The 115,343-nt window shown below is 40.7% G+C and carries 114 protein-coding genes and 6 pseudogenes (1 of these 120 cut by a window edge); 53 read left to right on the top strand and 67 right to left on the bottom strand.

Translation table 11 applies throughout. The features are described 5' to 3' along the window. The 7 genes from trpCF to gspS2 form a co-directional block, all read left to right on the top strand. A protein-coding gene (gene trpCF, locus QQJ93_RS07070) for a bifunctional indole-3-glycerol-phosphate synthase TrpC/phosphoribosylanthranilate isomerase TrpF (RefSeq protein ID WP_089122817.1) crosses the window boundary here: on the top strand, positions 1-54 show its end. It extends 1,332 nt beyond the left edge of the window; the window shows 54 of its 1,386 coding nt (coding positions 1,333-1,386); its start codon lies off the left edge, out of view; its stop codon occupies positions 52-54. A gap of 57 nt (positions 55-111) precedes the next feature. Beyond that, on the top strand, positions 112-1,302 hold the full coding sequence (gene trpB, locus QQJ93_RS07065) for a tryptophan synthase subunit beta (protein WP_089122816.1): 1,191 nt from the start codon (positions 112-114) through the stop codon (positions 1,300-1,302). Beyond that, positions 1,302-2,108, top strand: a complete 807-nt coding sequence (gene trpA / locus QQJ93_RS07060) for a tryptophan synthase subunit alpha (RefSeq protein ID WP_089122815.1) — start codon at positions 1,302-1,304, stop codon at positions 2,106-2,108. Before trpB ends, trpA begins: the two co-directional genes overlap by 1 nt. Before the next feature lie 192 nt (positions 2,109-2,300). Continuing rightward, on the top strand, positions 2,301-2,843 hold the full coding sequence (locus tag QQJ93_RS07055) for a septation protein A (RefSeq protein WP_089122814.1): 543 nt from the start codon (positions 2,301-2,303) through the stop codon (positions 2,841-2,843). A 117-nt stretch (positions 2,844-2,960) separates the two neighbouring features. Further along, a complete protein-coding gene (gene yciA / locus QQJ93_RS07050; RefSeq protein WP_089122813.1) occupies positions 2,961-3,359 on the top strand; it encodes an acyl-CoA thioester hydrolase YciA in 399 nt (132 codons plus the stop codon). A gap of 148 nt (positions 3,360-3,507) precedes the next feature. Beyond that, complete coding sequence (locus QQJ93_RS07045) at positions 3,508-3,810, top strand: YciI family protein (RefSeq protein WP_089122812.1); 303 nt, start codon at positions 3,508-3,510, stop codon at positions 3,808-3,810. Further along, the gene (gspS2, locus tag QQJ93_RS07040; RefSeq protein WP_089122811.1) at positions 3,807-4,205 is read left to right on the top strand and encodes a type II secretion system pilot lipoprotein GspS-beta; all 399 of its coding nucleotides are present in this window, start codon (positions 3,807-3,809) and stop codon (positions 4,203-4,205) included. The genes QQJ93_RS07045 and gspS2 overlap by 4 nt, the downstream gene beginning before the upstream one ends. A 66-nt stretch (positions 4,206-4,271) precedes the next feature. On the opposite strand, the gene QQJ93_RS07035 is transcribed toward gspS2, so the two are convergent. The 4 genes from QQJ93_RS07035 to QQJ93_RS07020 all read right to left on the bottom strand — a co-directional run bounded on the left by QQJ93_RS07035 (position 4,272) and on the right by QQJ93_RS07020 (position 7,731). After that, positions 4,272-4,481: a hypothetical protein gene (locus QQJ93_RS07035; RefSeq protein WP_089122810.1), complete on the bottom strand. Its 210-nt coding sequence runs from the start codon at positions 4,479-4,481 to the stop codon at positions 4,272-4,274. A gap of 90 nt (positions 4,482-4,571) precedes the next feature. Next, positions 4,572-5,519: a class I SAM-dependent methyltransferase gene (locus QQJ93_RS07030; RefSeq protein WP_089122809.1), complete on the bottom strand. Its 948-nt coding sequence runs from the start codon at positions 5,517-5,519 to the stop codon at positions 4,572-4,574. Between the two features lie 18 nt (positions 5,520-5,537). Further along, positions 5,538-6,245 carry a TIGR01621 family pseudouridine synthase gene (locus tag QQJ93_RS07025; RefSeq protein WP_089122808.1) on the bottom strand — a complete coding sequence of 236 codons (708 nt, stop codon included), beginning with the start codon at positions 6,243-6,245 and terminating at the stop codon, positions 5,538-5,540. A 145-nt stretch (positions 6,246-6,390) separates the two neighbouring features. Beyond that, positions 6,391-7,731: a sodium-dependent transporter gene (locus tag QQJ93_RS07020; protein ID WP_089122807.1), complete on the bottom strand. Its 1,341-nt coding sequence runs from the start codon at positions 7,729-7,731 to the stop codon at positions 6,391-6,393. Between the two features lie 496 nt (positions 7,732-8,227). Here QQJ93_RS07020 and cls point away from each other — a divergent pair, with 496 nt between their 5' ends. Continuing rightward, on the top strand, positions 8,228-9,682 hold the full coding sequence (cls, locus tag QQJ93_RS07015; RefSeq protein WP_089122806.1) for a cardiolipin synthase: 1,455 nt from the start codon (positions 8,228-8,230) through the stop codon (positions 9,680-9,682). Positions 9,683-9,709: 27 nt separating this feature from the next. Continuing rightward, positions 9,710-10,900 (top strand): cystathionine beta-lyase, encoded by a 1,191-nt coding sequence (locus QQJ93_RS07010; RefSeq protein ID WP_089122805.1) that lies wholly within the window; start codon positions 9,710-9,712, stop codon positions 10,898-10,900. 90 nt (positions 10,901-10,990) lie between these two features. Here the strand turns inward: QQJ93_RS07010 and QQJ93_RS07005 are convergent, their stop codons facing one another. The 7 genes from QQJ93_RS07005 to pspA all read right to left on the bottom strand — a co-directional run bounded on the left by QQJ93_RS07005 (position 10,991) and on the right by pspA (position 17,047). After that, positions 10,991-11,791 (bottom strand): siderophore-interacting protein, encoded by an 801-nt coding sequence (locus QQJ93_RS07005; RefSeq protein ID WP_089122804.1) that lies wholly within the window; start codon positions 11,789-11,791, stop codon positions 10,991-10,993. A 25-nt stretch (positions 11,792-11,816) separates the two neighbouring features. Next, positions 11,817-12,419, bottom strand: a complete 603-nt coding sequence (locus QQJ93_RS07000) for a recombinase family protein (RefSeq protein ID WP_160117474.1) — start codon at positions 12,417-12,419, stop codon at positions 11,817-11,819. 191 nt (positions 12,420-12,610) lie between these two features. After that, on the bottom strand, positions 12,611-14,668 hold the full coding sequence (locus QQJ93_RS06995; RefSeq protein WP_089122802.1) for a BCCT family transporter: 2,058 nt from the start codon (positions 14,666-14,668) through the stop codon (positions 12,611-12,613). A 283-nt stretch (positions 14,669-14,951) separates the two neighbouring features. Further along, on the bottom strand, positions 14,952-15,530 hold the full coding sequence (locus tag QQJ93_RS06990) for a DNA-3-methyladenine glycosylase I (RefSeq protein ID WP_089122801.1): 579 nt from the start codon (positions 15,528-15,530) through the stop codon (positions 14,952-14,954). 189 nt (positions 15,531-15,719) lie between these two features. Then, positions 15,720-16,109, bottom strand: a complete 390-nt coding sequence (gene pspC, locus QQJ93_RS06985; protein WP_089123580.1) for an envelope stress response membrane protein PspC — start codon at positions 16,107-16,109, stop codon at positions 15,720-15,722. Positions 16,110-16,113: 4 nt separating this feature from the next. After that, positions 16,114-16,344, bottom strand: coding sequence for an envelope stress response membrane protein PspB (pspB, locus tag QQJ93_RS06980; RefSeq protein WP_027696089.1), 231 nt, complete (start codon positions 16,342-16,344; stop codon positions 16,114-16,116). Between the two features lie 37 nt (positions 16,345-16,381). After that, complete coding sequence (gene pspA / locus QQJ93_RS06975) at positions 16,382-17,047, bottom strand: phage shock protein PspA (RefSeq protein WP_089122800.1); 666 nt, start codon at positions 17,045-17,047, stop codon at positions 16,382-16,384. Positions 17,048-17,233: 186 nt separating this feature from the next. Here pspA and pspF point away from each other — a divergent pair, with 186 nt between their 5' ends. From pspF to QQJ93_RS06945, 6 genes are read left to right on the top strand one after another with little or no spacing between them, the layout of a single operon-like run. Then, complete coding sequence (gene pspF / locus QQJ93_RS06970; RefSeq protein ID WP_089122799.1) at positions 17,234-18,301, top strand: phage shock protein operon transcriptional activator; 1,068 nt, start codon at positions 17,234-17,236, stop codon at positions 18,299-18,301. A gap of 45 nt (positions 18,302-18,346) precedes the next feature. Next, complete coding sequence (locus tag QQJ93_RS06965) at positions 18,347-19,969, top strand: ABC transporter substrate-binding protein (protein ID WP_089122798.1); 1,623 nt, start codon at positions 18,347-18,349, stop codon at positions 19,967-19,969. Further along, positions 19,969-20,931: an ABC transporter permease gene (locus QQJ93_RS06960; protein ID WP_089122797.1), complete on the top strand. Its 963-nt coding sequence runs from the start codon at positions 19,969-19,971 to the stop codon at positions 20,929-20,931. Before QQJ93_RS06965 ends, QQJ93_RS06960 begins: the two co-directional genes overlap by 1 nt. Beyond that, complete coding sequence (locus tag QQJ93_RS06955) at positions 20,918-21,805, top strand: ABC transporter permease subunit (RefSeq protein ID WP_089122796.1); 888 nt, start codon at positions 20,918-20,920, stop codon at positions 21,803-21,805. The genes QQJ93_RS06960 and QQJ93_RS06955 overlap by 14 nt, the downstream gene beginning before the upstream one ends. Continuing rightward, entirely contained in the window at positions 21,805-22,836 is a 1,032-nt protein-coding gene (locus QQJ93_RS06950; protein ID WP_089122795.1) for a peptide ABC transporter ATP-binding protein, read from the top strand. The genes QQJ93_RS06955 and QQJ93_RS06950 overlap by 1 nt, the downstream gene beginning before the upstream one ends. Beyond that, positions 22,833-23,621 (top strand): peptide ABC transporter ATP-binding protein, encoded by a 789-nt coding sequence (locus QQJ93_RS06945; RefSeq protein ID WP_089122794.1) that lies wholly within the window; start codon positions 22,833-22,835, stop codon positions 23,619-23,621. The genes QQJ93_RS06950 and QQJ93_RS06945 overlap by 4 nt, the downstream gene beginning before the upstream one ends. 93 nt (positions 23,622-23,714) lie before the next feature. On the opposite strand, the gene QQJ93_RS06940 is transcribed toward QQJ93_RS06945, so the two are convergent. The 4 genes from QQJ93_RS06940 to QQJ93_RS06925 form a co-directional block, all read right to left on the bottom strand. Then, positions 23,715-24,191 (bottom strand): response regulator, encoded by a 477-nt coding sequence (locus QQJ93_RS06940; protein ID WP_089122793.1) that lies wholly within the window; start codon positions 24,189-24,191, stop codon positions 23,715-23,717. Between the two features lie 10 nt (positions 24,192-24,201). Continuing rightward, the gene (locus QQJ93_RS06935) at positions 24,202-25,611 is read right to left on the bottom strand and encodes an SLC13 family permease (protein WP_089122792.1); all 1,410 of its coding nucleotides are present in this window, start codon (positions 25,609-25,611) and stop codon (positions 24,202-24,204) included. 186 nt (positions 25,612-25,797) lie between these two features. After that, positions 25,798-26,187: a DUF2750 domain-containing protein gene (locus QQJ93_RS06930; protein ID WP_089122791.1), complete on the bottom strand. Its 390-nt coding sequence runs from the start codon at positions 26,185-26,187 to the stop codon at positions 25,798-25,800. 101 nt (positions 26,188-26,288) lie between these two features. Then, on the bottom strand, positions 26,289-27,197 hold the full coding sequence (locus tag QQJ93_RS06925) for a manganese-dependent inorganic pyrophosphatase (RefSeq protein WP_089122790.1): 909 nt from the start codon (positions 27,195-27,197) through the stop codon (positions 26,289-26,291). Positions 27,198-27,492: 295 nt separating this feature from the next. Between QQJ93_RS06925 and QQJ93_RS06920 the strand changes: the two genes are divergently transcribed. After that, a complete protein-coding gene (locus QQJ93_RS06920) occupies positions 27,493-27,732 on the top strand; it encodes a TIGR02647 family protein (protein WP_089122789.1) in 240 nt (79 codons plus the stop codon). Between the two features lie 386 nt (positions 27,733-28,118). On the opposite strand, the gene QQJ93_RS06910 is transcribed toward QQJ93_RS06920, so the two are convergent. From QQJ93_RS06910 to cmoM, 6 genes are all read right to left on the bottom strand, one after another. Beyond that, positions 28,119-28,430: a hypothetical protein gene (locus QQJ93_RS06910; RefSeq protein ID WP_145981752.1), complete on the bottom strand. Its 312-nt coding sequence runs from the start codon at positions 28,428-28,430 to the stop codon at positions 28,119-28,121. Positions 28,431-28,657: 227 nt separating this feature from the next. Further along, positions 28,658-28,870, bottom strand: coding sequence for a hypothetical protein (locus QQJ93_RS06905; protein ID WP_284186060.1), 213 nt, complete (start codon positions 28,868-28,870; stop codon positions 28,658-28,660). A 620-nt stretch (positions 28,871-29,490) separates the two neighbouring features. Then, a complete protein-coding gene (gene mukB, locus QQJ93_RS06900; protein ID WP_089123579.1) occupies positions 29,491-33,951 on the bottom strand; it encodes a chromosome partition protein MukB in 4,461 nt (1,486 codons plus the stop codon). A gap of 14 nt (positions 33,952-33,965) precedes the next feature. Next, entirely contained in the window at positions 33,966-34,700 is a 735-nt protein-coding gene (gene mukE / locus QQJ93_RS06895; RefSeq protein WP_284186071.1) for a chromosome partition protein MukE, read from the bottom strand. 76 nt (positions 34,701-34,776) lie between these two features. Further along, entirely contained in the window at positions 34,777-36,159 is a 1,383-nt protein-coding gene (mukF, locus tag QQJ93_RS06890; protein WP_089122785.1) for a chromosome partition protein MukF, read from the bottom strand. Positions 36,160-36,191: 32 nt separating this feature from the next. After that, complete coding sequence (gene cmoM / locus QQJ93_RS06885; RefSeq protein ID WP_089122784.1) at positions 36,192-36,983, bottom strand: tRNA uridine 5-oxyacetic acid(34) methyltransferase CmoM; 792 nt, start codon at positions 36,981-36,983, stop codon at positions 36,192-36,194. A gap of 112 nt (positions 36,984-37,095) precedes the next feature. On the opposite strand from cmoM, the gene elyC reads away from it, so the two are divergent. The 7 genes from elyC (at position 37,096) to QQJ93_RS06850 (ending at position 43,756) form a co-directional block, all read left to right on the top strand. Beyond that, positions 37,096-37,893, top strand: coding sequence for an envelope biogenesis factor ElyC (gene elyC / locus QQJ93_RS06880; protein WP_089122783.1), 798 nt, complete (start codon positions 37,096-37,098; stop codon positions 37,891-37,893). A 214-nt stretch (positions 37,894-38,107) separates the two neighbouring features. Then, on the top strand, positions 38,108-39,112 hold the full coding sequence (gene purR, locus QQJ93_RS06875) for an HTH-type transcriptional repressor PurR (RefSeq protein ID WP_089122782.1): 1,005 nt from the start codon (positions 38,108-38,110) through the stop codon (positions 39,110-39,112). Positions 39,113-39,234: 122 nt separating this feature from the next. Next, positions 39,235-40,395, top strand: coding sequence for an ABC transporter substrate-binding protein (locus QQJ93_RS06870; RefSeq protein ID WP_089122781.1), 1,161 nt, complete (start codon positions 39,235-39,237; stop codon positions 40,393-40,395). A gap of 19 nt (positions 40,396-40,414) precedes the next feature. Further along, positions 40,415-42,121, top strand: coding sequence for an ABC transporter permease (locus QQJ93_RS06865; RefSeq protein ID WP_284186059.1), 1,707 nt, complete (start codon positions 40,415-40,417; stop codon positions 42,119-42,121). Further along, a complete protein-coding gene (locus tag QQJ93_RS06860; RefSeq protein WP_089122780.1) occupies positions 42,118-42,795 on the top strand; it encodes an ATP-binding cassette domain-containing protein in 678 nt (225 codons plus the stop codon). The genes QQJ93_RS06865 and QQJ93_RS06860 overlap by 4 nt, the downstream gene beginning before the upstream one ends. After that, positions 42,788-43,408 (top strand): CDP-alcohol phosphatidyltransferase family protein, encoded by a 621-nt coding sequence (locus QQJ93_RS06855; RefSeq protein WP_089122779.1) that lies wholly within the window; start codon positions 42,788-42,790, stop codon positions 43,406-43,408. Before QQJ93_RS06860 ends, QQJ93_RS06855 begins: the two co-directional genes overlap by 8 nt. Before the next feature lie 24 nt (positions 43,409-43,432). After that, positions 43,433-43,756 carry a putative signal transducing protein gene (locus tag QQJ93_RS06850; RefSeq protein ID WP_089122778.1) on the top strand — a complete coding sequence of 108 codons (324 nt, stop codon included), beginning with the start codon at positions 43,433-43,435 and terminating at the stop codon, positions 43,754-43,756. A 41-nt stretch (positions 43,757-43,797) separates the two neighbouring features. Here the strand turns inward: QQJ93_RS06850 and QQJ93_RS06845 are convergent, their stop codons facing one another. Further along, a complete protein-coding gene (locus tag QQJ93_RS06845; protein WP_089122777.1) occupies positions 43,798-44,598 on the bottom strand; it encodes an alpha/beta fold hydrolase in 801 nt (266 codons plus the stop codon). Positions 44,599-44,785: 187 nt separating this feature from the next. Here QQJ93_RS06845 and QQJ93_RS06840 point away from each other — a divergent pair, with 187 nt between their 5' ends. Beyond that, on the top strand, positions 44,786-45,202 hold the full coding sequence (locus QQJ93_RS06840) for a VOC family protein (RefSeq protein ID WP_089122776.1): 417 nt from the start codon (positions 44,786-44,788) through the stop codon (positions 45,200-45,202). A gap of 89 nt (positions 45,203-45,291) precedes the next feature. Here QQJ93_RS06840 and pyrF read toward each other — a convergent pair whose 3' ends face one another. The 7 genes from pyrF to aroA all read right to left on the bottom strand — a co-directional run bounded on the left by pyrF (position 45,292) and on the right by aroA (position 52,140). Further along, positions 45,292-45,990, bottom strand: coding sequence for an orotidine-5'-phosphate decarboxylase (gene pyrF, locus QQJ93_RS06835; protein ID WP_089122775.1), 699 nt, complete (start codon positions 45,988-45,990; stop codon positions 45,292-45,294). Positions 45,991-46,063: 73 nt separating this feature from the next. After that, complete coding sequence (lapB, locus tag QQJ93_RS06830) at positions 46,064-47,233, bottom strand: lipopolysaccharide assembly protein LapB (RefSeq protein ID WP_089122774.1); 1,170 nt, start codon at positions 47,231-47,233, stop codon at positions 46,064-46,066. Between the two features lie 12 nt (positions 47,234-47,245). Continuing rightward, positions 47,246-47,536 (bottom strand): LapA family protein, encoded by a 291-nt coding sequence (locus tag QQJ93_RS06825; protein ID WP_089122773.1) that lies wholly within the window; start codon positions 47,534-47,536, stop codon positions 47,246-47,248. A 201-nt stretch (positions 47,537-47,737) separates the two neighbouring features. Further along, positions 47,738-48,040 carry an integration host factor subunit beta gene (ihfB, locus tag QQJ93_RS06820; RefSeq protein ID WP_284186058.1) on the bottom strand — a complete coding sequence of 101 codons (303 nt, stop codon included), beginning with the start codon at positions 48,038-48,040 and terminating at the stop codon, positions 47,738-47,740. 59 nt (positions 48,041-48,099) lie between these two features. Continuing rightward, on the bottom strand, positions 48,100-49,770 hold the full coding sequence (gene rpsA, locus QQJ93_RS06815) for a 30S ribosomal protein S1 (protein WP_089122771.1): 1,671 nt from the start codon (positions 49,768-49,770) through the stop codon (positions 48,100-48,102). A gap of 129 nt (positions 49,771-49,899) precedes the next feature. Continuing rightward, positions 49,900-50,580 (bottom strand): (d)CMP kinase, encoded by a 681-nt coding sequence (cmk, locus tag QQJ93_RS06810; RefSeq protein ID WP_089122770.1) that lies wholly within the window; start codon positions 50,578-50,580, stop codon positions 49,900-49,902. A 273-nt stretch (positions 50,581-50,853) separates the two neighbouring features. Continuing rightward, positions 50,854-52,140, bottom strand: coding sequence for a 3-phosphoshikimate 1-carboxyvinyltransferase (aroA, locus tag QQJ93_RS06805; RefSeq protein ID WP_089122769.1), 1,287 nt, complete (start codon positions 52,138-52,140; stop codon positions 50,854-50,856). Between the two features lie 294 nt (positions 52,141-52,434). Between aroA and aat the strand changes: the two genes are divergently transcribed. The 3 genes from aat to infA all read left to right on the top strand — a co-directional run bounded on the left by aat (position 52,435) and on the right by infA (position 54,180). Further along, positions 52,435-53,145: a leucyl/phenylalanyl-tRNA--protein transferase gene (aat, locus tag QQJ93_RS06800; protein ID WP_089123577.1), complete on the top strand. Its 711-nt coding sequence runs from the start codon at positions 52,435-52,437 to the stop codon at positions 53,143-53,145. 5 nt (positions 53,146-53,150) lie between these two features. Beyond that, positions 53,151-53,843, top strand: coding sequence for an arginyltransferase (locus QQJ93_RS06795; protein WP_089122768.1), 693 nt, complete (start codon positions 53,151-53,153; stop codon positions 53,841-53,843). A gap of 118 nt (positions 53,844-53,961) precedes the next feature. Further along, positions 53,962-54,180, top strand: a complete 219-nt coding sequence (gene infA / locus QQJ93_RS06790; RefSeq protein WP_001040192.1) for a translation initiation factor IF-1 — start codon at positions 53,962-53,964, stop codon at positions 54,178-54,180. 389 nt (positions 54,181-54,569) lie between these two features. Here the strand turns inward: infA and clpA are convergent, their stop codons facing one another. Together clpA and clpS are read right to left on the bottom strand one after the other, a co-directional pair. Beyond that, a complete protein-coding gene (gene clpA / locus QQJ93_RS06785) occupies positions 54,570-56,837 on the bottom strand; it encodes an ATP-dependent Clp protease ATP-binding subunit ClpA (protein ID WP_089122767.1) in 2,268 nt (755 codons plus the stop codon). Positions 56,838-56,922: 85 nt separating this feature from the next. Beyond that, the gene (clpS, locus tag QQJ93_RS06780) at positions 56,923-57,243 is read right to left on the bottom strand and encodes an ATP-dependent Clp protease adapter ClpS (RefSeq protein ID WP_027696127.1); all 321 of its coding nucleotides are present in this window, start codon (positions 57,241-57,243) and stop codon (positions 56,923-56,925) included. A 352-nt stretch (positions 57,244-57,595) separates the two neighbouring features. On the opposite strand from clpS, the gene cspD reads away from it, so the two are divergent. Beyond that, entirely contained in the window at positions 57,596-57,817 is a 222-nt protein-coding gene (cspD, locus tag QQJ93_RS06775; RefSeq protein ID WP_089122766.1) for a cold shock domain-containing protein CspD, read from the top strand. Between the two features lie 78 nt (positions 57,818-57,895). Here cspD and QQJ93_RS06770 read toward each other — a convergent pair whose 3' ends face one another. Together QQJ93_RS06770 and QQJ93_RS06765 are read right to left on the bottom strand one after the other, a co-directional pair. Then, entirely contained in the window at positions 57,896-58,312 is a 417-nt protein-coding gene (locus tag QQJ93_RS06770) for a hypothetical protein (RefSeq protein WP_089122765.1), read from the bottom strand. Between the two features lie 432 nt (positions 58,313-58,744). Beyond that, positions 58,745-60,976 (bottom strand): NADP-dependent isocitrate dehydrogenase, encoded by a 2,232-nt coding sequence (locus QQJ93_RS06765; protein WP_089123576.1) that lies wholly within the window; start codon positions 60,974-60,976, stop codon positions 58,745-58,747. A gap of 400 nt (positions 60,977-61,376) precedes the next feature. Here QQJ93_RS06765 and QQJ93_RS06760 point away from each other — a divergent pair, with 400 nt between their 5' ends. The 6 genes from QQJ93_RS06760 (at position 61,377) to xthA (ending at position 67,939) form a co-directional block, all read left to right on the top strand. Beyond that, entirely contained in the window at positions 61,377-62,075 is a 699-nt protein-coding gene (locus QQJ93_RS06760) for an rRNA large subunit pseudouridine synthase E (protein WP_089122764.1), read from the top strand. Positions 62,076-62,177: 102 nt separating this feature from the next. Then, positions 62,178-63,320, top strand: a complete 1,143-nt coding sequence (gene mnmA, locus QQJ93_RS06755; protein ID WP_089122763.1) for a tRNA 2-thiouridine(34) synthase MnmA — start codon at positions 62,178-62,180, stop codon at positions 63,318-63,320. A gap of 92 nt (positions 63,321-63,412) precedes the next feature. Continuing rightward, a complete protein-coding gene (gene hflD / locus QQJ93_RS06750; RefSeq protein ID WP_089122762.1) occupies positions 63,413-64,030 on the top strand; it encodes a high frequency lysogenization protein HflD in 618 nt (205 codons plus the stop codon). A gap of 81 nt (positions 64,031-64,111) precedes the next feature. Continuing rightward, the gene (purB, locus tag QQJ93_RS06745) at positions 64,112-65,485 is read left to right on the top strand and encodes an adenylosuccinate lyase (protein WP_089122761.1); all 1,374 of its coding nucleotides are present in this window, start codon (positions 64,112-64,114) and stop codon (positions 65,483-65,485) included. Positions 65,486-65,765: 280 nt separating this feature from the next. Further along, positions 65,766-66,926, top strand: a complete 1,161-nt coding sequence (locus tag QQJ93_RS06740) for a ribosomal protein uL16 3-hydroxylase (RefSeq protein WP_089122760.1) — start codon at positions 65,766-65,768, stop codon at positions 66,924-66,926. 206 nt (positions 66,927-67,132) lie between these two features. After that, entirely contained in the window at positions 67,133-67,939 is an 807-nt protein-coding gene (gene xthA, locus QQJ93_RS06735) for an exodeoxyribonuclease III (RefSeq protein WP_089122759.1), read from the top strand. Between the two features lie 83 nt (positions 67,940-68,022). Here xthA and QQJ93_RS06730 read toward each other — a convergent pair whose 3' ends face one another. From QQJ93_RS06730 to QQJ93_RS06715, 4 genes are all read right to left on the bottom strand, one after another. Beyond that, positions 68,023-68,700 carry an ABC transporter permease gene (locus QQJ93_RS06730; protein WP_089122758.1) on the bottom strand — a complete coding sequence of 226 codons (678 nt, stop codon included), beginning with the start codon at positions 68,698-68,700 and terminating at the stop codon, positions 68,023-68,025. Between the two features lie 2 nt (positions 68,701-68,702). Further along, entirely contained in the window at positions 68,703-69,446 is a 744-nt protein-coding gene (locus QQJ93_RS06725; RefSeq protein ID WP_089123575.1) for an ABC transporter permease, read from the bottom strand. Positions 69,447-69,517: 71 nt separating this feature from the next. After that, positions 69,518-70,288, bottom strand: a complete 771-nt coding sequence (locus QQJ93_RS06720; protein ID WP_089122757.1) for an ABC transporter substrate-binding protein — start codon at positions 70,286-70,288, stop codon at positions 69,518-69,520. A 166-nt stretch (positions 70,289-70,454) separates the two neighbouring features. After that, positions 70,455-71,225, bottom strand: coding sequence for an ABC transporter ATP-binding protein (locus tag QQJ93_RS06715; protein ID WP_089122756.1), 771 nt, complete (start codon positions 71,223-71,225; stop codon positions 70,455-70,457). A 676-nt stretch (positions 71,226-71,901) separates the two neighbouring features. On the opposite strand from QQJ93_RS06715, the gene pflB reads away from it, so the two are divergent. The 7 genes from pflB (at position 71,902) to cueO (ending at position 82,680) form a co-directional block, all read left to right on the top strand. Then, positions 71,902-74,178, top strand: coding sequence for a formate C-acetyltransferase (pflB, locus tag QQJ93_RS06710; RefSeq protein ID WP_089122755.1), 2,277 nt, complete (start codon positions 71,902-71,904; stop codon positions 74,176-74,178). A gap of 171 nt (positions 74,179-74,349) precedes the next feature. Then, the gene (gene pflA, locus QQJ93_RS06705; RefSeq protein ID WP_089122754.1) at positions 74,350-75,090 is read left to right on the top strand and encodes a pyruvate formate lyase 1-activating protein; all 741 of its coding nucleotides are present in this window, start codon (positions 74,350-74,352) and stop codon (positions 75,088-75,090) included. An 80-nt stretch (positions 75,091-75,170) separates the two neighbouring features. Beyond that, on the top strand, positions 75,171-75,671 hold the full coding sequence (locus tag QQJ93_RS06700; RefSeq protein ID WP_089122753.1) for a YfbU family protein: 501 nt from the start codon (positions 75,171-75,173) through the stop codon (positions 75,669-75,671). A gap of 277 nt (positions 75,672-75,948) precedes the next feature. Continuing rightward, the gene (locus tag QQJ93_RS06695; protein ID WP_089122752.1) at positions 75,949-77,883 is read left to right on the top strand and encodes a PrkA family serine protein kinase; all 1,935 of its coding nucleotides are present in this window, start codon (positions 75,949-75,951) and stop codon (positions 77,881-77,883) included. 226 nt (positions 77,884-78,109) lie between these two features. Continuing rightward, positions 78,110-79,381 carry a YeaH/YhbH family protein gene (locus QQJ93_RS06690; protein WP_089122751.1) on the top strand — a complete coding sequence of 424 codons (1,272 nt, stop codon included), beginning with the start codon at positions 78,110-78,112 and terminating at the stop codon, positions 79,379-79,381. Positions 79,382-79,392: 11 nt separating this feature from the next. After that, on the top strand, positions 79,393-80,958 hold the full coding sequence (locus tag QQJ93_RS06685) for a SpoVR family protein (protein ID WP_089122750.1): 1,566 nt from the start codon (positions 79,393-79,395) through the stop codon (positions 80,956-80,958). 90 nt (positions 80,959-81,048) lie between these two features. Further along, positions 81,049-82,680 carry a multicopper oxidase CueO gene (gene cueO / locus QQJ93_RS06680; protein WP_089122749.1) on the top strand — a complete coding sequence of 544 codons (1,632 nt, stop codon included), beginning with the start codon at positions 81,049-81,051 and terminating at the stop codon, positions 82,678-82,680. A gap of 67 nt (positions 82,681-82,747) precedes the next feature. On the opposite strand, the gene QQJ93_RS06675 is transcribed toward cueO, so the two are convergent. The 7 genes from QQJ93_RS06675 to QQJ93_RS06640 form a co-directional block, all read right to left on the bottom strand. Further along, positions 82,748-83,323 (bottom strand): NAD(P)H-dependent oxidoreductase, encoded by a 576-nt coding sequence (locus QQJ93_RS06675; RefSeq protein ID WP_089122748.1) that lies wholly within the window; start codon positions 83,321-83,323, stop codon positions 82,748-82,750. A gap of 47 nt (positions 83,324-83,370) precedes the next feature. Then, positions 83,371-83,730, bottom strand: coding sequence for a MerR family transcriptional regulator (locus tag QQJ93_RS06670; protein WP_089122747.1), 360 nt, complete (start codon positions 83,728-83,730; stop codon positions 83,371-83,373). Positions 83,731-83,864: 134 nt separating this feature from the next. Beyond that, positions 83,865-84,254 (bottom strand): hypothetical protein, encoded by a 390-nt coding sequence (locus QQJ93_RS06665; RefSeq protein ID WP_089122746.1) that lies wholly within the window; start codon positions 84,252-84,254, stop codon positions 83,865-83,867. Beyond that, positions 84,254-84,460, bottom strand: coding sequence for a membrane protein insertion efficiency factor YidD (gene yidD / locus QQJ93_RS06660; protein WP_284186057.1), 207 nt, complete (start codon positions 84,458-84,460; stop codon positions 84,254-84,256). The genes QQJ93_RS06665 and yidD overlap by 1 nt, the downstream gene beginning before the upstream one ends. A 20-nt stretch (positions 84,461-84,480) precedes the next feature. Further along, entirely contained in the window at positions 84,481-84,696 is a 216-nt protein-coding gene (locus tag QQJ93_RS06655; RefSeq protein ID WP_089122744.1) for a DUF4177 domain-containing protein, read from the bottom strand. A gap of 216 nt (positions 84,697-84,912) precedes the next feature. Continuing rightward, positions 84,913-85,530, bottom strand: a complete 618-nt coding sequence (locus tag QQJ93_RS06645) for an HAD family hydrolase (protein ID WP_089122743.1) — start codon at positions 85,528-85,530, stop codon at positions 84,913-84,915. Between the two features lie 135 nt (positions 85,531-85,665). Then, complete coding sequence (locus tag QQJ93_RS06640) at positions 85,666-86,385, bottom strand: class I SAM-dependent methyltransferase (RefSeq protein WP_089122742.1); 720 nt, start codon at positions 86,383-86,385, stop codon at positions 85,666-85,668. 79 nt (positions 86,386-86,464) lie between these two features. Here QQJ93_RS06640 and QQJ93_RS06635 point away from each other — a divergent pair. Continuing rightward, positions 86,465-86,649, top strand: a pseudogene (locus tag QQJ93_RS06635) (IS110 family transposase); the annotation flags it as partial. A gap of 43 nt (positions 86,650-86,692) precedes the next feature. On the opposite strand, the gene QQJ93_RS06630 reads toward QQJ93_RS06635, so the two are convergent. Both QQJ93_RS06630 and QQJ93_RS06625 read right to left on the bottom strand, forming a co-directional pair. Further along, positions 86,693-86,995, bottom strand: a complete 303-nt coding sequence (locus tag QQJ93_RS06630) for a type II toxin-antitoxin system RelE/ParE family toxin (RefSeq protein ID WP_025548916.1) — start codon at positions 86,993-86,995, stop codon at positions 86,693-86,695. Further along, positions 86,983-87,240 (bottom strand): type II toxin-antitoxin system Phd/YefM family antitoxin, encoded by a 258-nt coding sequence (locus tag QQJ93_RS06625; RefSeq protein WP_089122741.1) that lies wholly within the window; start codon positions 87,238-87,240, stop codon positions 86,983-86,985. Before QQJ93_RS06625 ends, QQJ93_RS06630 begins: the two co-directional genes overlap by 13 nt. A gap of 95 nt (positions 87,241-87,335) precedes the next feature. Between QQJ93_RS06625 and QQJ93_RS06620 the strand changes: the two are divergent. From QQJ93_RS06620 to QQJ93_RS06595, 7 genes and pseudogenes are all read left to right on the top strand, one after another. Continuing rightward, a pseudogene (locus QQJ93_RS06620) lies at positions 87,336-87,522 on the top strand (hypothetical protein); the annotation flags it as partial. Positions 87,523-87,628: 106 nt separating this feature from the next. After that, a pseudogene (locus QQJ93_RS16450) lies at positions 87,629-87,748 on the top strand (IS91 family transposase); the annotation flags it as partial. A gap of 348 nt (positions 87,749-88,096) precedes the next feature. After that, the gene (locus tag QQJ93_RS06615; protein ID WP_089122740.1) at positions 88,097-88,339 is read left to right on the top strand and encodes a type II toxin-antitoxin system Phd/YefM family antitoxin; all 243 of its coding nucleotides are present in this window, start codon (positions 88,097-88,099) and stop codon (positions 88,337-88,339) included. Between the two features lie 6 nt (positions 88,340-88,345). Further along, a complete protein-coding gene (locus tag QQJ93_RS06610; protein WP_089122739.1) occupies positions 88,346-88,642 on the top strand; it encodes a type II toxin-antitoxin system RelE/ParE family toxin in 297 nt (98 codons plus the stop codon). A 282-nt stretch (positions 88,643-88,924) separates the two neighbouring features. Next, positions 88,925-89,647 (top strand): annotated as a pseudogene (locus QQJ93_RS06605) (IS91 family transposase); the annotation flags it as partial. Positions 89,648-89,963: 316 nt separating this feature from the next. Then, a complete protein-coding gene (locus QQJ93_RS06600) occupies positions 89,964-90,248 on the top strand; it encodes a type II toxin-antitoxin system TacA family antitoxin (RefSeq protein WP_005398409.1) in 285 nt (94 codons plus the stop codon). Further along, positions 90,245-90,523, top strand: coding sequence for a type II toxin-antitoxin system RelE/ParE family toxin (locus tag QQJ93_RS06595; protein WP_089122737.1), 279 nt, complete (start codon positions 90,245-90,247; stop codon positions 90,521-90,523). The genes QQJ93_RS06600 and QQJ93_RS06595 overlap by 4 nt, the downstream gene beginning before the upstream one ends. Before the next feature lie 150 nt (positions 90,524-90,673). Here the strand turns inward: QQJ93_RS06595 and QQJ93_RS06590 are convergent, their stop codons facing one another. Beyond that, positions 90,674-91,570: a helix-turn-helix domain-containing protein gene (locus tag QQJ93_RS06590; protein ID WP_089122736.1), complete on the bottom strand. Its 897-nt coding sequence runs from the start codon at positions 91,568-91,570 to the stop codon at positions 90,674-90,676. A gap of 408 nt (positions 91,571-91,978) precedes the next feature. Here QQJ93_RS06590 and QQJ93_RS06585 point away from each other — a divergent pair. After that, a pseudogene (locus tag QQJ93_RS06585) lies at positions 91,979-92,935 on the top strand (IS110 family RNA-guided transposase). 45 nt (positions 92,936-92,980) lie between these two features. On the opposite strand, the gene QQJ93_RS06580 reads toward QQJ93_RS06585, so the two are convergent. After that, positions 92,981-93,283: a hypothetical protein gene (locus QQJ93_RS06580; RefSeq protein ID WP_089122735.1), complete on the bottom strand. Its 303-nt coding sequence runs from the start codon at positions 93,281-93,283 to the stop codon at positions 92,981-92,983. A gap of 133 nt (positions 93,284-93,416) precedes the next feature. Between QQJ93_RS06580 and QQJ93_RS16445 the strand changes: the two are divergent. Next, positions 93,417-94,946 (top strand): annotated as a pseudogene (locus QQJ93_RS16445) (transposase). Positions 94,947-95,246: 300 nt separating this feature from the next. On the opposite strand, the gene QQJ93_RS06560 reads toward QQJ93_RS16445, so the two are convergent. From QQJ93_RS06560 to QQJ93_RS06465, 14 genes are all read right to left on the bottom strand, one after another. Continuing rightward, complete coding sequence (locus tag QQJ93_RS06560) at positions 95,247-95,750, bottom strand: hypothetical protein (RefSeq protein ID WP_000734953.1); 504 nt, start codon at positions 95,748-95,750, stop codon at positions 95,247-95,249. Between the two features lie 211 nt (positions 95,751-95,961). After that, a complete protein-coding gene (locus QQJ93_RS06555) occupies positions 95,962-97,038 on the bottom strand; it encodes an endonuclease domain-containing protein (RefSeq protein WP_284186053.1) in 1,077 nt (358 codons plus the stop codon). After that, complete coding sequence (locus QQJ93_RS06550) at positions 97,028-98,098, bottom strand: hypothetical protein (protein WP_089122734.1); 1,071 nt, start codon at positions 98,096-98,098, stop codon at positions 97,028-97,030. Before QQJ93_RS06550 ends, QQJ93_RS06555 begins: the two co-directional genes overlap by 11 nt. A gap of 169 nt (positions 98,099-98,267) precedes the next feature. Further along, on the bottom strand, positions 98,268-98,582 hold the full coding sequence (locus QQJ93_RS06545) for a hypothetical protein (protein WP_089122733.1): 315 nt from the start codon (positions 98,580-98,582) through the stop codon (positions 98,268-98,270). Between the two features lie 475 nt (positions 98,583-99,057). Beyond that, positions 99,058-100,080, bottom strand: coding sequence for an ATP-binding protein (locus tag QQJ93_RS06535; RefSeq protein WP_089122732.1), 1,023 nt, complete (start codon positions 100,078-100,080; stop codon positions 99,058-99,060). A 121-nt stretch (positions 100,081-100,201) separates the two neighbouring features. Beyond that, positions 100,202-100,738, bottom strand: coding sequence for a hypothetical protein (locus QQJ93_RS06530; RefSeq protein WP_089122731.1), 537 nt, complete (start codon positions 100,736-100,738; stop codon positions 100,202-100,204). A gap of 145 nt (positions 100,739-100,883) precedes the next feature. Continuing rightward, positions 100,884-101,996, bottom strand: a complete 1,113-nt coding sequence (locus tag QQJ93_RS06520; protein ID WP_089122729.1) for an HNH endonuclease signature motif containing protein — start codon at positions 101,994-101,996, stop codon at positions 100,884-100,886. Between the two features lie 606 nt (positions 101,997-102,602). Further along, positions 102,603-103,238 (bottom strand): DUF4145 domain-containing protein, encoded by a 636-nt coding sequence (locus tag QQJ93_RS06510; protein WP_089122728.1) that lies wholly within the window; start codon positions 103,236-103,238, stop codon positions 102,603-102,605. A 141-nt stretch (positions 103,239-103,379) separates the two neighbouring features. After that, the gene (locus tag QQJ93_RS06500; RefSeq protein ID WP_075989702.1) at positions 103,380-104,147 is read right to left on the bottom strand and encodes a hypothetical protein; all 768 of its coding nucleotides are present in this window, start codon (positions 104,145-104,147) and stop codon (positions 103,380-103,382) included. Positions 104,148-104,285: 138 nt separating this feature from the next. Next, positions 104,286-104,753, bottom strand: a complete 468-nt coding sequence (locus QQJ93_RS06495) for a hypothetical protein (protein ID WP_089122726.1) — start codon at positions 104,751-104,753, stop codon at positions 104,286-104,288. Positions 104,754-104,930: 177 nt separating this feature from the next. Then, positions 104,931-105,257, bottom strand: coding sequence for a hypothetical protein (locus QQJ93_RS06485; protein ID WP_089122724.1), 327 nt, complete (start codon positions 105,255-105,257; stop codon positions 104,931-104,933). A gap of 220 nt (positions 105,258-105,477) precedes the next feature. After that, the gene (locus QQJ93_RS06475; RefSeq protein WP_025573042.1) at positions 105,478-105,828 is read right to left on the bottom strand and encodes a hypothetical protein; all 351 of its coding nucleotides are present in this window, start codon (positions 105,826-105,828) and stop codon (positions 105,478-105,480) included. Continuing rightward, positions 105,821-106,252 (bottom strand): hypothetical protein, encoded by a 432-nt coding sequence (locus QQJ93_RS06470; protein ID WP_025555171.1) that lies wholly within the window; start codon positions 106,250-106,252, stop codon positions 105,821-105,823. Before QQJ93_RS06470 ends, QQJ93_RS06475 begins: the two co-directional genes overlap by 8 nt. Positions 106,253-106,396: 144 nt before the next feature. Continuing rightward, entirely contained in the window at positions 106,397-106,843 is a 447-nt protein-coding gene (locus tag QQJ93_RS06465; protein ID WP_089122723.1) for a GNAT family N-acetyltransferase, read from the bottom strand. Positions 106,844-107,510: 667 nt separating this feature from the next. On the opposite strand from QQJ93_RS06465, the gene QQJ93_RS06455 reads away from it, so the two are divergent. Then, positions 107,511-108,476, top strand: a complete 966-nt coding sequence (locus QQJ93_RS06455) for an integron integrase (protein WP_089122721.1) — start codon at positions 107,511-107,513, stop codon at positions 108,474-108,476. Between the two features lie 116 nt (positions 108,477-108,592). On the opposite strand, the gene kdsB is transcribed toward QQJ93_RS06455, so the two are convergent. The 5 genes from kdsB to QQJ93_RS06430 all read right to left on the bottom strand — a co-directional run bounded on the left by kdsB (position 108,593) and on the right by QQJ93_RS06430 (position 114,743). Then, positions 108,593-109,342, bottom strand: coding sequence for a 3-deoxy-manno-octulosonate cytidylyltransferase (kdsB, locus tag QQJ93_RS06450; RefSeq protein WP_089122720.1), 750 nt, complete (start codon positions 109,340-109,342; stop codon positions 108,593-108,595). Continuing rightward, on the bottom strand, positions 109,342-109,521 hold the full coding sequence (locus QQJ93_RS06445) for a Trm112 family protein (protein WP_089122719.1): 180 nt from the start codon (positions 109,519-109,521) through the stop codon (positions 109,342-109,344). The genes kdsB and QQJ93_RS06445 overlap by 1 nt, the downstream gene beginning before the upstream one ends. After that, the gene (gene lpxK / locus QQJ93_RS06440; RefSeq protein ID WP_089122718.1) at positions 109,502-110,509 is read right to left on the bottom strand and encodes a tetraacyldisaccharide 4'-kinase; all 1,008 of its coding nucleotides are present in this window, start codon (positions 110,507-110,509) and stop codon (positions 109,502-109,504) included. Before lpxK ends, QQJ93_RS06445 begins: the two co-directional genes overlap by 20 nt. A gap of 48 nt (positions 110,510-110,557) precedes the next feature. Next, entirely contained in the window at positions 110,558-112,306 is a 1,749-nt protein-coding gene (gene msbA, locus QQJ93_RS06435; protein ID WP_089123572.1) for a lipid A ABC transporter ATP-binding protein/permease MsbA, read from the bottom strand. A gap of 67 nt (positions 112,307-112,373) precedes the next feature. Beyond that, entirely contained in the window at positions 112,374-114,743 is a 2,370-nt protein-coding gene (locus QQJ93_RS06430) for a DNA internalization-related competence protein ComEC/Rec2 (protein ID WP_284186050.1), read from the bottom strand. A 5-nt stretch (positions 114,744-114,748) separates the two neighbouring features. Between QQJ93_RS06430 and QQJ93_RS06425 the strand changes: the two genes are divergently transcribed. Beyond that, on the top strand, positions 114,749-115,258 hold the full coding sequence (locus tag QQJ93_RS06425) for a DUF2062 domain-containing protein (protein WP_089122716.1): 510 nt from the start codon (positions 114,749-114,751) through the stop codon (positions 115,256-115,258). Positions 115,259-115,343 lie beyond the last annotated feature (85 nt).

Genomic DNA, 115,343 nt, shown 5'->3' with positions numbered 1-115,343 from the left:
AAAAAAGATCCACAGAAACTGCAAGCCGCTTTTCAGGCATTAAGAAATTATTAAATCAATGACACGACTCTTGATAACCCGTCACTGATAATTAACAAGGATTATATTTTTATGGCTAAGTTAGATGCCTATTTTGGTGAGTACGGTGGGCAATATGTACCACAAATTTTAGTTCCAGCTCTGGACCAACTTGAACAAGCGTTTATTGATGCTCAACAAGATCCTGAATTTCAAGCTGAGTTTATGGGATTACTGCAAGAATATGCAGGCCGCCCTACTGCATTAACTTTATGTCGCAACATGACAAAAGGCACCAAAACCAAACTGTACCTAAAGCGCGAAGACCTACTACACGGTGGTGCACATAAAACCAACCAAGTACTTGGCCAAGCTCTATTGGCTAAGCGCATGGGTAAAAAAGAAATCATTGCAGAAACCGGTGCAGGTCAACACGGTGTTGCCACTGCTCTGGCTTGTGCTTTGCTAGATTTAAAATGCAAAGTCTATATGGGTGCAAAAGATGTTGAGCGTCAAAGCCCGAACGTTTTCCGCATGCGCATGATGGGCGCTGAAGTGATCCCTGTACATTCAGGTTCTGCAACCTTAAAAGATGCGTGTAATGAAGCATTACGTGATTGGTCTGCCAGCTATGATAAAGCGCACTACCTACTTGGTACTGCTGCTGGTCCACACCCTTTCCCAACCATAGTGCGTGAATTCCAACGCATGATTGGTGAAGAAACCAAAAATCAAATTCTTGCTCGTGAAGGTCGATTACCAGATGCAGTAATTGCTTGTGTCGGTGGTGGCTCAAATGCGATTGGTATGTTTGCCGATTTCATTGAAGAAGCCGATGTTCGCCTAATTGGTGTAGAGCCTGCCGGTAAAGGTATTGATACCGACCAACATGGCGCACCACTTAAACATGGTACTACCGGAATTTTCTTTGGGATGAAATCACCATTGATGCAAGATGAAAATGGCCAAATTGAAGAGTCTTACTCTGTATCAGCCGGGTTAGACTTTCCATCAGTCGGCCCACAACACGCTCATTTGAACTCAATTGGCCGTGCTCAGTATGAATCAATCACCGATGATGAAGCTCTTGATTGCTTCCAAAGCTTGGCGCGTAATGAAGGTATTATCCCTGCTCTAGAATCGGCCCATGCTCTTGCTTACGCGGTAAAAATGGCGCAAAACGAACCAGAAAAAGAACAATTGTTAGTCGTAAACCTATCAGGTCGTGGTGATAAAGATATCTTCACAGTACAAGCGATTTTAGATGAGAAAGGAGCGGAATAATGGACCGTTATCAGCAATTATTTACTCAGCTCAATAAAAAGAATCAAGGTGCATTTGTTCCTTTCGTCACCATTGGCGATCCTAACCCTGAGCAATCATTGGCGATTATTCAGACCTTAGTCGATGCGGGTGCCGATGCGTTAGAGTTAGGCTTTCCTTTTTCTGATCCTTCCGCTGATGGTCCAACAATTCAAGGTGCCAATATTCGTGCATTAGAATCGAATACAACGCCAAGTATCTGTTTTGATTTAATCAGTAAAATTCGTGCACAACATCCAGACACACCAATTGGTTTACTCGTTTATGCCAATCTCGTGTACGTACGCGGCCTAGATGATTTCTATGCTCGCTGCCAACAAGCTGGTGTTGATTCCGTGTTGGTTGCCGATGTTCCAACCGGTGAAAGTGAACCATTTGTAAAAGCAGCCAAAGCACATGGTATTCATCCCATCTTTATTGCGCCGCCAAATGGTAGCCCTGAAACACTAGAGCAAGTTGCAAACCTCGGCGGAGGTTATACCTACCTACTATCTCGCGCAGGTGTAACGGGTACGGAAACCAAAGCTGGAATGCCTGTTCATGAGTTGCTTGAACGTTTAAATCAATTTGATGCGCCACCGGCTATTCTAGGATTTGGCATATCAGAACCAACTCAAGTTTCAGAAGCGATCCAAGCAGGAGCAGCAGGCGCGATTTCAGGTTCAGCGGTAGTGAAAATTATTGAACGTAACCTAGAACAGTCAGATACGATGCTCAGCGAGCTTGGGGATTTTGTAAAAGCGATGAAAGCCGCCACTCAAAAGTAATCATTATTAATGATTTGAATGTATATAACTTTAAAAGGGCCTGATGGCTCTTTTTTGTAGCAAAACATCTCTAAACGGTTTTCATTCTGCGGCGATTGGGTAGACTGGACTACATCTGTATTTACTGTTGCAGATACTTTAATTTTATCGCAGCAGTAATTTTAAACGCTATTACTTAATATATGGTCAAGCATGAAACAACTTATTGATTTTATCCCTCTTATCATCTTTTTCTTTCTCTACAAAAGCTATGATATCTATGTCGCAACAGGTGCCTTAATTGTCGCAACCGCGATCCAAATTGGCGTTATCTATTTCTTATATAAAAAAGTAGAAAAAATGCAGCTCATTACTTTTGCAATGGTGGCTATTTTTGGTGGCATGACATTGTTTTTCCATAACGACAACTTCATCAAATGGAAAGTCACTGTCATTTATGCCTTATTCGCGATTGGTTTATTTGTAATGGATTACCTAGGTAAACCTGTGATTAAAGGCATGCTAAGCAAAGAAATCACCGTCCCAAATAGCGTATGGAAACGAGTGAACCTTGCTTGGATTGGCTTCTTTGCAGTATGTGCAGCGTTAAATATCTACGTTGCTTACGAATTACCACTTGATGTATGGGTAAACTTTAAAGTCTTTGGCCTGTTAATCGCCACTTTCGCTTTCACCATTCTTTCAGGTATTTATGTTTACAAGCATATGCCTAAAGAAAATAAAGAAGAAAGCTGAGTAAACTATAGGCATATAGCCTGATGATTAGTTGATTGTAATTCCATTACTGTCATAATTTATACTCCCAAGTGAATTGGGTATAACAGTAATGGAATTTTTTATTTAGGACATATTATGAGCTCTCAACCTCAGCCCCCTCGTGGTTCTATGGTACTTCGTACTCTTGCAATGCCTGCCGATACCAATGCCAATGGTGATATTTTTGGTGGCTGGATCATGTCTCAACTCGATTTAGCCGGCGCTATTTTAGCCAAAGAACTTTCCAACAGCCGCGTCGTGACAGTTTCTGTTTCTAGTATCACTTTCAAGCAACCAGTAAAAGTCGGGGATGTAGTTTGCTGTTATGGTGAATGCATCAAGGTTGGTCGTACTTCAATGTCTATCGCACTAGAAGTATGGGTTAAATCTGTTGGCCTAGATGGTGTAGGTGAAAAGAATAAAGTTTGTGAAGCCACCTTTAACTACGTTGCTATTGATGCAGATGGTAAGCCTCGCGCAGTAAAACCGGAATAACATTAACCTGTTTATCCCTGACGCTACTTGGGTATACAACACAAAATAAGGCTATCAAGCGCAGTTTTACTGCCAAATGGTAGCCTTATTTTTTTGAGCCGCGTATATTAACCCCTTACCTTGAATTTCAACATAAAGGACTCTTCCCATGTGGTATGTTATTTTTTCTCAGGATGTTGAGAACTCATTAGAAAAGAGAATGAGTGTTCGTGATCGTCACTTAGCTCGCCTAGTTCAATTACAAGAAGAAGGTCGCTTATTAGTGGCTGGTCCAATGCCTGCGATTGACTCAGATAATCCAGGTGAAGCAGGCTTTACCGGTTCAACTGTGATTGCAGAATTTAATTCTCTTGATGATGCTAAATCATGGGCAGACGCTGACCCTTATATCGAAGCTGGCGTTTATAACAAAGTTATCGTCAAACCATTTAAGAAAGTATTACCATCATGAAGATGTCTTTGAAAACACCCCTACTCGCTCTACTCAGTGCCACTCTATTGCTTGGTTGTTCGTCAACGCCAAGTGAAGTAGAAATGATGGCTGACCATCGAGCTAGCGTAATTGAAGCTGGCCTACCATACAAAATCGGCCCACTGAATGTAATGAGTGCAAAATCAAATAAAAATGTTGTTGAACTACTGATGATTTACAACAGTTCAGGGACTGTTTCACCAACTGCTTTAGTCGACGCAAGTATAAAAACTTACTGTAAAAGTAATGAAGTCCGTTCTGTTTTGAAAAAAGGTGTGATTTATAAGGTCACCATTCGTAGCGAACGAGGACAAATGCTCGTTGAGGAAAGTATTAGCGAACAAACTTGTCAGCAAGTAGAAAATAAAAGTTAATCGAAACTCGAGTGAATAACCAAGTATAATTAACCCCCTAACGATTTTTTCATTAGGGGATTAATTTTATAACTTATGAGCCAAATCAATCAGCATAGGTAGGCCGTAGACCCAAAACAGGTATAGCCCGCCGACAATTGCTGCAATCCACAATACTGTCGACAATGCCTTAAATTTAACTCGGCGATGAAATGGATCAGGCTCACCACAACCAGGGCAAGCATACGCTCGTTTTGATATCGATTTCTCACATATAGGGCATTGAGCTAATGGCATAGGTTATCTTCCTTGATTCATATTGTTTTCTTTTAATCATGCCTCATTTTAAAAATATTACCAGTAAGAATTCACCCAAAATTCAGCCGGTTAACTTTCAGGTTTTGATGAAAATATCATTACCTTCAAACTGGCTTGCTCATCAACATCTGCAAATTCTTCTGGATTTGCTAATCGCTCAACAAACCTCAATTCTGGTGCTTCTTCTGCCATTGAATCAATCAAAAAATCTTCACTCACTACCGGAGAGTTCACACACGCAAACACTTCACCACCTTCATTCAATAACGTAGGTAGTTTACGTAAGATTCGTTTGTAATCTTTGGTTAAAGCAAAGCTTCCCTTTTGAAAAGATGGTGGATCGATAATCACTAAATCATAAGGGCCATATTTGGTAATTTTCCCCCAAGAACGAAATATATCGTAGCCCATGAAAGTCACATCCGACATATCATGTTCATTTAGTCTATGATTATCTCGACCTCGAGATAACGCACCTTTTGCCATATCTACATTGACCACTTGATCGGCACCACCGGCTTTCGCTGCAACTGAAAAGCCACAGGTATAAGCAAACAGATTCAATACGCGCTTACCTTGCGAGCGTTCTTGCACCCACTGACGACCTAAACGCATATCTAGAAAAATACCCATATTCTGGTTTTTACCGAGTACAAGCTGATATTTAAGACCATTCTCAATACCAATAGTGTTTTCTTTAATCTCGCCAGCAATCGTTTCAAATGGCGCACCATATTGATATCGGTGTTGTAATCCGATCCCTATACCACCAGCCGATTGCCAGACATCACTAGCAAATAGCTCCGTTAATCCTAATTTCAACACTTGATTAAAGTCATCTTCAACTGGCTTAAATAACGTCACGATCAGCTGCTTGCCAACCCAGTCTGCGGTGATCTGTTCTAAGCCTTGAAAAGTTTGACCACGACCGTGAAATAAACGACGCATCTCTCCTTCGCAAACTGGTAATTGCTCTTTAATGCGTTTAAAAAAAATGTCTAACTGTGTGATTTCCATTATCGATTCACTTATAAATTATTTAATTGTTGGCCAATTGAGGCTAGATGGTGTTCTCCATTTCTCAATGGCTTTCTTGGCGGCTTCGGTTTTCCACTCCTGACCCAAATGTTCATATTGGCTTGGATCGCAAATAAACTCATACCGTTGCCCTTGATATTCAAATGACAAACCGTAGGCGTGCAAATATCCACGGTCAGCCTTGCTGCTTGAGGTATAGATATCATCGCCAACTATAGAGGAACCAATGGAATTAAGCGCCACTCGAATTTGATGGGTTTTACCGGTATGTGGTTTACATAAAAACAAACGTTGCCCACTCTCTCCAGCCAATGAAAAAAACTGCGTTTTAGCAGGATTATTTTGGCTTTTTAATAGTTTCCAACTAGCACGTCTAGAACGCTCCATATCACCAGAAACCAACCCTTGTTTTTTCTTTGGTTTTTTCACCCCAATCGCAAGGTAAAATTTACTCACCATACGATTAGCAAAACATTGTGATAACTCACTGGCTGCTTGTTGATGTTTGGCCAGTAGTAGAATTCCTGATGTCATTTTATCTAAGCGATGGACTAGATACAGTTTTTGATCCGTGACTAACTCAACCATTTCGGATTTAGCCACTTCAATTAATAAAGAAGTCTCACCATCATCTTTATGCACACTGACATTCGGGTGCTTATTAATGACTAAAAAATCGGCATTTTGATACAGAATATCGAACATAAAAACCCTACCGGATAAAGAGAGGCTGAAGTATACCTTGCCTTGTCTCAATACTAAATGACAGCCCTATCCGGCAGACAAAAAATTCCCCATAAAAAATGCCCCGTAAAAACGAGGCACTTAACTCAATAAGAAGGAGAGTAAGTTAGATTGTCACCCAAAATACCAAACCCATTAGAATTGGACACACATAGCGCAAGTAGTTTGGCCACACTTTCCAGAAAAGACTATTCGCAACCTCTGGATTACCCTGGCGAATTTCTTCAAGTAAACCAGCACGATGCCATACCCAACCTGCACAGATTGCCCAAACAAGCCCCAATAAAGGCTGTAAATAAACCGTTGAAATGGTAATGACAAGACCAAATAAAGTACCGAAGTTAAAAACAATTGCCGCCGCAAGTGCTATAGCAACACCACCAATCCACCAAACCGCTTTTTTACGAGAATGACCAAGCTCTTCAATAGCGCACGAAACCGGTACTTCTAGCATTGAAATCGATGACGTTAGTGCTGCAATCAGCATTAATGCGAAGAATAAAATACCGACAATAACACCGACACTTCCCATCGTATCGAACATGGCAGGAAGAACGGTGAACACCAAGGTATCTGAATTCAATAAATGTCCTGCTTGATCATAAATTTGTACGCCATGTTTTTGCGCGACAAACATCGCCGGTAGAATGAGCAAACCCGCACCAAACGCAATCCCTGTATCAATTGCTGCCACTTGTGCCGCCGTTTTGGGAATATTAATGTCTTTTGGTAAATATGAGCCATAGACCATCATTACGGTCACACCAAGTGATAACGAAAAGAAAGCTTGCCCCATTGCACCAACCACTAAATCAGCACTGAAGTGGGACATATCAGGAACAAGGTACATTTTTAACCCATCCATTGCGCCATCTTGAGTCAAAATATAGATGATCATGACAACGAATAAACCAACCAAAACTGGCATTAGACGAGATGACCAACGCTCAATACCATCGGTTACACCACTCATCACAACCTTCATGGTTAAACCAATAAACACCAAGGCAAGCACTAAGTTTCTTTCAAGGCTAAATGATTCTAACCAATTTGCAGCAGTATGTAGGCCAATTAAATCTAGTATCGGACTCACTAAGTAACCAGCTAACCAACCAGCAATAATAGAATAAAAGCTCAAGATCATTAAAGCAGTTAACAAGCCAAGCAAACCAAAGCCGACAGGTACTTTACTGCGCTTAGGCCAAATACTCGCAATCGAACGTAACGGGCTGGCTTGTCCATGACGGCCAATCGTTAATTCCGCAATCAACATCGGCAAAGCAAGAACCACTACCATCAACAAGTAAACAATCAAAAAGACTGCCCCACCGTTACTTGCTGCCTGTGTTGGAAAGCCCCAAACATTTCCTAATCCAACAGCCGATCCCGCTGCGGCCATAATAAAACCCAATTTAGAACTAAACTGAGCACGTGAACCTGACGCCATAATACTTTCCGTTGTATGTACGAGAAAAACCCATACTTATTTATAATTTACAGCCGTGTAAAGTTTAATATACAGACGGCCAAAATGAATTTTATCAATAGGGTTGCAAGTAAAGCAGTTTATGTGGTGGATTTGAAGTTAAAACAGCATTAAAAATGAAAATAAGGCTACATCTGAGCATAAAAGCATCAAAAATTCATAACATCTCAGAATTTAAACCAATGGTTAGTTTTCTTTCTTTGGAGAAATCTATCCGTCCATTCATTTTCAGATCTCCTACGCATCTGACTGATACTATTTAGCCTCAGGTTTGATTAAGAAAGCCTATATCCAAGTAACTTCATTGACATTGATGATTTTGACTCTCCAAATTATTTTATTCTTCAATCAATACTGAGATTATTTCTTCTTTTCATTCGATAAGAATATGATTCAAATATCAGGCTAAAGGATGGTAGTATCGAGGTCTATGAAGTCGGTGATATCAAAGGAATAAATGGAAAAGTTCTATCAAATTGTTGCGTTAGCAGGTGTGATTAGCTACTGGCTTCTCGTGGCAGGGGTTACCATTCGTGTTGTGATTAAGCGTCGTGCTGTGAGTGTCTCGCTTGCTTGGCTAATGATCATTTACATCATTCCTTTTGTTGGTGTTCTATTTTATTTCCTTTTTGGCGAACTCAACCTCGGGCGCAAGCGCGCAGAACGATCGCAAAGTATGTTTGCCCCTTATGGTGAATGGTTTACTCAATTGCATGAATGCCAAGCTCACCAACCGACTTTACTCAATTTACAACTGGCGCAAATTCATGACCTTTGTACCAATCGCACCGCTATTCCTGCATTGTGTGGAAATACCCTATCACTACAGGACACACCGGATAAAATCCTGCATTCAATTATTGTTGATATAGAGCAAGCACAAACCAACATTCGAATGGAATTTTATATCTGGCAGAGTGGTGGATTAATCGATTCAGTCAATGCTGCGCTGATTCAAGCGGCCAAACGAGGCGTCAATATTCAGATTCTAATCGACTCAGCAGGTAGCCCTAAATTCTTTCGTAGCCACTGGCATAAGTTAATGCTGGAAGCTGGCATTGATATTCGTCAGGCATTAGAAGTGAATGCCTTCCGTGTATTCTTCCGCCGATTAGATCTACGACTACACCGTAAAATTATCACCATTGATGATGAAATTGCGTATACCGGCTCAATGAATATGGTTGACCCTGAGTTCTTCAAAAAAGATGCGGGTGTAGGCGAATGGATTGACATAATGGTTCGAGTTACCGGTCCTACGGTTAACGTACTTGCCGCCATTCATGCTTGGGACTGGGAAGTTGAAACTGGAGAACGTCATCTACCTACCTTCCCTGTTTGTACGATAGAAAACACAGGAGCATTACACCCAATTCAAGTGGTCCCATCTGGCCCAGGTATGCCTGAAAATCTCATTCAACAAGTTTTGACACTTGCGATAAACCAAGCAAAACAATCGGTTCGTATTACTACGCCTTATTTCGTCCCTAGTGACAACTTAATGCAAGTGATAAAAATGACCGCTCAACGTGGCGTTACCGTTGAATTATTGATACCGAAAAAGAATGATTCTCTATTAGTAAACTGGGCTTCCAAGTCTTTCTTTAGCGAATTACTCGAAGCGGGTGTACACATTTATCAATTTGATGCTGGCCTATTACACACAAAATCAGTCGTCATTGATCAACAATACTGCCTAGTAGGTAGCGTTAACCTAGATATGAGAAGCTTGTGGCTTAACTTTGAATTAACCCTAGCTGTCGATGATTATGAATTCACAAAAGAATTATATTGGGTCCAAGAAAATTACTTAAAACAATCTACCTTAGTTTCAAAAGAAAGGTGGAAACAACGTAATTTTGGCCATCGAATGCTAGAAAGGGTCTTCTACCTATTTAACCCTTTGCTATAAGAAAAACACCGAATATAAGGATATAAAATGTCAGAGAAGTATGAAACCAAACTGGTCAATGCAGGACGCAATAAAAAATGGACTCACGGCGTAGTAAACCCACCAGTACAACGCGCTTCGACGGTAGTATTTAATACGGTTGCTGAGAAAAATGAAGCGACCATAAAACGCCAAGGTCATACCTTATTTTATGGTCGTCGCGGTACCGAAACTCATTTCGCCTTTCAAGAAGCTATGACCCAAATCGAAGGTGGTGCAGGTTGTGCCCTCTACCCTTGCGGTGCTGCAGCTATTACTAACTCAATCTTGTCTTTCGTCGAGCATGGCGATCACGTTTTAATGGTTGATAGTTGTTATGAGCCAACCCGTGACTTCTGCAATATCATTCTCAAAAAAATGGGTATAGAAACCACTTACTATGAGCCAAGTATTGGCGAAGGCATCCGTGATTTAATTCGCCCAAATACCAAAATCCTATTTACCGAATCTCCGGGCTCTTACACGATGGAAGTACAAGATGTACCAACCCTTTCTCGCATTGCTCATGAGCACGACATCATCGTAATGCTCGACAATACTTGGGGGGCTGGTGTTAACTTTTCACCGTTTGAGCATGGTGTTGATGTGTCGATTCAAGCCGCAACAAAATACATTGTCGGTCACTCGGATGTCATGTTAGGTACTGCGGTAGCCAATGAAAAATACTGGCCACAATTACGCGAACAGAGTTACCTACTTGGTCAGTGCGTATCACCTGATGATGCTTATACTGGTTTACGTGGCTTGCGTACTTTAAGCGTTCGTTTAAAACAGCATGAACAAAATAGTATTGCGATTGCGAAATGGTTAGAAACTCGCCCTGAAGTTGATCATGTCCGTCATCCAGCCCTACCATCTTGTCCGGGTCATGAGTACTTCATCCGTGATTTTACGGGGTCTAATGGCCTATTTTCATTTGTACTAAAAACCAGCAATAAGAAAGCAACCACAGCCCTACTTGATACCGTAGAACACTTCAGCATGGGCTACTCTTGGGGCGGCTATGAAAGCTTAATTCTCGCCAATGAACCAAGTAGTTTCGATAACATGCGTACCGTGTCTAATCCACACTTTGAAGGTACACTTGTTCGATTACACATCGGCTTAGAAAATGTAGAAGATCTGATTGAAGATTTAGAGCGTGGTTTTGCAGCTTATAATGCAGTGTTAAATGGCTAACTAACTTATTTAATCAATTAGCTTTTTAATAAAAAGTGCGTTAGGTCTATAAACTTAACGCACTTTATTCAAATTAACAGCACTAAAAACTTACCCCAAACTCTCTGCATCTTCACGTTTAATCACTTTGTGACCATCTTCTGTTACGCCTTGTTTCCAGTAACTACTAAAGTAACTCTTTTCACGTTGTATCGCGTCATGTTGATTAAAGTGAGTGCGAATTGCTTTCATTGCAGTAAATTCACAAGCACACCAAATGGCGACATCTGCATTCTCAATAGATAACTGAGTAACCGCATCACTTAATTGGCTTGGTTGATGGCCAACAACGGTGTGTAGTTGCATACCGGTTGGTAGATTCCAATTAGGATTATCTTGTGCTGAACTTAGTTGCACAACCGCATGACCAGTGGTGCTCTGGTTAAGAGTGTTCAATTTTTCGGTTATGGCAGGAATCGCAGTCATATCTGCCACCATAAATACTTGCTCAGCATTAAGATCAATTATTGGGCTATTACCTGGACCACCAATGGAAATAGTATCACCGACTTTTGCTTTCATCGCCCAATAAATCGCGTAGCCACCTTGTTCTTGAGTGATGATATTCTGTTTCCCACCCACTTGGTGCTTTACAAAATCAACCGCAAACTGACCATTATCAAGATCTAGTTCACTAATAGTATAAGTGCGCATTACTGGACGTTCACCTTCCCCAAGAGTCGAAATATCCGTATGTCCTTCAGGATGAAACATTAACTTGATATAACCGCCTAGGTCTGTAGTTTGTAACGATTTAAAATCTTCGCCCTGTAACACTACGCGCTGCATATTTTCTGATAGTTCAAAAGTGTTCACAACAGTAGCAAGTTTAAGTTTTCTGTTTGGTTTCATGTCTATTCCTTTTTTCTATCAGCAACTAATGATTAGCTTTATTCTGCAACTTAGCTTTAACGCGTTTTACTGTCGAGATACTGGCTCCGGTTTCATCAGCGATCGCTTGCATGGTTTTATCACTAGTAAGTAACTGAGCAATCTTCTGGTGTAGCTTATGGTTAGCACGACGACCTTTGAATTTAGCTTGCCACTCGCTCGGGTTACCTTTTAGCTTTCTCCGACCTAACTCTGCCGCCATTAAACGCTGATAGGTTTCAATTTCCTCATATCCCTTAATCAAACGTAACATCGCCTCGGTTGACGGATCGTTCGGCTTAAAAATAAGGTTTTGATGATAGGTTCTTACGCAAATACCGTTACTTAATAAATCGGTTATTGCATCATAAGCCAATTTGAACCCAAGACTGATATCTGTCATCCACCAGATAAGCAAAGTATCGCCTGCTTTTAACTGCGCATAGGCTTTTTGAAATTCCGGCCTATCCTCTAAAGTAACATTACCTCGAACACCTCGCTCTATATACAAAGCGGCTTGTGTTTCGTTCGTCATAACATCAATGCGATTATCAATATCTTCCACTTTTGGCGATACACGTAAATAACCAATTATTTTTGTTTGAGTCATGTTTTTTTCCGTCATTGGGTTCAAAATAACCAACGCCAAAAAGCTCATTTGGTGTTAGGGAAAGATCATAATGAACCCAAAAAGCTCACAAGTCAAATCCAACACCAAATGAACCATTATTTTATTCACTACTAAGATCAAAAAAGCCTTACCAACGAATTGATAAGGCTTTAATAGTTACTTTTTAAAGATTATGACTTAGATGGCTCTGGTTGTTCAGGTGGCACATCGTCATCATGCTCTTCCATATTCCAAGGTAGAATTCCAGGTGAAATATGAATGAAGTGTAGATAACGTTCGAACTGGTTCAAGATGTCGTTAATAATATCTTGTTGCTCGTAGTTATACACATCATAAGCTTGACCACCACGGCGTAAGAAAACTTCTGCACGGTAGTAGTACTTGTCTTCCGGCTCTTCACCTTCATCATAAGCAAATTCTGGTAAGTCATAGCCACGTAGACGGATTTCATAAATGAACTCAACTTGGCCTTCTTTGAAGACTTCAAAGTGCGCGCGACATAGTTCTTCATCGAAGGTGACTTCCGCTTCCCAGTCTTGCTCTTCTAATTCTTGTTCAACGCGCTTCATGCTATTTAGCGCAGTCACACTAATGAACTTTTCAACATCAGAGCGAACAGGAAAATCTACTAAGTTTGCTAAGCGTTTTTTCCACAAACCTTTGCCTACAGGGCTAGTGTTTGATTGCTGAGTCTGCATATATTGTTGTTGGCTATCTTCATGGTGCCCTTCAATACGCAGAGCTTTAATCATCCCCACCATCGCAATCAACATGATTATGGCAAATGGTAACGCACTCACCACACTCGCAGTTTGTAACGCACCTAAGCCACCAGCGAGTAGTAGAACTGACGCGACAATCCCTTCGGTTGCAACCCAGAAGGTACGTTGCCATGCTGGCGTCTCTTGCACGCCACCAGAAGCTAATGAATCAATAACTAATGAGCCTGAATCCGATGAAGTTACGAAGAAAGTAATAATCAAAATAACGGTAATAAACGAAATGATCGATGTCATTGGCAGGCGTTCAAACAATTTGAATAAAGCAATGGCATTATTATCTTGTACTTCTTGAATGATGTGATGATAACCATCCGTCATGATCATATGCAGTGCAGTATCGCCAAACACTGAGAACCATAAGAACGTAAAAATTGTAGGAACAACCATTACGCCCACAACGAATTGGCGAATGGTACGACCACGGCTGATTTTCGCGATGAACAAACCAACAAATGGCGCCCATGCAATCGTCCAACCGAAGATAAACAAGGTCCAGTTACCAATCCAATCACTTGATACATAAGCTTGGAGGTTGAAAGTGCGCTCAACAATGTTACTTAAATAGTTACCTGTATTTTGCATAAAGGTATTTAAGATAAATAGAGTTGGGCCTGCAACAAACACAAACAACATCAATAGAACTGCAAGGCCAATATTCAATAGAGATAAGTTTTTCACCCCTTTATCCATGCCCGCCAGTACCGAAGCCAATGCACATAAAGTGATTAAAGTAATAGCAATGATTTGTACGGTGCTATTAATTGGAATCTCAGGCCATAGGTAGTGCAAACCTGTGTTGATCTGAGTGACTGACAAACCTAGCGTCGTCGCAATACCAAACAAAGTCCCTAAGATTGCAAATACATCTACCGTGTGGCCAATTGGGCCGTGGATTTTATCACCGATCAATGGGTAAAGCGTAGAACGCATAGAAAGAGGAAGACCATGACGGAAAGCAAAATATGCCAGAGATAAACCGACTAAGCCATAAATAGCCCAAATGTGGAAACCCCAATGGAAGAAAGCAATTTGCATCGCTTCACGTGCTGCATCAATCGTTTCTGGTGCAGCGGTTGGCGGAGCAGCGTAGTGTAGAACCGGTTCCGCAACACCAAAGAATAATAAGGCAATACCGTAACCAGCAGAAAAAAGCATCGCAAACCATTCGGTAAAACTATATTCAGGTTCCGCATGATCAGGGCCAAGTTTTATTTCGCCCCATTTACTGATTGCAACAGTCACAATGAAGACTAAAAATATCGCCACCGCCAACATGTAAAACCAACCAAAGTTAGTCGTGACATCCGACAATAATTCAGAAAAAAAAGCACCAGCTCTCTCTGGGTTTGATATCGTTCCAATTACCACTAAAGCAATAACGATAACGGCGGGTATAAAAACGGGAATTAACACTGTTGATTTCCGTTTAGTCGCTGAAACATCCATGTGTTTCTCCTATTCAATTTCAATTTTATTTATCTGTTTGGTAAACGGGCTCAACTGCTCCTACAGCCATCACAACATACCAAAAACAAGCCTTTAACATTTATTGCAGAATACAAACAGAAAAAGCAAATATCCATAGTTTTACAATGGATTTATATAAATTCTACCCAAACGCACAAAATTTAAGTTTATTGTTTAAATAACGAACTAAAAATTACATGTTTTTATTTTTAAGACAAATGGTTATAAAAGATCCATAAACACAGTGATTGTTTTATTTCCTCTACTTTTGGCATTGACTATAACGTGGGCAATCGACAACATGATCGTTAACCATTCCAACCGCCTGCATAAAAGCATAGCAAATTGTCTCACCCATAAATTTAAAGCCGTTTTTCTTTAAAAATTTACTCATCGCCTTTGATTGTTCAGTCACTGCAGGAACTTGAGACATATCTGTCCAACCATTTTGAACAGGCTCACCACCCACAAACTGCCACAGCGCTTTACTTAACGAACCATATTCTTTTTGCAGTGCTTTGGCCGCTCGAGCATTAGAATACACAGAGGCGATTTTTCCTTTATGTTTAACTACATCAAAGTTATCAATAATGTATGACACTCGTGTTTCGTCATACTGGCTCAGTTTGTCAATATCAAAGCCTTCGAATGCCGCAGTATATCCAGCACGTTTATTTAAAATGGTTCGCCAACTCAACCCAGCTTGCGCACCCTCTAAACAAATAAATTCAAATAACTTAGTGTCATCGAACACCGGAACGCCCCACTCTTGATCGTGATATTCGCGTTCATTATCATGCTTCATTGCCCAACCACATGTTGTATCCACTTGTTGTGTCATAAAACTTCCTAATTTCTCTAATATGGATAAATAACGAAAAAACCTCTGACACAGCATAGCTGAATCAGAGGTAATGATTTCAATATTGATCGATTTCAAGTATACCCTTCATACTTGAAGCAGCAACTTTGTGACAGCATTCATTCGCCCAATGGCTTAGGTATAAATTAAAACACGCGCATTAAAATACTATAACTTGCTAAATGCCTTATTAACCTTATATGCATCAGAAGTCACATAGGCTTCCATATCACGAATTTTATTTTCTAATAGCGCATACTCTTTATCGAGGTCGGCCAATAGTTCCGCTGGTAACTGACCAGTCTGCCAAGGCTTACTCTTAATAGTATGATCGAAATCGAACTCATCCGCGGCGGTTAAGCTATCTGGACGCTTTTCTAACATCAACCATAAACCAAAGTAGGCAAACAATACTAAAATTCCACCGCCGAGCAAAAAGGCCGATACCGCAATAATTCGTACCCACCACGCTTCCATGCCAAAGTAACGACCTAACCCGGCACACACTCCGGCTAACTTACCATTCTTAGGGTCCCGATATAACGCTTCTTTATCCATTCCTTTAGCCATGGTCACGCCTCCAATTTGGCGCCTCAGCGTCTAAGATTTTTTCTAACGTTTTTACTCGTTGCTGCACGCTTTCCGCTCGCTCTGCTAGCGACTTTAGCTGTTCAAGCTCATCGCTCGACAAACCGTGCGCCACTTTACGCTTACTACGGTAATGGAGCAGCAGCCACAACGGCGCAACAAAAATTAAAAATACAATCAGCGGTGCCACGAAAAAACTACTCATGAACGGCTCCTAATTATTGTTATTAAAATAGTGAACATTACTTATCTTGCAGACTTTTCTTAAGCTTTTCTAGCTCTTGTTCAATTTCATCATCTGCCTGTAACTCAGCAAACTCTTGATTCAGATCTTTGCCTTTTCCGCCTAAATCATAACTATCGGCTTCAGCTTCTAGTTCATCAATTTTACGTTCATATTGCTCAAACTTAGACATTGCTTCTTCAGTTTTACCTGTGTGCAATTGCTTTTTGATATCACGACGATGCCCTGCTGCTTGACGACGCATCACAATCGACTTCTGCTTAGCACGAGTTTCAATAATCTTAGTTTCTAGCTTACTAATTTCACCAGCTAGCTTTTCAATAGACTCAGTAAGCAGTGTTTTTTCATTGCGTAAGTTTTTAAGCTGTTCTTCGGCTTTCTGTTTTTCAATTAACGCGCCACGTGCCAAGTCTTCACGCTGTTTTTGAATCGCTAAAGACGCTTTGTTTTTCCAGTCTTCAACTTGCTCTTCAAGAAACTCAATACGACGAGTTAGCTCTTTATTATCGGCTAACGCTTTGGCTGAGTGTGTTCTCACCTCTACCAATGTATCTTCCATTTCTTGAATAATAAGGCGGATCATTTTTTCAGGATCTTCCGCTTTATCTAATAAAGAGCTGATATTTGAATTAACGATGTCGGCAAAACGAGAAAAAATACCCATATTCGATTCCTTCTTAAGGTGTCGTGTAATAAATACTATACTTACTCCACACTAATACATGAAGCGTGCCAACTTTTAACTCACTGATATTAAATAAAAATAATTCACAGCACTGAAAACACCTTGCATAAAATGACTATTTTAGCTAATTATTGGTAAATTAAGCCAACACCGTACAGGATGAGTATGAAAGCACAAAATATCATCGGGCAATCTGCGGCTTTTCTTGCAGCGTTAGACAAAACATCGCAACTCGCCGCTATTGAGCGCCCGATTCTAATTGTTGGCGAAAGAGGGACCGGTAAAGAGTTAATTGCTCAGCGACTGCATTATTTATCTAAACGCTGGCAACACCCTTTAATCAGCTTAAACTGCTCGACACTCAGTGAAGGATTAATCGATTCAGAATTATTTGGCCATGAATCTGGCTCTTTTACTGGCTCTAAAGGTCAACACAAAGGACGATTTGAACGCGCTGAAAATGGCACTTTGTTTTTAGATGAACTGGCGACCGCACCATTCTCGGTACAAGAAAAGTTATTGAGAGTGATTGAATATGGCGAATATGAACGCGTAGGCGGCCATAAAACTTTACAAGCTAATGTTCGTCTGGTGTGTGCAACTAATGCCGATTTACCACAAATGGCACAACAAGGTTTATTTCGAGCCGATTTATTAGATCGCCTAGCCTTTGATGTGATTCACCTTCCACCACTAAGACAACGCCAAGAAGACATTCCACTGCTTGCTGAGCACTACGCAATTCAAATGTGCCAAGAACTCAGCTTACCATTCTTTACCGGTTTTAGTACTAGAGCCTTAAATGAGCTGTGTGATTATGCTTGGCCGGGTAATGTTCGAGAGTTAAAGAATGTCGTTGAACGCGCGGTATATCGTCATGGTACTCAACAAGGTAAAATCGATGAGATTGAGTTTAATCCTTTTCAATCTCCCATTATTAATTCAAACCCAGAAGTTTCACCTACTGCTTCGCCACTTGCCTCATCAAACGAAGTGAAAAGTGACATTGTCACCGATATTAATACAAACACTGCACCAGTCACTCATTCAGAAAACACTTTAGCGTTACCGCTAGACTATAAACAATGGCAACAAGAGCAAGATATTCAGCTATTAAAGCAGAGTTTAAAGCAAGCTAAGTACCACCAAAGAAATGCGGCTAAACTTTTAGGCTTGAGCTACCATCAATTTAGGGGAATGCTCAGAAAATACGACATGATAGGAAAAAATTAACAAGGTTAGCCAACATCGCTCGTTTAGAATTTAGGGAAAAATTCAATGCCAAAATCATTACGCTATTTGTTGCTTTCATTATGTGCGGTGTTAACGCTCGCAGGGTGTAATGATCCAGAAAAAAGCCCACAAACTCGAATGAATGGTTTTGTCTATTGCGGCACTACTCACCCGCAGTTTTTGAACCCGCAGCTTTCCGATGGTGGCGATAACATTAAATCAATTGGGCCTCAATTGTTCGACTCTCTGCTAACACTCGATCCATTGAGTTTTAAACCTAAACCGAATCTCGCAATCAAATGGCAAGTAAATGAGGATAAAACTCAATATACCTTTACTTTACGAACCAATGTTCAATTTCATCAGACTTCGTGGTTTCAACCTTCTCGACCAATGAATGCTGACGATGTTGTATTCAGCTTTAAACGTATTATTGATTCATCTAATCCTTATCATTATGTCAACGGAGGCCACTATCCTTGGTTTCAGAGCATCGGTTTTTCTCGCCTAGTAAAAGATGTTAAAGCCATTGATGAACAACACGTTCAATTTACTCTTTCTTATCCTGACAACACATTTCTCGATAACATCTCAACGGTTTTTGCTGCAATTCACTCTCAGGAGTATGCGCATCAACTTGCTTCCAAAGATGAAAAATCACAACTTGATGAACTTCCAATTGGTACTGGACCATTTCGATTAGAAAAATCTCAACACAATGAATTGGTTCGTTTAACTAAACACTCTAACTACTGGCATCACCCCGCTAACATGCAACAAGTCGTGTTTGATTTTAGTCATCGTGGAACGGGATCTCTCGCCAAATTATTAACTCAAGAATGTGATGTGATGACCGACCCTATTTCTAGCCAGCTGACTCTTATCAATGACAACACCGACATTCATTCCAACATTAGTAAAGCAATGAATGTTGCATTTCTTTCGCTTAACACGCAGCACTTTGCACTTAATGATGTTCGCGTTCGCCAGGCATTAAGTTTTGCGATTAACCGGAAAAACATCATTGATGCGGTCTATTTTGGTCAAGGTTACATCGCTACTTCATTATTACCCTCAGATTCATGGGCATATCAAGACAACAGCGTTCAAATTCGTTATGATCGTCAATACGCAAAAGCCTTATTGAAACAAGCTGGTTTTGAGGATGGATTGACGCTTACTATGTGGGTTCCACTGGCGGCACAATCTTATAACCCAAATCCGCACAAAACCGCGGAACTACTTCAGGCTAATTTTGCTGATATAGGAGTAACGCTTTCGATCTTAACGGAAAAGTTTGGTCGACGGAATACACTCACTCAGCAACCGAATACTGATTTAGTCCTCACTGGTTGGGCAGCTAATACTGGTGAACCAGATAGCTTATTAAGGCCTCAATTATCTTGTGAGGCACAACGAGCCAGCTTAAATATTTCAATGTGGTGTGACACTGATTTTGATTTTTTATTGACGTTAGCACGTGAAAGCGAGCAAACTCGTCACCGGTTAAACTTATATCATCAAGCACAAACTATGCTCACTCAAGAATTACCAATAATTCCAATCGCTCATGGCGTACAATATCAAGTACATCACAGCTCATTAAGTGGCTTTGCATTAAACCCTTTTAATTCGGGTAGCTTTGAACACGTTGTAAGGGAAAAATAATGCTGGTTTACACCCTGCGCCGCATAAACTTATTCATCATTACCTTGTTAATTTTAACGCTCATTGGCTATAGCATTTTACGTTTAGAGCCTCTTTCGCCATGGGCTATTCAAGATTTCTTTCAAGGTTGGTTCACTTACTTAGGCCAATTGAGCCAATTCAACCTTGGTATTAATTTGCATGGCGATCCAATTATTGACGAGATCAAATTGGTATTCCCTGCGACTTTAGAGCTGTGCTTTTTTGCCATGATCATCTCATTGATCATCGGTATTCCGATAGGTACGATTGCCGGAATGCGTCAGGGTAAGTGGGTTGATACCTTTATCTCATTTACTTCAATGGTCGGTTATTCCATTCCAATTTTTTGGATTGCACTAATGATGATTATGTTCTTTTCTTTGAATCTAGGTTATACGCCAGTTTCTGGAAGACATGATTTATTACTCGAAGTACCTTATATCACCGGCTTTGCCACGATTGATGCTTTCATAACTGATGAAGCGAATCGCTTAGAATTGATTCATAGCGTGATGATGCATCTACTTTTACCATGTATAGTTTTAGCATTAGCACCGACCACCGAAGTGATTCGCATGATGCGTTCATCGGTAGCTGAAGTACGTAAACAAAACTACATTCGTGCGGCCCGTATCCGTGGCTTATCTACCTATGAAATCATCTTCCAGCATGTATTGCGTAATGCCATTCCGCCGATTATTCCCAAGGTAGGTGTTCAACTTTCTACTATGCTGACCTATGCGATTATTACTGAATCCATCTTTAACTGGCCGGGAATTGGCCGTTGGTTACTCGATGCTTTAGCCGATAAAGATTATGTCTCAATTCAAGCAGGCGTTATTACCGTCGCGACCTTCGTTTTAATCGTCAACATTCTGTCTGATCTAATTGGCGCAATGGTTAACCCTTTGGTAAGGAAGCAGTGGTATGCTGTCAAATAATATCTATCAAGAAGACCGTATTCCAGGTCAATTTGAACGCTTTTGGCGCAGCTACCGAGCAAACAGTCTTGCGATGTTTGGTTTATGGTGCTTCGCTATTTTATTGCTTGTGACTCTCAGTGCTCAATGGCTAGCGCCGCATGATCCTTTAATGCAAAGCGTACATCGTCTACAGCCGCCATCTTGGCACCCAGAAGGGAGTGTCGAATACTTCCTAGGCACCGATGATATTGGCCGCGATATTCTTTCTCGCCTAATTATTGGTACGCAATTGACCTTTGGTTCTGGCCTATTAGTTATGCTGATCGCTACTCTTATTGGTTGTACGATTGGTATTTTTGCGGGCATGACCAAAGGCTTGCTATCTAGTACCTTAAACCACCTGCTTGATACCGTAATGTCTATTCCATCGATCTTACTGGCAATTATTTTTGTGGCGTTTCTTGGTACTGGCGAGTTTAATATTTTACTGGCGATTTGTTTGGCACTGATTCCCCGCTTTATTCGCTCAGTCTATATTGCAGTAAATGCAGAGATGGAAAAAGATTACAACATAGCTGCTCGTTTAGATGGCGCAAATAATTTTCACTTATTGTGGAGCTCCATCTTGCCTAACTTATCTACCGTGATTGCCGCTGAAATGACACTCGCAGCTTCAATGGCAATTTTAGACATTAGTGCACTAGGTTTTTTAGAATTGGGCGCTCAAGCCCCTACTCCTGAATGGGGAACCATGCTTGGTGATTCAGTGGATTTGATTTATCTAGCCCCTTGGACTGTCACGCTACCGGGATTATTCATTATGTTTTCGGTCATCATTATCAATTTAGTAGGTGAAGGCGTGCGTCATTCTCTCAGTGCGGGGACCGAATAATGCCATTACTCGATATTCGCAATTTAACCATTGAAATCGAAACACCACACGGCACCGTCAAAGCGGTTGAGCGTATGAGTCTGACTTTAAATGAAGGCGAAATTCGTGGTTTAGTAGGTGAATCTGGCTCAGGTAAAAGCTTAGTCGCTAAGGCCATTGTAGGATTAACCAAAGATACTTGGAAAATCTCAGCCGACCGAATGCGCCTTGGTAGTATTGATCTTCTACAACTCACACCGAAAGAACGTCGCCGCGTAATTGCTCGTGATATTGCGGTGATTTTCCAAGAGCCGAGTAGTTGCCTCGATCCATCAGAACAAATTGGCCATCAATTACGTGAGTCGATTCCTTCATCATCATTTGAAGGGAAATGGTGGCAACGCTGGCACTGGCGCCACAAACTGGCAAAAGCGCTCCTTCATAAGGTCGGGATTAAAGATCACCGCCAAATCATGAGTTGTTACCCATATGAATTAACCGACGGTCAGTGTCAAAAAATCATGATTGCAATGGCGATTGCCTCCAAGCCTAAGTTACTAATCGCTGATGAGCCAACCAATGACCTTGACCCAATTACCCAGTCACAAATATTGAGATTGTTAAGTCGTTTAAATCAAGTCAACAACACTACCATTATGTTGATTGGGCACGACCTCACAACCATTACCCAATGGGCAACCCGCATTACGGTGATGTATTGTGGTCAATCTGTCGAATCGGCTAATACCAAACATATTCTGGCTGAACCAAAGCACCCTTATACCGTAGCGTTATTGCATGCAATGCCTGACTTTAATGAGTGGATCCCGCATAAGAGCCGCTTACCTTCTCTACCAGGTTCTATCCCACCGTTGCAACACTTACCAATTGGTTGTCGCCTTGGGCCTCGTTGTCCTTATGCGCAAACTAAATGTGTTCACGTACCAGTTAGAAAGAAAATTAAAAACCATAAATTCAGCTGCCATTTCCCTCTTAATATGGAAAAACGTTCAACGTTAGAGAAAAAAGCAAAAACGGAGAAACACGTATGAGTGCGTTATTAGAAGTCATCGATTTATCGAAAAACTTTGTCACGCGCTCAGGTTTTTTTCGTAAGCGTGTTCATCAAGCCGTTAAGCCCATTTCATTTACCCTAGAGCCAGGACAAACCTTAGGTATTATCGGACAAAATGGTTCAGGTAAATCGACACTTGCTAAAATGCTAGCTGGCGTGACCGAGCCAAGCCACGGCAAAATATTCGTCAATGGCGAGCAGATGTTTGATAAAGACTACTCGACTCGCTGTAAATTAATTCGAATGATTTTCCAAGATCCTAATACCTCGTTAAATCCTCGTATTCAGATTGGTCGTATCTTGGAAGAACCACTCAAGCGTAATACTCAAATGTCACCAGAAGCGCGAACGCATCGAGTTAAAGAAACGCTCATCCGTGTTGGTTTATTGCCAGAGCATGCTTACTTCTACCCTCAAATGCTTGCCACAGGTCAAAAGCAGCGTGTTTGCCTTGCAAGAGCCTTAGTACTTCAACCTTCGGTCATTGTCGCAGATGAGGCGCTTAACGGGCTTGATATGGCGATGCGCTCACAGATCATTAACCTATTCTTAGAGCTACAAGAAGAAATGGGCTTATCGTTTGTCTATGTTTCTCAACATATTGGTGTCGTTAAGCACATCACAGACAAATTAATCGTGATGCACGAAGGTAAAGTAGTGGAATCGGGAGACACTCAGCAAGTGATTGCCCACCCCCAACATAGCATCAGTCAGAAGTTGATTGAAAACCATTTCCATAAAACACCTAGCCATTTGAAATGAGTCACTTGAAATAATAACGCTTCCCTCTTGTTTATACTCAAGTCTCTTCAAGGTGCGAGTTTCAGCAAGAGGGCGACGACCTACACTTGAATATTACCCACGTAAACGTTTCAGTACAGTATCTTGGTCAAGGCGCTGCTGCAAAGGCGCATAATCAATTCCTTTATCAAAGATATATTCTGTTAGCAAAACTCGCACTTCATTGACTAACTCTTGTTCATCCCAAGGTTTGATAAAGAAACGGTCTACCTGAGCAAGATTAATCGCATCAATAAACACTTGTTGAGTTGGCCGCTGAGACAACATGACTTTTTTGGTATGGTGAAAACGTCGGTCTTTCGCTAAGTTTTGTAGCCAATCAACGCCATTTTGAGTCGGCATATTTTGATCGGATAAAATCACACAGGCATAGCGGCCATCTTGATCTAACTTTTCTAAGTACTCTTGGGCACTCTCAGCATCTGAACAAATTTTAATTTTTACCCAATCGGTGAATTCAGCCAAGTCATGTGCTAATTGAAATAACACTTCCGGCTGATCATCCACGCAAATAATATGAAACTTTTCCATGTTAATCTCACTAATAAATTACATTTAAAACCGCGACTAATACAAAGCTCAGCACAACACCGACCAAGCCAACGATCACCCCAACCTTAGCCATGTGCTGAGTTTTAATATGCCCCGTTGCATGAGCTAACGCATTAGGTGGCGTACTAATCGGCAGTGCCATACCAAGCGAGGCTGCAAAAGTAACAACTAAAATCAACATCGCTTGGCCACCTAATACCTCTAAGCTTGCCATCGTGGCTCCTAACGCTGCCATAATTGGCATTAATAAATTCGCAGTTGCCGTATTCGACATAAAGTTAGCCATCAATAAGCTCAATAATGCCGCGCCCCCTAATACCGCATAAGGTGAGAATTCACCAAACGGAATGCTATATACCACCAAAGCAGCTAGACCACTTTTATCTAAGGCAAGGCCGAGAGCGATACCGCCAGAAACCAACCAAAGCACATCCCATGAAATCTTCTTTAAGTCTTCTTTGGTGATAATACCTGTGACTAAAAAAACCGTTACAGGAATCATGGCAACCGTATAAGAATTCATACCGTGACTACTGCCCATCAGCCATAGCACAATCGTTACAATGAATGTGACATACACAATAATTGCTTGAGGTGTTTTGAGGAACTTGCCTTTGATATCTAATGTAATGCTGCGCTGCTTAGCTGGAAATAATACCAGAATCAACATCCATGCAATCGCCATTAACACAATCACAAACGGCACTGCAAACGCCATCCATTCACCAAAAGAAATTGTGGTCGTCGATTGTAAATACTTCAATGCAATTGCATTCGGTGGAGTACCAATTGGAGTACCTATTCCGCCAATATTCGCCGCAAGCGGTATACATAACGCAAATGCAGTACGACTCGGATCATCTGGTTTCAATAGCACCATTACAGGCGCCAAAATAGATAGCATCATTGCCGTTGTCGCTGTATTGGACATAAACATTGAAAACATGGCTGTAATGAGCATTAACCCTAAGATCATAAAGCGTGGCTGTTCACCAAAAGGCTTTAACAACACTCGGGCTAAGTTGATATCTAAACGGTATTTAGTCGCTGCAATCGCTAAAAAGAACCCTCCCAAGAACAGCATAATAATAGGGTTCGCGAAGGTCGCCATAATATCGGTGTGATTAAGAATAACACCGTAATTATCTGATGTTTGTTGACCGGTAAACCACACAATGGATTTATCGGAAATCAACAATAGCTCAAAACAAATAATAGCCACTGAAGTAGCATAGATTGGAATCGGTTCTAATATCCAACTGAGTGCCGCAAATAAAAAAATCGCCGCCACGCGTTGCTGAATAATCGTCATGCCTTCAAATGGAAAAGCTGAAAGTGGTAGGAACAAGATGATCAAAGGGATCACAATTGGTAATAAATAGCGAAGATTCAAACGCATAATCTTTACTCTACTGCTAAGGTCTCCCTCCATAATCTACCGACTATGCATTCTTAATATAGAACTAGATCAATGATTTGTGCGTTATTGCCTTTGCGTTATTGATTATGTGACTATACCCAAGTAACTTCAAGATGCAAAAAGGCAGCTTCTCGGCTGCCTTTCACTTTTACATAGCGTGTTATTTTAGCGCTTTTGAGCTTGTTTCTTTAGCTCAAAATCAAACTCATCAGGGAAGACAATTACGCCCTCTTGCTCAGCATTAGGGAATATCACTACAGATAACTCGTCATCTTCTAAACCGCTAGTCCAACGGCTGTGCCACTTGTTCAATGAAATCGCTTCTGGCTTACAGTTTTCCCAATCACCATTCGCCCATGCTTGAGCAAACTCTTCATTTGGCCAAACGGGTACACAATCTTCATCTTCGGTGTTCAACATCACACAGCCATCTTCATCCACTAGAATCCAGATCTGACGATTGGCAACCACTTCTTTAATGCAGTATGTAAATCGCTTTTCGCTATCAAAACTTAAAATTTCTTGAACGCGTTCATCACTCAGTACTTGTGTCATATTTTGCCCTTAAAATAAAAAAGGCGAGTTATCCACCCGCCCTCTTAATTAATCTTCGTCGAACATCACTATACCCAAGTGACTTGGGTATAGTATATAAATTACTTAGCCAGTTCGGTTTGCAACCACGGCCAACCTTGCTTCTTACGGCTTAAGGTGTTTTCCATGGTTAGAGAGCCATCTTTAACATGTTTCTCAAGCTTAGCAGACCATTCGCCTTTGAATAGCAGCTCAGTCGTGCTGGTTGTGATGTCAGTAAGCATAAGCGCTGCAAAAGCTAAACCGTCTTCTTGACAACGACGCTCAAGGTCCGAGTTCAAGTCATCAATCATGCCGTCAATTTGCTCCATTGTCGCAAGCTCTACTTGGCCTACGACTACATCACGGCCATTGAATGGATAAGCTTTTAAATCTTTCTCAACTAGTTGAGCTGCGCTTAGACCTTGAATATCTGTTTTCGCAATCAACAAGTTCTTGATAAATTCGTCTAGATTTTCGATACCAGCGATTTCCGCTAACTCTTTCACTGCCGCCTCATCTTTTGGCGTACAAGTTGGAGAAGCAAAGCCAACGGTGTCAGATAAGATTGCTGACATCATAAGAATCGCATAAGGCTTCTCGATTTTTGTTTCTTCCATTTTGAATAAGTTGAACAAAATCGTACAAGTACAGCCTACCGGCCAGATCCAAGCTTCTAGTGGATTGACTGTCATCACATCACCTAGACGGTGGTGATCGACAATACCAACAATTTCAGCTTCAGCGATATCATCTGGTGCTTGAGAAATATCAGTATAATCCACTAACCAGATTTTTTGCCCTGCAACACCGGTACACATTTCAGGTTGCTCAACCCCCGCTTGCTCAAGAATATACTGAGTTTCACGGTTTAGTTCACCTTGACGAACTGGTTTTGCTTCAAGACCACGGGCTTTTAAAAGCTCAGTGGCAACCAATGCACTACAAATGCTATCACTATCTGGGTTTTTGTGACCGACTACTTGGATCATGTGTTTTCCTATTACGACTATTTATACTTAGGATATTCCCGTGATTCTAGCGGAAATATTTTGCCCGATACTTTACCTGATTTTCAAAATTTGTCATTGCTCAAGTGACAATTTAATAATCAAATATCCACTACAAATTTATGTTTAAAAAATTAAAACCTTTTTTTGCTGCAATTAGCAGCAGTTATCGACAGTAATAGTGAACAAGGCATCAAAACTGTCGTTTATTGCTTGTCAGATCTGACAAATGCAACCTATTGTGTTTCTAAGATTATTTTAAAGGTAAGGAATCACAATGAAATTTACTGTAGATCATATTGCTGAGTTAAACCTGTTACTTCAATTCGACCCAACTAGCCTACAAACTGGTATTAAAGTGCATAACGACGCTGCGCCAGAACTGCAAGCAGCAGCAAAGAGTTTGTTTGATAAGAATCTATGCACCCTACCAGACGGCGGTTACCTGACAAGCGAAGGGATTGAACTTGCCGAGCACGCATTGAAAGTATTGAATGTGTTGTCTTCTAAGGCGTAAAGATTCCGCTAATTTTTAATGCTAAGCTTCTATAAAAGCAGAGCTTCTTCGTTTGAGGCTCTGTTTTTTTGTTTAAATAAGCTACTACAATGTATCCGCCCCATGAACTAGCTCCTTGTTCTCAAATGTCAGTTTCCGATAAAAATAAAAGGAGCTGTCCGAGGTAATAGAAATAATCTAGGATGGTTACAATAGCTAAAGCTGAAACACTTACCTCCATCATAAGAGAAAAAGTGATGAAGCCAGATAGCATTGTTTATACCGATACATGGTGTAACAAAAGAGCATTTATATCTGTATTTAAAAGAATGTGAATGGAGGTTTAATAACAGCAATCCAAAGAGTCGATTAAATAAATTAAGTCAATGAGTTAAAAAATATATGGGTTAGTTATCTAGGGCAACCCCAAATAAAAATAAAATACACACTGACAACTGTTTATAGGGCTTATTTGAAGTAGAACGATTTTCAGTACGTACTCTTTCCTGAGAAAGCATTGTTTGCTGAGGATGTTGTATCGCACTAGCATGGATTTGAGTTGCTTTCTTTTTCTCGAACGCAAAATTCATTTGTCGAACTTGATGATCAAATACCGCATTATAAATGTCAAACAAGACCGCTTGTTTCGAGTTCATAGAGGTTGTATTTTCTAATTCTCCTAGCAACATCGAGACTTCATCTAGATGAAGAAATTTCACAATATTGAACGTACATACAGAACAAGTACACAATGTGGTAGAGTTTTGCTTGGTGACAGTCTTGCATTCAGGGCATCTAAAATAGAGATCTGCATATCTATACTCTAAATTATTTTTATCACTATTTCGATTAACGCAATCCTTAATTACTTGTGCCGTAATATCCGAGACTTTGTTATCTCGAAATTCCCTCTTAGAGCCCCCAACTTGACTATTCGGTAACGTTGTTAAATAGTTTTGAATAACCATTTTAGCTTCTTCTGGGCTGCAAGTGAACCACTCTGAATTTTTCCCGATGAAGAGTGCTTTATGCGACTATATTTTTTAGTGAGGCGATAATGAATATCTGTCTCGATTTTATTTAATGCACCATTAGTTACATTCAATGGGAATTGTTCCACAATACGATAGTATGGGTTAGTCGTTTCACTTTCTCGCATTTTAGTATCTCTTATTGTCCTCCCTACTTTGGACTCATTGCTATCTCTCGAATCGACTCCGATATAGATAAATGATGGGGAATCCTTTTTTCTTTTTTTGTTGTTCATTTTACTAATTTCTAGTGGTTCCGAGCCAAACATAAAAAAATATGTTTTCGTACTCAAGAAGTAAGTTACCAATCATTAGACTTTACTGACCACTACAATTTAATAGACAGAAAAATCTCACCTAGACTTTCCACCTATCATTCCATTCATTTATCCATCCAACAAGCTAAACATCTAAATTTATACGGAAACTGTCAGTTCAGCTCACTGATTTAATAAATCCTATGTGTGCAATTTTAATACACGATATATGGAAGGAGATTCTGAACTGCGCTCGTCCCTCGCTTTTCAGAATGACGAAAGTGTTTAACTTCTTTAGGCCGTCATTCCGTACATGAGCCTCAGCGAAGAAGATCGGAATCTCCCACAGTGAGTTGAGTCTCAAAGGCTGTCATGTGTGGCAGGAGATTCTGAATCACGTTCGTGCCTCACTGTTCAGAATGACAACTAATATAAAAACGCCCCACTTCATAACAAAGTGAGGCGTTTCATAGCTAGCTTAGCGAGTAAATCTACTCTACCGTCTCAAGCTCTTGTAATTGGTCGGTTTTTTCTTTCGGGCCATTGCCAAAGCCACGTAAGCCGACGACGTGCACGTGTTCGTGATCTTTAAACACTTTACGTACTAGTTTGTAGGTGGTGCCTTTTTCTGGGCTGATGTTTTCCGGTGCAGCAATCAATAATTGCATATCTAGGCGGTCACATAGCTCAAATAACGTATTGATGGATTTGGTATCCAAACGTGCGGCTTCATCCAAGAACAATAAGCGACACGGCACAATATCTTTACTGCGCAGGCGGCGAGATTCTTCTTCCCAGCTTTGGATAACCATCAACAAAATTGATTGACCGGTACCAATCGCTTCACCAGTGGATAACGCGCCAGATTCCGCTTGTAGCCAACCTTCTGAACCACGGTTTACTTCAATACTCAGCTCTAAGTAGTTACGGTAGTCCAGTAACTCTTCGCCCAAGATTTGCGGTGAGCGTTGACCCATATCGATATGTGGGTTCACGCGTTGGAACAATTTCGCCATCGCTTCTGAGAAAGTTAAGCGTGGGTTATCAAACAAATCTTGATGCTGGTCTTGCTGCTCTGCCAGGCCTGCTAATAGCATTTCATGGCTTTCACGAATACCAACATTTAAGCGCACGCCACGTACCTGACCAAAGGCAATGTTAGACAAACCTTGGTTTAGCATACGAATACGGTTTTGCTCACGCTGAATAGTCTTCTTAATGATATTTGCCACTGAGCCTGAACTAATTGCCAGACGGTTTTCACGTTGGGTGAGCTCTTCAGTTAGGCGAGCTAACTCTACTTCCATCTCTTCAATGGCTTCAACTGGGTCGCTAGTGTGAATAATATCTTGGCGAATACGCTCACGTAGATGTTGGTAAACCGCGATATAGAACAAGACTTTGCCTTCAGGACGAGCATTATCTTCTGAGCCGCGTAGCGCATCACGTAGTGTTTCATTATTAGCAACTGCTAAGCGCAAGGCGCCCAGAGATTTATCCGACATTGAACGTAGTTCGTTATCAGAAAGGTATGCCAACTCACGACGATGCAAGCGACGTTCAACATCATTCAAACGTGCTAAACGTAAAACCGAGCACCAACCCGCTTTAGCGTTAACCACAAACTTACGTAAGTCTTTGTAGTCTTTTTCAATTTTCTTCACGCGCTTGGTTAGCGTTTTCATTTCCATATCGGTTGCGGTAAGAGTACGTTCAAATTCACTCTTACGTTGACGAGATAGGTGTAGACGTTCATAAAGTTCGTTTTTACGTGTTTCTGCACGCTCTACTGCACCGATATCAGCCGTTACACCATATTCTTGCAGCTCTTGTTTGAACTCTTGTACCGTTTCCAGTTTGGCTTGGTGCGAAGATTTCAATGAAGCCAATAATTGGTTGTATTGGTTCATCTGACCTTGCGCTTGTTTTAAACCTTCACGGCTACGTACTTTAGCCTGTTCCGCTTGTTCAAGTTTACGTTTGAGCTGTTCGTTTAATTCGCTACTTTGATCAAGTAAGGAAACGGAATCAGAGTAAGCAAAGTAATGGCGACGTTCATGTAGATCTGCCAGGGCAAACATTTGAGTTTTCAATGTTTGTAAGTTTTGATCTGCTTGTTGATACTGTGCTTGTAGCGCATCAAATTGCTCAGGATCCGCTTCTAGCGCAGATACCATGCTCGACAGTTTATCGGCTGCTTTACCATGTTGCTGAGTAAATGATTTGTATTGAGTAAGTTGCTCAAGCTTGTCGTTAATTTCTTCTAAACGCTCTGCTAGGCTTTCATCTTCAATTAAATGCATCAGGTTAGCCAGTTTATCTAGCTGAGCTAAGGCTTGCTTAGCCGTTTGCATTTGACTGCGTTGTTGTTGATCTTTTTCATCCAGTGATGCCAATTGACGAATCACTTGGTTTAAACCATCACGAACGTCAACGAGTTGTTGTTCTGGGTCGTCATTAAACGCAATGTGAATGTGTTTAGAAACAAATTCGTTATAGCTTTGATATAAGCGTTGTAGCTTCTGCGAATCAAATGCGGCTTTGGCGTACTCTTCTGCTACTTGTTCACGCTCAGCACGTAACAACTCTAAACGTTGCTCACGAGCGGCACGACCAAATAATGGAATAGAAGGTAAACGAGAATAACGTAACTGACGGTCGTTTAGCTGAACGCATACCGCGCCATCAAGCTCATCGGCATTAAAAGTACTGTCATCAAACGCATCAACATCGCCTTCAATGATGTAAAGATCTTCTGGGCAATCGTCTAAATCCACCAACTTTTCTTTAATGCCATCAAGATCAGACACGACGATAGCATGACGAGATGGTCCGTACATCGCGCTAAAATAAGGTGCATCTTCAATGGTGATGTCATCGTAAATTTCAGATAACAACACGCCGCCTAGACTATCCGCTAAGCCTTTTAGGCGAGGGTCATTAGAGCCTGATGGTGACGCTAGACGTTCGATATCACTGTCTAATTCATCACGGCGAGTCGACAAACGCTCTTTCGCCATTGATTGCTGTTTATCTTGCTCAAGCACTTGTTGCATTTGTGCCATTACTGAGTGGCTATCGGTTAGCTCAGCTTCTGTTTGTGATTGCAGTTTTTCTAGTGCTTCACTAGCCGCAATCCAGGCTGGCGCTTGCTTTTGCAGGGCTTGAATTTGTGCTTCAGAATCTTGTTGAGAGCGGCGTAAGTCACCACGTAAATCACGCAGTTCTTCTTGTTCACCAGTAAGGACATCAAGTTGCTCTAGGTGACGTTCACGTTCTTGCTCTAATACCATTTCATCATCAAGGCGAACTTGGTGTTGTGATTGGTATTGTTCAACGAGCTCAGAGGCTTGACGCTGCTCATTTAAGTTACGCTCAAGATCTCGCTGCTGTGCACGCCATTGTGATTCATTTTGTAGCCATTGCTGAGCCTGTTGAGATTTCTGTATCGCCTCTTTTGCATGTGACAGCGCTTCGGTGCGAGCCACATCACCGACAATACTTTTTACTAACGCTAATGCTTGCTCAAACTGCTCTGCTGCGGCAGAAGACATGTCTAATCTATGTTTTAACGACAATAATGCAGAAGTATTCTCCGACTCTTGTTGCTTCAATTCCGATAGTTGAGTCTGAGCATTATCAGCGGTCAAGTTATCGTTATCTGTAAGCTGTTGCGCTTTTTCTAACGCTTGCACGGCTTGTTGATATTGCAACGCGCGAGTCTGCTGTACATCTAATGCTTGTTGGTAATCGGCTAATTGCGACTTCAAGCTATCAACTTCTTGTTCAGAAACTTCTGCTTGCTCTTCTGCGATCGCGACTTGCTCTGCCGCTTCTTCCACGACCATGATTTGTTCTTCTAAGCGTTCACTTAGCTCTTCCAAATCTTCTTGATAACGTTCAATTTTTTCTTGTTGACGAATTGCCGTTTGAACGAGTTGCAAGTGATCGGCAGCCGCTTGGTGGTCTTGCTCTAAGCCAGACTCTTGCTCAACTAATTGCTCAAGTTCTGCTTGTACTTGCGTCATCAATTGCATTTGAGAAGTTAGAGTACTGCTCGATTGATTCAACTCACTGCGCAGTGCTAACGCTTGGTCAAGCTTTATACGGCGGTCATTGGCATGGCGCATGTAGTCTGCTGCCACGTAATTGGTCGATTCTGTAATTAAATGCTTGAATAGATCACGATCAGCTTGAGTCGTTTTGATGGCTTCTAGCGTCATGCGGTTTTCACGCAGCGCAGATTCCATATCTTGGAAGGCTTTCTTCACTCCTCCATTTTGTGGCAATAGGTAGTCACGCAATGAACGAGTGATCGCACTTGAAATACCGCCATATAAAGATGCTTCAATTAAACGATAGAACTTAGAGCGGTCACCAGTGTTGCGCAGTTTCTTCGGTAATACACCCATTTCAAACATCACGCTGTGGTAATCAGCCACTGACGAAAAGGCTTTAATTTGCACGCCTTCATATTCAGCGACTTTATCTTTTAGCTCATTGTAAGTACGAACACGAGCTTGGCCGTTTTCTAAGCTTTCAATTAATACATCGGTCGGTTTTACATTACTTGGCAAACCTTGGATAAGAATCGGTTTGATATCCACTTTCTTATCACGACCTGCGACTTGTTGCAGTTTTACAGTAAACAACAAGCGTTGATGACGTGAATTAACAACATCAAGCACAGAGTAACAAGTACCTGGTTGCAATTTACCGAATAAGCCTTTATCTCGAGACGCTTGTGAACTACCAGCCTCGGTGGTGTTACGGAAATGCAGTAAGCTTTGGTCTGGAATTAATGCGGTGATGAAAGCGGCCATCGTCGTCGACTTACCCGCACCATTACCACCAGAAAGCGTGGTCACTAACCCATCAATATCAAAAGTACGAGCAAAGAAGCCGTTCCAGTTGATCATAGTTAGCGATTGATATTTACCTCTTTCGATCATATTTTCTTGCGTGATCATAGGTCACCTGCTTTCTGTTCTTGTTCTGCTTGTTCTTGCTCGGCAAAGTCTTCTAATTGTTCATCAGAAGCATCTTGCTTATCTTGAGTATCATTTGCTTTGTTTGGGTCAACGGCTTCAGGGTCAAGCACGGCTTCACCATCACGGATCAAGCGTAGTTGCGCTTCACGAACATCATCACCGACACGCACGTCCGCGCCAAAACGGAATGCTGCTTCACTGATTCTAAATTTCTCATCGTCACCAACTGGCAATACCATACCGATGCGACGTAAACGACGCAGCGAAGTACGCACTTTTTCAAACAGCTTTTCTTTATCCAGATCCGAACCGGTTGCACGGTTAGTTACTAGTCGCATCAATTTCTTTTCATCGGCAAGATTTAACAGTTCTTCGTATAGTTCTTGATTTGTAAAGATACCTTCATGCGCTAGACGCTCAGGGCTTAAATATAAAAAGCACAAGATTTTACCCACCAGCATATCGAGTTCCGATAACACACTGCGACCAATAAAAGAGGTTGAACGCGGACGTAGATAAAAGAAACCTTCTGGTGCGCGGACAAGCTCAACATTATAACGCTGATAAAAAGCGCCGAGATCACCATCAAAATCACTTAAAAAAGCGTAGTTATCCATATCATCACTTGAGATATGGCGGCCCGCACGTAGTTGGCTATCAAGCGCTGGGAATAACGGATTAGATAATGCTTTCACCAATTGTTCTGGCATGTAAGCATCTTGAGAGTTGTCGGTCTCTTGTGAATAGCTGGTATTTTGAGACAGATCTGCGCTGTGCGCTTCGTAATTAGTATTGATCGATGACATTCGCTTGTACCTTTGCTCCAAAATCGTTTATCGCTTTCCAATCCGGTTGAATGGCTTGGTAATCCGATTCGGAATACCCCATTCTTACCGCTTGGTCGATCACCATTCTGGCTAAATCAAAATGTTGCGCGTGAGAATGCTGCGCAAGGTAATCTCGTAATACCGAGCCTAAATCAATAGGTTGGCCAGTTTCTTTGTGTTGTTGAAGCATGGCGGCGACACGCTCGCTCAGCTCATCATCAACAGTCGTTAATTCTTCATATTCCACTTCATCTGGAATCGTCCCCGTCACTTCGTCATCACGTAATAACATGGCTTCATCACGCATATCTCTCAGACGTTCTGCATCGGCGTAGGTCAAATACCACGGCATATCAAAGTAATCCGTCACAGACTGACGTAAGCGCTGACTAAAGGCTCGGTTTTGATCCATATCGATAGCAGTACGAATAAATTTATGTACGTGGCGATCATAACCAATCCATAAATCTATCGCTTGCTGGCCCCAACTAACAATACGGTCGAGTTTGGTTTGCAGTGAAAACAAAATAGCATCAATGAAATCTAAACCTTCTTGACCATAGATAAGCTGTTGAATATCAAGAAGCTGAGTTTGTAGTTCATCCCCAGCCGCTTGTAGTGTATCTTGCAGTTCATTCAGAGTCGTCGACGTTTCAGTCAGTAAGCTTTCACAACTGCTGATCGCATCACGCCAGTCTTGGTTTAGTAGTTCAGCAATTTGGTTTTTAATTTCCACTTGCTGATCATCCATAACACGCTGATTTAAATCGATACGATCAAAAATTTCATTTACCGAATATTTCAGCACGCCATAAACATGCTTTTGCCATTGCGTAACATCGGAAGCTTGATTAGCGGCCTCGACGGCTTTCGACATTTCATCGGCAACCATAGACAACTGAATGGATAACTTAAGCTTTGAGAATTCACGATGTCGGACGTAGTAATCGGTAATAGAAACGCCTAGTGGCGACATGCGATAAATGCTTGCCCCGTCATTGAGCTCACTGACAAAGCGGCTCATTAACCTTTGGGAGACCAATTCATTGATCGCATTGTTGGCACGAAATGCCGAAGCCTCACCGGTTTCATCAAACATGTTAGTGACGATTTTGAATGCATCATGCAATTCACCCTCGCCAAGCTCTTCATCGAACTTTTCATTGCTTAATACGGCAATCGCAATCAAAAAAGCTAATCGCTCAGAAGAAAGGTTCAATGAAAAGTCATGTTGCTTCACCCAGCTGACCAGCTCATCGATTGGTTGTTCACCTATCGTTTTGCCCTCAAGCGGTTGTCTACTTGTCAACGGTTGAAGTGAAGATTGAGTTATTTCACTCATTATCATTCCTGTATTTACTAATGACTCTCAGACTATTCGGCAGCCTGAGGCTTTTGCGCCCACACATGAATATAGCGCCCAAGAGAAAGATAAGGCTCTGTGCGGCATAACTGCTGTTCTAATGCCAACACATCTTCTGGCCCATACTCGCCCATGTATTGTTGGTTTCCGATATAGTCGTTAAAACATCGGATACCTGATTTACCACAAATGTCGAAGCCTGCAGATTCTATCCATTGATAGACCTCTTCGGGTAATAAGCCATGTTGAGGCTGCAACTTAAAGCGCTTACGATGTGGCATTCCCTGCAAAATGTGAGGAATATTACCACAAGTTACATTTTTCAAAACCAAACCGTGGTGATTATAAAACATCACTGAAATGATGCCGCCCGGCTTTACCTTTTCAAGTAAGCTTGCTAATACTTGCTGCGGATTTTCCAACCATTCCATCACAGCATGAAATAACACTAAATCCGACTTCTCACTTAAGTGTTCATCGAGATGTTGAATAGCAGAATGAACAAAGCGAAATTGTGAATATAATCCATTATTATCAATATTTTGCTTAGCTAACGCCAACATTTCACTGGAAATATCACACAACGTGACTTGATGCCCTAACTGAGCAATTTTTTGCGACATTTGAGCTAAACCGCCTCCTGCATCTAATACAGATAGAACGTCTTTTTTCTGTTGTAAACGGTCTAAAGCTTGCTCAATATCTTGCCAAAGGATCACTTGACGAATATCGCCTTTATCGGAACCATAGATGTTTTTGGCGAATTTATGCGCGATATCATCGAAATTTCGATCATTGTCCATTTTTTTTCATTTAAGATAACTGAATTTTGCGTGTATTCTGTCACAGCAATTACAGGAATAAAGCAATTACTCCGTTTTACCTGCTGAATGATGAATTTTTGGACTATTTAAAATGTTTGAATTGAAAAAATTAATTGGTGCTCTGCTTATGCCTTTGCCTGCCTTGTTGATTATAGGTTTTATTGGCTTATTTCTTATTATGTTCACCTACAAACGCGGCTTAGGGTGCTTATTCACTTTTGTTTCTTTAATGGGGATCTTTCTATTTTCTTTCCAACCCATTTCGACCTCATTATTGAAACCAACTGAGCGTGCTTATAAAGCTTTTGTGCCAGTAGATGGCGCCATTGACTATGTCATGGTATTAGGAAGTGGCCATATTGTTGATAACGATATTCCAGCAACTTCGGAACTATCTCGCAATGGTTTGATGCGTCTTGCGGAAGGTATTCGTATTTTACACCTCTACCCTGGAGCAAAATTAATTTTGTCTGGTTATAACGGTGGCACATCGGTAAGTAATGCACGAATGATGGCGAATGTTGCTGTTTCATTAGGCGTAGCAAAATCCGATATCATTCTATTAGAAAGTGCTCAAGATACTTGGGATGAAGCGCATCAAGCGGCAGGTTTTGTTGCTGATAAACGTATGGTACTGATCACCTCTGCCAGTCACATGAAACGTGCTATTGGTGAGTTTAACAAAGCAGGACTTGAACCTATCCCTGCACCGACCAATTACTTAGCTTTTGATGATATTAAACAGCCATGGGATAAATATTCTCCACAAGCGAAATATCTAGAGCAAAGTGAACGTTATTGGTATGAGCAGCTTGGTCGATGGTGGTCTTCTTTACGCGACACACTAAGTAACCAGAAGAATTCCGGTACGGCTACAACGTTAGAGTAACGAGATAATACGCGAGCAATCGATAACGTTGCTGCTAACGTGCGGTATTTGTTTTGTCATAAAAATGCCATATCTGATTGTCAGTCATGGCATTTAAGACTAAAATCGTAGTTCATAAAATACAGAATAAAATTAAGTCGCTGATTAAAGGCGACTTTTATCTTTTTAGATTAGAATAAATCCGGCGAAGACGTCGGCATAAAGGAAATTCACTATGGCTACAATTAAAGATGTCGCACGTATTGCAGGTGTTTCTACCACCACAGTGTCACATGTCATCAATAAGACTCGTTTTGTTGCAGAAGCAACTCAAGAAAAAGTCATGGCCGCAGTGAAAGAACTGAATTATGCCCCAAGCGCTGTTGCCCGTAGTCTGAAATGCAATACCACTAGCACCATTGGTATGTTAGTAACGCAGTCAACTAATCCATTTTTTGCCGAAGTAGTAGATGGCGTAGAAAGCTATTGTTACCGCAAAGGTTACACTCTGATCCTTTGTAATACTGGTGGCCGTGCAGATAAACAACGTGATTATATTCGTATGTTAGCTGGCAAACGTGTTGATGGCCTTTTAGTGATGTGTTCAGACTTAGATGCTGATTTACAAGAGATGCTAGATGGTCACCCAGATATTCCTAAGGTCGTCATGGATTGGGGCCCAGAAAGCTCTCAAGCAGATAAGATCATCGATAACTCTGAAGAAGGTGGCTATTTAGCAACTCGTTACCTCATGGCTCAAGGTCACAAAGATATTGCTTGTCTAAGTGGTCACTTCGAAAAAGTTGCCTGTAAAGAACGCATCTCTGGCTGCAAACGCGCATTAGCGGAAGACGGTTTAACGCTTCCAGAAGAGTGGTTACTTGAAGGTAACTTTGAGTGTGATACCGCCGTGATCGCTGCAGATAAAATTCTTGCTATGGAGAAAAAACCAACCGCCGTTTTCTGCTTTAACGATATTATGGCACTCGGCTTAATGAGCCGCTTACAAGAAAAAGGCATGAAAGTACCAGAAGATATTTCGGTTATTGGTTACGATAACATTGATATTTCACCTTACTTCTCACCACCTTTAACGACAGTTCACCAGCCAAAACGTCGTCTAGGTAAGAATGCGGTAGAGATTTTATTAGAGCGTATTAAAGATAAAAATCATGCTAAGCAGACATTTGAGATGTTCCCTGAGATTATTGAACGCTCTTCGGTAAAAACATTGAAATAGTAGTATTCTTAGCCGAGTAACGAATAACTAAACCAGCGCTGATGTCGTTGGTTTTTTTATTGAAATTTTTTAGGCGGATCATCTGTCTATATTGATATACCTAACTTTGTATAAGGATATACATGAAACGTCTGCTACTTAGCTTCATTTTGATCACTCTGCCACTGCTTTCTTCTGCTAAAGATATCTCCATTAGCCAGTTAGATTGGCAACAAGTTGAACAACGAGCAAAAGGACAAGATGTTTACTTTAATGCTTGGGGTGGTAGCCAAGAGATTAATGACTATCTTCGTTGGGTAGCAAAGCAAGTAAAACAAAAGTATGGCATTGAACTTCACCACGTTAAGGTCACTGATATTTCCGAAACCACCACTCGCCTGCTCGCTGAAAAAACTGCTGGAAAACATTCTGGTGGTAGTGTCGATATGGTGTGGATCAATGGTGAAAATTTCAAATCAATGAAGAATAACCAATTACTCTACGGCCCTTTCGTTTCAAGCTTGCCAAATTGGAAAAAAGTCGACTCTAGTCTCCCTGTCACTAATGATTTTTCTGAACCAACAGAAGGATTAGAAGCGCCGTGGGGGGTGGGTCAATTAGTCTATATTCATGATCAGAAAAAGTTACCGACACCCCCACAGTCAGCACAACAATTATTCGATTATGCAAAACACCACCCTGGGCGTATTACCTACCCTAAGCCACCTCAGTTTCATGGCACTAGCTTTTTAAAAGCCTTACTTATCGAACTTTCTGATGAAAAGAGCGCGCTATCTAAGCCCGTTGATGAAGACTCATTTACTCAAGTAACTCAACCTTTATGGGATTACTTAGATGCTATTCAACCTTATTTATGGCAACAAGGCCGCCAATTCCCAACCACTCAACCTGAAATGCTGCAATTGCTCGATGATGATCAAATTGATATTGCTCTTACCTTCAACCCAAATGAAGTTTTTTCAGCCCAAGCAAGCGGTAAGTTAGCCCCAACAACGAAAACCTATGCATGGAAAAATGGCGCATTGTCTAACATTCATTTTCTTGCCATCCCATGGAACGCTAATGCAAAAGAAGGGGCATTAGTCGTAATTAACTTTCTACTCAACCCTCAAGCACAATCACGTAAAGGTGATATCAATGTCTGGGGAGACCCATCAGTATTGCAAACCAAATACTTAACAGGCAGTGCTCAAAAAACGATGTTATTTCCCTCAATTGAAGAGCCTCACCCTAGTTGGCAAACCGCACTAGAACAGGCTTGGATTGAGCGATATAGCCAATAACAACGAATTAAGGGCGCTCATGCAAAGCAAGCAAAGACGTATGCTAAGCATCGGTTATTTACTGGTGATTTTGATCTGCTTTCTCCCCCTTTTTCCGGGGGTGTTAGGCATGGTAATCCCTGCTTTTGGTTTCATTCCGCCGCTTGGTCTAAATATCTTTACCTTGGATGGATTTATTTCAGCTATCAGTTGGCCGGGGGTTGAGCGTTCTCTCTTACAAACCATAATGATCGCGGTTGTCAGTACAGTGATTGCCGTCATAATGACCTTTGCTATTTTGCAAGCCTATTGGGGAAGCCATTCATGGCAGCGAATTGAAAAACTTTTATCCCCTATACTCGCATTACCTCATGTCGCTTTTGCGGTTGGTTTCTTATTCTTATTTTCTGATACTGGTTGGTTAGCCCGTCTTTTTAGCTTCATGGTTAGTGATACTTCAGGGGTTCCCCATGTATGGTTTACTTGGATTTACTCACTACAAGACAATATTGGTATTAGTCTAGCCCTTGCATTAGCAATCAAAGAAACGCCTTTTTTGTTATTAATGAGTGTCGCAATACTGAATAACTTAAAAGTCAAACAAACACTGCAAGTAACACAAGGTTTGGGATACTCTGTTGCTCAATCATGGTGGAAAGCGATTTTTCCCCAATGGCTACGCCACATGCGTTTTCCTCTTTTCGCTATCATGGCTTATTCCTGCTCGGTGGTTGATGTTAGTTTGATTTTAGGCCCAACTCACCCTCCTACATTTGCAGTGTTAGTATGGCAATGGTTTAACGATCCAGATTTATCTCAACTTCCAAGGGCGGCAGCGGGTGCTTTTCTCTTGTTTATTTTGTGTTCTATTTTAATTGGCTTAATTTGGCTAACAGAACGCTTAGTACTAGGGGGATACCGAACTTGGTTAACCTCTGGCCGAAATGCTTCCTTGGGTGTCAGGCCTTATTTCTTTCACCTCATCGCAAGCATTAGCTTATTGACTATTCCGGTAATGATCATTTGGACATTTGCCTTACGCTGGTCTTATCCAAATCTACTCCCTACCTTTTGGAGCACTCGGTTTTGGTTAAATGAATGGCCATATATTCAAGACACCATTTTAACCAGTGTTTGGCTAGCTTTATTCAGCGCAGGAATGGCTCTTGTTCTTGCTCTCATTGCTCATGAGTATCGCCAGCATTTTCGTTATCATATTCCTATGTATGTGATTGCCTTACCTATGTTGATCCCTCAGCTCTCTTTACTATTTGGCTTACAAATCACCACCCTTTGGATTAATCAGGAACATTATTGGCTATGGGTAATTTGGGCGCATACATTTTTTGTTTTTCCCTATGTCTACCTATCTTTGGATGGGCCATGGAAAAGCTACCCTAACCGACTATCCCAAACTGCGGTAAGCCTCGGTGTTTCACCCGTTAAAGTCTTTTTCGCCATAAAGTTGCGTACATTAGTCAGCGGAATATTATTTGCTTGGGCGATGGGTATGAGCGTGAGCCTAGCGCAATATTTACCAACGTTAATGTTAGGCTCTGGAAGAGTTGTCACATTGACGACAGAAGCCGTTGCATTATCCAGTGGCCATGATCGTAGAGTCGTTGCTCTTTATGCTTTATGGCAGGCCATTCTACCCTTTGCTTTTTTCAGCTTAGCGCTTATCGGTAACCGTATTTTTCAGAGCCGGAGTAAAGCGACCTATAAGCAGGAGTCACCTTCATTATGAGTTTGTCATTAGAGCAGCTATCCATTTATCATCAGATATCAAAAACATCTGATTCGAAAAAAACACCACTGGTTAGTAACCTCAATTTAACCATTTCACATGGTACAGTACTTACATTAATGGGCCCAAGTGGTTGTGGAAAGTCAACATTACTTAATGTAATTGCTGGCCACCTCAGCCAAGAGTTTTACTATGACGGTAAAATAATATTAAATAATGAAGAGATCCAAGCTAGCGATCCTCACAAACGTTCTATCGGCATCTTATTTCAAGATGACTTACTTTTCCCACATTTGAATGTTTGGGAAAATATTGCATTTGCTTTGCCAAATAATATCAAAGCTAAAGAAAGAAAGTTGGAAGCTCTAGCAGCCTTAGATAACGTTGGATTACTTGCTATTGCCTACTCTATGCCACATCAAATTTCAGGTGGACAAAGAGCCCGAGTCAGTCTTATTAGAATGTTAAGCGCACAACCTAAGGCTGTTTTACTCGATGAACCATTCAGTAAATTGGATCCCGAATTACGAGTTAACTTTCGAGATTGGGTATTTAAACAACTCGCTGTAGCTCAAGTGCCAACTTTGATGGTCACACACGATAAAGCAGATGCTCCAACCAACGGAAAAATCATGCACTGGGAGCAATTTAGCACGGAGAATTCCCATGCTTGATAGATATGTCATTCCATTAATAAAGCACCCATTAAACTCCTTAGCAAAGCAGTGCGTTCAACGTCATATCAAAGCTGATCATGTCACTTTGGCAAGCTTTCTTATTGGTCTCTTGGCTATCCCTGCATTATGGGGGGAACATTACCTTTTGGCTTTATTATTGATTGTATTAAACCGCATTGGTGATGGTCTTGATGGTGCGATTGCGAGGCAAACACAAACCTCTGACGCAGGTGGTTTTCTTGATATTTGCTTGGATTTCATATTTTATGCTCTGATCCCATTTGGCTTTATCCTAGCCAATCCAGAACAAAACACACTTTGGGCAGCATTATTAATTGTCAGTTTTGTTGGCACAGGTAGTAGCTTCTTAGCATTTGCCTCTATTGCTGGAAAACGAAATATCACCAACCCAGTTTATCAACACAAATCTTTATATTACATGTCAGGCATAACGGAAGGGACTGAGACGATTGGTTTTTTTATCGCATTTTGTCTCTGGCCAGCTCTTTTCCCCCAACTTGCTGCCATCTTTGCAGCGCTATGTTTTATAACCACAATAAATAGAATTTGGGCAGGTTATCGCACCATTCAATCATCAGAAACTCAGTAATCACAGTATAAAAAAGGATAATTTATGAAGATATTCAGCGCAGGCAATCCTGTTGAAGCACACATTGTTTGTGAATTACTCAAAAGCCACCGCATTGAGGCAAAAGTTCATTCAGGTGAGATTTTCAGCTTAAAAGGAGAAGTTCCTTTAACCAGTGATACTGACCCTTATGTATGGTTACTTGATGAACAAGATGAAGAAAGAGCAAAGCAGTTAATACGAGATTATGAAAAAGAAGAGTTGAGACCAAATTGGGATTGCCAACAATGCGGGGAAAGTATTGAAGCTCAATTCGCCGTTTGTTGGAATTGTGGTCAAGCGAATCCATCACAAGATCAAACAGCTTAGCCACTAAGGTCTGTTAAATAAGGCCTGTTAAATTTACTAATTTAAACCTGACTGTTTTGTTGGATGAAAGCTAAAGAATGTTGATTAAACTCAACCGGCTTTTCAACATTGCAAACATGCCCGCAGCCAGGAATCTCAAGCAAACGACTGAATTTATGCTGCTTCACCATCTCTTTCACTGGGCGGATAAACATGTAGTCCATCTCTCCCATCAAATACAGAGTTGGAATCGGTAACTCACGATCTCTGAAGTAACGCATCATAGGATTAACATCAACCGACAACTTAAACCAACGTTTAAACTCTTTCTGACAAAGTTTCTTGGCTTCTCGAATAAATAAATGGCGGGATTCTTTTTGCCCACGCTGCGGCATAATAATGTAAGCAAATAGCTTATAGAGCCACATATAAGGAATAATATTTTTGCTCCAATAACCTACCTTAACCAAAAGTTGTGAACGGACATCAAGTCGTGTTACTGCTCCACCAAGCACCATACTTTGAACTTTCTCTGGTGCCATTTCAGCTAAGTTTCGCACTAAGATCGTACCTAAAGACATACCGATAAAATGCGCTTTTTCAATATTGAGGTGCTCTAATACATTAAGAATGTCAGTTGTTACATCTTGGAATGAATAGTGCTTTGAAATGATGTTCTTCAATAATTGATTTGAACGCCCATGTCCTCTTAAATCAATCAAAAGTAGGTTGTAATGCTGACGGTAATCTTTAATTTGTTTGAACCATAGAGACGAGCTGCCGCCAGCACCATGAACGAATACAACCCATTCTTGGCTAGTTGGATGCAAATATGTTTTATGAAACAAAAGCTCTTTTGTCATAATAAAAATACTACGTCTTATAGTTAAAATTTATCTATCGATTGTACCACACCAAGCCTTATCTCTGCGTTTTTTTACTAAGCTCTATTATGTGAGTTTATGTTGCAAAAAACACTTTACCTCATGTTAACTTGAGGTTTTATCCTTTTATAAAAATAACCCAATACAATAACTCAAAGGAATGTGTATGTACCTAGAACATGTAAATTTAGTCGTTAGTGATGTTCCCGCCATGATTCACTTTTATCAAACTGCGTTCCCTCATTGGACTATCCGTAGTGAAGGTGATGACGAATGGCATGGAAAACCAAGGCATTGGTTACATTTAGGTGATGATTACCAATATCTTGCTATCAGTAACCACGGTGAAGGACAAAACCGTGATCTAGATGGTTACCAAGTCGGTTTAGCGCACTTTGCTTATTCGGTAGACAACCTCGATAGCATAGTAGAAAGGCTAATCAGTAATGGATATGAAATAGCTAAACCTGGAGCAGAGAATCCATTTAGGAAAAACGTCTACTTCGTCGACCCTGCAGGGTTTGAAGTTGAGTTTGTAGAGTATTTGACAGATATTCCAAGTGAGCGAAATAACGATTTATAAAGCGACAAAAAAGCCAGTGTCAAAGTAGGCACTGGCTCTTGTATTTTATTGTATAAGGGAATGAGGTGCGTACATGAACTTAATATTGATTACACATTCAAAGAAGCGTTGATATCTATTAACACTTGGTTTGGCTCTTCTGCTTGAGTAATCGGGCGACCGATAACTAAGTAATCTGAACCAGCACTCATTGCTTCAGCTGGAGTCATTATACGACGTTGATCACCAGCCACACTGCCTACTGGGCGGATACCTGGAGTCACTAATTTAAACTCTTGACCTAATTCAGCCTTTAAAATTGAAGATTCATGTGCTGAACATACAACACCATCTAAACCACTTTGCTGAGTCAACTTAGCAAGGCGTTTCACTTGTTCTTGTGGAGTAATGTCCAACCCAATACCAGCCAGATCCGATTGCTCCATACTAGTTAACACCGTCACCCCAATTAGTAATGGACGGTCTTGACCATAAGGCTCTAAGATTTCACGAGAAGCCGCCATCATACGCTCACCACCACTGGCGTGAACATTGACCATCCAAACGCCCATTTCTGCTGCCGCTTTAACCGCTTTTGAACAGGTATTCGGGATATCATGGAATTTAAGGTCTAGAAAGACTGAAAAGCCACGTTTGTGTAATTCACGAACAAAGTCAGGGCCAAATAGAGTAAACATTTCTTTGCCGACTTTTAAACGGCATTGGCTAGGATCAATATTATCCACGAAAGCTAATGCATCATTTTGATTTTCATAATCTAAGGCAACAATCACTTTTGGGTCTAACATTGGTCTTCCTCTATAAATAAAAATTTGGTGGCTCGTGGAAAAATTCTGAATGAAAATAGTTAGTTTTTAATTACTACTCACCATCTAAACCACGTATCGGCTTAATGGTTCCCCATCCTTTACAAGATGGACAGTGCCAATAAATGGAATGGGTAGCAAATCCACACTGACGACACTGATAATGAGGCTTCGCTTTCATTTGCACCCCGACCATCTCTTGTAAGGTCGTCAAACTGTCTTTCGCTCGCCCTTCTTCAGCTTCGGCAATATGGTAATCAATCAGTCGATAGAACCCCTTCATCGTTGGGTTCTTTATTAATTGCTGAGTTAATAAGGTTTGTGCAGCAGCAATACCTTCATGCTGGGCGACCATTTGAGCCAACATAAGCTCCGCAGATACTCCAGCTTTCTTAGCGATACACTTTTTCAAAAACTCTAACATCCCAGGCTCTTGACCGATTTGATAATAACAATCGGCTAAGGTTGGGAGAATTTCAGAGATGTAATCAATGTCTTGTTCAATAACCTGTTCTAGGCATTGAATCGTTTGTTTATAGTTATCCGACTCCAGATAAATATTACCTAAAGCTATATTGGCGCGAACACATTTTGGATCTTCAGTTAACGCACGCTTAAAATAGAGAATTGCTTTTGATGTGTTAGTTAAGCTCAATTCATGCATGGCTATTTCGCACCAATAATGAGCAATGTCACGGCGCATTTTCTTACGCCCCATCGCGACTAAATCATCACCATATTTGATCGCTTTATTCCATTCACGAGTTTGCTGATAGATGGTGACAAGTTGCTGAAGGGCTTGTTCTCTATGTTCCGGTTCTTCAATCAATTGCTCAAAGATTTTTTCTGCGCGGTCAAAAAAACCCGAAACCATGTAATCTTTTGCTAGCTGTTGTAAGGCAAGATTTTTTTGGTCAACAGTAAGACCTTCGCGAGAAATTAAGTTTTGGTGTATGCGAATAGCGCGATCTACTTCACCACGAGAGCGAAACAGGTTACCCAATGCTAAGTGAGTATCAATCGTTTCGTCATCAACTTGAAGTAGTTCGATAAAGTGGTCAACAGCTTTATCTGATTGTTCAGACAATAGGAGGTTTAGACCTCTGACATATTGCCGAGAGATCTGATGAGATTGTTCTTGCTTATCATGTCGAGCACTACGATTACCCATATACCAGCCATAAGCAGCAGCGATGGGCAATAGTAGAAAGAGTAGCTCTAGCATTAACGAATAAACCTATCCTTTAATTTCAGGGAGTTGCTCTGATGGCTTTGTAGAAGATGCCTGTGCTTTATTCAATTGTTTGCGTAAACGAAGCACGGTGAATTTTGATTTCAAGTACAAGCTACCAAAAATCAACCAGGCAATCGCAAAAGCAACCACAAAAACAATGCCGAGCAACAAAGAGAGCGGCAGTTCGTTTTGAGCAATGAGATAATTAAATGTCACTGTTTCTTGATTCTGTGCGCCTAACGCTAAAGCAATCAGAAAAAGTGCGATAACCAGTATAATTTTTATAATTTTCATAATTACCACCTTTCCATACAGCGAAACGATTCTTAGATTATGCAGTAAATTTGCCTGACACTCCATTGCCAATTGATTGAAAGGTGGAGATATTCTTAATAAAATTGTCAGCCGTTTGAATTTTACTCATAAAAAAACGGCAATCTAACGAATGCCGCTTTCTTTAAATTCTAATCATGTGGCTTCATAACATGACATTACTTACGCAATGCTGTTATTCACACGCTCACGTAGTTCTTTCCCTGGTTTAAAGTGAGGAACATATTTGCCTTCCAAATCCACTTTTTCACCTGATTTAGGGTTACGACCAATACGTGGTTCACGATAATGTAGAGAAAAACTGCCGAAACCACGAATTTCAATACGATCGCCCTCTTCCAACTTAGAAGCCATATGTTCAAGGATATCTTTTACGGCATCCTCTACTTCTTTTGCTGATAAATGGGTTTGCTGAGCACAAAGTCTTTCAATTAGTTCTGACTTAGTCATAGGTGATTCCCTCACTTTTCTCTTTCTTATCGAAAAAAGGGAGCCCTTTCAGGCCCCCTTCTATAGGCAAAAAATTATTCGCCTTTAGCAGCCTTGAATGCGTCAGCCATAGCATTACCAAACGAAGCTTCATCAGCTTTGTTTAGAGTAGCCATTGCTTCTTGCTCTTCAGCTTCATCTTTAGCTTTGATAGATAGGTTGATTACGCGATTCTTACGGTCTACACCAGTAAATTTCGCTTCAACACTGTCACCAACACTGAATACTAGAGATGCATCTTCGATACGGTCACGTGCTGCTTCAGAAGCACGGATGTAACCTTCAACACCTTCTTGTAATTCAATTGTAGCACCTTTCGCGTCAACTGCAGTTACAGTACCATTTACAAGAGTACCTTTCTTGTTGTCAGCAACGTAGCTATTGAACGGGTCGTTTTCCATTTGCTTAACGCCAAGAGAAATACGCTCACGATCAGCGTCTACTGCTAGAACAACTGCAGAGATTTCGTCGCCTTTCTTGTAGTCACGAACCGCTTCTTCACCTTGAGCATTCCAAGAAATGTCAGATAGGTGAACTAGACCGTCGATACCACCGTCAAGACCGATGAAGATACCAAAGTCAGTGATAGACTTGATCTTACCAGTAACTTTGTCGCCTTTAGCTTGCGCTTCAGCGAAAGTCTGCCAAGGGTTAGCTTTACATTGTTTTAGGCCTAGAGAGATACGACGACGCTCTTCGTCGATATCAAGAACCATAACTTCAACTTCATCACCAACGTTAACAACTTTAGATGGGTGGATATTTTTGTTAGTCCAATCCATTTCTGAAACGTGTACTAGACCTTCAACGCCTTCTTCGATTTCTACGAAGCAACCGTAATCAGTTAGGTTAGTTACACGACCAGTTAGTTTGTGACCTTCTGGGTAACGCTTAGCGATTGCTACCCATGGATCTTCGCCAAGTTGCTTAAGACCTAGAGAAACACGAGTGCGCTCACGGTCAAACTTAAGAACTTTAACTAGGATTTCGTCACCAACGTTTACGATCTCAGATGGGTGCTTAACACGCTTCCAAGCCATATCTGTGATGTGAAGTAGGCCGTCTACACCGCCAAGGTCAACGAATGCACCGTAGTCAGTAAGGTTCTTAACGATACCTTTAACTTCAGTACCTTCTTGTAGAGTTTCAAGAAGTTCGTCACGCTCAACACTGTTTTCTGATTCGATAACAGCACGACGAGAAACAACAACGTTGTTACGTTTCTGATCAAGCTTGATTACTTTGAACTCTAGCTCTTTGTTTTCTAGGTGAGCTGTGTCACGAATTGGACGTACGTCTACTAGAGAACCAGGTAGGAATGCACGGATACCGTTAAGTTCAACGGTGAAACCGCCTTTAACTTTACCGTTGATGATACCAACAACAGTTTCAGCTTCTTCACATGCTTTCTCAAGTACAATCCAAGCTTCGTGGCGCTTAGCTTTCTCACGAGAAAGTTGAGTTTCACCGAAGCCATCTTCTACCGCGTCAAGTGCTACATCTACTTCAGCACCAACTTCAACTTCAAGTTCGCCAGCGGCGTTCTTGAATTGTTCAGCTGGAATAGCAGATTCAGATTTTAGGCCTGCGTCAACAAGAACGAAGCCGTTCTCGATTGCAACAACAGTACCTTTAACAATAGTACCTGGGCGGAATTCTAGTTCGTTTAGCGACTCTTCAAAGAGTTGAGCAAAAGATTCAGTCATTATATATGATCTTCAATTAATTAAACGTCCATGGGTATCCTACCGCATGGGGTTGATAAATTAGCCAGTCATCATCCTTGCGACCGACAGTCCTTATCACTAAATATCGTTGTTCCTAAAAACGAACGCTTACTTAGTGAGTTTAGATTCTATAAATTTTAGCGCGATTTCTACCACTTCATCAATAGAAAGTGATGTAGAATCAATCACTAATGCATCATCAGCTGGACGTAAAGGAGCAACAGCACGGTTGCGGTCACGATCGTCACGTTCCTGAATATCGCATAAAAGTTGGTCGAATTTACCACTTAAGCCCTTTAGTTGCAACTGATTCAAGCGGCGTTGTGCCCTTTCTTCGGCACTTGCATCCAAGAAAATTTTTGCTTCAGCATCCGGGAAAACAACCGTTCCCATATCTCGACCATCGGCAACTAAGCCTGGCTCTGCACTAAATGCGCGTTGGCGACGTAGCAATGCTTCACGTACTCTCGGTAAAGAAGCGACTTTTGAGGCAGCAGTACCTGTTTCTTCCTTACGTAATTCTTTCGATACGTCTTCACCCTCTAAAATGACTCGTACCAAGTCACCTTCCGCCATAAATTGCACATCAAGGTGATTCGCTAGTGGTACTAATGCATCTTCTGATTCTGTATCTACACCATGATGAATGGCAGCTAACGCCAATACACGATAGATTGCGCCTGAATCAAGTAAATGATAATTCAACTTATCCGCAAGCATCATACACAGGGTACCTTTCCCTGCGCCACTTGGCCCATCTACGGTGATAATCGGGCTTTGAGGTGACATACATTTTCTCCGGGATCTATGTGAGCAAACTATGCTCAAGAAACATGACGTATTTTAAGCGCAAAATTATAGCGAAATTAGCTCATCTATGCATGGATTATTAGTCAATATATCCAATAATAATCAAACCAACTGAAATTTTATCCCAACCTAAAAAAGCCCCACGTTAAGTGAGGCTGAATAAATATTCTACTTATATCCAAGTGACTTCAAGGTGCAGAATTCAGAGCTATCATCCAAACCTTTAGGCAAAAGAAATTGAAAGATTTAATATTAGACCAACTGGCTTAATTCACTAAATTTTGTAAAGTAATTTGGAAAAGTCTTAGAAGTACAATTTGGATCGTTAATAGTCACAGCTGTATCACTGAGTGCTACAAGAGAAAAGCACATTGCCATACGGTGATCATCGTAAGTATCTATCGCGGCATGCTTTAGTTGCGTTGGAGGAGTAATAGTAATGTAATCTTGCCCTTCTTCGACTTCTGCGCCAACTTTTCTTAATTCAGTTGCCATTGCAGATAAACGGTCAGTTTCTTTTACTCGCCAATTATATACGTTACGAATGGATGTTGTGCCCTTTGCGAATAATGCCGCCGTTGCAATAGTCATTGCCGCATCTGGAATGTGGTTAAAATCCATATCGATCGCATTCAACTGCCCTTTACGACAAAGTACATAATCCTCGCCCCATTCAATTTCCGCACCCATTTTTTCCAAAGCGTTTGCAAATTGAATATCACCTTGAATGCTGTTTTTACCAATACCCGTTACTTTAATTTCTCCGCCTTTAATCGCGGCAGCCGCAAGAAAATAAGAAGCTGAAGACGCATCACCTTCGACTAAAAATTGACCTGGACTCTGATAAGTTTGACCAGCAAGAATAGTAAATGTTTGATAATTTTCATTAATGACATTAACGCCAAACTTAGCCATGATGTCTAAAGTAATATCGATATATGGCTTAGAGACCAATTCACCTTCAATGTGAATGGTAATATCACCATCTGCAAGGGGCGCAGACATGAGGAAAGCGGTTAGAAATTGGCTTGAAATAGAACCATCGATTGTCACTGAACCAGATTTCAACCCTGTACCCGTTATTTTGATTGGTGGATAATTTTCATTTTCTAAATATTCAATCGAAGCTCCAGCTTGTTGTAGTGCATCAACTAAATGGCCAATTGGACGCTCTTTCATCCGAGGTTCACCGGTTAATACAAACTCCCCTTTACCTAAGCACAACGCCGCTGCTAGAGGACGCATTGCTGTACCAGCATTACCGAGAAATAGTTCAAGTGACGTATCTAAGGTAAAAGCACCACCGATACCTTGCACTTCACACACGGTTTTATTTTCAGACAATTGGAATGCGACACCTAGTTTGGTCAGAGCGTTCAGCATGTGTCGAATATCATCACTGTCTAGCAGATTGGTTAAGCGTGTTGTGCCTGTCGCCAAAGCGGCCAATAATAAAGCCCGATTTGAAACACTTTTTGACCCCGGAAGGTTAATTTCACCGGAGATTTTTGAGATAGGTTGAAGAGTAAGGCTTTCCATTGGTTTTCATATTCCTTGCTAATAAGCTGTTAATGCTTTTGAGATTAACGAAAAACAAGATTTAGTGCTAGTGTAAATCTTGCTATCATTTATACTCAAGTAACTTCACGATGCAAGTTTCAGCAAGAATAAAACAAGCTTTAGGCAAGGCTTTACACTACGTCAGATTCGTTTGAAAGGTGCTTACATTCCTACTCGAATCTTCCTTGTTTAAAGACTTGGATGATAGCTCTGAATTCTGCACCTTGAAGTCACTTGAGTATAATTAATTGATTAATAAATAGAATGCTTGCCGTGACTATCTACTTGCCTTGCTTAGATGACTATAAAGAGACTTTTCCTGATGTGGAATCAGCACTCACTGAACCAGATGGGTTATTAGCTTTCGGCGGTGATCTCAGCCCAGAGAGAATTATCAAGGCTTATAGAAGTGGCATATTTCCCTGGTTTTCAGAACAAGACCCCATTTTGTGGTGGAGCCCAGCGACGAGAGCTGTGATAGAAGCTAATCAATTTTCCCCTTCCAAAAGTCTAAGAAAGCATATTCGTCGTAATAATTTAACCGTCACTTTAAATCAAGCAACCGAACAAGTAATTACGCTATGCGCTAGCACTCGGCCTATCGAGGAAACCTGGATCACGCAAGAAATGATTAATGCTTATATCGAATTAACCAAATTAGGTCATTGTCATTCAGTTGAGGTTTGGCGCAATGACACTTTAATTGGTGGTTTATATGGAATTAAATTAGGTCAACTATTTTGCGGTGAATCGATGTTTTCACTTGAAAGCAATGCTTCTAAAGTTGCCTTCTGGTATCTATGTAATCACTTTGCTCATGTTGGGGGACAACTCATAGACTGCCAAATAATGAATCCTCACTTAAAAAAATTAGGTGTCAGCGAAGTCGCACGGTCCGACTTCATATCGCTAATAAAGCAATTACAAAGTAAACCAATAAACACTGACTTTACGCCATGTACACTTGAGCTCATCGAAGGGTAAAAAAGATGGAATCGAACCAAATCAAAATCGGCCTAACCCCTTCTAGTCAATGTAGTTATTTAGAAAATCAGCAAGAACGTGTCGCGGTTATTTTAGACGAAGGCTTACATACTCCTAGTCAATATGAAGTTTTTCTTGCGAATGGCTTTCGTCGCAGTGGCAAAATGATCTATCGACCTCATTGCGATACATGTCAGGCTTGCCAACCTATTCGTGTATCAATCCCAGATATTCAATACTCAAAAAGTCAGAGACGATTACTCAATAAAGCGGATCAACTTTTATGGGAATTAAAACCACAACTTGATGAAAATTGGTTTAATTTATACGAACGGTATATTGAAACGAGACACCAAAATGGCAGTATGTTCCCAGCCAATAAAGACATCTTTGAAAGCTTTATTCTTGCTGACTGGATTCAACCTCAGTTCTTACATGTTTATGAAAACGATACGCTCATCGCGGTAGCGGTCACAGATTGCCTACCTAACTCTCTAAGTGCATTCTATACCTTTTATGAGCCTGAGCACCCACTATCACTAGGTACCCTGTGTGTTCTATTACAATTAAAGCAATGTGAGAGAATGCATAAACAATGGCTTTACTTGGGTTATCAAATTGATGATTGTCCAGCAATGAACTACAAAGTTCGCTTTCAACGTCATCAAAAGCTAGTAAATCAGCGTTGGCAAGGGTAGAATACGCAACAACTTTAAACTCCTGCATATATTTATTCATTGTTGGAGCATTATTACCCCTAAATTGACTGCTCAATCTAGCGGTTAAGAATAAGCCAAATTTCGGTAAGAGGATTAAATGGCAAAAGAAGACGTAATCGAGATGCAAGGCACTGTCCTTGACACATTACCAAACACTATGTTCCGCGTAGAATTAGAAAATGGTCACGTAGTAACGGCACACATTTCTGGCAAAATGCGTAAAAACTACATCCGTATCCTAACGGGTGATAAAGTGACTGTAGAAATGACTCCATACGATTTATCTAAAGGCCGTATCGTCTTCCGCGCACGTTAATAAATTAAATGTTTAAATGGTTATGATGTCCATTTAAATCTAAATTCAAAACCGAGGCTCAGGCTTCGGTTTTTTTATGTCCTAAATAACCATTTTGGTCACCTAATGAATTTGATTGGTATATACCCAAGTGACTTCAAGATGCAGAATTCAGAGCTATCATCCAAACCTTTATGCCGCGTTAAATTGAACAGATATAGAATAATGATCATATTCAATTTGCCTTGCCTAAAGTTTGTTTTATTCTTGCTGATACTCGCATCTTGAAGTTACTTGGGTATAAGTATTTCTTTCTCTATCAGGAATCGACCACAACAAAAAAGCCCCTACCTTTTCAGGTAAGAGCTTTCCATATCATTCATAAGACTATCACACATCTCTATATGAGATTAATGAACGGCTTCTTCTTGATTTAAGTAAGTGAATTCCAGTTCATCACCTTTTCGATTGAGCGTTACTTTTACTGTGCCGCCATCAACTAAAGACCCAAACAACAACTCATTAGCCAGTGGTTTTTTCAATTTATCCTGAATGACACGCCCCATAGGTCTTGCCCCCATGGTTTTATCGTAGCCTTTTTTCGCTAACCAATGACGAGCTTCTTCTGAGACTTCCATTGAAACACCACGACCATCAAGTTGCGCTTGCAACTCAACAATGAATTTATCCACCACTTGGTGAATCATCTCTTCGCTCAAGCTGTTAAACCAAATGATATTATCTAAACGGTTTCTGAATTCAGGTGTAAAGACTTTCTTGATTTCAGCCATTGCATCATGGCTATTATCTTGCTGAATCAAGCCCATAGATTGCTTCTCAGTTTCTTGAACACCCGCATTGGTTGTCATCACTAAGATTACATTTCTGAAATCGGCTTTACGACCATTGTTATCGGTCAGTGTCCCGTTATCCATCACTTGCAATAACAAGTTGAAGATATCTCCATGTGCTTTTTCAATTTCATCAAGTAGGACAACTGAATGAGGATGTTTAATCACCGCATCTGTTAATAAGCCACCTTGGTCATAACCAACATAACCCGGAGGTGCTCCAATTAAGCGACTAACTGAATGACGCTCACCATATTCCGACATGTCAAAACGTAGTAGTTCAACTCCTAGTAGCTTAGATAATTGCACCGTCACTTCTGTTTTACCGACCCCGGTCGGGCCTGCAAACAAGAATGAACCAACCGGTTTGTTATCGTGGCCTAAACCCGCTCGAGTTAACTTAATTGCCTCACATAACACTTCAATAGCTGGATCTTGTCCAAATACCAATAACTTAAGTCGGCTATCCAAGCGAGACAAAACTTCTTTATCTGAAGAAGATACTGACTTTTCTGGGATCCGAGCAATCTTAGCCACTATCGCTTCAATATCAGCTACATTGACAGTTTTCTTACGCTTACTCACAGGTGCTAATCGACAATGTGCGCCCGCTTCATCAATAACATCGATCGCTTTATCTGGCAGATGACGTTCATTAATATATTTAGCAGAAAGCTCCACGGCTGCACGTAGCGCTTTATTACTAAAACGAACCTGATGGTGCTCTTCATACTTGCTCTTAAGGCCGATAAGAATTTTCGTCGTATCGTCAATTGAAGGCTCTAAGATATCAATTTTTTGGAAACGTCGAGCCAGCGCGCGCTCTTTCTCAAAAATGCTACTATATTCTTGATAAGTCGTTGAGCCGATACAACGTAGCTTACCGTTACTGAGTAGCGGTTTAATAAGGTTCGCCGCATCTACCTGCCCACCAGAGGCAGCTCCTGCACCGATAATGGTATGAATTTCATCAATAAAGAGAATAGTATCTTTCTCTTTTTCGAGCTGCTTCAAAATGGTTTTAAAACGTTTTTCAAAGTCACCACGATATTTGGTGCCCGCTAATAACGAACCGATATCCAGTGAATAAATTACACTATCTTTAATGACATCAGGCACGTTACCTTCAACAATACGCCAAGCTAAACCTTCCGCTATTGCCGTTTTACCGACACCGGCCTCACCTACTAATAATGGGTTATTCTTACGACGGCGACATAACACTTGAATGGTACGCTCAAGTTCAACATCACGACCAATCAGAGGATCGATTTGTCCTTTTTTAGCCACTTCGTTTAGGTTTGTAGCAAAACTATCTAGACGCTCTTCAGAACTATTCTCTTGCGGTTGCTCGCCAGTGATATCACTTTGGCTACCATCTACATCACCACCTGATTTGCGGATGCCATGAGAAATAAAATTAACGATATCAAGTCGACTAACGTCATTTTTCTTTAGAAGATAGGCGGCGTGTGATTCTTGCTCACTAAAGATGGCAACAAGTACGTTGGCACCTGCAACTTCACTACGGCCAGAAGATTGAACATGGAATACTGCACGTTGCAATACTCGTTGAAAGCTTAGAGTTGGCTGAGTTTCACGCTCTTCATCAGCGGTTGGGATCAAAGGGGTCGTTTGCTCAATAAAAGCATCGAGTTCTTGACGTAATGTATCAATATCTGCTTGGCAAGCCGATAAAGCTTCATGAGCCGAATCATTATCAAGCAGCGCTAATAAAAGGTGCTCAACAGTCATAAACTCATGACGTTTCTCTCTGGCACGCATGAATGCGCTATTCAAGCTCATTTCTAGTTCTTTATTTAGCATAGCTACCTCCCCAAAGAACAATTACTATGTTCATATCCAGCTAAAGCTTCAGTCATCTAGGTGATACCAATCAGAATAAAAGGCATTACACCTGTTCCATTGTACATAGTAAGGGATGTTCATTTTCACGAGCATACATAGTGACTTGCATCACTTTTGTTTCAGCAACTTCAGCCGTAAATGTGCCACAACTTGCTTTACCCTCAAAATGCACTTTTAACATTACTTGAGTCGCACTCTCCAAATCCATAGAGAAAAAACGACTAAGTATTTCAATTACAAAATCCATCGGCGTGTAATCATCATTATTAAGTATCACATGATACATCGCCGGTGGCTTCAATTTGGTCTTCTCATCTTCCAGAAGATCAATATCTGGTGAAGTCCATTGGTATTGCTTATTCATGTTTAATTCTACTTTATGACCAACATTGATAGAAAACAAACCTATCAACCTGCCTTCTTATTTAGAGACTAATCCACCAATTGTATCCCTGCAAATAAAAGATTGCTATTCCGTTACACTTGCAGACTAACAGCTTAAAAAGAAAGCAATCCACTCTCAAACTACCATTAAACGATGTAAATGAGAAAACTCAATGTTAAGTAAAAGTTAAACTCACATCGCTATTTTTGTTATTTAACCGATAATTATTACCAACAACTATTGACTGTTAGCCCTGATTGTCTAAATTGTGTTCTGAGAGTGGTTAAAAAACTAACCGTTATATCGTTAAAAAGCATGAGGGATGTAAAGCATGGCTACAGGTACCGTTAAATGGTTTAACAATGCCAAAGGATTTGGTTTCATTTGTCCAGAAGGAGAAGAAGGTGATATTTTCGCTCACTACTCGACAATTCAAATGGATGGGTATAGAACGTTAAAAGCAGGACAACAAGTATCCTACGAAGTTGAAAAAGGGCCTAAAGGCTCTCATGCTAGTCTTGTCATGCCACTAGATGGCGATCAAAGCAAATAGTAGAGTAGATAACAAACTTCTCATTTATCTTTTCGTTACCTACCTCAGCAGCATAAGTCTAATTCTAATGATGATAACTTACGCTGCTATTTCTTTCCGATCATCGTCAATTGGGTATACTGAGTAACCCTGTAAAATTGCTTTTATGCAACTACGAATAACCTCATGTGCGCAATGTTCATCTATATAGCCGTCAGCAATAGACTTAATAGTATTATTAAAGCTAATGCCCTGCTCTTGAAAAGTGATAACTACTTTACCTGAAAACCCAAAAAGTCTCGCTTGAGAGATTACATCTGCAACATTACAACAACTGCCACGAATAATGAGCAAATCGACAATATTAGCTTGTAAGTAAAGAAGAGCATTATTACTACTGCTAACATCAATATTTTCAAATAAGCCGAGCGATTCAACTAGGTTAAGCATTACCCCAGAACTTGACAGGTCATTGCCCACAATAAGGCAATTATCAAAGTGCAATTCTTCATTCATATCATCATTATCTTTTATCGTTTGAGAACATCACGAGTATGGCTAAATAAAAGCAGAACAACCATAATCAACATATTGTTTAACATAGAAAAAAAGAGGAATGACATCAAATAAAAGATAATTATTTAGACAATTAATAATATTAATATCGATTAACTGAAGATTAGAGGCACTGTCACCTTTGAGTTATACCCAAAGTAATTGGAGTTGCAGTGAGGCGACAAGTGAATGAGGCCCAATGAGCATTAGCTCGTCTATGACTTTCTTTAATAAAGAGATAGGGGGGTGAATGAATGCTGGCAACAAAGCTGCAGCTTCAAGTACGACAGGTATAAATGGCTATAACACGCCTTACAACGTGCATTGCTAAAAATAAAAATGCTAGCCATATTACACAGCTAGCATTTTGAAGTTATTTATTAAAACTTATGATTAATTAAGTGTAGATAAAACTTTATTTAAAGTCTCACTTGGACGCATCAGTGCAGCAACTTTGTCTTCATCAAATGAGTAATATCCACCAAGATCACCCACAATACCTTGCGCTTGGTTTAACTCAGCCACGATCTGCTGTTCTTTCTCAGCAAGCTCGGCTGCAATAGGTGCAAACTGTTGGGCAAGTTCAGCATCTTTTGACTGTTCAGCCAATGCTTTCGCCCAATACGCCGCTAAATAGAAATGGCTACCACGGTTATCCAATTCACCAACTTTACGTGATGGTGACTTGTTTTCATCTAAGAATTGACCAGTTGCTTTATCTAATGTTTCAGCCAATACTTTTGCTTTAGGATTATTAGCAACTGTACTTAGGTGCTCAAGAGAAGCCGCTAAAGCAAGGAACTCACCTAAGGAATCCCAGCGTAAGTGGTTTTCTTTTTCAACTTGTTGAACGTGCTTAGGAGCAGAACCGCCCGCGCCAGTTTCAAATAAACCACCACCATTCATAAGAGGAACAATTGACAGCATTTTCGCTGATGTTCCTAGCTCAAGAATTGGGAATAAGTCCGTTAGGTAGTCACGTAGTACGTTACCTGTTACCGAAATGGTATCTAGACCGTCTTTGATACGCTCAAGAGAATAGTTGGTTGCCGATACTGGATCTAAAATCTTAATTTCAAGACCGTTAGTATCATGTTGTGGCAAGTAAGCATTGACCTTTTTAATCAACTCAGCATCATGAGCACGATTCTCATCTAACCAGAACACCGCCGGCACACCTGCATCACGTGCGCGAGTAACGGCTAGTTTCACCCAATCTTGAATTGGAGCATCTTTAACCTGGCACATACGGAATAAATCACCTTCTTGAACATCTTGCTCAAGTAAAACCGTATCGTTTTCATCAATCACACGTACAACGCCAGCTTTTTTCGCTACGAAAGTTTTATCATGCGAACCGTATTCTTCTGCTTTTTGTGCCATCAAACCTACGTTTGGAACACTACCCATTGTGGTTGGATCAAACGCACCATTCTTCTTACAGAAGTCGATAACAGCTTGATAAACACCTGCATATGAACGATCTGGGATCATTGCTTTAGTATCTTGTAGCTGACCATCGCTGTTCCACATTTTACCTGAAGAACGCAACATTGCAGGCATTGATGCATCAACAATGACATCACTTGGTACGTGCAAGTTAGTGATACCACGATCAGAATCTACCATCGCCAATGAAGGACGAGTGGCATAAACGGCATCTAGTGCTTGTTCAATTTCTTGTTTTTGATCAGCTGGTAAGTTTTCAATCTTGCTATATACATCGCCAATGCCGTTATTCACATCAACGCCTAACTCTTCAAACAGGTTACCGTATTTAGCGAATACATCTTTATAGAACACTTTAACTGCATAGCCGAAAATGACTGGATCAGAAACCTTCATCATGGTTGCTTTTAAGTGCAGAGATAACAAGATCCCTTGCTCTTTAGCATCATCAATTTGCTTTTCAAAGAACTCGACTAAAGCCGCTTTATTAAGCACAGCGGCATCAATAATTTCTTTATCTTGTAGCGCAAATGGCGCTTTTAGTACTTCAACCGAACCACCAGCATCCACATGTTCAATGCGTACATTGCGTGCACTATCAATCGTGACTGATTTTTCGCTACCGTAGAAGTCTTGCTCAGACATGCTCGCAACATGTGACGCTGAATTAGCATCCCACGCGCCCATTGAATGCGGATTTTTCTTCGCATAATTCTTAACAGAAAGCGGAGCACGACGGTCAGAGTTACCTTCACGTAAAACTGGGTTTACTGCACTACCCTTAATTTTGTCATACGTTTCTTTAATTGCGCGCTCTTCATCTGTTTTTGGCTCATCAGGATAGTTAGGTAACGCATATCCTTTCGCTTGAAGCTCTTTAATCGCTGCACGTAATTGAGGGATAGAAGCAGAAATATTTGGAAGTTTAATGATATTTGCATCTGGAGTATTAGCCAGATCACCTAACTCAGAAAGCGCATCACCAATTCGTTGTTCTTCTGTTAGGTATTCAGGAAAGTTCGCAATAATACGACCCGCTAATGAAATATCACGAGTGTCTACATTGATACCTGAAGAAGCGGTATAAGCACGAATAATTGGCAATAGTGAGTAAGTTGCCAACGCTGGCGCTTCATCAGTGATAGTGTAAATAATAGTTGGCTGCTTATTTTGCATTTGATCAGTTGTAGGCATTGAATTTCCCTATATATATATCGAACAGCCTTAATAGATGAGATTGGCTGTGTGGCTCAAGAAAACGGTCATATCATTCGACCTTTCTCTATGTTGGTAGACAATAGATGTGAGCTATACCAGATAGTTGTTAGCACAGCCGCATTGATTCACTTATACCCTTTCAATGTCACGTTAAAAATTATTCAACGATAACTTAATGATAGGGATATTGTTTAACATTCCACCAAAACTCTCTTGGGTAAGAAATTCGAGAATGAATTAAACAAATTCGAGCTAATAGTCTATTATCTTCTTCTTTTAGCGGCACCATACTAGATCAATTCTAAAATTATTAAAACTTAGCCTCTTAATTTGTTTACATTTTTGCAAGGAACTTAACATGTCGAGTTCAAACACTCCCTCTAAAAAGGCTCAATCAGGTCGTAAGTTTCAAACAGATCCGACCAAAGTAAGAGGCAGAAAAGGCAGCTCATCGCATCGTTTCACTAAGCGCCCTAAATCCAAAAATACACACAATTCACCTCGTGTAACCGCAGAAAACCGCATCGTCCTTTTGTTTAATAAACCATACGATACGCTTAGCCAATTCACCGACGGTGAGAAGCGTAAAACCCTAGCCGACTATATTGATGTAAAAGATGTTTATGCCGCTGGCAGACTAGATCGAGACAGTGAAGGTCTGATGGTGTTAACCAACGATGGCATTCTACAAGCCAAAATCACTCAACCAGCATCCAAAGCACCAAAAACATATTGGGTACAAGTTGATGGGTCCCCTTCTGAAGACGATTTAGAACAACTGCGCCGTGGTGTTGAGCTCAAAGATGGCATGACACTCCCCGCCAAAGTAGAAATTATGCCCGAGCCTGTAATATGGCCTCGCAATCCCCCAGTTCGCTTTCGCGCCAACATCCCAACAACTTGGCTATCTATTACTATTATTGAAGGTCGCAATCGCCAAGTCAGACGCATGACGGCTCATATTGGTTTCCCAACATTAAGATTGATTCGTTACTCAATTGGTGATTGGTCTTTAGGTGATTTACAGCCTGGTAATTACAAAATTATTAAAGTTTAAGCAAACAGTACAGTATGCGTTATTTCTCCCCCTCTAGGATCTGTCACCAGTGATAACTTTCTGTTAGAATCCGTGCCAGATTAATTTTGTGGTATTCATTGCATGTCAGATAACAGCCAAAAGCTAGAAAATGCTAATAAAAAAGTAATCGTTGGAATGTCCGGCGGTGTTGATTCTTCCGTTTCAGCTTACTTGCTCCAGCAGCAAGGGTATCAAGTTGAAGGCCTTTTCATGAAAAACTGGGAAGAAGATGACAACGAAGAATATTGTACCGCAGCTGAAGATCTTGCTGATGCGCAAGCTGTGTGCGACAAGCTAGGCATTGAACTGCATACCATTAACTTTGCTTCTGAATACTGGGACAATGTTTTTGAATATTTTTTAGCGGAATATAAAGCAGGCCGAACACCAAACCCTGATATTCTGTGTAACAAAGAAATCAAATTTAAAGCTTTCTTAGAGTTTGCTGATGAAGTGCTTGACGCAGATTACATCGCAATGGGTCACTACGTTCGTCGTACCTTCCCTACCGCTGAGCAAATCGAGGCTGGTGAATTGCCTCAAATGCTTCGTGGTTTAGATAGCAATAAAGACCAAAGTTATTTCTTATACACGCTAAGCCATAAGCAAGTAGCTAGAAGTTTATTCCCTGTCGGTGATTTGGAAAAACCTGAAGTTCGCCGTATTGCGGAAGAGCAAGATTTAATCACCGCGAAGAAAAAAGATTCAACCGGTATTTGTTTCATCGGTGAGCGTAAATTTACTGATTTCTTATCACGCTATTTACCTGCTCAACCGGGCAACATCGAAACGCCAGAAGGCAAGGTTATCGGTGAACACCAAGGTCTGATGTACCACACTTTAGGTCAGCGTAAAGGCTTACATATTGGTGGCCAAAAAGGTGGCGGTGGTAATGAAGACCCATGGTACGTTGCTGAAAAAGATCTTAACCGCAATGTACTTATTGCAGTACAAGGTGGTGAGCATCCACTGCTGAAATCTGCTGGTTTAATAGCATCACAACTGCATTGGGTTGATCGCCAAACGATTACTGAGCCTCTACGCTGTACAGTCAAAACTCGTTATCGCCAACAAGATATTCCATGCACGATTGAACCTATCGATGAAAACAATATTAAAGTGATGTTTGATGAGCCTCAAGTCGCTGTGACTCCAGGACAATCTGCAGTATTCTACTCGCAAGATGTCTGCCTAGGTGGCGGTATTATTGAGGCAAGAATCTAATGGATCATTAACATTTAAAGGGCTCTTCGTGGCCCTTTCGTTTATAGTAAACTGTATCAACTCAATTAAGTTTGTTTTTAGGAGAAGTTAACGTGGCAAACACTCTTTATGACCGTACCATCGCTTTTGCTGGCATCTGCCAAGCGGTTGCACTTGTTCAACAGGTCGCGCGAAACGGACATTGTGATTCTGCGGCTCTTGAAACAACGTTAAAGACCATAGTCAATATGAATCCACGTAATACATTGGATGTATTTGGTGATGAATCAAACCTTAAACTTGGTCTTGAAACCTTAATTAACGGCATAGATGGCTCTCCAACTGGCAGCGAAGCAACTCGTTATATCATCAGCATTATGTCATTGGAGCGCAAACTCAATGCTCGCCCTGATTCCATGTCTCAACTCGGTGATCGCCTAACTACCATCGAACGTCAAACTGAACATTATGACTTACTTGAAGATCAAATGATCAGCAACCTTGCCAGTGTTTATCTCGATGTCATTAGTCCTGTTGGCCCACGCATTCAAGTTTCTGGCACACCAACCGTATTACAACAAACGACTAACCAACACAAAGTTCGTGCCTTACTATTAGCCGGCGTTCGTTGTGCTGTGCTATGGCGCCAGGTTGGTGGTAAACGTCGCCACTTATTGTTTGGCCGTAAGAAGATACTTGAACAAGCAAAAATCTTACTTGCACGTGCCTAATAACATGCACCTAATAATAAGCGACATGCTAAACCTTTTTATCCCATTTCAATCTAACTCAATTTAATTCAGGAGATACACATGGAACTGTCAGCATTGACTGCTGTTTCACCGGTAGACGGCCGCTACGGAAGTAAAACGATTGCGTTACGCAGCATCTTCAGTGAGTACGGTCTACTAAAGTACCGTACGATCGTTGAAATTCGTTGGTTACAGAAGCTTGCAGAGACAGCTGCAATTGCAGAAGTGCCTGCATTCAGTGACGAAGCAAACCAATATCTTAATGAGATTGCGACTAACTTCAGCGAAGATGATGCCAACCGCATCAAAACGATTGAACGTACTACCAACCACGATGTAAAAGCGGTTGAGTATTTCCTGAAAGAAAAAGTAGAGGCACTGCCTGAATTACACGCCGTAAGCGAATTCATTCACTTTGCTTGTACTTCTGAAGATATCAACAACACCTCTCACGCTCTTATGCTTAAAGAAGCACGTGATGATGTTATTCTTCCTGCCATCCGTGAAATCATTGATGCGATTAAAGCGCTAGCCATTGAATACCGTGATATCCCTCTTCTTTCTCGTACTCACGGCCAACCAGCGTCTCCATCCACTATGGGTAAAGAAATGGCAAATGTGGCGTACCGTATGGAGCGTCAATATAAGCAAATCGCTAACGTTGAAATTCTAGCGAAAATCAACGGTGCAGTAGGAAACTACAACGCTCACCTATCGGCTTACCCTGAACTAGATTGGCATGCATTCAGTGAAGAGTTCATCACTAAGTCACTTGGCGTAGATTGGAACCCATACACTACCCAAATCGAACCACATGACTACATTGCAGAATTGTTCGATGCGATTGCGCGTTTCAACACCATCTTAATCGACTTCGATCGTGATATTTGGGGCTACATTGCACTCGGCCACTTCAAGCAAAAAACCATTGCTGGAGAAATTGGTTCTTCGACAATGCCACATAAAGTGAACCCTATTGACTTCGAAAACTCTGAAGGTAACTTAGGTTTAGCCAATGCTATCTTTGGTCATCTTGCACAAAAGCTGCCTATCTCTCGCTGGCAACGTGATCTCACTGACTCAACCGTTCTTCGTAACTTAGGTGTTGGCTGTGGTTATGCAATGATCGCATACTCTTCCGTTATGCGCGGTATCAGCAAACTGGAAGTTAACCAGGCAGCACTAGAAGCTGAACTAGACAAAAACTGGGAAGTATTGGCTGAGCCAGTACAAACCGTTATGCGTCGTTACGGCATCGAAAAACCATACGAGAAACTCAAAGAATTAACTCGTGGTAAGCGTGTTGATGGTGAAGGCATGCGTACATTTATTGATGGTCTTGAAATTCCGCAAGAAGAAAAAGATCGTTTGAAGCAAATGACGCCAGCAAACTACATCGGTGATGCGGTTAAACTGACAGATTTGTTGAAATAGACGCCGTTAATTACACGAAAGAACAACATTCGTCATTCCAAAAGTGAGGAACGAACTGTTTGGAATCTCCTACTTTAAGCTATGAAGTCGATAGCTTTAGGAGATCCTGAACTACACTCCTTCGTCGTTATTCAGGGTGACGTATCAAGGGTTAGCTTCGGCTAGCCCTTTTCTTTTGATACTCAAAATCAGCACAACCACTTCTCTACATTTCCCTTTAATCCGTGCTTTCTGTTACACTCTGCGCCCTGTTCAGTTTCAACTCAAGTGTAGGCACCTCATGTATCAACTTTCTTTTTCTCTAGAAGAATTCTTAGCCGAATACTGGCAAAAAAAACCAACCATCATTAAAGGTGGCCTATTTACCGGATCTCTAGAAAACGGTTTCGTTGACCCACTGACTCCAGACGAGCTAGCCGGGCTTTCTATGGAAGAAGTTATTGATTCACGTTTTGTATCTAACAAAAATAAGCAATGGGGTGCTGAGCATGGCCCGTTTGACGAAGCTAAGTTCGCCCAACTACCAGAAAGTCATTGGTCTTTGATCGTACAAGCAGCTAACCATTGGCACCCAGAAGCCGCTCAATTAGTTGAACCGTTCAAAGTTATGCCGGGGTGGTTATTTGATGATTTGATGATCAGCTTTGCAGTCGAAAATGGTGGCGTAGGTCCACATATTGATCAATATGATGTCTTCATCTGCCAAGGTCTAGGCAAGCGTCATTGGCGTGTCGGAGCAAAAGATGAAGGTCAATATGAAGAAGTGGTCCAAGCACAAGCACTACGTCAAATCAAAAGTTTTGATGCGATTATTGATGATGTACTCGAGCCGGGCGACATCTTATATATTCCGCCTGGCTTCCCACATGATGGCTATGCATTAGAAGCATCAATGAGCTACTCGGTTGGCTTTCGCTCACCAAAAGAGCAAGAACTATTAAGCAATTTTGCTGATTATATTTTAGCGCATGATATTGGTGATGTTCACTTACATAACCCAGAGCAAAAAATACAATCAGGTTCCGGTATGATCCAAACTACCGATATGCAACTACTCACAGGAATGCTGAAAAAAGCCTTTGAAGAGCCTGCTAGAATTGAAGATTTCTTAGGTTGTATGTTAAGTCAATCACGCCATCAGTTAAACATTATCGTACCGGAAGAACCTCTCACTATGGATGATGTGATGCAGCACATCCAAACTGAACAGCCAATATATAAAGTGGCTGGTCTACGGGCGATATACCATGAAAATCATCCAAATACTTTATTCATCAATGGTGAAGTATTTGAGCTTGAAGCCGGATTAGAACCTTTAGCCAACATCTTATGTAACTATGATGAAATCGAGCCTCAAACATTATCATCATTAACTAGCATCCCTGCAGCCATCACTCTATTAACTGAATTGATGAATAAAGGTTACTGGTTCTACGAATAATTTACGCTGTAACCAACTTACTAGTAAGATCCAAGGCGCTAAATGAACTTTCATTCAGCGCCTTTTTCATTACCATTTCAATTTAATCGCAACTGAGGTTATTTATTGAATACAAATCCAACAATCAATCACGTTAACATACCCTATCGATAAAATGCTCTGTATGATAGTTCGATAATCAATACTCACGGATTGGATGACCTACTATGAAAGTAATCAGCTTTAATATAAATGGCCTACGCGCGCGACTTCATCAATTGCAAGCTATCATCGATAAACATCAACCAGATGTGATTGGCTTACAAGAAATCAAAGTCCATGATGAAGCATTTCCACTTGCAGACGTAGAAGCCATGGGATATCACGTTTATTTCCACGGTCAAAAAGCGCATTACGGCGTGGCCATGTTATGTAAGCAGGAGCCTATCTCAGTACAAAAAGGCTTTTCAACGGATACCGAAGAACATCAAAAACGTATGATCATGGCAACATTTGAAGATGAAGGTGGCCAGAAAACGACCGTGATGAATGGTTACTTTCCGCAAGGTGACAACATTAGCCATGAAACTAAGTTCCCATACAAACGCCAATTTTATAAAGATCTTATGACGCATTTGGACACTCATCATAACAGCGATGAGCAAGTAATTGTGATGGGCGACATTAATATTAGCCCGATTGACTTGGATATTGGGATCGGTGAACCAAACGCAAAACGCTGGCTAAAAACCGGCAAATGTTCATTTCAACCAGAAGAGCGTCAATGGTTAAAAACACTGTTAGATTGGGGCTTTGAGGATACCTTCCGTAATCTTCACCCTACTGTCGATAATCAGTTCTCGTGGTTTGATTACCGTTCACGTGGCTTTGATGATAACCGAGGTCTACGTATTGATGTCATTTTAGCCACACCATCACTTGCCGCTAAGTGTATCGATGCCGGTATTGATTACGAATTACGCGGCATCGAAAAACCATCCGATCACGCACCAATTTGGTCTGAATTTAAATAACCTAGTCTCCTTCTTAAGCATAAAAAAGCGCCGTTAGTTGCGAACTAACGGCGCTTTTATTTAACCTCAGGTTCGAGTAAAAATTAACTCAGTGGTCTAGCATAAGCAAGCAAACGCTTCTCGGTCACTTTAAACGCGTAGATAATCGACATACTTAAAATCATGTAGAAAATACCCGCGGTAAAGAAAGCTTCAAATGGTGCGTAAGTACGTGAATTGACCAGGCGTGCCACACCGGTAATATCCATCACCGTAACAATACCTGCCACAGCTGAGCCATGCAGCATAAAGATCACTTCATTACTATAAGCTGGTAATGCTCGACGCAACGCGCTTGGTAGAATGATCCGGCGATATATCTTCCATGTAGACATACCATAAGCTTTCCCTGCTTCAATCTCACCTTTATCAAGCCCTTTAATTGCACCGGCAAAAATCTCTGCTGTGTATGCTCCTGTATTCAGAACAAAAGCAACCAAAGCACAGAACCAAGCATGTTCCCATAACGTATCTCGTACTTGCATAAACTGGTTACTACCGTAATAAATCAAGTACAGTTGAACGAGTAACGGCGTGCCTCGGAAAAAGTAGCTATAGCACCACACTGGAAAATTAATAAAATAATTAGAGCTAGTACGAGCAATACCGGCAGGAATCGCAATCACTAATCCAATAATTAATGCTAAACCGACCAACCAAAACGTAGTCCACAGGCCTTCAAAATATAAAGGCAAGCTGTCAATAATGACTGAAAAATCCATGCTTACCTCGTATGTAGTGTGTATTTACGCTCTAACAACCTAAGTAGGCCAATAGAAACGCTAGTAAAAAACAAGAAGATAACCGACACCGTCATGTAAAAAGTAAATGGCATCTTAGTCGAGCCAGCAGCCAGAGCCCCAACGCGCACCATGTCATCTAAACCAATAATCGAAACTAAAGCGGTAGTTTTAAGCAAAACCAGCCAGTTATTGCCAAAACCCGGAATAGCGTGACGAACCATTTGCGGTAACAAGATGCGACGAAAAGACATCACACTACTCATACCATAAGCTTTTGCGGCTTCTAACTCGCCTTTATCGACCGCCATAATCGCACCGCGGAAAGTTTCCGCCATGTAAGCGCCAAAAATAAACCCAATGGTTAATACACCCGCAGTAAATGGACTAACATCAATATAATTGGGAAGATAAGCCGTCCATTCATGGCTTGCGTTATAACTGGTCATCCATTCATTAATTTGTTCATTCAATGAATAGAGAGAATTATTTAATAAAATCTGACCACCGAAGAAAATAAGCATCATCAACACGAGATCAGGAATACCGCGAATAATGGTGGTATAAATTGTCGCGATCACGCGAGCCCAGCGATAAGGAGAAAGTTTTGCCAATGCCCCTAAAATACCAAGCAACACTGCCACAACCAAAGATAGCAACGCGACTTCGATCGTAACCAAAGCGCCTTGTAAAATGGTATGTTCATAACCTTGTAAAAAATCTAACATCATAAAGGTCTAATTTTGTGAGAGGCAGTCCTTTTTGTTTAAGCAGGTACTGCCTCTAATTTTAAAGTGGCTTATTCGCCATAAACATCATACGAGAAGTACTTAGCGGCGATTTCCTGATAAATGCCTTTTTCACGTAGTGAGTCAATGGCTTTGTTCAACTGTTCAGCTAGGTCTTTATCTTGTTTGCGAACCGCGATACCAAAACCATCACCAAACCATTTTTCATCCGTAAGTGATGGGCCTGTGAATTCATAACCTTCTTTCTTATCTAGCATGCCGCTTTGCAGTGCTGACGCATCGCCAAATACAGCATCAATACGACCACCTTCTAAATCAAGGTAAGCTTCATCAAAAGTACCGTAACGTGAGACATCTACGATACCTTTGTAGTTGTCTTCAATGTATTGGTCATGAGTGGTTGAGCGTTGAACACCAATTTTAACGCCTTTTAGACCTTCTTTAGTAAAGGTAATATCAGCGCCTTGTTTCGCGATAAATTTGTTAGGAATCAGTGCGTATTTATGAGTGAATGCCACTTTCTTTTTACGCTCTTCAGTAATTGACATACCTGCGATAATTGCATCATATTTACGAGCAAGTAATGCCGGAATAATACCATCCCAATCTTGCGCGATGATCTGACACTTCGCTTCCATCTCTTTACATAGAGCATTAGCAAGATCAATATCGAAGCCGGCTAGAGTGCCATCGGCTTGCGTGTAGTTAAATGGAGGATAAGCTCCCTCAGTTGCAAAGCGTACTGTTTTCCAATCCTTGGCTTGAGCCACCCCAGATAAAGCTGTAGCCGCAATTGTTGCTGCTAAAAACCACTTTTTCATATCCATACTCCTGTGATTATGACTTTTGTTATGTTGTGTTTTCTGGTTGCTTACTTCATACCCTTTAACGTTTTTAAGTAAAATGTGAGGGTACAAAGCTTATATCAGCATACTTACATACCGTTTGTTGCTGAATTCTTTTAGTTGATTTCTTTTAATTATGGGATTAATAAACCGAAGATATAAACTGCTTAAAGCGTTCCGATTCAGGGTTATTAAACAGTTTTTCGGGTGCGCCTTGTTCTTCCACCTTTCCTTGGTGAAGAAACATTACGTGGCTTGACACATCACGGGCAAAAGCCATTTCGTGAGTCACGACCAACATCGTGCGCCCCTCTTCTGCCAAATCTCGCATAACCCCCAACACTTCACCGACCAATTCTGGGTCAAGTGCGGAAGTCGGTTCATCAAATAACATCACTTCAGGATCAACCGCCAAGGCTCTGGCTATTGCCGCACGTTGTTGCTGACCACCAGAAAGGTGTCCTGGATAATAATCTTTGCGATCATACAAGCCCACTTTTTTAAGCAACAATTCTGCATTTTCAATCGCTTGAGCTTTAGGCACACCTAATACGTGAACTGGAGCTTCGATCACATTTTCTAGCACAGTTAAATGTGACCACAAGTTAAAACCTTGGAATACCATAGCAAGACGTGAGCGAATTCTTTGAACTTGTTTATCGTTGGCAGGTGAAACTTCGTTTTTTCGGTTGGTTTTCATTTGAATCAATTCGCCATTCACCCAAACTTCTCCTGAAGTAGGTGTCTCTAACAAGTTGATACAACGAAGAAAAGTACTCTTACCAGATCCAGACGATCCGATGATAGAGATCACATCCCCTTTGTTTGCCGATAATGAAATACCTTTAAGTACTTCATTGTGACCAAAAGTCTTATGTAAGTCTTTGATATTTAGCGCGGGTACATCCGTCATGCGCTACTACTCCCTTATTTTTGATACACATCTTCCTGATGCTAAAAATAACCTAACACCACTGATTAAGGCTTGCAAACAAAGCGAGTTGCTTAAAAGTCTTACTACAGACGTTTGTTTTGAATTTTTATGCATAATATAGGCATTTCCACTTACATCAAGTAAATATATTCGCCATCGTTTCAATTGACTAAAATATCAGCAACAAAGAAATAGGTCTCATCATGGAATTTGTCAGGCTGACAAAAAATTCAACAAATCCTGTATAATTTATAAAATTTTTTTTAATTTAGCCCAAATTATTGCCATAAAGTGATCAAGATCAACACTGACCAACTTATGTATTGTTAACGTTTGTGAACGGTAAATAGCAAATTAATTGCCAATGTTGATACTAAAACGCAATGACAAATTCTTGCGATTTGATAAGAACAAACTAGGCTTTATCTGACTGGAATGTTCTAGAATTGAACTAGATTAATTATGGTTATTTCCTTTGTATTTTAGATTGCTCAGCGTTACGATACGGCAACTTAGAATACTAATACTAATGGGTTAGACTCTAATCCATCAGTATTATTAATCAGAGTGCACTGGAACCTCCGGGCCGTGAGTAGTTAACCCATTAATTTCTCACAACAGTGCGTATTTTTTCTACTAAAAAGGTAGGTATGTCATGGCAGAGCAATTTGCTAAAGCTTGGGAAGGTTTTGCTAACGGTGATTGGCAAAACGAAGTAAACGTTCGTGATTTCATTCAAAAGAACTACACGCCATATGAAGGCGATGAATCTTTCCTAGTTTCTGAGGGTACTGAAGCAACGAATAAGCTTTGGGCTCAAGTAATGGAAGGTATCAAAATTGAGAACAAAACTCTTGCTCCTCTAGATTTTGACACGTCTGTTATTTCTACCATCACTGCACACGATGCAGGTTACATCAACAAAGATCTTGAAACGATTGTCGGTCTTCAGACTGAAGCACCACTTAAGCGTGCCATCATCCCTAACGGTGGTATCCGTATGGTTGAAGGTTCTTGTAAAGCTTACGGTCGTACTTTAGATCCACAAGTATCTAAAATCTATTCAGAACTACGTAAAACACACAACCAAGGTGTTTTCGATATCTATACTCCAGACATCATGAAATGTCGTAAATCTGGCGTATTAACTGGTCTTCCAGATGCATACGGTCGTGGTCGTATCATTGGTGACTACCGTCGCGTAGCGCTATACGGTATTGATTACCTAATGAAAGACAAATTCGCTCAATTCACGTCTCTACAAGAGCGTTTTGAAAATGGCGAAGACCTAACTGCAACAATGCAACTTCGTGAAGAAATCGCAGAGCAACACCGTGCACTAGGCCAAATCAAAGAAATGGCTGCAAAATACGGTTGTGATATCTCTCGCCCTGCAGAAACTGCACAAGAAGCAATCCAATGGACTTACTTCGGCTATCTAGCAGCAGTTAAATCACAAAACGGCGCGGCAATGTCTCTTGGTCGTACTTCAAGCTTCCTAGATATCTTCATCGAACGTGATATTGCTGCAGGTCGCATCACTGAAGAACAAGCTCAAGAAATGATCGACCACTTCGTAATGAAGCTACGTATGGTTCGTTTCCTACGTACTCCTGAATACGATGAGTTGTTCTCTGGTGACCCAATCTGGGCAACAGAATCAATGGGTGGTATGGGTCTTGACGGCCGTACACTAGTTACACGTACTAACTTCCGTTTCCTAAACAGCCTATACACTATGGGTCCAAGCCCAGAGCCAAACATCACGGTTCTTTGGTCTGAGCAACTACCTGCTGGCTTTAAGCACTTCTGTGCGAAAGTGTCTATCGATACTTCTTCTATCCAGTACGAAAATGATGACCTAATGCGTCCTGACCTACAATCTGATGACTACGCAATCGCTTGTTGTGTATCTCCAATGGTTGTTGGTAAGCAAATGCAGTTCTTCGGTGCTCGTGCAAACTTAGCAAAAACGATGCTATACACCATTAACGGTGGTGTGGATGAGAAACTGAAAATCCAAGTTGGTCCAAAAATGGACAAAATCGAAGGTGAATACCTAGATTACAACGAGTTGTGGGACAAAATGGACCACTTCATGGATTGGTTAGCAAAACAATACGTAACCGCATTGAACTCTATCCACTACATGCACGACAAATACAGCTACGAAGCGTCTCTAATGGCTCTTCATGACCGTGACGTTCGTCGTACAATGGCTTGTGGTATCGCAGGTCTATCTGTTGCAGCTGACTCATTATCTGCAATCAAATACGCAAAAGTTAAGCCTATCCGTGACGAAGACGGTCTAGCGATCGATTTCGAAATCGAAGGTGACTACCCTAAATTTGGTAACAATGACGCTCGCGTTGATGACATCGCATGTGAACTTGTTTCTGTATTCATGGGTAAAATCCGTAAGCTTAAGACTTACCGTGACGCTATCCCTACTCAATCTATCCTTACTATCACTTCAAACGTGGTATACGGTAAGAAGACGGGTAACACTCCAGATGGTCGTCGTGCCGGTACTCCATTCGCTCCTGGTGCTAACCCAATGCACGGTCGCGATGAGAAAGGTGCTGTAGCCTCTCTAACTTCAGTAGCGAAACTACCGTTTGCTGATGCACAAGATGGTATCTCTTACACATTCTCTATCGTACCTAACGCACTAGGTAAGACTGACGATGCGAAGAAAGCCAACCTTGCGGGTCTAATGGATGGTTACTTCCACCATGAAGCAGGCGTTGAAGGTGGTCAGCACCTAAACGTAAACGTTCTTAACCGCGAAACGCTTGAAGACGCCGTTAAGCACCCAGAGAAATATCCTCAGCTAACTATCCGTGTTTCTGGATACGCTGTACGATTCAACTCTCTAACTGCTGAACAGCAACAAGACGTAATCGCACGTACATTTACTGAATCTCTATAATCTTTTAGAGCTTTCAGAATAATGACCAAGCCCTACTCTCTCTTGAGTGGGGCTTTTGTTTATCTATACCCAAATAACTTCAAACTCTCTACAAAAAACTCGTGCTTCTGCTAGGTTAACCCTATCTTTTGTAATAAAATAAAAGCATTAAAAAAGCTAAGGAATTTTCCTATGTCTACTCTTGGTCGTATTCACTCTTATGAATCTTGTGGCACAGTTGATGGCCCCGGTATTCGTTTCATCGTATTCATGCAAGGCTGTTTAATGCGTTGTATGTATTGCCATAACCGCGATACATGGGATACCCATGGCGGCAAAGAAGTGACTGTAGAAGAAATCATTACTGAAGCTAAATCTTACCGTCATTTTATGAATGCATCGGGTGGCGGCATTACCTGTTCAGGTGGCGAAGCAATGTTACAACCTGAATTTGTTCGTGACCTATTTCGCGCAGCACAAGCCGAAGGCATTCATACCTGTCTAGATACCAATGGTTATATTCGTAAACATACTGATGTCATTGATGAAGTTCTTGATGCGACCGACCTTGTGATGCTCGATATCAAACATATGAAAGACGAGATTCATCATGATTTCATTGGCGTATCAAATCGACGCACTTTAGATTTTGCTCGTTATCTACATAAAATTGGTCAGAAAACCTGGTTACGTTACGTTATCGTTCCAGGCTACACCGACGATATCGAAGCCGCTGAAATGCTCGGTGAATTCATCAAAAATATGGATAACATTGAGAAAATTGAACTGCTCCCATACCACAAGCTTGGTGCTCATAAATGGGAAGCGTTAGGGCATGACTACCCACTTGAAGGTGTTGAACCACCGTCAAAAGAGACAATGGAAAAAATAGTAGCAATACTCAGCAAATATAACGATAACGTGATGTTTTAAGTGTTCTTCATTTATCACGTTATAACTAGCGAAATGGAAAGTAAGCTAAACGAATTCAATTAAATTTATCGAGGTTCACCATGGAAATGACTAACGCACAGCGTTTGATCTTATCAAACCAATACAACCTAATGGCGCAACTAGAGCCAAATAACGCAGAGAAATATAAGCGTCTACAAACTATCGTAGAGCGTGGCTATGGCTTACAAATGCGTGAGTTGGATAAAAACTTTGGCCGCATGGAAGAAGATACTTGCCGCGAAATCATCGATATCATGGAAATGTATCATGCAATGCAAGAATCAAATAACATGCTTTCTGAAGCGGATAAAGCGAACGTTGACCAACGTCGCTTACAATTCCTCGGCTTCGATATTGCCACTGAGCACCAAGCCGTAAACTATGTTCGTTTCCTAACAGATTCAGAAGGTCTGTACCCTCAGTTTGATAAAGGTGATCACCACTTCAATGCTCAGATGCCGATGTTAGACAAATATCGCCGCATGATTAGCACATGGCGTAATTGCCCTCGTCAATATCACTTATCGGCGACAGAGCTGACCCAAATCTTTAACGCATAAGATTCTCTTTATACCTATCCCCAAAGCGCGGCTGAATTTAGCCGCGCTTTTGTTTATCTCTTACCTGACACATTGAATTATAGCCCTATTCTGTCAATCCTTCGGTCATTTGTTTTATCTTCGATATTGTCTAATTTGTTTGAATTGCGATCCATGATGAACGAGCAAATGATGACATAAATAAGTACATAATTGTTAAGCAGAATCCAAAATCGAGTCTAGTCTTAATAATAGGGTGTGCAGATTTCACCATTCAATATATTCAAGGGGATTCGCTATGAGTATTTTTGACCACTACCAATCACGCTATGAAGCTTCTAAAGATGAAGAACTTTCTCTCCAAGACTTCCTTTCGTTGTGCCAAAAGGACAAAAGTGCTTATGCGAATGCAGCAGAACGGCTGTTACTCGCAATAGGTGAGCCAGAGATTATAGACACTTCGAAAGACCCAAGGTTAAGCCGGATTTTCTCTAACCGAGTTATTTCTCGTTATAAAACTTTCGAGCATTTTTATGGTATGGAAGAAGCCATTGAGCAAATCGTATCTTACCTAAAACATGCTGCTCAAGGTTTAGAAGAACGTAAACAAATTCTCTACTTACTCGGCCCTGTGGGCGGTGGTAAATCTTCATTAGCCGAAAAACTAAAAGCATTAATGCAACAAATGCCAATTTATGTACTTTCAGCCAATGGCGTTCGTAGTCCGGTTAACGATCATCCATTCTGCTTATTTAATGTCGATGAAGACGGAGAGCTATTAAAAAGTGAATACGGTATTGATCAACGCTACTTACGTTCAATTATGTCACCTTGGGCTGCAAAACGCTTACAAGAGTTTGGAGGCGACATTACCAAATTTAAAGTAGTTAAGGTTCGTCCGTCTATTTTGAATCAAATCGCGATAGCCAAAACTGAGCCAGGTGATGAAAACAACCAAGATATTTCATCACTAGTTGGTAAGGTTGATATTCGTAAATTAGAACATTACTCACAAGATGATCCTGATGCCTACAGTTATTCAGGTGCACTCTGTAAAGCCAACCAAGGGGTGATGGAATTTGTTGAGATGTTCAAAGCGCCAATTAAAGTCTTACATCCCCTACTGACTGCAACACAAGAAGGTAACTATAACGGTACTGAGGGGCTATCAGCCCTCCCATTTGACGGTATGATTCTCGCTCACTCCAATGAATCTGAGTGGAAGACCTTCCGTAATAATAAGAACAATGAAGCTTTCCTCGACCGTGTTTATATTGTCAAAGTACCCTACTGTTTACGCGTGTCTGAAGAGATTAAAATTTATAAAAAGCTACTACTCAACAGTGAACTATCACAAGCACCGTGTTCCCCTAGCACCTTAGATATATTGTCACAATTCAGTATTTTATCGCGCCTAAAAGAGCCAGAAAACTCATCGATATTCTCCAAAATGCGTGTCTATGATGGCGAAACCCTCAAAGACACTGATCCAAAAGCCAAGAGCTATCAAGAGTATCGTGACTATGCTGGCGTAGACGAAGGTATGTCGGGGCTATCGACCCGTTTTGCCTTTAAGATTTTATCGCGCGTGTTTAACTTTGATCAAACTGAAGTGGCAGCCAACCCTGTTCACCTATTCTATGTTATCGAGCAACAAGTTGAACGTGAACAATTCCCACAAGAAACAGCAGATCGCTACCTCGAGTTCTTAAAAGGCTACCTAGTACCTAAATATGTCGAGTTTATAGGCAAAGAAATTCAAACCGCTTATTTAGAGTCTTATTCAGAATACGGACAAAACATCTTTGACCGTTATGTCACCTATGCTGACTTCTGGATTCAAGACCAAGAATATCGCGATCCAGAAACTGGCCAATTATTTGACCGCTCAGCGCTAAACGATGAGCTAGAAAAAATAGAAAAAACTGCCGGAATTAGTAACCCGAAAGATTTCCGTAATGAAATCGTTAACTTTGTGCTTCGTGCTCGCGCCAACAATAACGGCCAAAACCCAGTTTGGACGAGCTATGAAAAACTTCGCACTGTAATTGAAAAGAAAATGTTCTCGAATACCGAAGAGCTACTTCCTGTTATTTCATTCAATGCGAAAACCTCTACTGATGATCAGAAAAAACACGATAACTTTGTTGCCCGTATGATGGAGAAAGGCTACACCAAGAAACAAGTTCGTTTACTAGCTGAGTGGTATTTACGCGTACGTAAGTCCTCATAACTGAATCAGCATTTAGTATTGGTTAACTTGTACTATCACAAAATCAAGTTAACCCTACTGCGCGCTGTAAATACCCAAAGTAATTGGAGTTGCAGTGAGGCGACAGGTCGATGAAGCCCATGAGCATAGCCAGCCTATTCGATTGGGGTGAATGGACGCCGTCAACAAAGCTGCAACTTCAAATACGAAGGGTAAACATGTTGAGGATACTGCTTGGGGAGGCACTATGTCACAGTTTATTGATCGACGTTTAAACGGTAAAAATAAAAGCACAGTCAATCGGCAGCGCTTTATTCGCCGTAATAAAGAACAAATCAAAAAGTCCGTTGCTGAGGCGGTAAAGAAACGTTCTATCACCAATACTGAAACAGGTGAAGATGTATCTATTCCGAATCATGACATTAATGAACCTTCCTTCCATCAAGGCAAAGGCGGCACGAAAGAACGTGTTCACCCAGGTAATGATCAATTTATTACTGGAGATCGTATTGATCGCCCACCAGCAGGCGGTTCTGGTGGTTCAGGGCAAGGTGACGCAAGTAATGATGGTGAAGGCCAAGACGACTTCATTTTTCAAATATCCAAAGATGAATATCTTGATATCTTATTCGAAGATCTTGAGCTACCCAATTTAAGAAAAAACCAAGTCAATAAAATCACCGAATGGAAAACCCACCGCTCTGGTTATCAAACTGCGGGGATCCCTTCTAATATTGCGATAGTCCGTTCATTACAGCAATCACTAGCCAGACGTACTGCGATGACCGCTTCTAAACGTCGTCAAATTCGTGAATTAGAAAGTATGCTTGATGACGTTATGATGAGTGAGCCTGCTCAGCCATTAGAAGAGACGCGAATAAAAAGTGAAATCACCGAACTACGAGAAAAAATCGCCAGCGTTCCTTTTATTGATACCTTTGATTTACGCTACAAAAATTATGAACGTAGACCCATTCCATCGAGCCAAGCGGTGATGTTTTGCTTAATGGATGTTTCAGGTTCAATGGATCAAGCGACTAAAGATATTGCGAAACGTTTTTATGTTTTGCTTTACCTGTTTCTAACTCGCACGTATGAAAATGTAGAAGTCGTATTTATTCGTCACCACACTCAAGCCAAAGAAGTCGACGAGCATGAGTTCTTCTATTCTCAAGAAACCGGCGGCACGATTGTTTCCAGTGCACTAAAATTAATGAGTGACATCGTCAAAGAACGCTACCCGACGAATGAATGGAACATTTATGCGGCACAGGCTTCCGATGGCGATAACTGGGCAGATGATTCGCCACGCTGTAAAGAATTGCTAGTGAAACAATTACTGCCCGATTGCCAATACTATTCTTATATCGAAATCACCAAACGGGCACATCAAACGTTATGGAATGAATACGAAAAAATTGACGAAGCCTTTGATAATTTTGCCATGAAGAACATTCAATCCGTTGACGATATTTTCCCAATTTTTCGCGAGTTATTTCAAAAGCAAACTCAATCTTAAGGGGATGCATTATGGTGAGTAAAACACAACAAACATTAGAAAAACAAAATGCACATCCGGGGTATCCATTACCAACCGGCCCAGATTGGACTTTCGATTTATTAGAACTCTACCATACGGAAATCAAACGTGTGGCGGAACATTATCGTCTTGATACCTACCCAAACCAAATTGAAGTGATCACCGCAGAACAAATGATGGATGCTTACTCCAGTGTGGGAATGCCTATCAATTATAATCATTGGTCTTTTGGTAAACGTTTTATTCAAACAGAGCAAAACTATAAGCATGGCCACATGGGGCTTGCCTATGAAATAGTGATCAATTCCGATCCATGTATTGCCTACCTTATGGAAGAAAACACCATTACCATGCAAGCCTTAGTGATGGCACACGCGAGTTATGGCCATAATTCTTTCTTCAAAGGCAATTACCTCTTTCAATCTTGGACCGATGCTAGTTCAATTATTGACTACTTATTATTCGCCCGTACTTATATCACTGAATGTGAAGAAAAGTACGGCATCAGTGAAGTTGAGAATATTCTCGATTCTTGCCACGCTTTAATGAACTACGGTGTTGACCGCTATAAACGCCCTGAAAAAATTTCAATTCTAGAAGAAAAAGCGCGCCAAGAATCACGAGAGGCTTACTTACAATCACAGGTCAATGAGCTGTGGCGCACCGTACCAAAATCCAACCACGATGAACAACACGAAGCAACCCGTTTTCCGAGCGAACCTCAGGAAAACTTACTGTATTTCATTGAAAAGCACGCCCCACTGCTAGAACCTTGGCAACGAGAAATCGTGCGCATTGTCCGTAAGATAAGCCAATACTTTTACCCACAAAAGCAAACCCAAGTGATGAACGAAGGCTGGGCCACATTTTGGCACTACACCATTTTGAATCACTTATATGATGAAGGTGTGGTTACTGATTCTTTCATTTTAGAATTCCTGCATAGTCATACTAGTGTCGTGGCTCAGCCGGAATACAACAGCCGTTACTACAGTGGCATTAACCCTTATGCACTTGGTTTTGCAATGTTCCAAGATATTCGTCGTATCTGTGAGCATCCAACCGAAGAAGATAAAGAATGGTTTCCTGAAATTGCAGGAAGTGACTGGTTAGACACTCTTCACTTTGCCATGCATAACTTCAAAGATGAAAGCTTCATCAGCCAATATTTATCGCCAAAAGTGATACGTGATTTTAAGCTCTTTTCAGTGCTAGATGACGACAGAAAAAATTATATCCAAGTAAGCGCCATTCATGATGAATTAGGTTATCAAGTGATCCGTGAAAAGCTCGCATCACAATATAATCTCAGTAACCTAGAGCCCAATATTCAGGTATGGAATGTGAATGTGCGTGGCGACCGTTCTCTCACCTTGCAGCATGTCCCACAAGACAGAATTCCACTCAATGATGGCTATCCCGAAGTATTAAAACACCTACACCGCTTATGGGGCTTCGATGTTATTTTGGAAGAAGTGAAAGACTCTGGCCGCAGAGAAGTGTTAGCCACTTGCCCACCTAAATCAGACAACCATACAGGCCATGGAATTTCATAAACTGACTTAATTTTATTGACCGAAAACTTATTGACTCTCCCCTTACTGGAACCTTTATGTTCTTAGCAACTGTTCTGTAAGGAGAGAATCATGGACCGTCGTCGATTTTTAAAATTAAGCTCTGCCGCAGGTGTAGCAGGGTTAACATTGCCGAGTATTCCAAGCGTACTGGCTAAACCTAGTCTGAACTCTCAGCAACCAGCCTTACCAATTCCCGAATTAATTGATACCGCTAAAGGTCAAACACAACTAACCATTCAATCCGGTACTAGCCAATTTTTAAAAAATAAAACAACGCCAACCTGCGGAATTAACGGTGCTTTTCTTGGCCCAGTATTAAAAATGCGCTCAGGTAAAAGTGCCGATATTAAAGTTACGAATCAGCTTAATACAGCGATGACTCTTCACTGGCATGGTTTAGAAATCCCCGGGGATCTAGATGGTGGGCCGCACCAGTTAATCCAACCCAATCAATCATGGGAGGTGACTTTACCAATCCGTCAACCCGCTGCCACAAGTTGGTTTCACCCTCATCAACATCCAACCACTGCCGAATATGTCGTTAAAGGCATTGCCGGTATGATTTTAATTGAAGATGAATTAAGTCGTTCACTTAACCTCCCTTCAGAATGGGGAGCCGATCAAATCCCTCTTATCATTCAAGACCGTCGTTTTAAAGACAATGGTGAATTTGATTATGAACTTCTAGATATTGTTAATGTGGCAATGGGTTATGCAGGTAACCAAGTGTTAATCAACGGCGCAATCTATCCTCAAGCAGAGGTCAACTCCGGTTGGGTGAGGTTTCATCTACTCAATGGTTCAAATGCTCGTACTTACCGTTTAACCGCTTCCGATGAGCGTGAATTCTATGTTGTTGCTTCTGATGCTGGCTTACTTGATAAACCAGTTAAAATGGCACAGCTTGATATGGCGGCAGGTGAACGTTACGACATTTTAGTCTCTACACACAATAACCAACCGTTTGATTGGGTCACTCTACCTGTAAAACAAATGGGGATGATGCATGCGCCATTTAATCAACCCTACCCACTGGTGAGCGTACAAACCAATGGCAAAAAAGGCAAAGGCGAACTTCCAACCACAATGGCGGTACTTCCCGCTCTCACACCATCTCAAGCGACAGTAAAACGTGACGTAGTGCTTGGTATGCCGGAAGAGTTAGATAGACAAGCGATGCAAGTCATGATGGCCAGACAACCGAAAATGTCAGGTATGGCAAAACGTATGGATATGATGAATGCACACAGTAAGTCTAGCTCGAATGATTCACACGGTATGCACATGAAACACGACATGCAGCATGATATGAAAGGTATGGCGACAACAGATTCGACCTTCACTAAAAAGCAACTATTGCACATCAACACCATCAACGGTCGTCCATTTGATATGCAACGCATTGACTTTAATGCTAAGCAAGGTGAGTTAGAACACTGGACGATTAGCCAAGGCAAAGATCACATGCTGCATCCTTTCCATATTCATGGCTGCCGCTTTAGAGTGTTATCCATCAATGGCAACCCGCCACCAAAACATTTAAGTGGCTGGAAAGATACCATCAGCGTATTTCCTATGGGCACAACCGAACTTTTGGTTCAATTTAATCATTTAGCCTCAAAAGAAACACCATACATGGCGCACTGCCATATTTTAGAACATGAAGATACCGGAATGATGATGCAGTTTACGGTATCGTAAGCCTTAGATTGAACAAAACTAGCTCTATTTACTAGCCCTGCTTAAAGGGCTAGTTTTCATCTTGAAGTCACTTGGGTATATTCGCTAATTGCGCGACTTTGTTCAACCAGGCTTTAATATTATTGTTATCTGAATTAATAACCGGACCGAAGTATGTCGAAGAAATATTTTTAATTCCTGAGAATGCCAAAATAGAGTGATTTAACTGCTTATATATCGCATTCCCTTTTATGTATTTATACCAAAAAGGAGGGCTATCAAGCGTAATAATGAGTTCGGATGTACGCCCTTTCAGTAGTTTGTCAGGAATAGTTTTTCCATCTACATATTTAAATGCAAAGCCAGGCAAAAAAGCCCTATCAATCACCCCTTTAAACTTTGCTGGGATCGTTCCCCACCAAACTGGACTTACAATAACAATATGCTCTGCCCATTGAATTTTATTTTGAAAATCAACTAAATCAGGTTCCAAAACGGCAACCCTATCATATCCTTGGTCTAAACTGATTCTGAAATTCAAATCACCAATATTAACTTGCTGAACTTTATGCTTGTTATTCGCAACAGACGTATATTGATCGGCCAAAGATTTGCACAAACTATTAGGTTTAGGGTTTCCATTGATCACCAATACTTTTTTCATAAACTCACATCTCCATTTTGGGTAAGACATGCAGTTTAAACTCTCACCTAAAGGTCAGAGTCAAGTACCCGAATACACTTTTCTATCGAAGTTCGATACTGTTGAATACGCAGCTTTAACCTCTCTAGCTCTTTTATATTGCTCTCAACCTCTTGTTGCCTCTGAATCAAGAAATGACTGACTAGGTTCCAATCGAATTCTTTCGATCCATCTTTCAAAGCCACCATATCTGAAAGTGTAATCCCAAGTGTTTGAGCCTCTCTAATCATCTTTATTTGATCTATATTTTCTTGGCTATAAACTCGGTATTTTCCCGACCTAGCAACACTCAATAACCCAAGAGACTCGTATAGTCTCATTGCTCTTTGAGTTGCCCCAGATAATTTAGATGCTTCATTAATAAACACTTAACTTCCTTATTGTGCTAATGAGTTCGTGTAACTAAACGCTAGACTAACGGAACACAAGAGAGTGGGATAATAATAGAAGGCTAAAATTTAATTATTGAAACAATATCCCATTGTTATGCAAAAGTTTTATTTCAACTTCGTTTTATATCATTAAAAATTTCACAAGATAATTTATAGTTGTGTTGCCGAGCTATCTTTTGAGAAAAGAACAATTGTGGTAATTCATAGATGACTAGTAACGCGAGGATTAGAAGTGCGCTAGAGTGGCCTAAGACAAAACCCACAACACTCACTGATAACAGTGTTAACTCTAATGCAAACAATGCATATTTTCCGAGATAACAATGGTGTAAACCGCCAAGGAAAAACCAGTTCAACGCTGCATAGGTATCAGGATCTTTGAGCTTTTTTGACTGGCGATTATAAAACTCTTTTTTCTGTACTTCAGGCAACAAATTCACCTGCTTTCTTAGCAACTCTTCGTTTTCTTCTAACTGTTCAGTGGACTCAAATATTCGCACTACGGCACCTCATCATATATTTTTTCAACGAGATCAGGTTGATTACAACGTTTAATTCTCGCTAAACCAAGCTTCCAACCTTTTACAGCCCCATATTTTGCAATACATTGTTTTGTATATTCAGAGCACGTAGGCTCAAAATTACATTCAATGTTCAACAACTGCTTCGATCCACCGCTAGCTTGGTAGCGATGAATCAATTTCATAGAGATGTACTTAAGCAAACTTATCGTCCCAGAGTAATAATCACTGCTTCTCGTTTCCAAAACAGCATAAAGCGTTTCTGCTCAACGACTTGAAACACTACCTGCCAGCCATTTTGCACATATTTATTAAGCTCTGCTTCCATTTTCTGTACTGGCAAACCACTAGCCCCAAGTAAAATTGTACCGCAGCCACCTTCAACAATATGAACCACTTTATACTCTGTAAACTTTGTCATACTAACCACCAACTAATTCAATAAAAACATAATGTTATAATGATAATAAAAACACATCAAGATAAGCATTGTGGAGTATAATGTATATGCCTAATTAGGGAGGAAGTACACAATACTGATGTTACTGCACGACACTTCAACACCAAAACCGCCGCACACCCCAAATATCACACGTGCAAAACCCCTCTTGAATTGTTTGTATGGGAAATGCTGCCATTAGAGCCGAACTCCAAGTGACTTTAAAGCTTGTTCACATTGAGCTGCACTTACAAACTGAATCGCCGAGATACCAACTGCCTCTGCACCTTTAACGTTATATGGCATATCATCAATGAACACGGTTTCTGAAGCTTGTAAATCATATTGAGAGAGTAGTGAATGGTAAATTTCGGTTTGAGGCTTCAGCAAACCGACTTCTGCAGAAACGATTGCACCATCGAACAAATCCCAAAATGTATAACTTGCCTTTAAGTGAGATACAATTTCATGAACATTATCTGTTAGCGCCAATACTTTATAACCTGCAGATTTACAACGCTTAATAAGCTCTACGGAGCCGTAGATTAGGATCTGTGTCTGTTTCACATAATAGAAAAGACGTTCACATTCTAACTCAGTTAAACCTATTGTTTTTTGATATTGGAATTTCGCATCACTCTCAGTTATTTGCCCCTTGTTCAAACTTCGCCAAGTTTCAGACTGAAATATTAATTTTTCTTGTTCTTCGAGAGAATCTATCTCACCAAAAGTAAGTCTAATTATCTCCAAAGGAGCCCAACGAACAACAACATTACCGATATCAAAAACTACATTCTTTATGCTATCAGAACTCATTTTTACTCCTTCAATAAAGCTTAATCACAGCAATGAAAAACTCTAACTTTGAGTACCACTAAAAATTGGATGTTACACACTAAAATGCCTACAAAACGAAAGTCCCACGCGTTACGAATCAATCTCAAAGGCTTGTTATGTCACTTTTACTTTATATACCGAATAATATGTATCCACTTTCACTTGATGGATGAAATTCTCTCCTAGCGCTTTGACTACCGATGAAAATGCATCCGCTTCCCCGAAACGACCTATTAATGCTACATAGTATTTCATTGACGAGAACAAAACATGTGCCAACTGTTCGGAAGTCATTGGTAAGGTCAAGTCACCTTGATATACCTTTAACTCTTCAAATTCATGGTAGCCTTCAAAGTTCTCAGCATGGTTGTAGCTTGAAGGCTTAGCCGTAATTTCAACTTGTAGAAGGGACATGAACTCGGATAACTGAACCTTGAAGTCATAAGCGAGGATAATAGAATCAGGACGACAAACTCGAATGAGTTCAGTCACCAGAGCATCTGACTTCGCATAAGACAAAGAACCTGCAAAGGTGACGATATCCGATGAATGCTCCTCTATAGGAATGTGTTCCCCGGTAGTTTGGATATATGAGATATTTTCATTTGGATCTGCTTGAGAAAGCATTTCACTACTTGGCTCTACGCCTAAGATTTCTGTACAAAACTCAGATAAAGCTTTGCTAGACAGTCCAGTACCACAACCAACATCTATCCCATACTGGAATTCAAAGTCTCCACAATGAGATATAGCCTGTTTTAAAATTTTGCTGTGTATAGGTGGGCGATAAGCTGCATAATGTTTTGATATTTCACTATTATATTGCTCGTTCATAACAAACTCTCTCATACTCTGGGGGTAACATTCACCTGTGACATAACGAGACTATTGGGTTTTCCATCGCCTCTTTTGTCTTTATATGGCGATGATGTCAGCGATGCAATTTAATCCAGTATTTAAAGCGACTTATCAGCGTCTTTTAAATGCAGGAAAACCTAAAAAATCGTAATTATTGCCTGTGTTAGAAAGATGGTTGTCACTTTAAATTCGATGTTAAGGGATGGCGTCATGTGGGATGAAAGTAGAGCTAAAATTTAATTATTGACGCCATACTCGTTTGTTAGCCGCTCATTCCCAAGGGTTATTGCTTACTCAACAAGAACTTACGTAAATCTCTCTCTGCACGCATAACAAACAGAATAAACACTTTGTCACCGTCTTGTTTATAGAAAACTCGACATGGATTAACGACAACTTCACGATAACTTAAATGTTCTAGCTCGGGTGGAATACGACCTGACTCTGGGAAAGTTTGTAGGCGTTCGACTTTGGAGAAGATCGTTTGCACTAATTGCTTTGCAGCTACGATATTTTCAAGTGCGATGTATTCAGCGATATCGTTGAGGTCAGATAACGCTGGCTCAGTCCAGATTATTTCAGCCATTTTGACATTTTGTCCTTGGCTTCATCATGACTTACCACTTTACCGTTAGCTAGTGCACGCTCACCTCGTGCAATACCCTCAAGAATAGCTAAACGATTTTGCATAAACTCGTAGTCATCAACATCAACGAGATACGCAGATGGCTTACCATGCTCAGTAATTAACACTGGTTCTTTGGTGTCGCGGAGATCGGCGAGGATCTTAGTTGCTTGACGCTTGAGTGATGTGACTAATTCTACTTTCATGAGAGCTGCTCCGAAGGAATACTAAAGTGATACTATTCTATCACTTTGAGTATAGCAAGCTCCATGACCAACGCCGCGTTAAGTGGTGAAACTGTATGTCAGCGATGCAATGCAAGCCTGCGTTTAAAAGCCACTTATCAGCGTCTTTTAAACGCAGGAAAACCTAAAAAAGTCGCTATTATTGCCTGTGTTAGAAAGATGGTTGTCACTTTAATTTCGATGTTAAGGGGTGGCGTCATGTGGGATGAAAATCCAACTTTTGTTTATACCCAAAGTAATTGAAGTTGCAGTGAGGCGACAAGTGAATGAGGCCCCATGAGCATAGCTCGCCTATGTGATTGGGGCGAATGAACGCCGGCAACAAAACTGCAGCTTCAAGTACGACGGGTATATACCTAATTTAATCTCATCATTACCTAAATCGAGTGTTTTACGGAGCAAAGCCTTTCGGCTTTGTCCTTGCTGTCAACATGAAATGTCATGTGTTGGGATCAGTCGAACGAGTTAGCCGAAAGGCTAAAATATAAGGATAATGGCGACCAGTATAAAATGGATGGTTAATCAAAGAAAGAAACAAAATTAAGATTAACCAATTGATAATATTAAGTTTTAATTTTATCAGGGTTAAACTCGTTTCAAGAAAAGCAAAATTAAATACCTACCGAAAACTAATATCGACCAATTTCCAATAATAAGCAGCTTCGGGCTTGTTCAACACCCAGATAAGGTGTCGGCTGCGCGACACCTATCCTTATTTGTTAGTTTACCTTTTACACAGATCGCACGATTTAATTATATTGACCATTTCATGCGACCAACTATAATCTTACTGTAATTCCAGATTTGGAGATTGATCATGCACACATTAACAGCAAATGATGCGAAACGTAATTTTGGCGAACTTCTTCTGAGTGCCCAGCGTGAGCCAGTAAAAATTAGCAGAAACAGCAAAGACGCCGTAGTTGTAATGTCTATTAAAGATTATGAAGAGCTAGAAGCTATGAAAGCTGATTACCTTAAACATTGCTTTGAATCCGCGAAAAAAGATCTGGCACAAGGCAATGTGGTTGATGGTGAAGACTTCTTGAGCGCCTTGTAATCCACTATGCAAAAGAATAAATTCAAACTAAGTAAATTAGCTCAGGCTCATTTATTAAAAATCAAAAACTACACCGTTAATAACTTTTCAGAGATTCAGTGGCGCAACTACAAAGATACGTTACTGACCGGGTTTCAGATGCTTGCTGACAATCCGGAAGTTAGTCGAAGTTGCGATGACATTTACCCAAACGGGTTTCACTTTCCTGTTGGTAAACACACAGCTTACTTTACAAAAGAAGATGGCTTCATTTTGGTTGTTGCTGTTCTCGGTCAGTCACAACTACCGCAAAACCACTTATGATTGATTCTTCGCTCTATACTGAAATTTAGGGTGAAGATCTTGATTGGTAAACTAACGAGGCTGTAGGATTTCTCCACTTTCGAGAAAATACAGCAATTATCAAAAATAAAAACACTAAGAAAACAATGAGTTAAAATTGGTGTTTTTTATAAAATTACCAGCATAATGAATTATTCTACAGCCTCAACGCCGCATTAAGTAGTGAGCAACGCCTCCACTGAACTTAACCATACCACCGGAAACACAAAACCCAACGATGGAATGGGGAATACCATGCGTTGGGAATCTGTCTTAAACACTTTGTTGAACGAAGCCGCCTCCGTTTTAAAAGACTTTGCCAATCGACAGCACAAACGAGATATTGGTTTTACTGCGGCATTGCATACTCACAATCGCCGGCGCAATCTTCATCCTCATTTGCATATCATCGTACCTTCCGGCACTTATGATCCTAAAAAACATCAATGGCATAAGGGTAATTCTCGCTACCTATTTAATGAGTTTGCACTGGCTAAAGTATGGCGAACTCGGTTGCTTGATTCTATTCGGGCTCATCCTAACCTTAGATTGCCTTACGATATCCCACAAAAATGGGTAGTTGATTGTCGGCACATTGGCTATGGATTACCTGCCTTAAAATATCTTTCACGTTATTTGTATCGTGGTGTTTTAGCCGATAAGGACATCATAAAAATTACCAACTCAGATGTGACATTTAGATATCAAAATAGCCAAAATCAACGTTGGAAGCAAAGAACCTTGCCTGTGCTCAAGTTCTTATGGTTGATATTGCAGCATGTTCTTCCCAAGGGATTACAACGAGTGAGAGATTATGGTTTTTTACGAGGTAACGCCCGAACATTACGGTGGAAAATCCAACTGTTATTCATACCTAATTTAGCCTCATCGCTACCTAAATCCAGTATTTTACGGAGCAAAGCCTTTCGGCTTTGTCCTTGCTGCCAACATGAAATGTCATGTGTTAGGATCAGTCGAACGAGTTAGCCGTAAGGCTAAAATATAAGGATAATGGCGACCACTAAACAAAGGAGAATCAATCAAAGAATGAAGAACGAAAAATAGACACCAACTAGTTGATAAGATTATATTTTAATTTTGTCATGGTTAAGTTCGTCTAAAGAAAAGAAGAATCCAATACCTACCGCAAACTAATATCGACCAATTTACAATAATAAGCAGCTTCGGGCTTGTTCAACACCCAGATAAGGTGTCGGCTGCGCGACACCTATCCTTATTTGTTAGTTGCCCATCTCAAAGTCTAGTGCTAACATTTGTACACACACAACCAAAGGGATAAATCATGGACACTAGAATTCAATTTCGTGTTGATGAGGAAACAAAACGCCTAGCTCAACAAATGGCTGAAAGCCAAGGTCGCACATTAAGTGATGCTTGCCGTGAACTTACTGAACAACTCGCTGAACAACAACGCAAAACATTATCTCACGATGCATGGCTAACTGAACAAGTAAACCTAGCATTTGAGAAGTTTGACTCAGGAAAATCCGTTTTCGTTGAGCACCAAACTGCTAAGTCTCGAATGGAAGAACGCAAAGCCAGAATCCGTAATCGAGGTAAGCAATGATTTTATGGGAAGAAGAGTCACTTAATGATCGCGAAAAAATCTTTGAGTTTCTCTATGATTTCAACCCTGATGCAGCAGAGAAAACTGACAACCTCATTGAAGCAAAAGTAGAAAACTTGCTAGAGCAACCTCTAATGGGTGTAAAGCGAGATGGTATTCGTGGCCGATTGCTCATTATTCCAGAGATTTCGATGATCGTCTCATATTGGGTCGAAGGTGATATCATCCGAATTATGCGCGTACTCCACCAGAAACAAAAGTTCCCTATGGATTGATTGCTACCTCTGGGGAACTAACGCCCTGTTAAGGGGTGAGCAACGCTACCACGAAACTTAACCATACCACGGTAAACACTAAACCCAACGATGGAATGAAAAATGCCTAGCGTTGGGAATCACTCTAAAATACTTGTTAACTGGCTTATGTTAGTTATCTTGTAGTTTCCACTTGATAATTTCTTGAGCTTTCAGAAAGCTTTTTCCATGCCAATCTCCATAATTGGCAGAGATTGGATAACTATGATTAATATCTGTTAAATCATCCCACCATGGATCTTCTGATCGACCCAGCTCTGTATATACACCAGGATACTTATCTCCGCGGAATAACTCTTTGAAATCATCTTCATCAAGAGTTAGACCACCGCACTTCGAATAATAACCTTTTGCATCGCGAAGTGCCTTAACTAGCTCATAAAAGCTAACCAGCTGTCGCTGACCTCCAGCCCCTACTTCATCACTTATATGCCATGTTCTGTGAAATATTTTAAATTTGTAATCATTTAATTTCACCATTATAAATGCTGGCGCTTCTTTTGAGTTTTTACGAACAAAGAACACTCGCTGCGGATTAAGGTTTTCGATAACCTCTAGATACCACAGTGGTTCTCCAAGCGTCTGTTCATCATTAGAAAATGGGGCTCTCTTACCCTCTATAACCCAAGTTTTGTTAACACCAAATACATCACAAAACCGCTCAATAAACTCAAATGTAGGCTCTTCCTTGCCTCGGAAAATATCTTCAAGTTCACTGACTTTATGTAGCTTCATGATTTGAGCTAATTGTGCAATAGTAAACTTCGAATACTCTCTTTTCTCGTTCATTAGTTCTAAAACTAAAACTAGCCGTTGGGAAATTTGACTGACTTCTGTTTCTGGTTCGGTTTGTTCCATTACAGGAGCTTCTATCTCGATCACTTGATCTTTTTTTTGTCCTGATTCTATCGGCTTGTTATTGAAAAAGTGGTTATAAAATGCAGTAACAACCACTACCCCAACTCCGGAAAACAACCACTCTTTGTTCTCGACAATGATTTCAAACACGTTCAACCTTTAATCCACTAATAAATATAAATTACTCGCAATTCTACGCACTCACACATTATTGGACAATGAGTTGAATAAAAGATATCGATCTCGGGTTGCTTCCTTGCCAGTTAACGCCGCATTAAGGCGTGAGCAGCGCTTGGCTATACTTGAGCGAAGCGAAAGCGCCAAGCGTTGCGAATCACTATTAAATGCTTTGTATGGATACTAACTCATGAAATTGGGTAAAGTGAGACCCAGACTTTAGCTGCAACTAAAGCTTCCTTTGTAGTAGTTCGATTGAACGCTGGCTCCTCTATCGAGAGACCGATAACAAACACGAACGCTACATTGGACTCCAAGCATAAACCTCGAATACTCGACTGGGTCTCGAACCCGCATTACGCAAGCATGAGTTAGCTTATTATGAATACAAATACACTTCAAAACATTAATATCGGTGTTGATACAGGCAAAACACAATTAGATCTTTTTATTCGCCCTCTCAATATCTATTTCACTGTAACCTATAATGTAAAAGGCATTAAAGAAGCGATTAAAACCATAGAAAAATATGCGCCTCAGCGCATTATTATTGAAGCCACAGGACGGCTAGAAATGCCCTTTGTGCTCGCCTGTGCTTAAGCTCATCTTCCTATTGTTAGATCTAATCCTATCCATATTAAACGCTTTGCAGGAGCTATTGGACGAAAAGCGAAAAACGACCGATTAGATGCTGAACTTATCGCTCATTATGGTGACGCTATTCAGCCTCTGGTTACTCAAATAAAACCGAAAAATATCAGATTAATGAGTGATTTAGTCATTCGACGCAATCAGCTTCTTTCTATGCAAACGATGGAGAAAAATCGAATTCAAATCTTGCCTAAAGAGCTTCACTCGTCAATAAAACCCATTCTTACGGCAATGAAAAATCAAATCACCAAAATAGAAGAAAAATTAATAAAGCTGATTGATGAATGTCCTGAATATCAAAGCAAAAATACTATTTTGCAAAGCGTTCCTGGAATCGGAAATATTGCGGCGACATCGATTATTAGTAACGTTCCTGAGCTTGGTTATATTACCAATAAACAAGCAGCCTCTCTTATCGGCGTCGCGCCGATAACCAAAGAAAGTGGCCGCTATAAAGGCAAAAGAACCATTCAAGGTGGTCGAGCCCAAGTAAGGACAGTTCTCTATATGGCAATGATGTCAGCGATGCAATGTAACCCTGTATTTAAAGCCACTTATCAGCGTCTTTTAGACGCAGGAAAACCGAAGAAAGTCGCCATTGTTGCCTGTGTTAGAAAGATGGTTGTTACTTTAAATTCGATGTTAAGAGATGGCGTCATGTGGGATGAAAATAAAGCTAAGATTTAGCTATTGACGCCATACTCGTTTGTTATGTGAAAAATACACCTATTTTCAAAGTACATTCCAAATAATTGACAGAACTACCCAGCCTACTAAGCCTAGAATAGCTAGCCCAAACGCAATGCGAGCGACATTACTTAATTTTGTAGCCAAATACCCCGAAGGAATTGCCGCAATCATAACCAAAGCAACACGAACACTTTTCGAGAGTTCAAAGCCAGAAAGCCAAGAATTTACAAAATATCCAACAACAACAGCCCCGACCAAAAACAAACCAAACTTCCAGTTACCAGAAACATGCTCTTCATATTCACTTTCTGATAAATATTTATCACCTACTCGATATCTAGCCATGAATTTTCCTTTTCACATAACGAGGCTGTAGGATTTTCCATCACCTCTTTTGTTCTTTATTTCACCACAATATCAGCTTGAAGGCATTATCTGGTTATGATCTAATCTAAATTATTCATAAGAACATACCGCTATGCCCAATTTCAAACCTGATCACTCAAATCAAAATATGTTTGTGCCCATTATCATTAATGAGCAACTCATACCTGGCACTATCGAATATGCGATTTCCCATATCGTAGATAACCACCTTGATTTATCAGCATTTAATTCACTGTACAACAATGGGAAATGCGGTGCTGCAGCCTATCCGCCTTCTATCATGCTTAAAATCATCTTTTACGCTTACTCGCTCGGCATGCTCTCAAGTCGTCGGATTGAAAAAGCATGCATGAACAATGTCACTTTTATGTGTTTATCTGGCGATGAGCGACCTCACTTTACGACTATTGCATCCTTTATCGCCAACATGAAAGAGACCATTGAGCCTCTATTCACTCAAGTCTTAATGATTTGTGACCAACAAGGTCTTATTGGGCGCAATATGTTTGCTATCGATGGCTGTAAAATTTCATCAAATGCCAGCAAGGAATGGAGTGGCACACATGATGAGTTGCAACGTAAAAAAGAGAAACTGGAGCGTGCAAGTCGACGTATTCTTGAACGTCATTAGAACCAAGATTCACTGCCGGACAGCGTGATTGAACAAGACTTACAGCAAAAACAAAAGCTCGATAATGGCGCAGCAAAAATCGCAGATTTTTTAGCAAAGACAACCGACAAACTTGGTAGTAATAATAAGCCAGTGAAAAGCAATATTACCGATAACGACAGTGCTAAAATGACCACATCAAAAGGGACGATTCAAGGGTATAACGGTATTGCTATCACCGATGATAAACATCAAATCATTCTGCACAGCTAAGTTTGGGGAAGTGTTGGAGAGCAACAGACACTAAAGCCAGCTGTGCTGGCTTTACAAAAGCAATTAGAACGCTTGCCGAATACAGCAAATCAAACGACGAAGTTCACCGCTGACAGTGGCTTTCACAGTAAAGCTAACCTCAAATTTTTGATTGAAACTGATTACGATTGTTATATTGCAGACACTGGATTTCGTAGCCGAAATCCACTTTTTCAAAATAGTAAAACCTACCAAACTGAGCAGGCAAAGAAACGAAAAAGTCGCTCCAAAACAGGGAAAACTTGCTACCCAATTTCAATGTTCAAGTTCGACCAAGAGGCGGTGACATGTCAGTGCCCTGCTGGAAAGATGATGCGTTTAAGCAGTAAAAATGCGGTAATTCGAGGCGAGCATGGCGCTCAGTTCGGTGGTTACTTAAATGACTGCCGCCAATGTGTTCACCAATCACAATGTATGCGAAAACCACCCAAGAAAAATGTCGGACGACAAGTCTTCTTTATTTATAAAAATACCAAAGAGTTTGATTACATGCAGACCATGAAAGACAAAATTGACAGTCCGGAAGGACGGCGACAATACAGTAAACGGCTCGGCTGCGTTGAACCTGTTTTTGGTAACATCACGGTAAATAAGCAGATGAACCGATTCACAATGAGAGGAAAAGAGAAAGTGAACGCCCAATGGGCGATGTTTAGCATGCTCCACAACATAGAAAAGCTACGAAATTATCTAGATTAGCGGGTAAACCCGCCAATTAAAGGCAAAATTGCCTCCTATCTCACTTTACCGCACTCTATCTTTTATTATCACCATAAAGACAAGTATCATCGTGCAGCATTTAACACGTTATCAGTAACAAAAATACCGATAATTTCATGAAAAAACAGCTAAAAATAGAGAAATCCTACAGCCTCAACGCCCGCCTAAGGGGCTGACAACGCATGACCACCAAACTCAAACACAACAACCGTAACCACCGCGACTCATTGGGACTGGAAACGCCACGCGTTGACAGTCCCTCTTGAGGCGTTTGTTAGCTTAAAGTAACTCGCTATCAACATTTGATAACGATACACGCTTCTCAGCCTCATTCGTCATCGTATCCAAGCTGTAACTAGAGCCTGATAAGCTGAAGCGAGATACCTTAAAGTGACCACTTTCCATCGGGATAGCGATCCCAAATTGTTTACTTTGTTTCGCGGTTCTCTCAACCTGATCAAAGTTGTCAAAGACCAACACATTCTGGTTACCCATTCGATCTCCACACACAAGGTTAAGATTTAGAGCACCAGATTCGGCATTTACCAACACAGGGTATTTATTGCCCTTAGTACAAGTTATATCAACAGTAATTAAGAATAAGCACTGCTTGTTTTCAAAGTAACAATATTTCCCAAACACATGACCACTGTTATTAATAGTTGCTGCGTAATAGTAATCGTCACCATCCGTGTTTATTACCCAGTCTTTATGAATAACCTCAGCAGCAAAAATAGGAAAGCTGGATGATATTGTAAATAAAATGAGTAAGAGTTTTTTCATACATTTATCCTCAGAGTTAAACACTATCGCTGCATTATATCCAATATCAACCATGTATCATATTTGGAGTTTAGAACAGTCTTAAGCTAACGCCCGCTTAAGTGGTGAGCAACACTACCACAAAACACGCTTATTGCACCGTAAACACAAAAGCTAAGTCAAACTCAAACCGCCGAGCGTTGCGAATCCGTCTTAAAGCGTTTGTTAGGCTTTATAGTTCGTACAAACTCAGCCCCATTGATGCACCAATTATGTACCAAATATTTTGCCAGAGTACTCGAGCAAGGTCAGTACCAGCATATGCTGTTTCTTCATTGCCTTTACGCAACAACTTACCATTTGATAAATATTTCAAATTAGAAGTACCAAACAGTCTATTCGTGAGTTCACTAGGTAAAACTGAACGTAATGGCTCCGTATACACAGGATCATCAGCAACCAAAAAGAATTCATCAAAGAGATGGGAATAGCAAACCATGTGGTTTCCAAGCTCAAGGCTATACCACTCGTGTGGGATAGTATTAATCCGAACTTCACCTTTTTCGTATTCTTTTACCAAACCATCTAGATGTTCAATCTCCATGGAATCTTCTGGTGGATGGAATACAAAAACTGTAATGAACGACTTTTCATGCAGCCACTCAATAGCATGAGGGATTAATTCATCTAATGATACCGCTGTTAAATTTTTCTCAGGGTACAATTTATTGTAAAAAGCTAAGGCTTTAGACATTTCTCGATAAATAAATGGGTAATCAATATACATGACTCGGTATTTTGACGGAGATCTTTGCATACGCTCTTTGTAAATTGTACGAACCTCAGAAACGCAAGCTGAAGCGTTTCTATTTATTTCTCTACCGGTGAATCTAATTACAGTATAACCAGCTCTTGAAAGATACCTTTGTCTGATTGCATCATTTTCTAGTTGTTCTTTCGTAGAATGGTAATCATGTCCATCCAACTCAATAATCAAACGAGCATCTTTAAGAATGAAGTCAACTCGAAAACGGCTATGCTTTTCAGGGTTGCCAAACCAATGCTCACTTTCAATTGCGTCAGCTAAATCACCGAGTTCTTTGCTAAACTGCTTTTCTATATAAGATTGACCTCGATCTTTATACCAACTTGGTGGAGACTCTGGTTGACCTGGATACTTCATGATTCCCTCGATTTTAAATTTAAAGCCTAACGCCGCATTAAGGTGTGAGCGGCGCTTGGCTATACTTGAGCGAAGCGAAACTGCCAAGCGTTGCGAATCACTCTTAAATGCTTTGTTAAGTGTCAAATTCTTGCACGTAAATTACTACGGTATCTGACGAGTCAATAACAGATGCCTCATGATATAAGTCTTCCAATTCATTACGCGTTAATTCACGAGAACCAATCTTTCCTCGGTTAAAGAGTTCTTCGAATAGGTCACCGGAAAGAGAGTACTCTTTTATATCGTCATACGTAAGTTGAAGACCGCCGCGCTTACCATAGCTCGTACACTCTTCAATTTTGCAAATTGGTAAATGTTCACCGGTTGAAATAAACTTTTGCTCAGCGGTTTGCAGTTTATCCGTAGGTCTCAAGAAACCGGAACAACATGGGAACCGATATTCATCGGAATTGGACTGACAAATCCCTTTGTTACAGAGAAATTCTCGCATCTTGTCAATTTGCCCATTCATACGATCATCGGAAAGATACATTTTTCTGTTTTCCCAGATTTTGTATTGAACTGCGACGATACTTATGCAACCAGTGCGATCATTATGTCGCTCATATATTATATCTGCTCCTGTTATGTGCTCAGGTCTATCTGGGTGTAAAACGCGGACTCGAAGGATCTTTCCATCAGTTAAGCGAAAATCTTTATGCGCATGTCCCTTTGAGAGCTCTGGTAAATTTCTTTCAACGTTATATGCATCACGGAAAATCAATTGATTTTCACTGTGAGCTTTAGGTTCTAGTTCTTTTTTTGCCTTATCTAACTGGCTAAGCCTACGTTTAAGCTGGTCAGTCCGTTTGCGGTCTTTTTGGTTTGCTTTAGCAACATCGAGTAAGGACTCGTACTCAGCAATATCCTTTAAGACTAATTCTAAGGCACTAACTTCCGTTTCTTCACGCAGAGACTCTAATTCAGCTCTTTGTCTATATTCCTTTGTCGTATCACTCTCTCGTTCTCTTTTTAGAAGGCTATTTTCCGGACCAAGGAGCTCAGGATAAAGATCTCCAGCAAACTCTAACGTGTTGTCGTAAGTAGACTTTGACATACTACCTTTGGAAGCAAGTTTGACCATGTATCTTACCGCATTGAGAGTCACCCATTCTTGATTAAGTCTATTATTATTTTCTTCCATCGAATCTTATTTCCAACCGTAATACCATGTTGAATTGACACTTAACGCCCGATTAAGTAGCCTGAAACGCCCAACGATAGTTCCTGCATAGCGCTATAACCACTGAAATATCTGCAAACTAAAAATGCCATGCGTTGAAGGTCTACTTAAATTGCTTGTTATGTAATTTCTACTTTGGTTTTATATGCTTAAATTTAAACTTAGTTACAATCACCAAAAATAGACCAACGATGAATAGAACTGCACCAGGAGCAGCATTTGCTATAACAGATTCATTGCCAAAAACTTTGAGGCTCCAATTCATCTCGCCAGTAATGCCTTGAATAAACAAATATATTCCGCCGCAGATACAAACTAAACCCAAAAGCAGTCCTATAACCGAGTAAATCAATTGATATCGAGCAAGGGCCAATTGGGTCTGGTTATCCGTATTAGGTGAAACCATACAGTGCATAGTTTTGTATTTATTATCATCTTGCGACATTCTTTTTCCTTAAATTGTTTGTTATGTAATGACCCACTCGGGCTTAATTATTGCACCCAGACTACTGAAAACGTCCTCACGCTCAAGGCTATTTTGATGGATTTGAGTGTGAAAGCCAAATTCGAAGTGGAGGAGTTACAACGATTTCAGAACGGTAAATTTTAGCGAATGACTTAGTTTTTAAACCAGAGAGGTGATCCGAAACGAACTTACCAAGTGAGATGTGCGTTCGTAGTCCATGAATAATTGCGAAGAAGTCGAACAAAAACTTAGAACCAGATACTCAAAAGCATAGAAGAAGCTTGGCTTTTTGATAGGCTAAATATATGGAAATTCAGCCTGTCACATAACGCCCTGTTAAGGTGTGAGCAACGCTATACCGATGCTTCCGCATACCACCTTAAACACTAAAATCAACGCATAGTAAAAATGCCACGCGTTGCGAATCACTCTTAAACAGTTTGTTAGCCCGAAACTAAAAAAGCTTAGACATTGCTGAAGCTTTGCGCTCTATCCCGTCTACATTAGCTTCCTGCTCACCCGCTTTGATTATATCTTTTGCTAAACTCGAAAAATCTGAGGGTGACCGTGTAAGCCTAAAACCGAAGTATGTTCCATTAAAATTCAATGTACTTTCTTCAAGGTTAGATTCATAACCAATTAGTTTTGCACTGTTGCTCCCCAACGCATACCAACCAAAGCTTCTTGCAACTTCAGTTAGTACATACAAACCAAAGCTTCTTGCAACTTCAGTTAGTACATACAAACCAAAACCAGAATTGTCGAAGGTGTTTTCTGCATCTGATAGTTGCGATGTTCTTGATACACCAGGTTTAATTGCTTGTTTTAATGCTTCTTGGTCAGTTATGTCGCCCAATGTCTCCCTTAGAGTGCAACCGATACCAACACCTTCATCTACAACGACGATTTCAACGGCTCCATCGAACCAACGTTGACCAAAAACATAACACTCCTCACAACCAGAGTGTTCAAATACATTTCGTATAATTTCTCGCAATGCATAGTTATACATCCGGTTATCTTGGTGTGTTTCCGGTTTTCCGGAAATGACTCTCGCTAGTCCCCGAACCTTTGACTGAATGTCTTCGTACCATTGTTCAAGTGCATTTTCACCTTCACCTAATTCCGGTTTAGTAATTCTTGTGATTGGGATGTAAGTGCTTGAACCCCGAGCCTCTCCAACGCAATTCCCCGCTCCCATTAAAACAAAATCAAAGAAACCTATATGTTTAAGATATGAATGAGCAGATGAGTAGGTATCAACTCCTTTCTTTCGGGTTTTGAGACCTCGACGATGACGTGATCTAACCCAACTTCGTATTTTCGAACCAGCAACCAACATTGCGGTAGGTTTTGAGAACCTAATAGTTGAACAATCTAAACAGACATCATCAGTATCGATGTGTTTTTCTAACTCATTGAAAAATCCAGACAACGTATCCCTATCGAAATACGTTGGTAAAGATATTGTTGTCACTTATCTACTCCTTACATAACACCGCTTTAGGGCTAACGCCGCATTAAGGTGTGAGCGGCGCTTGGCTATACTTGAGCGAAGCGAAACTGCCAAGCGTTGCGAATCACTCTTAAATGCTTTGTTAGCTTTGTTTTTCCGACGCCAAAGAATCTAGAAATTGCTCCTTCAATCCTTTTTCTACTTTCACCTTAAACGCTTGCCCAACAGAAGTATAAATGCATACCTTTAGGCTCTTTATTCCACTATGAGTTAGCTGCTTAGGGAAAGTCGTAATCCACGTTCCCTCACTCAACGAGTTAGAAAAAGGTATGAGAAAACATGCATCCTCTCCTTCATTGAGCACCTTGGGGATATCATCAGATTCTGGAAAGCCAAATAACTGAACTAGGTGATTCTTTTTAGTTAACGAATCGTATTCCCAACCCACGTTGGTTATTTTAGCTGGTCGCACACCACGATTCGTAACTTTAATCATGCAATAATCAGGTGTATCTTCGCTTCCCACTGTTACTATTTGGCGGTGCCCAGCAATAACGTTGAGGTCTATTTTCCCTTGCTTTCTGGCTAGCCACAACGATGTAACTACCGCCGATATTGTACCAATACCAGCAACCCATGTACCAATCATCGACCAGAAGGCTATTGTTGTTTCACTCATCTAAAATCTCAAATAATCTGTAAAAAGCTAACGCCGCATTAAGATGTGAGCAACGCAATACTGAAGCTGCCGCATACCACCTTAAACACTAAACGCAACGCATAGTAAAAATGCCACGCGTTGCGAATCACTCTTAAATGCTTTGTTAGGCATATCTTTCATAGTTTGGGAGAACTCTTCCTTCATGGGTTTTGAAGCCAGTTCCAGCAGCTAAGCACGAAATAGATATAACCAGCTCACCGTCGATTGACGAAATATCACGAACAAAGCCGATTACTGTCTGTACTCGCCTACCAGACATTCCACTATGCTTTGCACTTGAACTAGTGCAAAACCATGGTTGATATGTGAACTCAATTTTAACGCCATAACCTTGATAATAAGCTCTCCTTACTTCTTGTCTATGATCCCCATGATTTTCTAACGTTGAAAAATAAAACGGTGCTTGGACGCCGATATAGCTACCATATGTAATAAGTGACCTAATCTGACCTCTATGTTGAAGCATTGAAGTAATGTCAATTATTGGTAAAACTTGAATCATAGCTTCAAGAACACCACCAAGATATGATGCAACTTCACACCCGCCACCAAAGTCAATAAAGTACTGCTGATTGCTCTTGCCACATTCCCAATGAGATTCATCCAATAGCATCCCTCTGTCATCAATCACCTTATCCTTTTTTAAGTTATCGATTACTGGAGATGGCTCAAACTCAACAATACATTCAGAAAAAATTTCGAAAACACGAGGAATATTTATCCAATCCCAACGGGCAACACTACGCTCTCTTCTTAAGCGAAGTAACGTTTGAGAATCAATTAGGCTGACTTGAGATTCCCATAGCGCTTTATGAAATAGAATCTCATCAGCAGTAAGGTTTTGGCTTAGATGCTTTGTAGTATGAGCAAGATCATGATGCTCTAAGCATAAAACCGATAGGTTTTCTTCTGCATGACTTCTCGATTTAGACCATTCGATAATATGATGAACTACTACCGATTTCGAGGCATCTCGACAAACGCAACACGTTCTACGGTTATTGAAGAGAACGTTACACAGAATATTTTGTGGGATCGCTGGTCTAGGTTCTTTCATCAATTTAGCCGCAAGGTGCTCATCAATGCCTATAGAAATTAGGTCATCAACTTGCATGGTTTTAAGCTTACTTAGCGTATAACCACCTATAGCCAACGTCTTGGCTAATGTTGTATCAAATCCTCTTGCGATAAGAGCATTTTCTGTTCTTTTACTCATTATTTGTATACTTCTTCAATTTGCCTAACGCCCAATTAAGGCGTGAGCAGCGCCAACACTAAACTTAAACCACTACGCCGTAAACACTAAAGCCGATTCGAACTTAAAATGCCATGCGTTGCGAATCGCTCTTGAATTGTTTGTTATGTTTTACCACAAACGACTCGCTTTCTTGACAAAGAACTGCTGTGCTCAAGAAAGTGTCCAACTCACATCACACCACTCAGCCAACTATTACGACAAATGCGATAAACGTAAAAGGCGTAACAATTGAAACCCATAACCAAAAACGATTTTAAACCAGAGACAACTTTAGCACCGAGCCACAATTTCAATTGAAACAATCTACGAATTTGAAACCTAAAGTCGGTTGAAAAACCCAAGAATCTAGGCACTGACATTGAATTGCAGAAACCATAAAACCAACTTACTAAAGAGACCAAAGATGTGAGCCAAAATAATTTATTGCTTATAAATCAATGTGAAACATAACGCCCGCTTAAGTGGTGAGCAACGCTACCGCAACACTCAATTATTGCACCGTAAACACAAAAGCCAAATCAAACCAAAACCGCCGAGCGTTGCGAATCCGTCTTGAAGCGTTTGTTATGTTTTTTTCAGGCTTTTTAGCCGATTTACCAAACTTTCCATTTGATAAACACTTTTTAGGATCTCTTTCGTTATTTCAATAGCAATTGAAACTTCTTCTTCACCAATATTATCAAAGTCTTTTGATTCGATATGCGCAGCATCATTACCTAAAACTCGCAGTTCATGAAGTGCTGCAAATAACTCCGTTGGCAAAACTACGCTACTTTTCAACTCTTCAATACGATTGAACAGGTTTTTTCCACTACACGCTTTATCTTGACACAACTCCTCAAGTGTTCTGCGAACCATAATTGCAGAGGCGGCGTAGCATCTCTCAGCGTGGCAAATTACAGCCTCTTCAAACGTAGACCGTATTTTCGATGGTATATTCTCAGAATTGAAGTCAATTCTTAATTTGGGGTACAACGTCAAGCTATCATCAGAACCCTTAGTAAAAAATATGTGAGCGTTACACTCATGATTTGGACAACACCTTTGACCTGTATAATATACAGCCCCTTCTAGTGTCACTAATCGACAGTCAGCAATATTTTTGATTTGTATTAATGAGCCAGCTTTACCACACACTGGACATGTCGTTACGACTGAAACGAAGTTAGTATTATTTGCTGAATTTATTCGTAATTGCATTTGTACTCCTTGTAAACATAACGCCCTGTTAAGGTGTGAGCAACGCAACACCGAACTCACCGCATACCACCTTAAACACTAAACGCAACGCATAGCAAAAATGCCACGTGTTGCGAATCACTCTTAAACAGATTGTTATAACTACTTTTGCACACGGTTAAATTCATTGAGCATCTGTAATCCCATGTATAGTGCTTCCTCGGCATGACCGTTAGAAACCTGCTGCCCATGAATTGCTGCATTGCAAATTTTCAGTACATAATCATACGAACTGTGCATACCTTTGTACTGTGGGTACTGCACAGTAAGCTCTTTGAATAGCTGCCTTGCAGACATAAACTTTGATTTCATGGCTGTAGGATCTGCTGTGAGTGTCCGCTTCCCTAGTATGGTACGCATAGATTTTTCTAAATCCATTCGCAAACGCGCTAGTGCAAAGTTCAAATCATTTCCAGAAGTGCCAATATATTCAGTTAGCTCATCCTCTAGGCTTGCCTCTGTATCGTCAGATTGAATTGTTGATTTCAAATCTTCTTTTGCTTCTTGTACCTGCTCTCTGCCGGGAAGGTGAACATTTACAGTTTGATTCATAGTGTTTGAGATGGCTGTTATCGTATTGCTGTAAACGTTCAATATTTCTCTAGTCTCTCCTTTGAACTCAGTAACATCTGTTTTGACTTTTTCTATTTCTTTCTCAAAAGTTAAGAGTTTCCCAAGACTGATCTTTTTAGCCAGTGGTAAGAGAATAAAAAATAGTGATAAAACTAATAGAAAAGCAGATGTTGTCCCTATTTCATTCTTTGGAGGAAAGCCAATTCCATAAAGTCCAAGCATTAGTAGCCCACTACCTATCAAACGACATAGGAAAGGAAAAACATCAAATAACAAAATTTTCTTCAAAATATCCACGATAATTCCATGTAGTTATAACGCCGCGTTAAGGTGCGAGCAACGCTCACCACAAAACCTTCTTTTTTAACCGTAAACACCCAACCCAAATTTGTAGACAAAACTGCCAAGCGCTGCGAGTCACCCTTAAACGCTTTGTTATATTTTAATACTCGCCACTTCCTGCCTAATTGCGCATACACCAACTAAAAATCCAACAAGAAAGCAAAAAGCTTTTGCTACTGTATTTCTATAAGTCGCTTGCCGATTTAAAGTTTTAGGTGTGTAACCGACAACATCACAAGCCCAAGCTTTTAGATCATCGTGATAGCCATCAAAGTTCAGTTGGTGAGCAAGCTTGTTTCTAATTGAATTTATTCGTTTGATATATGGTACATACTCTTGCCATGCGCTTGGCTTACTGCCTTCTAAAGCAACTAATAAATCAACTTTTTTTGCAAACATAAGATTTAAAGCGTCTAAGCTCTTTTTGCTCTCGATATAGAGCAACAAATGTTGATTTATCGCTTGTTCTAAGATTAAGTGACCTTTCAATAAAACAAGCTCTACTTCTGATTGCGCGTACAATTCTTTTTCTAAAGAATCATAAACTTCATGCAACTCCATTCAAATCCTCTATGAAAATAACTTGGTAAGCTAATTTAAAATATAACGCCCTGTTAAGGGGTGAGCAACGCAATACCGAAGCCGCCGCATACCACCTAAAACACTAAAGTCAACGCATGGTAAAAATGCCACGCGTTGCGAATCCCTCTTGAACAGTTTGTTAGGCAAATTGTGACTTTAAGGCCTATATTCACCTACGAACGAAAAATTCTGTCTATGATCAGAACTTTGGTTTGAGCACAACAACTTAACGCCAACATTCAGGTCAAACCGACACTCATCTCCAAATTCTTCCATAATAGGTGTGAATGCCCCATCACCTTCAGGGGTTTTATACTTAATCACAAATTGACCTGATTCTCGTTGATATGCATAGGCTGGAACGGACCACTCTTTTTCCTGACCATTCATTTTTGTAAAAATGCCAACATATGAATCAGCCATTTTGCTACTACACCCTGCTACTGCAAGACTTGTTAATAATAAGATTAGTTTTTCGTTCATAGCATCCTCCGTTTAGGTACGTCGGAGCATATATTAAAGCAAAGAACATAATTAACTGCTTAGGTAACATAAGATTGCGCTTTTTGCCTAACGCCCTGTTAAGGTGTGAGCAACGCAATACCTAAGCTTCCGCATACCACCTTAACCACTAAAACCAACGCATAGTGAAAATGCCACGCGTTGGGAATCTGCCTTAAACGCTTTGTTAGGTATACTTTGGTTAAGAGTTAGCCTTAACCTCTTCTTGACGCTTTAGCGATGCTTTAGATTCTTGGGGTTTGATTACAGTAGATAGGAATATATCCTTGTAGATTCCTTTCACTGAAGCTGCCGTCACGGCAAAACCAGCGATTAATATATATAGATCAATTTCGTTTAGTAGTTTTTTAGCCTCATCATTAAAAGTTCCTAGAATAAGCAAAACTCCGCATATGATACCACTGGATTGAAGTATTGCGTTTACCATTACAGCCTGATTGAACTCGCGTTTCGCTCTGTGGCACCTGTATGTATATATTAAGATCAAGAAAGCTCCCAATATAGCAGATGGAATATATATGGCTTTATCCATTTTTATCCCCTTTCGCCACTGAGTCTCCAATTAAGCCCCCTAGAATGCCACCTATAATAGCACCAAATGGTCCTCCAATTGACGCTCCAAATATAGCTCCTCCAGCAGCCGCTCCCATAACCCTAGAGCTATCGTGTGCTGGTGTGTGATATACCTCATAATCAGCCTCGAGTTCTTCAACTCCACTCGACTCTTCAGATGAGTAGTTGATAATACCTGTGGGGTATTCCCAAACCTTCATCTCTATCTCATAGTTGGAACCACAGTTATGACATTCTTCAGAGATTATTGCAGTGTATTCATTCTCATCGCCCATCTGTCTACTTGAACCACCAGTAGCTTCAAACGAAGTAACTTCTTCTTCGTGCAACTCCCCACACTTTGAGCAGCGAAATTTCGCTTTACCCACTATTCCATCACTCATAATTCAAAATATCCTCCTGTATACCTAACGCCGCATTAAGGTGTGAGCAACGCTGCCACGAAACTTAACCATACCACCGTAAACACGAAACCCAACGATGGAATGAAAAATGCCACGCGTTGGGAATCACTCTTAAATGCTTTGTTATGTGCGTACTAAAGACATGGGTATAAACCTAATTCCGTTGAACTCGGCTTCTTCACCTGTTGCTATGAAACCATTGCGATTGTAGAACTCAACAGCATTCACCGATGAACGCAGGCTAACTTCACGAGCGTCTGTCTGATTGAGCAGATGATTCAATAAAGCACAACCTAAACCTGAACCTTGCTGTGAATTAGCAACAAATAAATGTGTTAGATAATTCCCATCACGTAAAGCAGCAAAACCAAGGACTTCCCCACCTGATACGGCCTTAACAGATGAAAAATTCTCATGGTCAAAAGTTGTCACTAGGTCAGGTAAAACTCTGTCCTTATACTCTTGCTTTCCCTGTTCATTAAACAATGGAAGCACATCCTTGTCTGAGACCTCTGACACAAGCCTTGTCACTGCCTCTAAGTCCGATTTTAGGACCTTCTGAATTTCCATATTCCCTCCAAGCACATAACGCCGCGTTAAGGTGTGAGCAACGCAATGCAAAAGCTACCGCATTGCACCGTAAACACAAAGCTCACTGCAAACCAAAACCGCCACGCGTTGCGAGTCACTCTTAAACGCCTTGTTATACGCTTACACCAATGCAACGATTTTAAGCCAAGCCCAACTTTGAATACATGAAACTTTATGTGTATTAAAACGTTTTTGTGAGACTAAGACATTCAGCGCTTTTTGATTGAAGCGCACCGAAACAGGTAAAGCCAAAGAAAACGGCCTTTCCGCAAGTGGATTGATTTTTAGAAAGGTAGACTCACAGAGCGGAATTTCAGCGACAACGATAGCTTCAACTTACCCCGCTTTAACAGCGAAGAAATCGAACAACGCATTCGAAATGCTAACGAGAAAAACAGAACCATTTACACTGAAGATCCACATCGCGTATAACGCTTATTAGACGGCAAAGTGCCGTTTTTCCTGACAACTCTTTGCCTGTTTAGTTTTTCTAATATACACCAAGTAGCTCTCAAGCCTATGTATAACAATGACTATTTGTATCATTCTTTAGATGTGAATCAGAAAAGAATGCACTTTGCCTGTTATCTATTACTGAAAGTCGACACCATGATAACTGTATATAAAAACAGTAATGAGGCACTATATGAAATCTCCTTTTTTAACTTATATCCACGAGTTTATGGCTAGCCGCCACTATGCGAATAAAACGATCAAATCGTATTTATATTGGATTGTAAAATATATCTATTTTCACCATAAATCACACCCTAACACCTTGTCTGATAAAGATGTCGAAGAATTTTTAACCCACCTTGCGGTCAATGAAAACGTAGCGGTAAAAACCCAAGCAGTTGCACTCAATGCACTTAATTTTTTATACAAAGAAATTATCGGTGCTCCCCTTTCCCTAAATATGAATTTTAAACGTTCAAATAGGGACAAAGCCTTACCTGTTGTCTTAACACGAAGTGAAATAAAACAATTTATGCAACATGTACATCCGCGCTATGAATTAGCCATTAAATTACTTTATGGTTCAGGGTTAAGATTAATGGAATGCATTCGGTTACGAAATCATGATATCGATTTGGACTATGGTGCAATTCGCATTTGGCAAGGTAAAGGGAATAAAAACCGCATTGTGACATTGGCAAAAGAACTTTACCCATTAATACAAACTCAACAAAATATAAGCCATAAATTCTATTCACTTGATATACAGCATCATGACTATAGCGGCGTGTATTTACCTAATGCTCTTATAAAGAAATACCCGTTAGCCTCAAAAGAATTTAATTGGCACTATTTATTTCCATCTCATACCACATCAACAACTCAGAAAAATGGCACGTTTTCACGTCACCATATTAATGAAAGTTCTTTGCAACGAGCAGTTAAACTAACCGCACGTAAAGCTGGTATTAATAAAAAAGTGACCTGCCATACCTTGCGTCACTGTTTTGCCACTCACTTGCTCGAATCCGGCGCAGATATTAGAACGGTTCAAGAACAATTGGGGCATTCTGATGTCAAAACCACACAAATTTATACTCATGTGGTTGAACGTGGAGCAAGTGGAGTAATGAGTCCATTATCGCTGATTGGTTAAATGTCGTTATTTCAAATAGAACTGATAGAAACAACAAAGCCTCTAATAAACTAATATAAATTAGAGGCTTTTTTATTTTTAACGGTAGCGAATCCAATAGCTCTTAACGCAATAGATTAAGAGGTTAAGATTCGCCTTACCGTCTCTAAGTCTTCAGGCGTATCCACCCCAGCGGCTGGGGCTTCTTTGGCTAATGCAACATGGATTTTTTCACCATACCAAAGTACGCGTAACTGCTCTAGTGATTCAATTTGCTCTAATGCGCTTGGCTGCCAGTTAATATACGTATTAATGAATCCGGCACGGTAAGCATAAATACCAATGTGGCGCATCAAGGGCTGGCGAATCGTTTTGTCTTCTTTTGCCCAAGCATCACGATCCCATGGAATCGAAGCTCTGCTAAAGTAGAGTGCATAACCTTGCTCATCGGTCACTACTTTTACGGCATTCGGATTAAACACTTCTTGGGGCTCACCAATGCTCACGCCAAGCGTTGCCATAGGAGCTACGCTGTTAGCTAAATTCTCTGCCACTTGCTTGATAATTGAAGGCGGTATTAGCGGTTCATCACCTTGCACATTAACGATAATATGATCGTCGGCAATACCCATCTTTTCGACGACTTCGGCTAAGCGCTCTGTACCTGATTGATGATCCGGTGACGTCATACACACTTCACCGCCAAAGCCTTTTACCACCGCTTCAATGCGAGCATCATCGGTGGCGACAATCACACGTTCTGCACCGGCTTGGATAGCTTGATCATGTACCCATTGCACCATAGGTTTACCGGCAATATCCGCAAGAGGCTTACCTGGCAAGCGTGAGGATTGATAACGCGATGGAATAACAACGGTAAACGACATTAGCGCCCCTCATCCATCGACATTTTACGTGCTTCCACTTCTAGCATCACAGGGATACCTTCTTTGATTGGGTACGCTAAACGGTCGAACTTACAAATCAGTTCTTGTTGGTCGTTATCCAGTACTACTTTACCTTTGCATACAGGACAAGCCACGATTTCAAGTAGACGATGATCCATATTGACTATTAACCTCTGTGATTTTTTTAATAATATTCTGTTTATCTTGCGATGAGATTTGCGCAGAAACCGGTAAGTACCACCAGTTATCTTCAGCAAATTGGTAACATTTGACAGCGTCTTTCTCTGTCATAATAAGATGTTGGCCTTGAGCCGCAAGTTGTTGTAATTCTGCTTGTTCAAACGCTTGGTGATCAGCAAATGCTTGAGTTTTTATGACATCTGCACCCAAGGTTTCTAATGTTTTAAAAAAGCGTGGTGGATGTCCTATACCCGCAAAAGCGACAAGTTGAGAAAGTGTACTTACCGACACTTTTTCGCCTGTTTTTAAATTAATCGCTTCGCTTGGCTCTAATGTCATCGCAATTTCATTATGATGCGCATTACCGCCATTGGTGATCAGAAAATCCACTTCATCTAAACGCTCTAGGCCTTCGCGCAATGGGCCAAATGGGATGTAATGCTGATTACCAAAACGACGCTGACCATCAATCACCACAAATTCAATATCACGTTCTAGAGCATAATGTTGCAAACCATCATCGGTGATGATCACATCCACGTCATGTTTTAATAGCGCTTTAACTGCTTGACTGCGCACAGGGTCAACCGCCACTGGTGCACCAGTTCTGCGTTTTATTAAAGCAGGCTCATCGCCTGATTGTGCGCTCGGAGTATCCAGTTCGACCAATAACGGATAGTGTCCAGCTTTACCACCGTAACCACGAGAAACGACTCCCGGCTTCATGCCAAGAGATTGTAGGGTTTCCACTAACCAAATTACGACAGGGGTTTTGCCATTACCACCAGCGGTAATATTACCCACCACAATAACCGGTACTGGCGCGCGATAACTAGCCTTGTTACCTGAAGCATAGGCTTTACGTCGTTGAACACTAATCCATTTAAACAGTAAGCTCAGCGGCCATAAAACTGGAGCCAATAGCCAACCAAGTGGGTGACGGTGAAACCAAATTTTTTCAACCATCACCTTACCCTACTGAGTTAACGTTTTGAGTATGAATACAAAAATGCATTATTCACCAAATTGAATACGGTGAAGCTGAGCATAAGCACCATCTTTTTCAATTAAAGAGGCATGGTTGCCGCGCTCGACAATTTCACCTTCATCAACAACCAAGATTTCATCGGCATTTTCAATAGTCGATAAACGGTGTGCAATCACGATCACGGTTTTGTTCTTTTGTAGTTCATCTAGTGCGGCTTGGATTGCACGCTCTGATTCAGTATCTAACGCAGACGTTGCCTCATCCAAAATTAATACAGGTGCATCACGTAGCAAGGCACGAGCAATTGCTAAACGCTGACGTTGACCACCAGATAGATTAACGCCATTTTCACCTATCATGGTGTCGAAACCATCATCCATATTTTCAATAAAATCGGTCGCATAGGCTAAATCGGCTGCACGTTTAATTTGCTCGAAGCTATAACGCTCGGTCGCTGCATAGGCAATATTATTGGCAATGGTATCGTTAAACAGGTGCACGTTTTGCGACACGATAGCAAAGTGGGTACGCAGATTCGATAAGGTATATTCACGAATATCATTGTTGTCTAAGTGGATCTCACCAGAATCGATATCGTAAAAACGTGTGAATAAGTTCGCAATGGTACTTTTTCCTGAACCAGAACGCCCTACTAATGCCACGGTTTTACCTGCAGGTACATCAAAGGACACATTGCGTAAAGCTGGTGCATCTTTGGTTGGGTAAGTAAAAGTAACATCTTTCACCGCAAGGTTACCCTTCACTTTTTCAACTTCTTTATCGCCAGTATCAATTTCTGACGGCAATTCAATAATGCCAAATAATGTCTGACAGGCAGCCATACCCTTTTGGAAATCAGACGTTACATTAGTCAGTGATTTTAACGGTTTCATCATGGCGAACATCGCTGAGAAGATCACCGTAAAAGTACCCGGAGTAAGTTGGTCTTTAATCGAATCAATGCTCGCTAAGTACAACACCACCACTAAAGCAGTAGAAGCAATCAGTTGAACGATTGGGTTGGCAGCGGCTTGAGCCGATACCATTTTCATCGATTGTTGACGCATTTTATTGCTCACTGAATCAAAACGTTTTTTCTCAACATTTTGACCTCCGTAACTTAATACGACTTTATGCCCTTTTAGCATTTGTTCTGCTGATGAAGTTACGTTACCCATCATATCTTGCATATTTTTACTGATACGACGAAAACGCTTTGATACCACACGGATCGCAATCGCCACTACAGGGGCAACGGCAATAAGCACGAGAGAAAGCTGCCAGCTGTTATAAAACATCAAGAATAACAAGCCTATGATGCTCGCCCCTTCACGCACAATGCTGACTAATGCTTTACTGGTGGCCGCGGCAACTTGTTCTGAATCATAGGTAATGCGTGATAACAGTGAACCAGCAGATTCTTTATCAAAGTAGCTCACTGGCATCTGCATAAAATGGTTAAACAACTTTCGGCGCATTTCCATCACTACATTGCCCGATACCCAGCTCAAGCAATAAGTAGAAATAAAGCCACTTAAACCACGTACTACCATCATGCCTAGAACAATAAAAGGGAGGACTTTTAAGAAATTTGAATCGGTGCTACCAAAACCTTCATCCAACAGTGGTTTTAATAGTGACACCATATAAGTATCACTGGCGGCATTAATGATTAAAGCAATTGTGGCCACAAATAAACCCGCTTTATAAACGCTGATCATTGGCCATAATTTTTTAAAGGTCTGAAATGTGGTTTCGTCTTTTTCTGACGCCATCTGATTTTCTGACACGATGTCTTTTGGTTGAGTCATATACACTTCATTTTGATTTAGACAATTCTATTCATTCTAACCCTTTACGCACAATCTGCCTATACCATGGCTGATATTGGTTTATCCTCTTTTGTTCAATTAACCAGCCATTGGTATAAATGGAAATCGTTATTTGTCCGCCATACGCCGTATCCATCCATTGAATGGCATTTTGTTGATAGCGCCTTTTTACATCTTGGCTAGGTAATCCCCATTGATTATTCAGCGCCAGTGAAGCAATCGCAACGCTCGGTTTTATAGATTCGACGAAGGAAGGAAACGAAGACGTTGCACTACCATGATGTGGCACGGTCATGACATCCACATCCGATAACTGGCTATCTCTTATTAATATAATTTCGGATATCGCATCTACATCCCCGGTGAGCAATAGATTAAATTGGCCATCAGAAACCTGAACCACGCATGAATGAGGATTATATGCCCGCTTAACTTGCTTGGGAGGCCAAACAACGTCGAAATTAAGTTGCTGCCATTGCCACTTTTGTCCCTTGATACAAGGTTGATAACCTTCTATATATTCACTACTGCGCTTCCATTGGGGAAATAATGTCGATTCAATATCAGCGCGACCACCAGCATGATCTAAATCGGTATGGCTTATCAGCAAACCAGACAACTGGTGTTCACCACTTTTATGCAGTAAAGGCACAATAATCGAATTGGCAATACTGCCGCCTTGCCAGCTTATTCCTGTATCATATAAAACGCTTTGCTGGTCTTTACGAATAAGCACTGCTAAACCTTGCCCTACATCTAATACCTGTACTTGCCATTCGGGTTTAGGTCGAGCTGGAAAGAATTGCCACAATAAGACAACCAACGCGGTAATATATAGCGTTGAATAAAAACGAAACCGCCAAGCAATCAGCGCAAAAGCAAAAAGTACGCTGACAAGGCTCCAATAATTCGATAATGCTAACCATGCACCTTCAACAAGTTGTAATAACCATAATATCGGCTGAAGAGTGAGATCTGCGAGTCTCCATATTTGTGCAAGCCAGCTGTCATTAATTAACCCAGTATCATTAATCAACCAACCTTGATGAAAAATAGCGGTCAGTATCAAGCATAAGAAAATCACCGGAACCACAATGAAACTTACCCAAGGAATCACCACTAAATTCACAACCGGTGAAATCCAACTGATGCCACCAAAAAAGGCTATACTTAAAAATGCTAGGCCAATAAATAACCCCAACTGGATGATCACCACTTGTCGCCAATTGAACTTAGTGCGCTGATGCTGAGATAAATAAAACCAAAGTGATAAGTAGATAATGACGATAGCGCCAAAAGATAACCAGAAGCTCACTTGCAAAATCGACATAGGCTGACTGGCGAGTATTAAGCTCAAGCTATACAACAGAACTTGCCAAACAGACCAATGAATACCGCTTGCCAACATAAATAAGACTAGGCTGCCCATAATCAAAGCACGCTGTGTTGGTAGTGCAAAACCGGCTAAATAGGCATAAAACAAAGCAACCGCAAAACTAATGATTAAGGGAATAAATCGAAATACAGAATATGAAGAATGCGTTATGCCACATATCAATGATTTAATAGCACAACCGACACTCCACCCTATCGCCATTGCTAGTCCGATATGTAGTCCCGAAATGGCTATTAGATGTGACAAACCAGAATCTCGTAACTGATGCCATTGTTGATCGGATATCAAGCCTCTATCACCAAAAGCTAATGCGATAATGAAAGCTTTTGAGTCAAACCCACTTAGGTAGGAAGTCGCTTTATCGTATAACCATAAACGCCAAGAATGACTTGTTTTGATTCGAAAATTCAAACTATCTTCTGGCTCAATAACCGCTTTACCATGCCACTGATTAGAGACATAATATTGTTCGCTATCAAAGCCTGCATCGTTTAATTGACCGATAATTGGTTTAACTTGAATTTGAAACTGCCAATACTCCCCAAGTTGCGGTTGATTCTCTTCTGGTAGAGCAAAAAATGCCTTTACGGTTGGTCGTGCGTATATCGGTAAATCAATATTATTAATACGCTGTATTGATAAGAGCATTTGTTGACCATGTACCGCTGACTGGACAAAGCTGATCACTTTAGCTTGGGTTGTGACTGAGTTACCTTGAGAAAATAAGGTTTCTGTCACATGGCGATAATGATTGCCATGAATAATCATGATAAAGCACCCAAGTAATAAACCTTGTGCTAAATAGCTAAATGTTTTGCAGTAGTTATTTTTCGCAACGAAAGCATCTTTTGTGAAGAAAAGAACAAGAAATAGTACTACAATCGGCATCACCCAATTGAGTGTCGGCATGGATGACCATAATGCACCACTAGCAATACCAAATATCAAACCGACCAGAATATAATTGCGATTAATATGAGCCACCATTTATGCCAAAGAAATTGATTAAACGCTTCATGCCAGACCATGAAAAAATCAAAAACCAAAAAGCTTTAAAGATTTTTGGTAGCGTTTTATATAATCCCAATTTGTGGTGTTTGAATAGACGCTCAGCAGCTGGAGCTTTTGCTGTTGGTTTATTTATTGCTTTTATTCCATTACCAAGCCAAATGATCATGGCTTCTGGTGCTGCTATTTTATGCGGTGTCAACCTACCCCTTTCGGTTGCTTTAGTTTGGATAAGTAATCCAATTACCATGCCATTTTTGTTCTATTTTGCTTATCACGTAGGCGCATGGCTCATGAAGACTCCTGAACAAGCTTTCCATTTTGAGCTAACTTGGAACTTCTTTATCGAACAAATTAACACCATTGGGCCACCGTTATTACTAGGCTGTTTGGTGTGTGGTGTCGTCCTTGCTATCCTCGGCTATTTCGGTATCCAGGGTTTATGGCGCTATTCTGTTGTTCGTAGCTGGCAGAAACGCCGTTTACGATAGCTTATCGAATAGATAATTCAGCTATTATCGCTACTCAAAATCCAGACAAATAAAAAAGTGCTATCAAGTTAGCGTTCTAAATGAA

The sequence above is a fragment of the Vibrio algivorus genome, assembly GCF_030161215.1.
Lineage (GTDB): Bacteria > Pseudomonadota > Gammaproteobacteria > Enterobacterales > Vibrionaceae > Vibrio > Vibrio algivorus.
This window is presented reverse-complemented; position numbering and strand designations above follow the sequence as displayed.

What these genes read in the sequence shown, in the direction of transcription:
- QQJ93_RS07035 (WP_089122810.1), bottom strand. Translation starts at nt 4,481, where the DNA reads ATGCCATTAGCTCAATGCCCTATATGTGAGAAATCGATATCAAAACGA.
- QQJ93_RS06995 (WP_089122802.1), bottom strand. Translation starts at nt 14,668, where the DNA reads ATGGATGTTTCAGCGACTAAACGGAAATCAACAGTGTTAATTCCCGTT.
- mukE (WP_284186071.1), bottom strand. Translation starts at nt 34,700, where the DNA reads ATGCCAGAACAATTGGTGAAAGCATTATCTAATCCGTTATTCCCAGCG.
- QQJ93_RS06520 (WP_089122729.1), bottom strand. Translation starts at nt 101,996, where the DNA reads ATGAGTAAAAGAACAGAAAATGCTCTTATCGCAAGAGGATTTGATACA.
- QQJ93_RS06860 (WP_089122780.1), top strand. Translation starts at nt 42,118, where the DNA reads ATGAGTTTGTCATTAGAGCAGCTATCCATTTATCATCAGATATCAAAA.
- cspD (WP_089122766.1), top strand. Translation starts at nt 57,596, where the DNA reads ATGGCTACAGGTACCGTTAAATGGTTTAACAATGCCAAAGGATTTGGT.
- xthA (WP_089122759.1), top strand. Translation starts at nt 67,133, where the DNA reads ATGAAAGTAATCAGCTTTAATATAAATGGCCTACGCGCGCGACTTCAT.
- QQJ93_RS07030 (WP_089122809.1), bottom strand. Translation starts at nt 5,519, where the DNA reads ATGGAAATCACACAGTTAGACATTTTTTTTAAACGCATTAAAGAGCAA.
- QQJ93_RS06945 (WP_089122794.1), top strand. Translation starts at nt 22,833, where the DNA reads ATGAGTGCGTTATTAGAAGTCATCGATTTATCGAAAAACTTTGTCACG.
- elyC (WP_089122783.1), top strand. Translation starts at nt 37,096, where the DNA reads ATGTTTGAATTGAAAAAATTAATTGGTGCTCTGCTTATGCCTTTGCCT.
- QQJ93_RS06465 (WP_089122723.1), bottom strand. Translation starts at nt 106,843, where the DNA reads ATGGAAATTCAGAAGGTCCTAAAATCGGACTTAGAGGCAGTGACAAGG.
- QQJ93_RS06740 (WP_089122760.1), top strand. Translation starts at nt 65,766, where the DNA reads ATGTATCAACTTTCTTTTTCTCTAGAAGAATTCTTAGCCGAATACTGG.
- yidD (WP_284186057.1), bottom strand. Translation starts at nt 84,460, where the DNA reads ATGAAATTGATTCATCGCTACCAAGCTAGCGGTGGATCGAAGCAGTTG.
- QQJ93_RS06825 (WP_089122773.1), bottom strand. Translation starts at nt 47,536, where the DNA reads ATGAAAATTATAAAAATTATACTGGTTATCGCACTTTTTCTGATTGCT.
- pspA (WP_089122800.1), bottom strand. Translation starts at nt 17,047, where the DNA reads ATGGGTATTTTTTCTCGTTTTGCCGACATCGTTAATTCAAATATCAGC.
- QQJ93_RS06865 (WP_284186059.1), top strand. Translation starts at nt 40,415, where the DNA reads ATGCAAAGCAAGCAAAGACGTATGCTAAGCATCGGTTATTTACTGGTG.
- cmoM (WP_089122784.1), bottom strand. Translation starts at nt 36,983, where the DNA reads ATGGACAATGATCGAAATTTCGATGATATCGCGCATAAATTCGCCAAA.
- QQJ93_RS06510 (WP_089122728.1), bottom strand. Translation starts at nt 103,238, where the DNA reads ATGCAATTACGAATAAATTCAGCAAATAATACTAACTTCGTTTCAGTC.
- QQJ93_RS06955 (WP_089122796.1), top strand. Translation starts at nt 20,918, where the DNA reads ATGCTGTCAAATAATATCTATCAAGAAGACCGTATTCCAGGTCAATTT.
- QQJ93_RS06770 (WP_089122765.1), bottom strand. Translation starts at nt 58,312, where the DNA reads ATGAATGAAGAATTGCACTTTGATAATTGCCTTATTGTGGGCAATGAC.
- QQJ93_RS06730 (WP_089122758.1), bottom strand. Translation starts at nt 68,700, where the DNA reads ATGGATTTTTCAGTCATTATTGACAGCTTGCCTTTATATTTTGAAGGC.
- QQJ93_RS07025 (WP_089122808.1), bottom strand. Translation starts at nt 6,245, where the DNA reads ATGTTCGATATTCTGTATCAAAATGCCGATTTTTTAGTCATTAATAAG.
- QQJ93_RS06485 (WP_089122724.1), bottom strand. Translation starts at nt 105,257, where the DNA reads ATGAACGAAAAACTAATCTTATTATTAACAAGTCTTGCAGTAGCAGGG.
- QQJ93_RS06615 (WP_089122740.1), top strand. Translation starts at nt 88,097, where the DNA reads ATGCACACATTAACAGCAAATGATGCGAAACGTAATTTTGGCGAACTT.
- QQJ93_RS06630 (WP_025548916.1), bottom strand. Translation starts at nt 86,995, where the DNA reads ATGGCTGAAATAATCTGGACTGAGCCAGCGTTATCTGACCTCAACGAT.
- QQJ93_RS06580 (WP_089122735.1), bottom strand. Translation starts at nt 93,283, where the DNA reads ATGGCTAGATATCGAGTAGGTGATAAATATTTATCAGAAAGTGAATAT.
- cmk (WP_089122770.1), bottom strand. Translation starts at nt 50,580, where the DNA reads ATGTCACCTCAAAGCCCGATTATCACCGTAGATGGGCCAAGTGGCGCA.
- QQJ93_RS06930 (WP_089122791.1), bottom strand. Translation starts at nt 26,187, where the DNA reads ATGACACAAGTACTGAGTGATGAACGCGTTCAAGAAATTTTAAGTTTT.
- QQJ93_RS06935 (WP_089122792.1), bottom strand. Translation starts at nt 25,611, where the DNA reads ATGCGTTTGAATCTTCGCTATTTATTACCAATTGTGATCCCTTTGATC.
- QQJ93_RS06725 (WP_089123575.1), bottom strand. Translation starts at nt 69,446, where the DNA reads ATGTTAGATTTTTTACAAGGTTATGAACATACCATTTTACAAGGCGCT.
- QQJ93_RS06845 (WP_089122777.1), bottom strand. Translation starts at nt 44,598, where the DNA reads ATGACAAAAGAGCTTTTGTTTCATAAAACATATTTGCATCCAACTAGC.
- QQJ93_RS06990 (WP_089122801.1), bottom strand. Translation starts at nt 15,530, where the DNA reads ATGACACAACAAGTGGATACAACATGTGGTTGGGCAATGAAGCATGAT.
- trpB (WP_089122816.1), top strand. Translation starts at nt 112, where the DNA reads ATGGCTAAGTTAGATGCCTATTTTGGTGAGTACGGTGGGCAATATGTA.
- cls (WP_089122806.1), top strand. Translation starts at nt 8,228, where the DNA reads ATGGAAAAGTTCTATCAAATTGTTGCGTTAGCAGGTGTGATTAGCTAC.
- QQJ93_RS06765 (WP_089123576.1), bottom strand. Translation starts at nt 60,976, where the DNA reads ATGCAAAATAAGCAGCCAACTATTATTTACACTATCACTGATGAAGCG.
- infA (WP_001040192.1), top strand. Translation starts at nt 53,962, where the DNA reads ATGGCAAAAGAAGACGTAATCGAGATGCAAGGCACTGTCCTTGACACA.
- QQJ93_RS06795 (WP_089122768.1), top strand. Translation starts at nt 53,151, where the DNA reads ATGGAATCGAACCAAATCAAAATCGGCCTAACCCCTTCTAGTCAATGT.
- QQJ93_RS07045 (WP_089122812.1), top strand. Translation starts at nt 3,508, where the DNA reads ATGTGGTATGTTATTTTTTCTCAGGATGTTGAGAACTCATTAGAAAAG.
- QQJ93_RS06475 (WP_025573042.1), bottom strand. Translation starts at nt 105,828, where the DNA reads ATGGATAAAGCCATATATATTCCATCTGCTATATTGGGAGCTTTCTTG.
- clpA (WP_089122767.1), bottom strand. Translation starts at nt 56,837, where the DNA reads ATGCTAAATAAAGAACTAGAAATGAGCTTGAATAGCGCATTCATGCGT.
- trpA (WP_089122815.1), top strand. Translation starts at nt 1,302, where the DNA reads ATGGACCGTTATCAGCAATTATTTACTCAGCTCAATAAAAAGAATCAA.
- lpxK (WP_089122718.1), bottom strand. Translation starts at nt 110,509, where the DNA reads ATGGTTGAAAAAATTTGGTTTCACCGTCACCCACTTGGTTGGCTATTG.
- QQJ93_RS06625 (WP_089122741.1), bottom strand. Translation starts at nt 87,240, where the DNA reads ATGAAAGTAGAATTAGTCACATCACTCAAGCGTCAAGCAACTAAGATC.
- QQJ93_RS06545 (WP_089122733.1), bottom strand. Translation starts at nt 98,582, where the DNA reads ATGTCGCAAGATGATAATAAATACAAAACTATGCACTGTATGGTTTCA.
- mukF (WP_089122785.1), bottom strand. Translation starts at nt 36,159, where the DNA reads ATGAGTGAAATAACTCAATCTTCACTTCAACCGTTGACAAGTAGACAA.
- QQJ93_RS06495 (WP_089122726.1), bottom strand. Translation starts at nt 104,753, where the DNA reads ATGGAGTTGCATGAAGTTTATGATTCTTTAGAAAAAGAATTGTACGCG.
- yciA (WP_089122813.1), top strand. Translation starts at nt 2,961, where the DNA reads ATGAGCTCTCAACCTCAGCCCCCTCGTGGTTCTATGGTACTTCGTACT.
- clpS (WP_027696127.1), bottom strand. Translation starts at nt 57,243, where the DNA reads ATGAATAAGCAATACCAATGGACTTCACCAGATATTGATCTTCTGGAA.
- QQJ93_RS06950 (WP_089122795.1), top strand. Translation starts at nt 21,805, where the DNA reads ATGCCATTACTCGATATTCGCAATTTAACCATTGAAATCGAAACACCA.
- pflB (WP_089122755.1), top strand. Translation starts at nt 71,902, where the DNA reads ATGGCAGAGCAATTTGCTAAAGCTTGGGAAGGTTTTGCTAACGGTGAT.
- QQJ93_RS06550 (WP_089122734.1), bottom strand. Translation starts at nt 98,098, where the DNA reads ATGGAAGAAAATAATAATAGACTTAATCAAGAATGGGTGACTCTCAAT.
- pspF (WP_089122799.1), top strand. Translation starts at nt 17,234, where the DNA reads ATGAAAGCACAAAATATCATCGGGCAATCTGCGGCTTTTCTTGCAGCG.
- mukB (WP_089123579.1), bottom strand. Translation starts at nt 33,951, where the DNA reads ATGATCGAAAGAGGTAAATATCAATCGCTAACTATGATCAACTGGAAC.
- QQJ93_RS06640 (WP_089122742.1), bottom strand. Translation starts at nt 86,385, where the DNA reads ATGAACGAGCAATATAATAGTGAAATATCAAAACATTATGCAGCTTAT.
- QQJ93_RS06610 (WP_089122739.1), top strand. Translation starts at nt 88,346, where the DNA reads ATGCAAAAGAATAAATTCAAACTAAGTAAATTAGCTCAGGCTCATTTA.
- QQJ93_RS06470 (WP_025555171.1), bottom strand. Translation starts at nt 106,252, where the DNA reads ATGAGTGATGGAATAGTGGGTAAAGCGAAATTTCGCTGCTCAAAGTGT.
- QQJ93_RS06560 (WP_000734953.1), bottom strand. Translation starts at nt 95,750, where the DNA reads ATGAAAAAACTCTTACTCATTTTATTTACAATATCATCCAGCTTTCCT.
- pyrF (WP_089122775.1), bottom strand. Translation starts at nt 45,990, where the DNA reads ATGTTAGACCCAAAAGTGATTGTTGCCTTAGATTATGAAAATCAAAAT.
- purB (WP_089122761.1), top strand. Translation starts at nt 64,112, where the DNA reads ATGGAACTGTCAGCATTGACTGCTGTTTCACCGGTAGACGGCCGCTAC.
- QQJ93_RS06940 (WP_089122793.1), bottom strand. Translation starts at nt 24,191, where the DNA reads ATGGAAAAGTTTCATATTATTTGCGTGGATGATCAGCCGGAAGTGTTA.
- QQJ93_RS06760 (WP_089122764.1), top strand. Translation starts at nt 61,377, where the DNA reads ATGTCGAGTTCAAACACTCCCTCTAAAAAGGCTCAATCAGGTCGTAAG.
- kdsB (WP_089122720.1), bottom strand. Translation starts at nt 109,342, where the DNA reads ATGTCGTTTACCGTTGTTATTCCATCGCGTTATCAATCCTCACGCTTG.
- pspB (WP_027696089.1), bottom strand. Translation starts at nt 16,344, where the DNA reads ATGAGTAGTTTTTTCGTGGCACCGCTGATTGTATTTTTAATTTTTGTT.
- QQJ93_RS06855 (WP_089122779.1), top strand. Translation starts at nt 42,788, where the DNA reads ATGCTTGATAGATATGTCATTCCATTAATAAAGCACCCATTAAACTCC.
- QQJ93_RS06965 (WP_089122798.1), top strand. Translation starts at nt 18,347, where the DNA reads ATGCCAAAATCATTACGCTATTTGTTGCTTTCATTATGTGCGGTGTTA.
- QQJ93_RS07055 (WP_089122814.1), top strand. Translation starts at nt 2,301, where the DNA reads ATGAAACAACTTATTGATTTTATCCCTCTTATCATCTTTTTCTTTCTC.
- QQJ93_RS06870 (WP_089122781.1), top strand. Translation starts at nt 39,235, where the DNA reads ATGAAACGTCTGCTACTTAGCTTCATTTTGATCACTCTGCCACTGCTT.
- QQJ93_RS06655 (WP_089122744.1), bottom strand. Translation starts at nt 84,696, where the DNA reads ATGACAAAGTTTACAGAGTATAAAGTGGTTCATATTGTTGAAGGTGGC.
- QQJ93_RS06675 (WP_089122748.1), bottom strand. Translation starts at nt 83,323, where the DNA reads ATGAAAAAAGTATTGGTGATCAATGGAAACCCTAAACCTAATAGTTTG.
- QQJ93_RS06530 (WP_089122731.1), bottom strand. Translation starts at nt 100,738, where the DNA reads ATGAGTGAAACAACAATAGCCTTCTGGTCGATGATTGGTACATGGGTT.
- QQJ93_RS06695 (WP_089122752.1), top strand. Translation starts at nt 75,949, where the DNA reads ATGAGTATTTTTGACCACTACCAATCACGCTATGAAGCTTCTAAAGAT.
- QQJ93_RS06690 (WP_089122751.1), top strand. Translation starts at nt 78,110, where the DNA reads ATGTCACAGTTTATTGATCGACGTTTAAACGGTAAAAATAAAAGCACA.
- QQJ93_RS07005 (WP_089122804.1), bottom strand. Translation starts at nt 11,791, where the DNA reads ATGAAACCAAACAGAAAACTTAAACTTGCTACTGTTGTGAACACTTTT.
- QQJ93_RS07010 (WP_089122805.1), top strand. Translation starts at nt 9,710, where the DNA reads ATGTCAGAGAAGTATGAAACCAAACTGGTCAATGCAGGACGCAATAAA.
- pflA (WP_089122754.1), top strand. Translation starts at nt 74,350, where the DNA reads ATGTCTACTCTTGGTCGTATTCACTCTTATGAATCTTGTGGCACAGTT.
- rpsA (WP_089122771.1), bottom strand. Translation starts at nt 49,770, where the DNA reads ATGACTGAATCTTTTGCTCAACTCTTTGAAGAGTCGCTAAACGAACTA.
- QQJ93_RS07020 (WP_089122807.1), bottom strand. Translation starts at nt 7,731, where the DNA reads ATGGCGTCAGGTTCACGTGCTCAGTTTAGTTCTAAATTGGGTTTTATT.
- QQJ93_RS06425 (WP_089122716.1), top strand. Translation starts at nt 114,749, where the DNA reads ATGCCAAAGAAATTGATTAAACGCTTCATGCCAGACCATGAAAAAATC.
- purR (WP_089122782.1), top strand. Translation starts at nt 38,108, where the DNA reads ATGGCTACAATTAAAGATGTCGCACGTATTGCAGGTGTTTCTACCACC.
- mnmA (WP_089122763.1), top strand. Translation starts at nt 62,178, where the DNA reads ATGTCAGATAACAGCCAAAAGCTAGAAAATGCTAATAAAAAAGTAATC.
- QQJ93_RS06715 (WP_089122756.1), bottom strand. Translation starts at nt 71,225, where the DNA reads ATGACGGATGTACCCGCGCTAAATATCAAAGACTTACATAAGACTTTT.
- QQJ93_RS06445 (WP_089122719.1), bottom strand. Translation starts at nt 109,521, where the DNA reads ATGGATCATCGTCTACTTGAAATCGTGGCTTGTCCTGTATGCAAAGGT.
- QQJ93_RS06600 (WP_005398409.1), top strand. Translation starts at nt 89,964, where the DNA reads ATGGACACTAGAATTCAATTTCGTGTTGATGAGGAAACAAAACGCCTA.
- QQJ93_RS06685 (WP_089122750.1), top strand. Translation starts at nt 79,393, where the DNA reads ATGGTGAGTAAAACACAACAAACATTAGAAAAACAAAATGCACATCCG.
- cueO (WP_089122749.1), top strand. Translation starts at nt 81,049, where the DNA reads ATGGACCGTCGTCGATTTTTAAAATTAAGCTCTGCCGCAGGTGTAGCA.
- QQJ93_RS06925 (WP_089122790.1), bottom strand. Translation starts at nt 27,197, where the DNA reads ATGATCCAAGTAGTCGGTCACAAAAACCCAGATAGTGATAGCATTTGT.
- aroA (WP_089122769.1), bottom strand. Translation starts at nt 52,140, where the DNA reads ATGGAAAGCCTTACTCTTCAACCTATCTCAAAAATCTCCGGTGAAATT.
- QQJ93_RS06840 (WP_089122776.1), top strand. Translation starts at nt 44,786, where the DNA reads ATGTACCTAGAACATGTAAATTTAGTCGTTAGTGATGTTCCCGCCATG.
- QQJ93_RS06960 (WP_089122797.1), top strand. Translation starts at nt 19,969, where the DNA reads ATGCTGGTTTACACCCTGCGCCGCATAAACTTATTCATCATTACCTTG.
- QQJ93_RS06920 (WP_089122789.1), top strand. Translation starts at nt 27,493, where the DNA reads ATGAAATTTACTGTAGATCATATTGCTGAGTTAAACCTGTTACTTCAA.
- msbA (WP_089123572.1), bottom strand. Translation starts at nt 112,306, where the DNA reads ATGGCGTCAGAAAAAGACGAAACCACATTTCAGACCTTTAAAAAATTA.
- QQJ93_RS06455 (WP_089122721.1), top strand. Translation starts at nt 107,511, where the DNA reads ATGAAATCTCCTTTTTTAACTTATATCCACGAGTTTATGGCTAGCCGC.
- pspC (WP_089123580.1), bottom strand. Translation starts at nt 16,109, where the DNA reads ATGGATAAAGAAGCGTTATATCGGGACCCTAAGAATGGTAAGTTAGCC.
- QQJ93_RS06850 (WP_089122778.1), top strand. Translation starts at nt 43,433, where the DNA reads ATGAAGATATTCAGCGCAGGCAATCCTGTTGAAGCACACATTGTTTGT.
- QQJ93_RS06720 (WP_089122757.1), bottom strand. Translation starts at nt 70,288, where the DNA reads ATGAAAAAGTGGTTTTTAGCAGCAACAATTGCGGCTACAGCTTTATCT.
- QQJ93_RS06905 (WP_284186060.1), bottom strand. Translation starts at nt 28,870, where the DNA reads ATGCGAGAAAGTGAAACGACTAACCCATACTATCGTATTGTGGAACAA.
- QQJ93_RS06645 (WP_089122743.1), bottom strand. Translation starts at nt 85,530, where the DNA reads ATGAGTTCTGATAGCATAAAGAATGTAGTTTTTGATATCGGTAATGTT.
- QQJ93_RS07000 (WP_160117474.1), bottom strand. Translation starts at nt 12,419, where the DNA reads ATGACTCAAACAAAAATAATTGGTTATTTACGTGTATCGCCAAAAGTG.
- lapB (WP_089122774.1), bottom strand. Translation starts at nt 47,233, where the DNA reads ATGCTAGAGCTACTCTTTCTACTATTGCCCATCGCTGCTGCTTATGGC.
- QQJ93_RS06700 (WP_089122753.1), top strand. Translation starts at nt 75,171, where the DNA reads ATGGAAATGACTAACGCACAGCGTTTGATCTTATCAAACCAATACAAC.
- gspS2 (WP_089122811.1), top strand. Translation starts at nt 3,807, where the DNA reads ATGAAGATGTCTTTGAAAACACCCCTACTCGCTCTACTCAGTGCCACT.
- QQJ93_RS06595 (WP_089122737.1), top strand. Translation starts at nt 90,245, where the DNA reads ATGATTTTATGGGAAGAAGAGTCACTTAATGATCGCGAAAAAATCTTT.